The following is a 93,759-nucleotide window of genomic DNA, read 5'->3' as shown; positions in this document are numbered from 1 at the left end:
TCGTTCGCTGCTCGTTGGCAGCGCCGCCGTCGATGGCCGCTTTATAGGGCCACCCCCTCCAAACTGTCAACAGGTCCATTCGATTTTTTTCACGAAACCGTCGTCAATTTTATATCATATTGAAAAAGCGAAGCTATCTTTCGGCATCCCGATGACGAATTGAAGTTGCGGCGTTTGGGCGGGGCGGTTCGGTCACCACGGCCGCTTCGAAATCCTCATTTTGCGCGAATTTTGGACGCACGAAGAGGCTCGCGGAGCCTGTGGTCGCAAATTGCCGAGGGGGAGAGGCGATGGTGCTGCAAGAGAGGATTGAACTCTCGACCTCTCCCTTACCAAGGGAGTGCTCTACCACTGAGCTACTGCAGCGTTGGGCGGCCTTGTGCCACAGTGATCGCGCCGGCGCAAGACTTTCGCCATAGGCTCGAGCGCGGCATCGACGACGAATTTCAGCGAAACTGGGTGGAATGGTGGGCGGCACAGGGATTGAACCTGTGACCCCTCCCGTGTGAAGGGAGTGCTCTCCCGCTGAGCTAGCCGCCCGAAAGCCTTAGTGGCCGACTATGTCTCTAAGAGACGACGGCGCATTCCGTCAAGTGCAGGGCGAGGCTTCTGTGCACGTCGAGGCTTCTAGAGCCCGAAGCGAAGCCACGGCCTGCCATAATTGGTCGAAATGGGAGATCACCCGGTCCGGGCCGAAACTCGAAACCGCAATATCCGTATAGCCGAAATCCACGGCCACCACCGGCACGCCGGCGTTCTTGGCCGTCGCTATGTCGGTTTGCGAATCGCCGATCATCACCGCGCGATCGGCCCTTCCGCCGGCCTTGTCGATCGTCAGCGTCAGCGCGCGGGGGTCGGGCTTGTGCACTGGAAATGTGTCGCGGCCGCAGATCGCGGCGAATCGCTCGGCGACGCCGAGGCGCTCGAGCAGCAGAAAGGCGAGCTCCTCGGATTTGTTGGTGCAGACCGCCAGCGTGAAGCCGGCCTCGGCGAAACGCGCCAGCGCCGCCTCGGCCCCGGGGAAAAGCCGGGTCTCGACGGCGATTCGCTCGCGATAATGGTCGATGAAGACCGGAAACAGCTCCTCCACCCGCTCCGGCGCGAGCGGCGCCCCGGTGGCGGCGAAGCCGCGCTCGATCATCGCCCGCGCCCCCGCGCCGGCCAGCGCGCGCACGGCCGAGAGCGGCACGGGCGCGCGGCCGTCGCGCTCCAGCAGGACCCCCAATGTGGCGATGAGGTCGCCGGCCGTGTCGGCGAGCGTGCCGTCGAGATCGAAGACCAAAATCGGCGCGCCGACCATCCCCCTGCCCTTCTCCGCGAGGCCGCGCCGGACGCCGTCTCGCGATTGCCGCATCGGCGTGTAGACTGCGCCCGGTGATTCGTCGAAGGGAGTGTAACCTTGCGCGCAGCCATTCGTCTCCTCTCTCGCGGGGCCGCCCTGGCGGCGCCGATCTTCTTCACGTCGATCGGCGCGGCGCTCGCCGGCAATTACGAATTTCTCGCCGCCCCGCAGACAGATCTCAACCGGGTGTTTCGGCTCGACCGCGCCAGCGGCGAGGTCGGGGCCTGCCAATATGGGCTGAAGGAAGGCGCCGCCATCGGCGTCACGCTCTGCTATCCGCCGGGCGAGGGCGCCAAGGCCGGACAATTCAGCGAATACGCCCTCATAGCCTCGCGTCATACGGGTGAGGGCGGCGTGTTTCGCGTCGATCTGCGCTCTGGGCAGATGTCGATCTGCTTCGTGCTGAACGAGAGCTCGGTGGTCTGCACGCCGCCGGCGAAATAGCTCAGAGGCCGGAATCCGTCTCCGGCCAGAACAAAAGCTCGGCGGCTGCGATAAAGGCGACGAGCCCGCCCAGCGCGCCGAGAGCCACGGCGGCGGGGACATTGTGCTCGAAGCGCAGCAGCCATGGCGCGAAAGCCGTAAGCGCGCCGAGCACGACATTCACCTCGCGGAAGAGCCGCGTGTAGCTGGTGAGCGCGATCGCCGCCGCGACGACGATGAAGCTGCCGGCGATCCAGCTCGCCGCGGCCGCCGTGACGTCGTGATGATAGCCGAAAAGCCAAGGCGCGATGCAGACGATCCCGCCGAGGACCAGGCAGGCTATGTCATAAGGGCGGCCTCGAAATTGGCCTCGGCCGTTCCCCCTCTGCTCGATGACGCCGCGATCGCTCATGCGTCCCTCCCTTGCCGCGAACCTTGCGAATCGGGAGAGATAAGGCGGCGGCGGCGCATGGCCAGAGGCATGGCGGGTCAGAGCGTGCGATAGCGCCTGTGGCCCCGGCGCCTTTGCAAAAGTGTCGAGCAACAGTCGCCCTCGACAAGCGCATCAATAGCGCGGCCAGCGCCGCTCCCGCCTCAGGAGCGCCGCCCCCGCGTCAGGTATTGAATCGAAAATGCAGCACGTCGCCGTCGGCGACGACATAGTCCTTGCCCTCGAGCCGGAACTTGCCCGCCTCCCGCGCGCCCGCCTCGCCGCGCAGCGCGACATAATCCTCATAGGCGATCGTCTCGGCGCGAATAAAACCCTTCTCGAAATCCGTATGGATGACGGCCGCCGCCTGCGGCGCGCGCGTGCCCTGCTCGATCGTCCAGGCGCGCGCCTCCTTGGGTCCCACGGTGAAGTAGGTGACGAGGCGCAGCAGCGCATAGCCGGCGCGGATGACGCGGTTGAGGCCCGGCTCCTCGAGCCCCACCGCCTCGAGATAGTCCTTCTGCTCCTCGGCCGGCAGCACGGCGATCTCGCTCTCGATCTTGGCCGAGACGACGACGCTCGCCGCGCCCTCCTCGCGCGCCCGCGCGGCGACCTTCTGCGAGAAGGAATTGCCCTCCGCGGCGGCGCCTTCCTCGACATTGCAGACATAGAGGACGGGCTTGGACGACAGCAGGCCGAGACCGGCGAGCGCGCCGCGCTCCTCCGGCGCGATCGCGACGAGGCGGGCGGGGCGGCCGTCGCGCACCAGATCGAGGCAGCGGCGCATCAGATCGAGCAGCTCCTTGGCGTCCTTGTCGCCGCCCTTGGCCTTCTTCTCGAGCGGAACCACGCGCTTCTCCAGGCTCTCGAGATCGGCGAGCATCAGCTCGGTCTCGATCGTCTCAATGTCGCGGATCGGATCGACGTCGCCCTCGACATGGGTGATGTCGCCATCCTCGAAGCAGCGCACCACATGGGCGATAGCGTCGCATTCGCGGATATTGGCCAAGAACTGATTGCCGAGCCCCTCGCCCTTGGAGGCGCCGCGCACGAGGCCGGCGATGTCCACGAAGGTGAGGCGCGTCGGGATGATCTGCTTGGAGCCGGCGATCTCGCAGAGCTTGTCGAGGCGCGGATCGGGCACGGCGACGTCGCCGACATTGGGCTCGATCGTGCAGAAGGGGTAATTGGCCGCCTGCGCGGCCGCCGTCTGCGTCAGCGCGTTGAAGAGGGTCGACTTGCCGACATTCGGCAGGCCGACGATTCCACATTTGAAGCCCATGGCGTCCCGTTTCCTCGAGCGATCTCGCTGCGGCGCGGTATGGGCGGGACGGGGAGAAAAGGCAAGGGGCGGGCGAAGAGGGCGGGCGAAGAGGGGGCGCGCATCGGCGGGCGGCGCCGCAAATAGAACACAGCACGCGCTCATGTTCGCGCTCGGATTTATTCGAGCGCTTTTTTGAAAATGAGGGGGCTATGCAAACCCGTCGACAGATCATTCGCGGCGCCGGAACGCTGGCGGCGGCGTCGCTGAGCTCCGCTCTCGGGCGAGCGCAGCCTGCGGACGCGCCCGCGGCTGTCTGCGCGCGGGTCGTCGAGCTCGCTAGGGCGAATTTCATTTTTCCCGCGCGAGTCGAGGAGGCGCTGGCGACGCATAGGCACGCTCTCGAGGCGGCGGCGACGCCGGCCGAGGCGACGAGGGCCATCGACGATTTCCTCGCGGCACTCGGCCTCTCGCACACGGCGCGCTATGCGCCATCGAGCCTCGATTACTACGAAAATCTCGACATCTACCGTCCGCGAGGTCCGCGCACGCTCGCCGCGGCCTTTCCGCCGGACGGCGCGGTTGCTTATGCCGGCGTCGGCATCGCGACCGAGACTTTCGGCTCCGCGAGCTTCGTGACCGCCGTCTATGCCGACACGCCCGCCGAGGCGGCGGGTTTTCTCGCCGGCGACGAGATCGTCGGCCTCGACGGGAAGCCGTTTCGCCCGAACGACCCGATGAGCGGCCCGCTCGGAGCCGAGAGGATCGTCTCCGTCCGCAGGCGAAAGGATGCGCCGCTCGTCGAGATTTCCGTCAAGGTCGCGTCGCTGCGGCCGTCGGACGTTCTTCTCGCGAGCGTGCGCAAGAGCGCGCGAGTCGTCGAGAGTGAAGGCAGGCGCTTCGCCTATCTTCGCATGTGGGCCTATCATTCCGAGGCGATCCGAAATCAGGTGGACAGATCGCTCTCGCAAGAGCCTCTGGCCTCGGCCGACGGCCTCATCCTCGATCTGCGCTGCCGCTGGGGCGGCGCGCGCCCCGACGCCGTCAACACATTCCTCGGCAAGGCCCCCGAATTCGTCACCACCTCGCGCGACGGACGACGGCGGTCGAGCCGCTTGGGACGTTGTGGCAGGCCGATGGTCGCGATCGTGAACCATCGCACGCGCAGCGGAACCGAGGTCTTGGCTCACTCGCTGGCCGCCAACGGCGTGCCGCTCGTCGGAAGCCGCACCGCCGGCGCCGTGGCGGGTGGCCAAGCTTTTCTGCTCGACGACGACAGTCTGCTGCTGCTCGCAGTGCAGACAGTCGAGGTCGATGGCGCCACGCTGGAGGGAGTCGGCGTCGAGCCGACGCTGGCGTCTCCTTACGACCTCCCCTATTCGGCCGGAGCGGACCGTCAATTGGAGGCCGCCGCCGCTCTGCTCCGCCGCATGACGGGTCGAACCTCCGCTCAATAATTCAGCGTCGTTCCGGCAATGTGGAAGACGAGAAAGACATAGCCGATGACGAGCCCGCTCGCCGCCAGCGCGCTCTGATGGAGGCGCGTCCATCTCCCGCCGACGCGCCGGCGCCAGAAGTCGACGGCGACGAAGAGCGCGACCCCGCCCCCCGGCGCGCCGAGCCAGGCCAGCGCATAGATCGCGATCAGCGCCGGATCTAACGCATCGTTCAAGAGGCTGGCGTCGTTGCGCGCGGCGAGCGTCGCTAGGGCCGCGATCACGAGGAGATCGGCGAGAACCGCGAGCCTGACGATGACGAGCCATCGGCGATCCGCGGGCGGCAGGTCGGACGCTCGCTTGCGCCAGCGCCGCCAGAGCGCGGCGACGGGCCATGCGAGCAGCGAGAACAGCGCAAAGGCGACGCTGGCCGCGAAGGCGGGGACGAGCCAGCGGGCGTCGATCGCCCAGGGCGCGCGCATGAGCCGCTGCCCGCCGCCGTCGAGATAGGGCTCGGCGCCGAGAACGGCGGAAAAGCGCCAGCCGCCCGGCCCCTCATAGACATCGGCGCCGACAGGCTTCATCGCGCGACCGGCGCCGAAGGGCCAGAGAGCCGGCAGAAACCTCAGCCCGCCATCGGGCTCGACCCGAATGAGCTGCTGCGACGCCAAGGCCATGACGCTCATGAAATTGGTCTCCGCCCGCCGACTTCCCCGATAGACGCCCGCCAGCCGGGGATCAGCGGGCGCCGCGGCCGCGGGCGCCTCCTCCGGCGCGAGACGCTTCGCCAAGGCTTGCGCGACATCCGGCGGCGATTGCTGATCGCTGAAGCCGTCGCGCGAGACGAAGACGCCGACGCCGCTCTCGCGAAACAGCTCCAGATCGCTGAAGAATGCCTGCGTGCCGCCGCCATGGCCGACGGCTTCGGCTCCGCCGAGCCGGCGCATGATGAAGACGAGCCCGAGCTCGCCGCCCGGCGCATCCCGCGTCAGCATCTGCTCCAGCCGCGCGGAGGGGAGAATCCGCGCGCCGTCGAGCTCGCCGCCATTCAGAATCGCGCGCATGAAACGGCCCATATCCTCGCCCGTCGCGGCGAGGGCGCCGGCCGGGGCCGCGGCTATGGTCTCGAAATAATCGAGCGGCGGCCAGCCGAGGCCGCGATAGCCCTTCGCCATCAGCGGCGCGAGCGATTCTGGCAGAGGCTGACGGAAGGTGGCGCGCTCCATGCGCAGCGGCGTGAGAATGTGACGCTCGACATAAGTGGGAAAGCTCTCTCCGGAGACGCGCTCGACGACATAGCCGGCGAGCGCCATGCCGTAATTCGAATAGGCGGTCACATCGCCATTGGGGAAGATGCGCGGCGGAAGCGATTTCGCGACCCAGGCGGCGAGCGGCATGGGCTCGCTCGCGCGGGAGAAGAGATCCTTGAAATGTTCCTCGAAACCGGCGCGATGCGTCAGCAGAAGGCGCAAGGTCACGGGGTGGCCGCCGGGCGGCGTCGGGATCGCGAAGCCGACATAGTCGGAGACGTCGCGGTCGAGATCGAGCCTGCCTTCGTCGACGAGCTGCATCGCCGCAATTCCGGTGAAGAGCTTGGAGATCGACCCCGGTCGAACGAGCGTTCGACCGGCTGTGAAGGGACGGTTCGTGTCCTTGTCGGCGAGGCCATAGCCCTTGGCGAAGATCGTGCGGTCGCGATCGACCACCACGACCACGGCGCCGGCGCCGCCATGGTCGATCCATTCCGTCATGATCGGATCGACGAGCTCCGCGACATCGCTCGCTTCGAGGGCGGGCGCGGCGGAAGCGCCGCGGCAGACCGCGAGAACAATCCCGATGGCCGCGAGAAAAAGACGGAAAAAACGCCGCATCTTTCGAAAATCCTTTCGCGGAATATCGCCGCGGGGGCGCCCGGCGGGTTGACCGCGGGCCTCGCAAGGCGGAAAAGCTCCGATAAAGCAATGCATCGGCGACTTTCGGGCGCGATTCTGGCGCGGAACGACATGCGACACAAGTTACGGATTCGACAGCTTCGTCTCGCTTTCACGACTTTGGCGGCCGCCGCCTCGCTCGCCGCGCCTATCCTTCCCGCGCTGGCGCAGACGGCCGCGGAGCCGACCGCCGCCGCGGCGCCCGCCCCGGCGCCGGCCGCGACATCGCAACCCGCCGCGCCCGCGCCGGCTCCCGCTGCGGCCCCCGCCGAGCCCGGCGGCGCCGCGCCGACGACGGCGGCGCCGCGAACGGCGGCCGCCCCCAAGCCGAAACCAAAGCCCAAGCCCGCGCCGCCGCGCGAGATGGCGCTCTCCGACGATCCGACGCCGGCGCTGCAGCCCGAGACCTTTTTCGCCACCTCGCTCGCCTCCGAACGCTATGCGGCGATCGCCGACGCCGGCGGCTGGCCGAAGGTCGGAACGACGCTCCAGCCCGGCGCGCGCGGCAAGGCGGTGGCGGCGCTGCGCAAGCGTCTCGCCGCCGAGGGCGATCTGCCGGCCGAGGCCGCCGGCGGCGAGGCCTGGGACGCGGGCCTCACGCAAGCGGTGAAACATTTTCAATTCCGCATGGGGCTGAGGCAGACCGGCGTGGTCGCCGGCGCGACGCTGCGCGAGCTGGATATTCCGGCCTCGGTGCGCTTCCGCCAGCTCGCCTCCTCGGCGCAGCGGCTCGCCGGCAATGATTTCCCCTTCGGCCCGCGCTATATCGTCGTCAACATCCCCTCCGCCGCCGTCGACGCCGTGGAGAACGGCCATGTCGCGCGGCGCTATACGGCGATCGTCGGCGATGTCGAGCATCCTTCGCCCGAGGTCGAGGCGAAAATCGGCGCGGTCAATCTCAATCCCACATGGACGGTCCCGGTCTCGATCATCAAGAACGAGATCATGCCCAAGATGCAGAAGGACCCGTCCTATCTCGCCAAGGCGCGCATTCGCGTCTTCGACAATCGCGGGACCGAGGTGGAGCCGAAATCGATCAATTGGGCCAGCGAGCGCGCCGTCAATTACACGCTGCGCCAGGACAGCGGCGCGCAGAACTCGCTCGGCTCGATCCGCATCGCAATGCCCAATAAGCACGCCGTCTATATGCATGACACGCCGAGCAAGCGGCTCTTTGCGAGCGATTATCGCTTTCTCTCGCATGGCTGCGTGCGCGTCGAAGGCGTCTATGACCTCGCGGCCTGGCTGCTGGAGGGCGTCGGCGGCGCGCCGGGCGGACAATGGGACAAGGCCGCGATCATGGCCAAGATCGGCGGCGAGCGCCAGGACGTGAATCTGCCCAAGCCCGTGCCGGTGGTGTGGGTGTATATGACCGGATGGGCTTCTGCGAATGGCACAGTCCATTTCCGCAACGATATATATGGGGTCGACGCGGTGGGCGAAGCGCGCAGAGATCGCTGATTCGCTCCAGACTTCGGAGGAATCATAATGCGCGCTTCGATTGCTTTGGTCGCGGCTCTGTTCGGCGCCCTCGGCGCGGCGCAGGCCGCCGAGCGCCCTCCCCGCCAGCCGCAGCCGGCTCAGACCTACGTCGTCCCCGTGCAATTCTGCGAGAAAATGTGCCCGGAAGACTTCGCGCCCTGCGATCCGCCTTATTTCAAGACCGCCGATGCGCGCTGCGCCCAGGTGGGCGCCGGGCGATGAGGGTGCGCTAATCGTCCAATCCGCGCGCGCTCTCGTGCCAGCGTGAGAGGGCGAGGCGCGACAGCGCCGTCAGCCCCGCGTAAATGACGATTCCCGCCAGTGACACCAGCGCCAGCGCCGCGAACATGCGCGGAATGTCGAGCCGGTAGCCCGCCTCCGAAATGCGGAAGGCGAGGCCCGCCCCCTGCCCCGCGGCGCCGGCCGCGAGCTCCGCCGCTATGGCGCCGATGAGCGCGAGGCCGCCGCCGATGCGCAGCCCGGCGAAAAATTGCGGCAGCGCCGCCGGCGCGCGCAGAAGGACGAACTTTTGCCAGGGCGAGGCGCGATAGAGATCGAAAAGCTCGACCAATGAGCGATCGACCGAGGCGAGGCCGAGCGAGGTATTGGCGAGAATGGGGAAGAAGGCGACGAGAAAGGCGCAGACCAGCACCGCCTCGGCGGGGGCGAGATAGACCAACAGCAGCGGCGCTATGGCGATGATAGGCGTCACCTGCAGCACGATGGCGAAAGGCATGAGAGCGCGCTCCATCAAGCGCGAGCGCGAGATGAGCAGAGCCAGGGCGACGCCGCCGATCGTCGCCAGCGCCAGCGCCTCCAGCGCCGTCGTCAGCGTGACGATGAGCGAGGCGAAGAGAATCGCACGGTCCTTCACCAGCGTCGCTGCGATGAGGCTCGGCGCCGGCAGCACATAGGATGGAATATCCCAAAGATAGACCGCCGCTTCCCAGGCGGCGAGCGCGCAGGCCAGCACGACGAGCGGCAATATCGCATCGCGCAGCAAGGGCGTCTTTTTGGCGCGTGCGCCGCTCATCGCAATTCCTCCCCATAGGCGCAGCGGAGAGCGGCGGAGGCGCGCCGGCAATATTGCGCAAACTCGGAACTGGTGCGGAATTCTTCGTCGCGCGCGATCGCCGCATCTATGTCGATCGCATCGACGATCGCGCCACCGCGCGCGGAAAGCGCCAGTATGCGCGTCGAGAGATAGACGCTCTCGTAAATGGAATGGGTGACGAAGACGATCGTCGTATCGAGCCTTTGCTTCATCGCGAGAAGATCGTCGCCGAGGCGAAAGCGCGTTACCTCGTCGAGCGCGGCAAAGGGCTCGTCCATCAACAATAGTCTGGGCCGCGTGACCAGCGCGCGGGCGATGGCGACGCGCATCTTCATGCCGCCGGAGAGCTGGCGCGGCAGCGCCGTCTCGTAATCGGCGAGACCGACGAGCGCCAGCGTCTCGCGCACCAGCGGAGCCGCGGCCTCGCGCGTCTTGCCGGCGAGGCGCAGCGGCAGATAGACATTGGCGAAGACATCGGCCCAGGGCAGCAGCGTCGCCTCCTGAAACACGAAGCCGATGTTGTGCGCCGCGGCCGAGTCACGCCAATCGATGACGCCGGCGCTCGGCGTCGCGAGGCCGGCGATGAGCCGCAGCGCCGTGGATTTGCCGCAGCCCGACGGGCCGAGCAAGGTCAGAAACTCGCCGTCGCGAAGGTCGAGATGGAAATTCTCGAGCGCCGCGACGCCATTGGCGAAGCTTTTGCCGATCCCGCGCAGCGAGACCAGAGGCTCCGCGACGCCCACCGTCACTGCGCCCCCATAGCGTGCGAAGGTCGCAGCTCCAGCCCGACCTTCTTGTTCACGAAGCGCGTCGTATAGCCCTGGGCGATAGGAAGATCGGCGGGGAAGACGCCGGCCTTGGCCATTTTGTCGAAGAAGCTGCGCAGGCGCGCGTCGGTCATCGCGCCAATGCCGAGGCTGAGCGAATCGCCGGAGTCGACGATGCCACGCTCTTTCAGCTTCTCGACGGAATAAGCGAGCTGGCCCTCGGACATTTCGGGATTGTCCTTGCGGATGGCGGCGTTGGCGGCGCTATTGTCGCCGTAGATGTAATGATACCAGCCGATGATCGACGCGTCGACGAAGCGCTGCACGAGATCGGCCTTGGTCTCGATCGTCTCCTTGCGCGTCTCGATCGTCGTCGAATAGCTGTCATAGCCGTAATCGGCGAGCAGGAAGACATTGGGCGTGAAGCCGCCCTGTCGCGCGATCTCGAAAGGCTCCGAGGTCAGATAGCCCTGCTGAATCGATTTCTTGTCGGCGAGAAAGGGCGCCGAGTTGAAAGTGTAGGGCTTGATCTTCTCTTCCTTGAAGCCATAGGCCTGTTTCAGCCATTGATAGACCGAGACGAGATTGTCATTGCCGATGAAGGCCGTCGCCTTGGGCAGATCCTCGAAACGATCGAAACCCTCGCCCGGATGCGACATGAAGATGATCGGGTCCTTCTGGAACATGGAAGCGACGGCGACGATGGGCGCCTTCTGCTGCACGGCCGAGAAGGTCTGGTTGAGATTGGCGCCCATGCAGAAATCGACGCGGCCGGCGGCGAGCAGCAGCCGGGCGTTGGACTGCGGACCGCCCTGCAATATTGTGACGTCCAGGCCGTATTTGGCGTAAGTGCCATCGACGAGGGCTTGATAAAAGCCGCCATGCTCGGCCTGCGCCCGCCAATTGGTGGCGAAGGAGACCTTGTCCAGCGCGAAGGCCGGAAGGGCGCAGAGGAAGAAAGCCAAAGCCGCGATCTGTGCTGCGAAGCGTTTCGTCATCGATTGCCTCACCAGTTTTCTACAATCTACGGGTTCTCCCTTCTCCCACTCGTGGGAGAAGGTGGCCCTGCGAAGCAGGGTCGGATGAGGGCCGAACGGGCTCCAATCGACGATCCGAACCGCACGCCAACGCCGAGGGACCCTCATCCGACCCGACTTCGTCGGGCCACCTTCTCCCGTAAACGGGAGAAGGACGCGCCGAGCTATGGCGATCCCCGTCCGAAAGGTCTACCCTCTCCGCCATGCTCCCGTCCCGCTATTGGATCGACCTCGCCACCATCGACTATCGCGACCTCGAGATGGAGCGCGTCATTGCCGTGCTGCCCATCGCCGCCGTCGAGCAGCATGGGCCGCATCTGCCGGTCGGCGTCGATTCGCAGATCATGCGCGGCATGATCGAGCGTGTGGTCGACCGCCTGCCGGACGATCTCGACGCGCTGTTCCTGCCATTGCAGGCGATCGGCGTCTCCATCGAGCATGGCGATTTTCCCGGCACGCTCAGCCTCTCGCATGAAACGGCGCTGCGCCTTCTCTGCGAGATCGGCGAAGGCGTCGCCCGCGCCGGCTGCCGCAAGCTCGTACTCCTCAATTCGCATGGGGGCAACTCGGCGCTGATCTCCCAGGCGGCGCTGGAGCTGCGCATTCGCCACGAGCTGCTCGCCGTCGCCTGCTCCTGGCATCGCTTCGGCTATCCGGACGGCCTGTTCGGCGAGGAGGAGATCCGCCTCGGCATCCATGGCGGAGAGATCGAGACCTCGCTGATGCTCGCGCTCGCGCCGGATTTCGTCGATATGGCGCGGGCGCGGCATTTTCGCTCCGCCAGCGCCGATTTCGAGCGCGATTTCACCTGGTTGCGCGCCGATCGGCCGATCGGCTTCGGCTGGAAGACGCAGGACCTCTCCAAGGAAGGGGCGATCGGCGACGCCGCAGCGGCCAGCGCCGCCAAGGGCGAGGCCGCGGCCGATTATTGGGCGACCGCCTTCGTCGAGCTGCTGCGCGACGTCGAGGCCTTCGATCTCGAGCGTTTCGCCGGCGCGCCGCCGAAATAGCGCCGGAAACGCAACAGGGAACCGGCCTTTCGCCGGTTTTCGAGGCTTTCGTCCCGGCGCGGTTCGGTCTACAACGCGCGCAACCGCGCAGCCAGACGCTCCAAAGAGGCCCCGATATGACCGAAATCATCGATATTCACGCTCGCGAGATACTCGATTCGCGCGGCAATCCCACGGTCGAGGTCGAGGTCGTGCTGGAGGACGGCTCCTTCGGCCGCGCCGCCGTGCCGTCGGGCGCCTCCACCGGCGCCCATGAGGCGGTGGAGAAGCGCGACGGCGACAAGACCCGCTATCTCGGCAAGGGCGTGCTGGACGCCGTGCAGAGCGTCAATGAGGACATAGCAGGCGAGCTCGTCGGCTTCGAGGCCGAGGATCAGGTGGCGGTCGACGAGGCGCTGATCGAGCTCGACGACACGCCGAACAAGTCGCGCCTCGGCGCCAACGCCATTCTGGGCGTCTCGCTGGCCGTCGCCAAGGCCGCCGCCGACGCCTCCTCGCTGCCGCTCTACCGTTATATCGGCGGCGTGCAGGCGCGCGTGCTGCCGGTGCCAATGATGAACATCATCAATGGCGGCGCCCACGCCGACAATCCGATCGACTTTCAGGAATTCATGATCCTGCCGGTCGGCGCGCCCACCGTGCGCGAGGCGATCCGCTGGGGCGCGGAAGTGTTCCACACGCTGAAAGCCGCGCTGAAGAAGGCCGGCCTCTCCACCTCGGTGGGCGACGAAGGGGGCTTTGCCCCCAATCTCCCCTCCGCCGAGGCGGCGCTCGACATCATCGTCGAGGCGATCGTGACCGCCGGCTTCGTGCCGGGCGAGGACATCTATCTCGGCGCCGACGTCGCCTCGACCGAGTTCTTCAAGAACGGCAAATATGTCTATGAGGGCGAGAAGGTCACGCGCACCATAGAGGAGCAGGTCGCCTATCTCGCCAAGCTCGCCGAGGCCTATCCGATCGTCACGATCGAGGACGGCATGGCCGAGGACGATTGGGAAGGCTGGCGCCTCCTCACCGACACGCTCGGCGACAAGATCCAGCTCGTCGGCGACGATGTGTTCGTCACCAATGTCGAGCGCCTGGCGCGCGGCATCGACGAGGACGTCGCCAATTCGCTGCTGGTGAAGGTCAATCAGATCGGCACGCTGACCGAGACGCTCGCCGCCGTCGAGATGGCGCATCGCGCCGCCTATACGACGGTGATCTCGCATCGCTCCGGCGAGACGGAAGATTCGACCATCGCCGATATCGCCGTCGCCACCAATAGCGGGCAGATCAAGACCGGCTCGCTGGCGCGCTCGGACAGAGTCGCGAAGTATAATCAGCTCATCCGCATCGAGGAGGAGCTGGGACCGGCGGCCATCTACGCCGGCCGCAGCGCGCTGAAGGCGCTGGTCTGATCTCCCTCTCACCGCGCGCGGGGAGAGGGTCTGAGTGAGGGGCTCGGGGAATTGGAGCGGCAATGCCGCTCCCACTCCGAGCCCTCGCTCTTTCGACCAATCCGCCTCGCGCCCCGGCCCCTCACCCCAACCCTCTCCCCGTGAACGGGGAGAGGGAGTAGTTCCGAGCTTCCCCCATGCCCATGGAAAAGACCTTCGACCCCTCGACCATCGAAGCGCGGATGCGCGAGCTCTGGGAAGAGGCGGGCGCCTTTCGCGCCGGCCGGCCGGAGCGCGCCGGCGCGAAGCCTTTTTCCATCGTCATTCCGCCGCCGAACGTCACCGGTTCGCTGCATATGGGCCATGCGCTCAATAATACGCTGCAGGATATTCTCGCGCGCTATCATCGCATGCGCGGCGACGACGTTCTGTGGCAGCCGGGCACCGACCATGCAGGCATAGCGACGCAGATGGTGGTCGAGCGCCGGCTGATGGAGCGCCAGCAGCATCGCCGCGAATTGGGCCGCGCCAAATTTCTGGAAGAGGTATGGGCCTGGAAGGCGGAATCGGGCGGCGTCATTGTCGAGCAATTGAAGCGGCTCGGCGCCTCCTGCGATTGGTCGCGCGAGCGCTTCACCCTGGACGAGGGGCTTTCCCGCGCCGTGGTGAAGGTCTTCGTGCAGCTCTACCGCGATGGGCTCCTCTATAAGGATAAGCGCCTCGTCAATTGGGACCCGAAGCTGCTGACCGCCATCTCCGATCTCGAGGTGCAGCAGATCGAGGTGAAGGGCCATTTGTGGCACTTCAAATATCCGGTGGTCTATCACGACGGCCAGCCGACCGGCGAGTTCATCACCGTGGCGACGACGCGCCCCGAGACCATGCTCGGCGACACGGCCGTGGCCGTGCATCCCGAGGATGAGCGCTACACCAAGCTCGTCGGCAAGAATGTGCGCCTGCCTTTGGTCGGGCGCCTCATTCCCATCGTGGCCGATGAATATTCCGATCCCGAGAAGGGCACGGGCGCGGTGAAGATCACCCCCGCGCATGACTTCAACGATTTCGAGGTCGGCCGCCGGCACGGTCTGCGCCTCATCAATGTGCTCGACGCCGAAGGCGCCGTGACGCTGAAGGACAATGCGGATTTCTTCGAGCATGTCGCGCCCTCTCCCGAGCTCGACATGACAGTCGCCGCTCTGCACGGCCTCGATCGCAACGCCGCCCGCGCGCGCGTGGTGGCGATGATGGAGGAGCATGAGCTGCTCGCCGAAGTGTCGGACCATAAGCATATGGTGCCGCATGGCGATCGCTCCGGCGCCGTGCTGGAGCCGCGTCTCACCGACCAATGGTATGTCGACGCCAAGACTCTGGCGCAGCCGGCTCTCGCCGCGGTGCGCGAGGGCCGCACCAATTTCGTGCCGAAGAATTGGGAGAAGACCTATTTCGATTGGCTCGAGAACATCCAGCCCTGGTGCGTGTCGCGCCAGCTGTGGTGGGGCCATCGCATACCGGCCTGGTATGGACCCAGAAAAAACATAGACGGCACAATTGAGCCGCTGAATAATTTCGATTCCAACTCCATGACAACGGCGGAAAAACTCAAAACTTTCGTTGAAACATCCGAGATTGACGCTATCGCAGCGGCAACAGATTACTATGGTTGCGCCGTCAGAGTCGAAAGCAACTGGCTAGATGCGATGGCAGTTCAATTCGACAATAACATTGTGACAATCTGGCGCGACGAGGACGTGCTCGACACTTGGTTCTCTTCCGCGCTCTGGCCCTTCTCGACGCTCGGCTGGCCCGACGAGACGAAGGAGCTCGATCGCTATTATCCGACCGATGTTCTGGTGACGGGCTTCGACATCATCTTCTTCTGGGTCGCCCGCATGATGATGATGGGCCTCTATTTCAAAAAGGAGGTCCCCTTCCACGACGTCTACATTCACGCCCTCGTCCGTGACGAGAAGGGCGCGAAAATGTCGAAGTCGAAGGGCAATGTCATCGACCCGCTGCACCTCATCAATGAATATGGCGCCGATGCGCTGCGCTTCACCCTCGCGGCCATGGCGGCGCAAGGGCGCGACATAAAGCTCTCGACGCAGCGCGTCGAAGGCTACCGCAATTTCGCGACCAAGCTGTGGAACGCCTCGCGCTTCGCCGAGATCAACGGCTGCGCGCGCGTCGCTGGATTCGATCCGAAGAATAATCAGATCACGCTCAATCGCTGGATCGTCAGCGAGGCCGCGCGCGCTTTCGCCGATGTCGCCGGCGCGATCGAGGCCTATCGCTTCAACGATGCGGCGGGCGCGGCCTATCGCTTCGTCTGGAACGTGTTCTGCGATTGGTATCTGGAACTCGCCAAGCCCCTGCTGCAAGGCGAGGACGGCGCCGCCAAGGACGAGACGCGCGCCACCACGGCGTTCATTCTCGATCAGACTTACGCGCTGCTGCATCCCTTCATGCCCTTCATCACCGAGGAGCTGTGGGGCGTCAAAGGTTTCGAAGGCCCCGCGCGGGAAACGCCGCTGGCGCTGGCGCAATGGCCCGATCTTTCCGGCCTCGAGGACGCCGCCGCGGAGGCGGAAATCGGCTGGATCGTTGATCTCGTCTCCGAAGTGCGCTCCGTGCGCTCGGAGATGAATCTGCCCGCCGGCGCGGAAGTGCCGCTCACGCTCGTCGGCGCCGACGCCGAGAGCCGAGCCCGCGTGACGCGCTGGGACGAGACTTTGCGCAAGCTCGCGCGCCTGTCGCAGATCGGCTTTGCGGACGCTGCGCCCAAGAGCAGCGCGCAATTGATCGTGCGCGGCGTTCTCGGCGCCATACCGCTGGAAGGCGTCATCGATTTCGCGGCGGAGAAGGCGCGTCTCGCCAAGGAGACCGCCAAGCTCGAAGGCGAGGCGAAGAAGATCGAGGCCAAGCTCGGCAACGCCGATTTCATCGCCCGCGCGCCGGACGAGGTGGTGGAGGAAAACCGCGAGCGCCTCGAGGAGACGCGCGAGCGCATCGAGAAGCTGACGGCGGCGGCCAAACGCCTCGACTGAAAAGGTCGTCACTTCGGCCGGAAAAGCTCTCATGGTCTGCGTCAGATGAATTGACGTGTCTCGAGAAGCGAGCCTTTAGGCTCGCTCTTTTAAAATCTCTTCAGTTCCGAGGAGGCAGACCGCCGGAATCTTTCCGTGAAACACGGAAAGATTCCGGCCTCTTGTTGCGACGCGACTCCAACGCCGAGCCGGCGGCCACTTCGAACGGCGCCGCTCTAATCGGCGAAGTAAGGAGCACCGGTTCCGAGCGCGGCTTCGCGCACTATGTCGTCGACGGCGCGCCGCACAGTCTCGTCGATCATCGTCGGCCCATCCCGCCCTATTGCGTAGATGGCGTCGTCGACATTGCGCTCGACCACATGCGAGAAAAGCGCGTCCGGTCGCTCGCGTCCCAGTCGCGCGAGGGATAGGTCTCGCAAAGCGATAGCGAGCTGTGCGCGCGTCGCCGATAGCATTCTCGCCAGAGACAAAGCGAGCGCGAACTGCCGTTCGCCCGATATCCCCTCCGCTCCGCCGTAGCACGCGGCTCCCGACGTCTTCCTTGCCACATTGTCATTGCCGAAAGCGAAGCCTTTTCCGGCGGCGATGCGACGGTTCCAGCGTCCAGACAATTCCGCATCACATGCGGAGGCTGGGCGGATGAAGTCTCTCCAACTGCAAATCATGGGCGCAACAAGCCACGCGGTGACACGCCACATCCGGCGTGTTAACCGTAAACGGAAACGAACTCTGCGCCGAAAATCCCGCATCCGCGCGCCCCTGTCAAGCATATATGAGAGACTGTGTGCCGGAAACGAAGAAATATCCCGTATTCGATAGATCCGGCCTCGCGCATAGATTGGGGCAGGCCGTCGAGGTCGCGGGCGGCCCGGCGAAGATTTTGCGAGACGCGGGCGTCACTTCCTCCACTTACAGCCGCTATCTCAATGGGGAGACCGAAGCCTCGGCCGAGAAGCTCGGCCGCATCGCCGAGGTGACGGGGGTCTCGCTCGACTGGCTGGTGCTCGATCGCGGCGCTCCCATATTCGAGGCCGGCGCGCCGCCGGCGATTCCGCTCGGCCCGGATATGGCGCAAATCCCGCCGCTGCGAATCGGCGAGGAGCTAGAGGGCGAAATCGCCGGCGGCGAGCGGCTCGCCTTTCCGCGCGCTCTGCTGCGACGTCTCGGAACCGAGAGCGAGGCGCTCGAATTTTTGCGCGCGCGCGGCGATTCCATGCGCCCGACGATAGAGGATGGAGCGATCGTGCTGATCGACCGCTCGCAGCGCGACATTATCGGCGACGCCGTCTATCTCGTCTCGCTCGACGATGGCCCGCTGATCCGGCGCGTGCGCCGCAATGTCGACGGCGCGATCACGCTGATCTCCGACAATCGCGCCTGCTACGAGCCCGAGAGGCTGGAGCGCGCCGACGCCGAGCGTCTGCGCGTCCACGGCCGCGTTCGCTGGACCGAAACGCTGCTCTGACGCCGAGCGCGCGTTGGACCCGCGCCCTTCCGCAAATTGGCTGTTTCTCGGCCGCGGCGGCCTCGCCATCGTCAGCATGGCCGAGCCATCGGCCCTGAGAGAAACAAGCAAAAACCATCGGAGGGAACAATGGCGTTGAACGTTCATGGCGGGACCAATTACGGCAAGATCGTCATATGGGCGGTCGGCCTCGTCGCCTTCGTCGCCGTCGCGCTGACGAAGGTTCCAGAATGGATTTCCCCCAAGAGCGCGAGCGTGACCGGCGACACCGGCGCCACCACGCGCATGATCAATTGAGGAATGCGCGGCGAGCCGCAATTCATCTGAATTCGTCTCGTTTCGCTTCGCCCCGCGCGCCCGAGCGGGGCGATTTTTTTTGCGCGCGCGGCGCTGGACCCCTCGCCGCTCGCCGATTGGCGGTTCAATCGCGCCACGGAGACATTACCGTCGGCGCCGTAAGTGTGACGATCCCGACTGCCTCGCCGGCTTCGGCCGCGCGAGGCCCTTTTGCCTGCGCTCTGCCGAGCCGGGGGTATCCATGCCGAGGGATCGGGGCTATCTTGCGCGCGCCCTTTCCGCCCTCTCTATGAGGGCCTAGCGTTCATGCTCCTCGCGCGATGACTCTCACACATAAGCCCGTCGGTCCCGACAGCCGCGTCTTCCTCGTCGACGGCTCGTCCTTCGTCTTTCGCGCCTATTTCCAGTCGATACGGCAGGACGCGAAATATAATTATCGCACGGACCGCCTGCCGACCGGCGCGGTGCGGCTGTTCTGCGCCAAGCTGTTTCAGTTCATCCGCGAAGGCGCGGCCGATCTCACGCCGACGCATCTCGCCATCATCTTCGACAAATCGGAGAACTCCTTCCGCAAGGAGATCTACCCGGACTACAAGGCGCATCGTCAGGACCCGCCCGACGATCTCATTCCACAATTTCCGCTGATGCGCGCCGCCGTGCGCGCCTTCGGCCTGCTGCCGATCGAGCAGGACGTCTATGAGGCGGACGATCTCATCGCCACTTACGCCAAAGAGGCGCGGGCGCGCGGCGCCGATGTGCTGATCGTCTCCGCCGACAAGGATCTGATGCAGCTCATCGACGATAAAGTGTCGATGTATGATCCGGCTTCGGGCGCGCGCGAGGAGCGACGCATCGGCGTCGCCGAGGTGGTCGATTATTTCGGCGTGCCGCCTTCGAAGGTCGTCGATGTGCAGGCGCTGGCCGGCGATTCGACAGACAATGTGCCGGGCGCCAAGGGCATTGGCGTGAAAACCGCCGCGCAGCTCATCAATGAGTACGGCGATCTCGACACGCTGCTGGCGCGCGCCGGCGAGATCAAGCAGCCCAAGCGCCGCGAGACGCTGACCGATCCCGCGAGCGTCGCGCTGATCCGCACGTCGGAGAGACTGGTGAAGCTCGTCGACGACGCGCCGCTGGAGATTCCGCTCGACGATCTCGGCCTGCATCAGCCGGACGGCAAGACTTTGGTCGCCTTTCTGCAGGCGATGGAGTTCACGCAGCTCACGCGCCGCGCCGCGGAGACCTATGGCGTCGAGGCGAATGAGATCGAGCCGGACCCGGCCTTCGTCGGCCCGGCGGGATGGCGAGCGCGCAATGGCGAGGTCGCCGAGGCGCCCGCCCTCCCCGCTCCGGAGGCCGCAGCGCCGGGCGCGCCCGCAGCTCCCACGGGAGAGAAGGGCGCGCTCTCGCCGGCCGCGCTCGCCGAGGCGCGGCGCGAGCAAAGCGTCGCGACCAAGATCGATCGCTCGCTCTATGAGACGGTGACGACGCTCGAGCGGCTCGACGCCTGGATCGCGGAAGCCTTCGCCATCGGAATCGTCGCGATGGATACGGAGACGACCTCTCTCGATCCAATGTCCTGCGATCTCGTCGGCGTCTCGCTGGCGACGGCGCCCGGACGCGCCTGCTATATTCCGCTGCAGCATGTCGCGCCCACCGGCGCCGATCTGCTCGGCGGCGATCCGCCGCCCGCGCAAATTCCCTTTGCGGAAGCGCTCGCGCGCTTGAAGCCGCTATTGGAAGCGCGCGGCGTGCTGAAGATCGCGCATAATATGAAATATGATCTCCTCGTTCTGGCCTGCTGCGGCATCGATGTCGCGCCGATCGAGGACACGATGCTGATCTCTTATGTGCTCGACGCCGGCCGCAATAATCACGGCCTCGACGAGCTTTCGAAGAAGCATCTCGGTCACGAATGCATTCCGTTTTCGGCCGTCGCCGGCTCCGGCCGCGCATTCATCGGCTTCGCGCGCGTGCCGCTCGACAGAGCGACCGAATATGCGGCGGAAGATTCCGATGTCGCGCTGCGTCTGTGGCGCGCGCTGAGGCCGCGCCTTGCCGCCGAACATATGACCAGCGTCTATGAGACGCTGGAGCGCCCCATGGTGAGCGTGCTCGCCAAAATGGAGCGGCGCGGAATCGCGATCGATCGCAATATTCTCTCGCGCCTCTCCGGCGAATTCGCGCAGGATATGGCGCGGCTCGAGGCCGAGATCCACGAGCTCGCCGGCGAGAGCTTCAATCTCGGCTCGCCCAAGCAATTGGGCGATATTCTCTTCGGCAAGATGGGCCTGCCCGGCGCCAAGAAGACCGCGACCGGCGCCTGGTCCACCTCGGCCAGCGTGCTCGACGAATTGGCCGAGAGCGGCAACACATTCGCCGCGCGCATCTTGGATTGGCGGCAGCTCTCCAAGCTCAAATCCACTTACACGGATGCGCTGCCCACTTTCGTGAACAAGACGACGCATCGCGTCCACACATCTTACGCGCTCGCCGCGACGACGACGGGACGGCTCTCCTCGTCCGACCCCAATCTGCAGAACATCCCCGTGCGCAACGAGGCCGGGCGCAAGATTCGCACGGCCTTCGTCGCCGAGCCCGGCAATGTGCTCATCTCGGCGGATTATTCGCAGATCGAATTGCGCCTGCTCGCGCATATCGCCGATATTCCGCAATTGCGGCAGGCCTTCGCGGAGGGAATCGACATTCACGCGATGACGGCGAGCGAGATGTTCGGCGTGCCGGTGCAGGGAATGCCGTCAGAAGTGCGCCGCCGCGCCAAGGCGATCAATTTCGGCATCATCTATGGCATTTCCGCCTTCGGCCTCGCCAATCAGCTCTCCATTCCGCGCGAGGAGGCGGCCGCCTATATCAAGCGCTATTTCGAGCGCTTCCCCGGCATTCGCGCCTATATGGACAAGACCCGCAAAGCCGTGCGCGAGAATGGCCTCGTCACCACCATCTTCGGCCGCAAATGCCATTTCCCGCGCATCGGCTCCTCCAACGCCTCGGAGCGCGCTTTCTTCGAGCGCGCCGCGATCAATGCGCCGATCCAAGGCGCGGCCGCCGACATCATCCGCCGCGCCATGGCGCGCATGGACGAGGCGCTCGCGCATGAGAAGCTCAGCGCGCGCATGTTGCTGCAAGTGCATGACGAGCTGGTGTTCGAGGCGCCGAAGGAAGAGGCCGAGGCGACGATCCGCATCGTCAAGCGCGTGATGGAGGAGGCGCCGCATCCGGCGGTGGCGCTCTCCGTGCCGCTGGAAGTGGAAGCCCGCGCCGCGCAGAATTGGGACGAGGCGCATTGATTTGAGCGGCGCCGCGGTCGCGAGCGGGCTATCGAATGCGCGCATCCTCGTCGCCTCCCCGACGTCATGGCCGGGCTTGTCCCGGCCATCCACGCCAGGACGCCGAAGCGTCTTAAGACGTTTGGCGCGACGCCGAAGCTCCACCGACCGCGCCGTGGGGCGAATACGTCGATAGCGGGAGCTTTCCCTCGGTTTCTCGGCTGCACGGCGTGGATGGCCGGGACAAGCCCGGCCATGACGGCCGCAGAGTGAATTCAGGGCGCGCGAACGCGCCCCGCCGCGTCGCGCAGGTGATGCAAGGTCGTTCGGGACGCCGCGGCCGCCGTCGGCCAGGGCCTTTGTAGTCAAAGACGCATCGGAAGCTTTGGCGTCCCGAAACGCGGTTCTGCCCCTCCTCTGCTCCGCCTCCGGGCCCAGGGTTGTTTTCCCATTTCGGTAGTCTATCCCCGCGCGAACCTCGGATATTCGGCCGGCTTTTGCATTTGTTCCCAAATGCCTCCGCACGAAGGAGAAGCCGCGCCGGCGGAGTGGCGTCGAGCGCGTGAACGAGGGTAGCCGCCCCGCCTCTCTCGAAACCGCGCCCCCGCCGGCCCCGCCCCTACCCCAGGGCGAGGCCCTTGCCGTTCGGCGAGGGTGAGGGAGTATAGGAATATATTCTGGAGATTGTCAAGGTGGGGCGAGGCTGCGCGGCAGCGCTTGCGCCCCGTGATGCGTAGCATGGTTCCGTTATGGGCGGTTATGCGACTGGAGGAAGCTCATAATCAAGAACGGCAACAATCCTCTCATGCTCCGTGCATTTAGAACAGCGGTCGAAAATCACGGACTTTACCAGTGCTCTAAGCAGTTGGTGAGTGTCGGTTGACATGCTGACCTCGATCGGGCGGGAGCTTCCGCCGTGGAAATGGCCGTATGCAATATTGACGAACTTCTGAAGGTCTTGAAGAAATTGCATCTCTGCTCCCTTAGGGAATGCCCCTAGATTATCCCAACGTTCGACCTGCGCGGAAAGATCAACATGAGCGATCCGCTTGCTTCGAGCGGGTTCAATATGTTGACGGAATGCCATCAGACGCTCATTGACTTCTTTAAGGTTTTTAGCAACCTCAGCTGGCCACGGAATTTGTTCAATGATGTAATTTGTTGTCAGATTAGAATGTTTTCCGGTGTTTGCATTGTCCGTGATTTTGCAAAATTGCATATAACAATTCTCATGCATAATTCTATTTAAGCCTTCAAACAATAACGGCGATATTGATCTGTATAAGTCAAAAGCGCGTCTATCTTTTCCAAATACACTCTGAAAAAGATCGTAATCCGTCCATACCTGCTCGCAAATGATACAAAACTCTTCAATTATTGCCTTATGGCCTGACATCGTCTTTTTATTTCCCGCTTGTAAGGGCTGTGCAGGCTGCGCCGTGTCCGGCGCAGCCTGCACAAGCTCGTATTCGAATCGGAAAACATACGGCACTTTCGCGCGGGGAAACTCGACCTCCATCCGGTAGGTAGGCCCTGTTTGCAGCGGGTGCGGTTCTACCCCAACGACAGTCCCAATTTCGTCGGCTTCGATGTCGTAGCTGAAACGCACACGCGTTTGGGGTCGGAATCGAACGCGATCGCCGACCTGAAATCTTCTCAATCTAACGCCTGCGGCCTCGCCATTCTCTTTGATGAAGATCACGCCTGCGGATTCAAGGGCGCGTTTGACAGCGGCAAGCTTTTCGGGCTCGCCATCATACTTGCGCGTCTCAAAATTGGAGATGGTGTTTCTATGAACGCCGGACGCCTCTGCCAGGCGTTCAAGGGACCAGTTCAGAGCCGCGCGCGCAGCTCGCATTTGTTCGGGTTGCATGGCCACTCTCGTTGTGTGAAATTCACATGTGAAAATATCACAACTCGGGCTTTTGTCAACGGACGGGCTGACGTGATTCAACCCTTCATACGGGTGAGGCGTGGCACACGCACAAATCTCAAAACTCAAACATTATGCAACACGTACCGCGCCCTTGCTATTCAAGGGCTTCCGCCGCGCAAAAGATACACGCGAAAGTTCGCAGGATAACCGAGCGAACAAGACGCGCGCCGGAAGAGCCGCGTCTACCTCCCCCTCGAGGGGGGAGGTCGAGCGCCGAAGGCGCTCGGGAGGGGGTGAGCCCCCGAGTCTTTGCCGTTGAACCCCACCCCGGATGGCTTCGCCATCCGACCCTCCCCCTTAAGGGGAGGGTGGAAACACCCGTCTGACCAGGACCGAGCGCGCGTCGAGCGCCCTTACAATCCTGTATCGTCGTGCGGCGGCTCGCCCTTGGTGAGGCCGACGGCGAAGCGCGACCACAGACGCTCGTGCAGATAATAGAGCACGATTTTGGAGATGATCTCCGTGCCGGTGATCGCGGCCGATATGCCCGTGTCCTGCGTGAACAGGAAGGCCGCGCCGAAAGTGATGACGCTGCCGGGCACGCGCCAGGACAGCGACTTCACCAGGCTGCGCAAAGGCGTCGGATGCAGCAGATCGGGCGACGGCACGCCTTCCATGGAGGCGTAGCTCGCCTCCACGCCATTGCGCGCGCTGCGCTCGGTCCAGGCCGATTGCTTCACCATGCCGACGGCGACCGTCTCATTGGTCACGCGATCGATGAGGATGAAGCCGCCGGTCTCGCGATTGTCCTCATAGAGATCGCAGGCGATGGCGGTGTCGAGCCATAGCTCCGCCTCGCCGATCTCGTTGAAGGCGAGCGTCTGCGACGCATCGGCGAGCGGCTCGGCGAGGCCGGTCTCGATCTGTATGTGCGAGGCGACCTGCTTCACAAAGGCCGGCGTCATGCGCGCGCCGAGCTTTAAAAGATAGCTCTTGTCCAGCGTGAGCGGCTCGCGCACCAGCCATAGCAGCCGGGCCGACAGGCGATCGCCGATCTTGGCCGGCGACACCGGCGAGACGAGCATGTCGCCGCGGGAAATGTCGATCTCTTCGGTGAGGGTCAGCGTCACCGACTGGCCAGCCACCGCATGGGCGAGATCGCCGTCATAGGTGACGATGCGCGCGATCGTCGTGTCGCGGCCGGACGGCAAAATGCGAACGATGTCGCCCGGCTTTACGTTGCCGCCGGCGATGAAGCCGGAGAAGCCGCGGAAATCATGGGACGGCCGGTTCACCCATTGCACGGGGAAGCGGAAGGGCAGCACGCGGGCGTTGTCGTCCGAGGCGACGCTCTCGAGATAGGCGAGCAGCGGCGGACCGGAATACCAGTCCATTTTCTTGCTCGCATGAACGAGATTGTCGCCGTCCTTGGCGACCAGCGGAATCACCTGAATGGTGAGAAAGCGCAATTGCTCGGCGAAGGCGCGGAAGTCGCGCTCGATGTCGGCGAAAATCTCCTGCGAATAGGAGACGAGGTCCATCTTGTTGACGGCGACGACGACATGGCGCACGCCGAGCATGGAGACGATGACGCTGTGTCGGCGCGTCTGATCCAACAGGCCCTTGCGCGCATCGACGAGCAGAACGGCGAGCTCCGCCGTCGAGGCGCCGGTCGCCATATTGCGCGTGTATTGCACATGGCCGGGCGTGTCGGCGACGATGAACTTGCGCTTCTCCGTCGCGAAATAGCGATAGGCGACATCGATGGTGATGCCCTGCTCGCGCTCCGCCGCGAGGCCGTCGACGAGCAGCGCGAAATCGAGATCGTCGCCCTGCGTGCCGTGCTTCTTCGAATCCTTCTCGAGCGCGGCGATGAGATCGTCGGCCGCGAGATCGGCGTCATAGAGCAGACGGCCGATGAGCGTCGACTTGCCGTCGTCCACCGAGCCGCAGGTGATGAAGCGCAGCAAGGGCTTGTCGGCGGGCGCCGGCCCGACGGGGGCGCGCAGCGGCGCGGGCGTGGCGAGGCCGCCGTGCATCAAAAATAACCCTCCTGCTTCTTCTGCTCCATGGAGGAGGAGCCGTCGTGATCGATGAGGCGGCCCTGGCGCTCGGAGGAGCGGCTCGCGCGCATTTCGGCGATGATCTCCTCCAGCGTCGCCGCGGAGCTCTCGATCGCGCCGGTCAGCGGATAGCAGCCGAGCGTGCGGAAGCGCACCAGCCTCTGCTGCACGGTCTCGCCTTGCTGCAGCTTCAGGCGATCATCGTCGACCATGATGAGCATACCGCCGCGATCGATCACCGGCCGCTCCTTGGCGTAATAGAGCGGCACGACATCGATGCCCTCGCGCGCGATGTAGTCCCACACATCGGCCTCGGTCCAATTGGACAGAGGAAACACGCGCAGGCTCTCGCCCGGCCCCTTGCGGGCGTTGTAGAGGCGCCAGAACTCCGGCCGCTGCGCCTTCGGGTCCCAGCGATGCTGCGCGTTGCGGAAGGAGAGCACGCGCTCCTTGGCGCGGGATTTCTCCTCATCGCGCCGCGCGCCGCCGAAGGCCGCGTCGAATTTCCATTTGTCGAGCGCCTGCTTCAGCGCGTCGGTCTTCATGATCTGCGTATGCAGCTGCGACCCGTGCACGGTGGGATCGATATTCATCGCGACCCCTTCCGGATTGGTGTGGATGAGCAGCTCGAGGCCCGTCTCGGCCGCGCGGCGGTCGCGAAAGGCGATCATTTCCTTGAACTTCCATGTCGTATCGACATGCAGCAGCGGGAATGGCGGCTTCGACGGATAGAAGGCCTTCATGGCGAGGTGCAGCATCACTGCCGAATCCTTGCCAATGGAGTAGAGCATCACCGGCCGCTCGCATTCGGCGACGACCTCGCGCATGATGTGGATGCTCTCCGCCTCCAGCCGATCCAAATGGCCGAGGGGCTTTGCCGCCAGCGCGTTCATTGCGAGCTCTCCGGCGCCGCGCCGCGCGTCAGCCTTCCGTCCGGCCCGACATGCAGGCCGCATTCTTTCTTCTCGTCCTCTTCCCACCACCAGCGGCCGGCGCGCTCGCTCTCGCCGGGCTCGAGCGCGCGCGTGCAAGGCGCGCAGCCGATGGAGAGAAAGCCCTTCTCGTGCAGCTCGTTCACCGGCACGCTGAATTCCTCCGTCGCGGCGACGATGGCCTCGCGCGTGTAATCGGCGAGCGGATTGAGCTTGACCAGCCGACGCTCGGCGTCGCTCTCGATGAGATGCACGCCCTCGCGCGCCTGCGATTGATCGGCGCGCAGGCCCGTCACCCAGGCGGAGGCGCCGGCGAGCAGGCGCGACAGCGGCTCCACCTTGCGAATATGGCAGCAGCCCTTGCGATTCTCGACCGAGCGATAGAAGCCGTTGACGCCATGCTCGGCGACATAATCGGCGAGCGGCAGCGCCTGCGGATAGGCGGCGTGAATGCGCCGCGCATAGCGCGCCTCGGTCTTCTCCCAAAGGGCGATCGTCTCCTCGAAGAGACGGCCCGTGTCGATCGTCACCACATCGATCTCGAGGCCCTGGGTGAAGATGGAATGGGTGACGAGCTGATCCTCTATGCCGAAGCTCGTCGTGAAGACGATGCGGCCGGGAATGACCTCGCGCGTGAGCTTCAAGCGATGATCGAGATCGAGCGGCGCGAGGCGCGGCGCGAGCGTTTCGACGATCGACGTCTTCATGCCACGCCCTTTCGCCGGCGTTCGAGTATAGATGCGCCGCCCGGAACGCCGCGCTGATAGGAGAGGCTGCGCGCCTGACGCGCCTTGGCCCAATTGGCCTCGCCGTGATGCGCGGCGAGATCGTCGGGAATTTCGATCGTGTCGAAGCCGCCGCCGATCGCGTGCAAATATTGATCCGGCGTCAGCCGGCCGCTCGCCCGCAATTCGCCCGCGAAACCTTCGCGGCGCAGCAGCCGCGCGAGCGAGAAGCCGCGCCCGTCGGTGAAGGCCGGAAAGGCGATTTCGATGAGCGCGAGACGCGAGAAATGAGGCGCCAGCGCCTTGGGATCCGTCGTATTGGCGACATAGACGCCGAGCGCCGTCAGCCGCGCATCTTCCAGCGCGGCGGGCAGTCGCCCGAGCGAGACGATCACCTTGCCGGCGCCGGGCAGGGATTCCTCATCGGCGAGACGGCGCCACTCGTCCGCGATGAAAGCGCCGTCAGATACCAGAGCCATCCTCGCCCTCCCGGCGCGCAGATTCCTTGAAACGCTTATGGCCCAAGCGCCGCCATGTGTCGATGAAAGCCTCGCCGTCGCGCCGCTCGGCGAGATAGAATTGCACCAGGCTCTCGATCACGTCGGGAACCTCTTCCGCCGAGACGCCGGGACCGAGCAATTCGCCGATCGAGGCCGAGAGCGTCGGATCGCCGCCGAGCGTGATCTGATAGGACTCGACGCCCTTCTTCTCGAGGCCGAGAATGCCGATCGCGCCGACATGATGATGGCCGCAGGCGTTGATGCAGCCGGAAATCTTGATCCCCAGCTTGCCGATGAGACGCTGGCGCTCGAGATCGGCGAAACGCTCCGAGATCGCCTGAGCGATCGGAATGGAGCGCGCCGTCGCCAGCGCGCAATAGTCGAGCCCCGGGCAGGAGATGATGTCGCTGATGAGCCCGGCGTTGGCGGTGGAAAGTCCCGCCGCCGAAAGATCGCGCCACAGTGCGAAAAGATCATCCCGCTTCACATGCGGAAGAATGATGTTCTGCTCATGGCTGACGCGCAATTCGCCGAAACCATATGTGTCGGCGGCGTCGGCCAGCGCGCGCATCTGCGCGGAAGTGGCGTCGCCCGGAATGCCGCCGATCGGCTTCAACGAGACAGTGACGATGGCGTAGCCGGGAACCTTATGCGGCGCGACATTCACCGCGGCGAAGGCGGCGAATTCGGCGTTCTCCGCCTTGGCCTTTTCGAAGCCGTCCGAATGCGCGGGCAAAGCCTCGTAAGCCGGCGGCGCGAAGGCTGCGACGACGCGCTCCAGCTCCTGCGCGTCATAGGCGAAAGGCGCGCGGTCCATGGCGGAATATTCCGCCTCCACCTGAGCGCGGATCTCGTCGAGCCCGGTCTCGTGCACCAATATTTTGATGCGCGCCTTATATTTGTTGTCGCGGCGGCCGAAGCGATTATAGACGTGCAGGATCGCCTCGAGATAGGCGAGCAATTGCGCGCGCGGTAGAAACTCGCGCAGCAGCTTGCCGACGAAAGGCGTGCGGCCGAGACCGCCGCCGACGATCACCTCATAGCCGATCGCGCCTTCCGCATTCTTCACGATGCGCAGGCCGATGTCGTGAATCTTGATCGCCGCGCGGTCATGCTCGGCGCCGCTCACCGCGATCTTGAACTTGCGCGGCAGGAAGCTGAATTCGGCATGGGCGCTCGACCATTGGCGCAGAAACTCCGCCGTCGGCCGCGGGTCCTCCAGCTCATCGGCGGCGACGCCGGCGAAATGATCGGCGGTGACGTTGCGGATGCAATTGCCCGACGTCTGGATCGCATGCATGTCGACGTCGGCGAGCGCCTCGAGAATATCCGGCACATCGACGAGCTTGGGCCAATTATATTGCAGGTTCTGCCGCGTGGTGAAATGGCCGTAGCCCTTGTCCCATTTGTCGGCGATATAGGCGAGCTGGCGCATTTGCCGCGAGGTGAGCGAGCCATAGGGAATGGCGACGCGCAGCATATAGGCGTGCAGCTGCAGATAGAGCCCGTTCATCAGGCGGAACGGGCGGAACTCCTCCTCCGTCAGCGCGCCGGCGAGGCGACGCTCCACCTGCCCGCGGAACTCCGCCACGCGCTCGCGCACGAAGGCGCGGTCATATTCGTCATAGGCGTAGATCGTCGGCGCGGCATTGGGGCGCGGCGGCAGGGCCGGATCATGCGCAGTCATCGATTCCCCGCTCCTTGCAGCCATGCCTGCTTGCCGAGATCGCGCCGCACGCTCGGGCCGGCGGCGCGGAACTTCTCGCGAAAATGCAGCGGCGTCGGCGCGCCGGCCGCATCCACGAAGACATCGACCAGATAAGCGTCGACGACGCGGTTCGAGGCGACGGCGGCCTTGCCCGCGGCGTCGAGCGCCGCCGCCTCTGCGGCGTCATAAGCAATTTTCGCGCGAGACAAGCCACGCTCCCAGCCCTCGGCGCCGAGAAAGACGACGTCGCCCTCGGCGAGATCGGAGGCGAGCAGCACTTTGGGCGAGAATTTCGGATCGACGGCCCGCGTCATGTCGGCTCCTTGACCAGAGTGATCTTCAGCCCGTCGAGTTCGTCCGACCAGATGATCTGGCAGGAGAGCCGCGAGGTCTCGTGCAGGAAGGGCAGCTCGTCGAGCTTATCGATCTCGTCCTCGCGCGGCGGCGCGACCTTGTCGACCCATTCGGGATCGAGCACGATATGGCAGGAGGCGCAGGCGACCGCGCCGCCGCATGTGCCCTCCATACCCATCCCGTAATCCCGCAAAATCTCCATCAATCGCCAGCCTTCCACAGGCTCCAGCTCGTGGGTGACGCCGTCTGCGTCCTCGACACGGATCACGCTCATCCTTTTCTCCGAATAGGCCCCTTCGCCGCAGAGGCGCCCTTCCTTCGGCTTTCGGTCCGGCGCGAGCGTCTCGCGTCGGACGATGCGGCCACGCCGATCGCCGTATCATCCGGCGACAGCGTGAAAAACCGCAAATCTTCGAAAATGTGCGGCCTAATTATTCGACGTCGCGAGAATGTCAATTCACTATAATAGGCGGCGCCTTCCGGATAAACTACAAACACGTTTCGTGGTATCAGCCGGAAAGGTTTCGATCGCGCCCGCCGCGGCGAGAAAATTCTCGGCGTGCGCAATGCATAAATGGTAAGGGATTTAGGTTCCTGCCGCCCGAACGCGGGCGCGAGCGATATAGGTGCTAGGCCATGGCTCAAAGACCGACCAAAGAAACCAAGCAGAGTTCGGCTCGCGAGGAGCGGCCGCCGGTCGTGCGGGAGAAAGCTCCTGCGCTCGCCCCTCAGAGAGGTCGGCCGACGCTCATTCTGGTCGGCGCCGACAAGGGCGGCGTGGGCAAGACGACGATCGCCCGCGTGCTGCTCGACTATCTCGCCGCCAATAATGTCTTGACCCGGGCCTTCGATACGGAGACTCCGCGCGGCACGCTCTATCGCTTTCATCCCGATCAGACCAGCGTCGTCGATTTGACCTCGACTTCGGATCAAATGAAGATCATCGACACTCTGGCCACGGCTCAGGTGAGGGTCAGCGTCGTCGACGTCCGCGCCGGCGGGCTGGAGCCGGCCCTGCAGGCGCTGCAGGACACCGGCTTTCTCGACGCCGTGGCGGAAGGGGAAGTCGGCTTCATCCTGTTCCATGTGCTCGGCTCGTCCATCGCCTCGCTGGACGAGATCGCCGAAGTCGCCCCTTATGTCGATGACGCCGATTATTTCCTCGTCAAGAACCATGTCAACGACACCACATTTTTCGAGTGGGACCCTGTGACGAACCGCAAATATTTCGAGAAGGTGGAGACGGCGGGCGAGATCACCATCCCCAAGCTCAACGAATTGTCCTATGAACAGGTAGAGATCGCCGGCGCGCCTTTTTCCACCTTCGTCGCCAATCGGACGGCGGAAGGGGAGCCGGCGGACCATTCCTTCGTCCTTCGCGGCTATGTCCGCACCTGGCAGAACAGGATCGCCGACGAATTCGATCGCATCCGTCTGCTGGATCGCATCGCCGGCAGGGAGGGCGCATAGCGCCAAGCTCGTGTGGTTGGTGGCAGAGCGAGCCTCGGGCGGCGCCGAGAGAGTGAAAAATGAGTCGACGCACTTTGGTGTTCGTCGCCTGTTCCCCGCATCCGCGATCGGGCGTTTCGACGACCGCGCGGCTGCTGACGGACTTCTATCTCTCGCGCCTCGCCGACGTCGAAGGCTTCGACACCGATCCTCACGCGCCGCGCTATCACGAATTGTTTCCCGATCGCACGCAGGTCATCGACATCGCCGCCATACGCGGCCAGATTTCCTTGTTCGACAGGCTGCTGGTCGACGACGGCGTTCCCAAGATCGTCGATGTCTGGCAGCGCAGCTACGACCGCTTCTTCAAGACGGTGAAAGAAATCGGCTTTGTTGAGGAAGCGCATTTGCGTGGCGTCGAGCCGATCGTCCTCTTCCATGCGGACTCGTCGGAATCGGCGCTGGCCAGCGCGCAATCGCTCTCTGCGTCATGGCGCGATCTTCCCATGGTGGTGGTGCAGAACGAAGGCGCCGCGCCGCTCGGGGCCTATGCGCATGAGACGCTCGGCCATTATCCATCGACGCGCCGATTTGTCATCGGCCCGCTGGACGGCGCCGTCGCGAAAACGCTGGAACAGCCGGATGTTTCGCTGAGCCGGCTGCTGGCGGCGCCGCCGCCGGAAATGTCGATCGTCATTCGAGCGGCGCTGAAAGCGTGGATTGCGCCCATCTTCACGCAATTCCACAGTTTCGAGCTGCGGCGCCGGCTCGAAGGCGCGCAATTCCTGAAATGAGCCGCGACTCGGGCGCTCGCGCAGCCACGACGTCGCCGGAGTGCGGCGCCGGGCCGCGCCCCTGTTCGGAACTTTTCTCAGCGGGGCGGATTAGCGCTGTGCCGAGTCCCACACAGGAGACTGCTATGCACTGCGGAGATTGCCGTTTTTGGCACCAACCGGCCGCTCAATGCCGGCGCAACGCCCCGCTGCCGATGCGCGGCGCGGGTCAGCATGGAAACACAGACACTGCATGGCCGGCCGTCGCCGCCGATGAATGGTGCGGCGAATATCAGCCGGGCTATATCGACCGCACCAGCCTGCCGGCGGGAGCTCAGTCGCACGCCCGCAGTCGGGCCGGCCGTCAGGAATCCGCCCAGCATTGAACGCGCTTCCAGGGGCGCGCGCCGGTCCGAGCGCGCCCAGAAACCGATCGAGCGCTCCCCGATCCAATCGGGATCGGAGAGCGCTCGGCCGAAAGACTCTAGAACCGCGAGACGACGCGCCTCTTACAGAGCGAGCGCCGTCTTCAGCTCCTGCAGCTGAGCGAGCTTTTCGGCGGCGACGCGGCGCGCCTCGTCGCCCTTGGCGTCGGCGACATCCTCGCTCGCATTTTTGATGTCCGCGTCGAGCTTGGCGGCGTCGAGCTCGGCGACCGGAATGGCGTATTCGGCCAGAATCGTGAAGCCGCCGAGGCCGACATCGGCGAAGCCGCCGCGCACGAACAGCTTTTCTTTCTTGCCGCCCTCGTCGATCTCGACGACGCCCGGCTTCAGCACCGTCATCACCGGCGCATGGTCTTTGAGAACGGTGAACACGCCCTCGGCGCCGGGAGCGACGACGGCGTCCACTTCTCCCGAGAACAGAAGCTTCTCGGGAGAGACGAGTTCGAAGTGGAAAGCGGTCATTTTCGTCTACCTCTAAAAGCTCGGTTCAGCATTTGCGCGATCTGGCCGCCCGCCACGCACAGCATGACTCCGGCCATCATTCCGACGACCGCCCCGACCCGCTGCTCGCCATCGCAACGAAGCTCCGGACGGGCCTTGGGACCATAGGGAAGCGTGTAAAAGCAGTCGAAAGCGCAACGCGCTCCGCCCACCGCCACGCCCAGATAGACGCAAAGCGAGACGATCGCGCCCCAGGCCACATAAATGGCGAGGCGCGACATGTGTCGTTACGCCGCTTCCTTGGCGAGCTTGGCGGCCTTCTCGACCGCTTCCTCGATCGTGCCGACCATGTAGAAGGCGGCCTCGGGGAGGTGGTCGTATTGGCCTTCGACGAGGCCCTTGAAGCCCTTGATCGTGTCGGCGAGCGCGACGAGCTTGCCCGGCGCGCCGGTGAACACTTCGGCGACGTGGAAAGGCTGCGACAGGAAGCGCTCGATCTTGCGGGCGCGCGCCACGGTCAGCTTGTCCTCTTCCGAGAGCTCGTCCATGCCCAGGATCGCGATGATGTCCTGCAGCGACTTATAGCGCTGCAGCGTCGACTGCACCTTGCGGGCGACCTCGTAATGCTCTTCGCCGACGATCGCCGGGGACAGCATACGTGAGGTCGAGTCGAGCGGATCGACGGCCGGATAGATGCCCTTTTCCGCGATCGAGCGGTTGAGCACGGTCGTCGCGTCGAGATGGGCGAAGGAGGCGGCCGGAGCCGGGTCGGTCAGATCGTCGGCCGGCACGTAAATGGCCTGCACCGAGGTGATCGAGCCCTTGGTCGTCGTGGTGATGCGCTCCTGCAGCGCGCCCATGTCGGTGGCGAGCGTCGGCTGATAGCCCACCGCCGAAGGAATGCGGCCGAGCAGGGCCGACACTTCCGAGCCCGCCTGGGTGAAGCGGAAGATGTTGTCGACGAAGAAGAGCACGTCCTGGCCCTTGTCGCGGAAGTCCTCGGCGACGGTGAGGCCGGTCAGCGCGACGCGGGCGCGGGCTCCCGGGGGCTCGTTCATCTGGCCATAGACCAGCGCGGCCTTGGAGCCGGCGGCGGAGCCGTTCTCGGGCTTCTTGTTGACGCCGCCCTCGATCATCTCGTGATAGAGGTCGTTGCCCTCACGGGTGCGCTCGCCGACGCCGGCGAAGACCGAATAGCCGCCGTGCGCCTTGGCGATATTGTTGATGAGCTCCATGATGATGACGGTCTTGCCGACGCCCGCGCCGCCGAACAGTCCGACCTTGCCGCCCTTGGCGTAGGGCGCGAGCAGGTCGACGACCTTGATGCCCGTCTCGAGGATCTGCGCCTCGGTCGCCTGCTCGGCGTAGGAGGGAGCCGGCTGGTGAATGGCGCGCTTGGTCGCCGTCACGATGGGGCCGGCCTCGTCGACCGGCTCGCCGATGACATTGATGATGCGGCCGAGCATCTCGTCGCCGACCGGCACCGAGATGGGGGCGCCCGTGTCGGTCACGGGCGTGCCGCGCACGAGGCCTTCCGTCGAGTCCATGGCGATGGTGCGCACGGAATTCTCGCCGAGATGCTGCGCAACTTCGAGGACGAGGCGCGCGCCCTGATTGCTGGTCTCCAGCGCGTTCAGGATTTCCGGCAAATGATCGTCGAACTTCACGTCGACGACAGCGCCGATCACCTGCGTGATGTGACCCGTGGTCGTGGGGGTAGCCATTGTCTCGTCCTCTCGGCTGTTGTTCTGGTCAGAGCGCCTCGGCGCCCGAGATGATTTCGATGAGTTCCTTGGTGATGATCGCCTGACGTGACCGATTGTAGAGCGTCGTCTGCTTCTTGATCATGTCGCCGGCGTTGCGCGTGGCGTTGTCCATCGCGCTCATGCGCGCGCCCTGCTCGGAAGCGGCGTTCTCGAGCAATGCGCGGAAAATCTGCACCGATATGTTGCGGGGCAGCAGCGTGGCCAGAATCTCGTCCTGGCCGGGCTCATATTCATAGATCGCCAGGGCGCCGCCCGCGGCCGCCTCGTTCTCATTGGCGGAAATCTGCGCCGGAATGAGCTGCAGCGCCGTCGGAAACTGCTGAATCACAGATTTGAAGCGCGAGAAGAACAGCGTCGCCACATCGAACTCGCCACGCTCGAACAGATCGATGACCTTGCGGCCGATCGCGTCGCCCTGATCGAAGCCGATCTGGCGAACGCCGCGAAGCTCGACGAGCTCGATGATGTTCTTCTCGTAATTGCGGCGGAGCTGGTCGTAGCCCTTCTTGCCGACGCAGAGAATCTTGACCGTCTTGCCCTGGCCCTGCAGGCGCTGGATGTGCTCGCGGGCTAGGCGGACGATCGAAGAATTGAAGGCGCCGCAGAGGCCGCGCTCGGCGGTCGCCACGACGAGTAGATGCGTCTCGTCCCGGCCATTGCCGGAGAGCAGCACGGGCGCGCCGGTGGAGACGCCCCCGGCGAGATTGGCGAGCACTTTCTCGATGCGCTCGGCATAGGGGCGCGCCGCCTCGGCCGCCGCCTGGGCGCGGCGCAGCTTGGCCGCCGCGACCATCTGCATGGCCTTGGTGATCTTCTGCGTCGCCTTGACGGAAGATATGCGGTTTCGAAGATCCTTCAACGAGGGCATGAGAGAACCCGTCTCATTGCGACCGGAGCCGGCCTGTCGTCATTGCGAGAAGCGAAGCCGCGATGCGATCGCAGAGCCGCCGAGCGGCTCTGGATCGTTTCGCTGCGCTCGCAATGACGGGCCATTGCTTCCGATCCTTGGTTGCGCGCGTCAGGCGAAGGATTTCGTGAAGGCGTCGAGGACGCCCTTCAGCTCGGCGGCCGTCGCATCCGGCAGATCCTTGGTCGTGCGGATCGTCTCGAGGATGTTCGGATGCTGGGTGCGCAGCAGCGCCAGCAGACCGTCTTCGAAAGCGCGCACACGGTTCACCGGCAGCGGATCGAGATAGCCGTTGACGCCGGCGTAGATCACCACCGTCTGCTCTTCCATCTTCAGCGGCGAGAATTGCGGCTGCTTCAACAGCTCGGTCAGGCGCGCGCCGCGATTGAGGAGGCGCTGCGTCACCGCGTCGAGATCGGAGCCGAACTGAGCGAAGGCGGCCATCTCGCGATATTGAGCGAGCTCGCCCTTGATCTTGCCGGCGACCTTCTTCGTCGCCTTGGTCTGGGCGGCGGAGCCGACGCGCGACACGGAGAGGCCGACGTTCACCGCCGGGCGGACGCCCTGGTAGAAGAGGTCCGTCTCCAGGAAGATCTGACCGTCGGTGATCGAGATGACATTCGTCGGAATATAGGCCGACACGTCGTTGGCCTGCGTCTCGATGACCGGCAGAGCGGTGAGCGAGCCGGCGCCGCGCTCGTCATTGAGCTTGGCGGCGCGCTCGAGCAGGCGGGAGTGCAGATAGAACACGTCGCCCGGATAGGCCTCGCGTCCCGGAGGACGGCGCAGCAGCAGCGACATCTGGCGATAGGCGACGGCCTGCTTCGAAAGATCGTCATAGACGATCACGGCGTGCAGGCCATTGTCGCGGAAATACTCGCCCATGGCGCAGCCGGCGAAGGGCGCCAGGAACTGCATCGGCGCCGGATCGGAGGCGGTGGCCGCCACGACGATCGAATAGTCGAGCGCGCCGCGCTCCTCCAGCACCTTCACGAATTGCGCGACGGTGGAGCGCTTCTGGCCCACGGCGACATAGACGCAGTAGAGCTTGGCCTTCTCGTCGGTTCCGTCGTTCAGCGACTTCTGGTTCAGGATGGTGTCGAGCGCCACGGCGGTCTTGCCGGTCTGGCGGTCGCCGATGATGAGCTCGCGCTGGCCGCGGCCGATCGGGATCAGCGCGTCGATGGCCTTGAGGCCGGTCGCCATCGGCTCATGCACCGATTTGCGCGGAATGATGCCGGGCGCCTTCACGTCGACGCGGGCGCGGCTCTCGTAGAAGATCGGGCCTTTGCCGTCGATCGGATTGCCGAGCGCGTCGACGACGCGGCCGAGCAGGCCCTTGCCGACGGGAACGTCGACGATGGCGCCGGTGCGCTTGACGGTCTGGCCTTCCTTGATGTCGCGGTCGGAGCCGAAGATCACGACGCCGACATTGTCGCTCTCGAGATTGAGCGCCATGCCGGTGATGCCGTTCTCGAACAGCACCGTCTCGCCGGCCTGGACATTGTCCAGACCATAGACGCGGGCGATGCCGTCGCCGACGGACAGAACCTGACCGACCTCTGCGACTTCGGCCTCATTGCCGAAATTAGCGATCTCATTCTTGAGGATCGCGGAAATCTCTGCGGCGCGGATAGCCATCAGCCGACCTCTTTCATGCGTGTTCGAATGGAATTGAGCTTGGTCTTCAGCGACGCGTCGAGCATACGCGAGCCGATTTTGACGACGAGACCCCCGATGATCGCCGGATCGACCTTCACCTCGAGGTCGATCGTCTTGCCGCTGGCGACGCCGGCGAGCGCATCGCGCAGCGCGCTCTCGTGATGAGAGGCGAGCGGCGCGGCCACCGTGACGTCGGCGCGCACGACGCCCTTGGCGGCGTCATGCAGCTTGCCATAGGCCTCGATGATGGCGGGGAGAGCGAAGAGGCGACGTTTTGTCGCGACGAGCTTCACGAAATTGGCCGCGACGCCCGTGACGCCAGCGGCGTCGAGAATGGGAGAGAGAGCCTTGATCTGCGTTTCGGCAGAATAGACCGGGCTCTTGATCAGGCGCTCGAGATCCGCGCTCTCTTGGATCAGCGCAGCAAAGCCGCGCAGCGCCGTCGCGATCTCGTCCGTGGAGCCTTTCTCCACCGCGAGATCATAAAGGGCCGAGGCGTATCGCCCCGCTACTCCGGATAGATCGTCTCCGCCTGAAGCCACTTGCGTATCGCTCTCGGATCGCCGTCACTCGAGGCGCCTCGCGCGCAACGCAGGTCTGCGTGCGACGAAATCCGCAATGGCCTCGAACAACGTATTGTCGGGGGAAGGAGCCAAGGGCGACGCCCCAGCTCCAAGGCGATCGTCCCCTAACACAGCATATTTTGCGGCGCAACCCTGCGAAGGCTGCGAAGAGGGCAGTTTCGACGATCGCCCAAAAAAGCGCCATTCCCATTTCGTCGCGCGCAGAGCCTCGGCTTGGCCTTTGACTACGTTGAATTTTTAGGCGCTTCGCAATTTTTCGGGACAGGCCGGCGGCGTGTCGCCGCTTGCGCCGGTCGCGCGAGCGTGGCACTGCGAAATCCTATCCACAGTCGGAGACGAAAGATGACGCGAGCGGTTGTCGGCATCATCGGAGGATCGGGCGTCTATCACCTGCCCGGCTTGCAGGATTTGCGCGAGGAGCGCGTCACGACGCCCTGGGGCGATCCGTCGGACGCGCTGCATTTCGGCCGCATCGGCGAGACGCAGGTCGTGTTTCTGCCGCGGCATGGGCGCGGTCATGTGTTCTCGCCCTCGGGCATAAATTATCGCGCCAATATTTTCGCGCTGAAGCAGGCAGGCGTCACCGATCTCGTGTCCGTCTCCGCCTGCGGCTCGTTCAAATCGGAGCTCTATCCGGGACTCTTCGTGCTGCCGGATCAATTCGTCGATCGCACCTTCGGCCGGCAATCCTCCTTTTTCGGCAATGGCTGCGTCGCGCATGTGTCCATGGCGCATCCGGTGGCGCCGCTGCTGGCCAAGCGCATCGCCGCCGCGGCGAAGATTGAAGGCATGGAGCATTCCGTCGGCGGAACCTATGTGTGCATGGAAGGTCCACAATTTTCGTCTTACGCGGAATCGCTGACCTACAAGGCCGCGGGCTATGACGTCATCGGCATGACCGCCATGCCGGAGGCGAAGCTCGCGCGCGAGGCGGAACTCTCTTACGCGACCATCGCAATGGTCACGGATTTCGACTGCTGGCATCCAGAGCACGACAATGTCGATGTCGCCTCGGTCATCGCCGTCGTGCGCGACAACGCCGACAAGGCGAGCCGTCTGCTCGCGCGCCTGCTCGCCGATTTTCCACGTGAGCACGAGCCCTGCCCGATCGGCTCCGATCGCGCGCTCGACACCGCCATTCTGACGGCGCCAGAGGCGCGCGATCCGGCGCTGATGGAGAAGCTCGGCGTCATTGTCGCGCGGGCGAGCGGCGCGGCGGGATGAGGACGACGTTCAGCCGCCGTTAATGGCGAAGCAGCGAGCATGGGGCTCGATGAAAGGATTTTTCATGCGGATTTTTTCTCTCTTCGCCTTTTTGCTCATCGCCTCCTTCGCACACGCGGAGGAGCGCGCGCATCGGGACTTTCCCGTCGCCGAGGTTCACGGAACGGCGGCGGAAGAGGTCAAGCCCGACCGCGCCGACATTCAGCTCGGCGTATTCGCGGAAAAGCCGACCGCCTCGGAAGCGACCACGGAGCTCGCCCGCTTATCGTCGGCGCTGATGCAGGACATAGAAGCGGCCAGCGTCGCGCGCAAAAACATCCGGTCGAAGAGCGTACAAGTGGCGCCTGTCTATTCCGAGGAGCGCGATCCGTCGAATCGGCAGATCGCCAAGCGAAGCTTGACCGGATTTCGCGCCTCGACGGACGTCGTCGTGTCGACGCCGGACGTCGATCGCGTCGGCGACATCATCGGCCGTCTTCTCACGACCCACGCCAATCGACTCGATGGCGTTTGGTTCCGCGTGACGGACAAAGCGGAGCGCGAGGAGATATTGCTCGGCAAGGCGGTCGCCAATGCGCGGCGTCGCGCCGAGCTGCTCGCCGAAGGCGCGTCGATGAAGCTCGGCGAGCTGGTGGCGTTGGAGTTCAATCCCGAATTCGCGGCCGGCGAGGCCGACATGCCTGCCGCGCGTTCCGAGACCGGACCACGCGCCATCGCTATTCCGGTTCGGCCGGGCGAAGAGCGCATCGAGGCGCGCGTGAAAGGCGTCTGGCGGCTCCTGCCGAAATAAAGCGAGAGCGCCTCAATCCCTGCAATCGTCCAGCCAGACGTCGGAAGAGCCGCGCCGCTCGCAGAGCCCGGCGAGATGTTTCTCGACGCGGCGCACGCGCTCGGCGTTGGCTTGCGTGCCCGGCGCGAAATCTTTGGGATCATCGACGGCGACGACGAGCGCGAGAAACTCGCCGTCGTCCAATTCCGCCAGCGGCTTGCCGAACCATTTGCGCGCCGCCGGATCGAAGCCGTTCACATCGATGAAGGCGGCGATCTGCGCGCTCTTCGAAGTCAGCGCGCCGACGGCGAATTGCGCGATCAGCGTCTGGCGAATCCTGCCGAAGCCCGGCTTGAAATCGGCGAAATAGAGCTTTTTCGTCACCGATTGCGCGAGCGTGCCGCCGAGCGGCGCGCTCCAATCGACGCCGCCATGCGTCCAGAAGCGTGGGTCTCGCACGCGCAGCAGCGTCTCGATGCGCTCGCGCGAGAAGCCGGGCGGCAGTTTGGCGCCGTGATCGGTTTCCGCCTCATAACGCGCGAACAGCGCCGGCGTGGCGAAGCGGGCGAGCGCGACCGAGACGGCCTCATAACCGACGAGCGCCGCGAAAGCCGCGCCGGCGAAGGCGGCCAGCGCCGAGCCCGCTGTCGCCGCTGCGAATGAGCGCGCCCGTCTTTTCGCATCTCGCATAGAACACACTCCCGCCGACGCTCGCCTCGCATTTTCGGTCGGGAGATTTACGAGCAAAATGGGCGGCGGCGCGACCGGCGCATGACCATCTCGCGGAGCGATTGCGGCGAGACGCGACTAATCAGCGCAATTCTCCAGCCACACATCGGAAAAGCCGCGCCGCTCACAGAGGCCGGCGAGGTATTTCTCGATGCGCCGCACGCGCTCGGCGTTGGCTCGCGTTCCCGGCGCATGGTCCTTCGGGCTGTTGTTGGTGGCGACGAGCGCGAGAAATTCATCGTCGTTCAACGCCGCCAGTCTCTTGCCGAACCATTTTTGCGCGGCGGGCTCCCATCCGTTCACATCGATGAAGGCGGCGAGCTGGGCGTTCTTGGAGGTCAGCGGCCCGACGGCGAATTGCGCGATCAGCGTCTGGCGGATCTTCGCGAAGCCCTTTTGGAAATTCTCGAAATAGAGCCGCTTGACCACGGATTGCGTGACGGTAGTGGTGGTGAGCGGCGCGCTCCAATCGACGCCGCCATGCGTCCAGAAGCTCGGGTCCTGCACTTTGATCAGCGTCTCGATTCGCTCGCTGGACAGGCCGGCAGGCGGTTTCGCGCCATTGTCGGTCGCCGCCTCGTAGCGCGCGAAAATCTCCGGCGTCTCGGAACGGGCGAGCGCGACCGAGACCGCCTCATAGCCGACGAGGCCGAGACTCGCCGCGGCCGCCGCAATCAGGATGGCAGGAATGATACGTCGTTTGAAATCAGCCATATGAATTTCTCCTCGCAGGGAAATCGGGTGAACGAGAAATGGCGCCTGAAGCAGCGTTTCTACCTCCCCCTTCGCGGGGGAGGTAGAGCGCCGAAGGCGATCGGGAGGGGGTGACGCCCCGAGTCTTTGCAGTAGAACCCCACCCCGGACCGCGTAATACTGCTTCACCCGATATACTGATCTTTGCGGTGAAAATCGGTCGTCTGTCGGCGCTCCTGCGGCAGGAGTGCGGCGGTCGCGTGAGATGCCTTTCGGCCGAGAATGCGCTATGAACCGACGAGCCGAACAAATCCGACGAGATTTCGCAACATGACCCTCGCTTCCACAATCCGCACGATTCCCGACTATCCCAAGCCCGGCATCATGTTCCGCGACATCACGACGCTGCTCGGCGACGCCAGGGCGTTTCGCCGCGCGGTGGACGAATTGGTGCAGCCCTGGGCCGGCACGAAGATCGACAAGGTGGCGGGCATGGAGGCGCGCGGCTTCATTCTGGGCGGCGCGGTGGCGCATCAATTGTCGGCCGGCTTCGTGCCTGTGCGCAAGAAGGGCAAGCTGCCGCATACGACCGTCTCCATCGCCTATTCGCTGGAATATGGCGTGGACGAGATGGAGGTTCACGAGGATGCGGTGGTGAAGGGCGAGCGCGTCATTCTCGTCGACGATCTCATCGCCACCGGCGGCACGGCGGAAGGCGCCGTCAAGCTGCTGCAGAAGATCGGCGCCGAGGTCATCGCCGCCTGCTTCGTCATCGATCTGCCGGAGCTCGGCGGCGCGCAGAAGATCGAATCGCTCGGCGTGCCGGTGCGCCGGCTCGTCACCTTCGAGGGGCATTGACGCCTCGGCGGGCCGCGCTTTTGGCCGCGCCCGCCGTCTCTTCGCCAATATCGTGTTTCGTAATGCATTTTTGCTGATTCCCTGACGATCGCCATGCCGTCGAAACCGTCGCGCCCTCTTCTGCTCGCCATGGCGCTCGCGCTCAGCGCCGTCGAGATCGGCGTTTTTGCGACCTTCGCCTGGCGCGGTCCCGCGCTGCGGGCGGAGGCGCCGCGTCGATCCGACGTCGATTCGCGCGCAAATCCCTTCGGCCCCATGCTGCAAAACCTGCGCGGCGCGATCGTCGAGACCGCTCGGCTCGCCGAGCCGGCCGCGCCGGCCGAGATCGAGGAGCCGCCGACCTCCGCGCCGCGCGCGCGGCCGCCCTCCTTCCTCGCGGCGCTGCCGCCGCTGGCGCCGCTGGAGCCGACGCTCGACATTCCCGTCGCGCCCGGCGAGGCGCCGCTGCCGCCGGCGCGGCCGCGCAATCTCCCCGCCGAGCCCTCGGCGGCGACCGCGCTCCCGCCCGTCGCCGTCTCGCCGCCCGCCGCCACGCAGGCGCTCGCTCTGGCCGAGACCCCGCCGGCCCACGACCAAGCGGCGCCGCGCCGCGACGACGGCAATTTCCGCCTGGGCGCGGCGGTCTATGTCCGCATCTTCAAGAAGGAGGGCGAGCTCGAGCTGTGGCGCAAGCAGGGCGAGCGTTACGCGCTCTACCGGACCTATCCGATCTGCAAATGGTCCGGTCGTCTCGGGCCCAAGCTGAAATCCGGGGATTATCAATCGCCCGAGGGCTTCTACAGCGTCTCGGCGCGCCAGCTCAATCCGAACTCGCATTATCACCGCGCCTTCGACATCGGCTTTCCCAACGCCTTCGACAAGCAGAACGGCCGCACCGGCGCCGCGCTGATGGTCCATGGCGCCTGCAAATCGGTCGGCTGTTTCGCCATGACTGACAGAGTCATCGACGAAATCTACGGAGCAGTCGAAGCGGCGCTGCGCGGCGGCCAGCACGAGGTGCCGGTCCATATTTTCCCCTTCCGCATGACCGACATCGCCTTCGCGAAAGAGACGCAAGGGGATTGGAGCAATCTCTGGTCGGCGCCGCCCGAGCATCAGCAATGGAGCGGCTTCTGGCGCAATTTGAAGGAGGGCTACGACCTTTTCGAACAGACCGGCGAGCCGCCGACCGCCTATGCCTGCGGATCGCGCTACGCCTTCGGTCCCGCCGACGGTTCCTGCCGTCGCATCGCCGGCTGGTGATCGATCCCTCGAGCCACGCGCCGACGCGCAGAATAGGCCGTCTCTCGCCGTCTCGGCGAGCCGTCCTGCACATCGGCGCGCTACCGCTCGGACTCTTCCCGGCGTCCGGCGGTCAACGGAACAATTGCGACAATTGGTGCATCACAATGAGGAAGAAGGCGAGCACCCCGCCAATTCCCATCAAAGCTTTCACGACGCCCGCGCTGCTCGTCTGCATGGCTCCCGCTCCTTGTTCGGTTGCGACAAAAGCGAGGCTAGCGGAGCGAAAACGGCGTTAAACCGCCAAGATTCGCACGCCGACGGGTCCAAAGATGCAAGGCGGCCCCGTGACTTGACAGAGCCGGCGCGCCCGGAGGAAGCTGCCCGCGGCCCTGAGAAAAGAGCAATAATGCCGAGTGGAGGGGTCCAATGTCGCGACCCTTCGCCTATAGCCTGTCGCGCGAGATCGATCCGCGCCGCGGCGCGCCCCTCTATCTGCAGATCGTCCATGCGCTCATTCACGATGTGCGGAGCGGGCGGCTCACGCCGGGGGCGGCGCTGCCCAGCAGCCGCGAGCTCGCAGAATCGCTCGGCGTCAATCGCAAGACCATCGTGCTCGCCTATGACGAGCTGGTCGCCCAGGGCTGGTTCGCCACCCATGGCACGCGCGGCACTTTCGTCTCCGCCGAGCTGCCCGAGACGCTTCCGGCGCCGCGCAAAGCCTCCGCCGATCCGCGCACGCCCGGCTTTCCCTTCCGCGCGACGCCCGACCCCGCCTTTGTGCCGGCCGGCGAGGGACTGGCCATAGACGACGGGCTTCCCGATGCGCGGCTCTTCTCGATCGACACTCTGCTCGGCGCCTATCGCGACGCCGGACGGCGCGCGGCGCGCTGCGGCGGGCTCGGCTACGGCGATCCGCGCGGAACCGGCGAGCTGCGCCGCGCCATAGCGGCGATGCTGGCCTCGCATCGCGGGCTCATCGTGGACGCGGAGGATGTCTGCATCACGCGCGGTAGCCAGATGGGCATATTCCTCGCCGCGCGCATTCTCGTCGCGCCGGGCGACGTCGTGCTGGTGGAAGGCCTCGGCTATTCGGCGGCGCGCGCGGCCTTCGCCGGCGCCGGCGCCGAGGTGATCGGCGTCCGCCTGGACGAGGACGGCGTCGATGTGGAGGATGTCGAGCGTCTGTGCCGCGGGCGGCCCGTGCGCGCGATCTATGTGACGCCGCACCATCAGTTTCCGACCACTGTTCCGCTGACCCCGGAACGGCGGCTGCGCCTCTTGGACCTTTCCGCCAAATATGAGTTCGCGATCATCGAGGATGATTACGATCACGAATATCATTTCGAGCGGCAGCCGCTGCTGCCCATGGCGAGCTATGCGCCCGGACGGGTGATCTATGTCGGCTCCATGTCCAAGCTGCTGCTGCCGGGATTGCGCATCGGCTATGTCGTCGCGCCGCCGCCGGTGGTGAAATCCATGGCCAACGCCGCCGCGGGCGTCGATCGTCAAGGCAATGCGCTGACCGAGCTCGCCGTGGCCGCTCTCGTCGATTCCGGCGAGCTGCGCCGCCATGTGCGCAAGGCGCGCCAAATCTATGCGCAGAGGCGCGACGCTTTCGGCGCATCCCTCGCCCGCGCCTTCGGCGACGCGATCCGCTTCCGCATCCCGGCGGGCGGCCTCGCCTTCTGGACGACCTTCCGCGACGAGGCGACGCTCGACGTGCTGGAGCGCGACGCGGCCGCCAATGGCCTGCGCTTCCTGCCCTCCAGCTGCTTCGCGGCGCCGCCGCAGCGCGGGCGCGGGCTGCGGCTCGGCTTCGGCAGCCTCGACGCCGGCGAGGCGGAGCGCGTCATCGGGCGCCTGCGCCGCGCGGCCGGCGCCGGCATCGCCGAAACCGCGCTACCCTGCTGATCGTTCGGCCGATCTGGACGAAGCCGGCCGCTCGAGCCACATTGAGGATCTTCGAATGAGGAGACGCCCGATGGGAGCGACGCAGGAAAATAGCCGCGCGATCGTCGCCGACGCCACGGGTCGCGACGCGCTCTGGGAGCATATCCTCCGCGAGGCCGAGGACATTCTGGCGCGCGAGCCGGCGATGGCGAGCCTGGCGCTGACCTTCGTCCTCAATCGCCGCTCCTTCGAGGATGCGGTGGCGCGGCGCTGCGCGGCGCGTCTCGGCGGCGCGGTGACGGAAGATCTGCTCTTCGACGCCTTCGCCCGCGCGCTGGACGCCGATCCTGCGATCGGCGACGCTTTTCGCGCCGACATAAAGGCCGTCGTCGAGCGCGACGCCGCCTGCGGAAGGCTGATCGAGCCACTGCTCTTCTTCAAAGGCTTTCACGCGATCGAGACGCATCGGCTGGCGCATTGGCTGTGGACCAATGGCCAGACCGATCTCGCGCTCTATCTGCAGAGCCGGTCGTCGGACGCGTTTCAGACCGACATTCATCCGGCGGCGCGCTTCGGCCGCGGCATATTCCTCGATCACGCGACGGGACTCGTCGTCGGCGCGACGGCGGTGGTGGAGGACGATGTCTCCATTCTGCAGAGCGTGACGCTGGGCGGCACCGGCAAGGAGAGCGGCGACCGCCATCCCAAGGTGCGGCGCGGCGTGATGATCGCCGCCGGCGCGAAGATTCTCGGCAATATAGAAATCGGCGCCTGCTCGCGCGTCGCGGCCGGCTCTGTCGTTCTGCATCCCGTGCCGCGCAACGCCACTGTGGCCGGCGTTCCGGCCAAAGTGGTGGGAACCGCCGGCTGCGCCGAGCCGGCGCGCGACATGGATCAGTTTCTGAACGGCCTGTCGTACGATTCGTTCAGCTATTCCATTTGACCGGCGCGCATTCACCCTCCCCTGTAGGGGGAGGGTCGGCCGGCGATAGCCGGACGGGGTGGGGTTCGCCGGCGAAGACTCGGGGTTTCACCCCCTCCCGAGCGCATTCGCGCTCGACCTCCCCCCTCGAGGGGGAGGTAGAAACGCCTCACTGCGGCGGCGTCTCTCCTCACGACGTCTCCTGGCCGACGCGCCCGGCGAGCTGCGCGAAGGAGAAGCTTTCTCCAGCCGCCGATTCTCGCAGAGCGAGACGCAGCAGCCGCGCGGGAAAGCAGATGGCTTCGACATTGGAGTCGCGCATGTCGCGCGGCCGCAGCGGATCATTGGCGAGCGAGAGCTCGACATCGACGAGCAGCGCGTCGATCTCCTCCTGTCCTAGCGCGCCCTTGTCGCGCAATGCGCCGAACAGCGCCGCGAGTATGGCGTAGACGCCTTCGAGCTGAAGATTGGCCGTGTTCATTCATCGCCTCCGCGCAAAGCCCCTCGAGCGGAACCGATGGCGCGGAGATTCGATCCATCGGCGCTTTAAAATTATTCCCGCCGGATCACGAAGCCGTCGCCATGGCTTTGCGCCGCTTCACTTCCGCGCGCATCAGATCGAGGCATTCCTTAGTCGAGGCCATGTCCAGCGCTGTGAGGCCGAGATCGGTCTCGAATGAGGGATCGGCGCCCGCGGCCATCAATTGCGCCACGGCGCGGGCGCGGCCGGAGGAGGCGGCGAACATCAGCGGCGTCGCGGCGTTCACATTTATGTGCTGAATGTCGATTCCGGCGCGGATCAGCAACGCGATATTCTCCTCTCTCTCGCCGACGCAAGCGAGCCACAGCGCCTGATTGCCGTCCACATTGGTCGCGTGAATATCCGCGCCCGCCTGCAGCAGCTCGGCGACGACGGCCGGCGGGGCGAGGCGCGCGGCGACCATCAGCGGCGTCACATTGTCCTTGTTGCGGCCATTGGCGTCGCCGGGCGCAAAGCCGTGCTCGGCGAGAAAAGCCTCGAGCTCCGGGCCGAGCGCCACAGAAGCCGGCGCGGAGCGCTCGGCGATCGCCCAGGCCTCATAGCCGCCGTCGAGGCTGTAGACGTCCGAAAACCCCTGCTCGGCGAAATATTTGGCGTAGGCTTGGCTGGAATTGCCGTGATAGCAGCAAAAGACCACGGCTCGATCCTTCGGCGTCAGCGTGACGAAGGAAGAGATATTCTCCCGCGTCGCCAGCTCCGCGCCGTCTATATGGCCGCGCGCGAAAGACTCCGGATCGCGAACATCGATGACGAGCGCGCGCCCGCGCCCGATGATGTTGCGCGCCGCCGTGACGTCGATCCTGCGAAAGCTCGCTTGCATTGCCGCATCTCTCCCCTTCGATCGCCACGCGACATGCGAAGACGGGGCCAACAGCTCGCGCCACGGCTCAGGGACCGCGCGCGCTGGTTTTCGGCGTTCTCGTCGGCTAGGCTCGCCGAAGGAGGGCCGATATGCGGGATGTGGCGGAGACTTTCGAGGACAGGGCGCGGCTCGACGGCCGCATCGCGCTGGCGATCGTCACTTTCGCCACGGCCTATGGACTCGTCGCTCTGCTCGATCGCGTCGGCGCGCCGGAGCGGCTGGTGGCGCTGGTCTCGCCCTATTTCACCGTGGTCGCTCTCGCCGCGCTCGGCTTTCTGCTGCATTCCATGAGCGTCTCCTTCTATTACGCGGCGGGGCGGGCGGCGCCTGCCGCCTATGCCGGCTTTGCGCAGGCGGCCCTCGTCACCGGCCTCGCGGCGCCTTTCGCGGCGCGGCTCACCGGGGCCGGCTCGCCGCTCGGCGTGACGCTCGGCCTGCTGCTGGGGGTCGCGCTCATCGGCGCGGCGACCGGCCCGGTGCTGCGCAAGACCGGGGCCTTTTCGCTGTCCGATCTGCTGGCGGCGCGCTTTTCCCGCATGGAGCCGCGGCTCGGCATGATCGTCGTCGCCGCGCTCACCTCGGGGATCGTCGCTCTGGCCGGCTATCAGACGGCGGTGGACGCTCTCGTCGGCTTCACCGGCGCGGGCCGTCCTTTCGCGGCTTTCTTCATCGGCGCGGCAATATTGCTGATCGCCGGGCCGGGCGGCGTCGGCGGCGTGCTGTGGAGCGCCTGCGCGGCGGCCGGCGTGCTGATCGCCGGCTTCGCCCTGCCGCAGATCGCGCTGTCGCTCCAAGGCTATCCGACGCCTCTGCCGCTCATCGGCGATCAGACCGCCTGGAGCGACGCCGTACGCGTCATCGAGAATTGGCGGCTCGCGCGGCCGGCGCCGGCGGCGCTCGAGATCACGACCATGCTCGGCCTCGCCCTCGGGCTGGCGACGCTCGCGCCGGCGCTGGAGCCCGCCGTGACGACGAAAGACGCGGCGGCGGCGCGCCGGGCCGGCGTCGCGGCCCTGTTCTGGACCCTGGCGGCGGCGGCGCTGATCACGGCGACGGTCGCCTCTTCCGCGCTGATCGTCTCCAATGTCGCCGTCGGCCAGACGCCCGAGCGGCTGCCGGAATCGATCTATTCGGCGAGCGCGCGCGGCCTGGTGCAGATTTGCGGCGCGCGGGTCGACGGGCCGGCGCAGGCGCGCGCGGCCTGCCTCGCCCGCAAGCTGCCGCCGGCCGCGCCCTTGCGGGCCGAGGATATTTCCGTGCGCGCGGAATATCTCATCGGCGGCCTGCCGCAATTGGCCAAGCTCGGCGCGGCGCTCACCGGCCTTCTCGCCTCCGGGATCATCGCCGCCGGCCTCGCTCTGGCGGCGGCCAGCCTGCACGCCTGCGCCGCCGCCGTCGGCCATGACGCGCTCTATCGGCTGCGCGCCGAATCCGCGCTGACGAGCCGGCGCCTCGCCATCACGCGGCTGGCGCTGGTGGGCGTCACCGCGCTCGGCTCGGCGACCAGCGCCGCCAATGCGATCGACGCGCGCACGCTGGTCGGCATGGCGCTCGCGCTGTCGGCGGCGGTCTTCGTCCCGCTCGTCGGCCTCGCGCTCTTCGCGCGCGCTCAGGACCGGGACGCGATGATCGGCCAAATTGGCGGCCTCGCGACAATGGCGGCGACGCTCGTGCTCGACAGCGCGCCGCCGGACATAGAACAGCTCGCCTGGGCGGGACTCTGCGGCGCGGTCGCGGGCCTGCTCGCCGGCGGCTTTTCCGCGCAGGCTTTTTCGCAGGCGACGCCGGAGTCGCGCGGTTTCGTCGAGGAGATTTGGCGGGGCGACGGAAATGCGCTGCGTGAGGACAAGGGCGTGTGAGGCGCCCGGCCGATATCGGAGCGCCCTATCCTTCCCGGCCTTTTCTGCTATAAGCCCCTCGCGCGCTCGGGTTGACCCGGGCGGCTCCGCTCGCGGCGACCCTCGCTGGACGACATCCCGGCCCCGGCCGCGGCTTGCGGATCCACACCAGAAAAGAAAAGGACCGACCGATGTCGATCACCGCCGAGCGCAAGCAGTCGCTCATCAAAGAATATGCGATCAAGCCGGACGACACCGGCTCGCCCGAGGTTCAGGTTGCGATCCTCACCGAGCGCATCACCAATCTGACCGAGCACTTCAAGACCCATGTGAAGGACAATCATTCGCGTCGCGGTCTCTTGAAGCTCGTGTCGCAGCGTCGCCAGCTGCTCGACTATGTGAAGTCGAGAGACGAGCCGCGCTATCGCTCCATCATCGAGCGTCTCGGCATCCGTCGCTGAGCCTGGGTCGCTGCGCTTTCGCACGGCCGCTGGACGGCCCTCGAAAGCGCATTAGAGAATGCGAGATCGCGGTCCGCCGCGATTTCGCGTATGAGAAGAGAGTTCGGCCGAACGATTCGGCCTTAATTGCCGGAAGGGATGCGCGAAAGGGCGGCCCTTCCCTCCTTCGGCGGGCGGCATGGGTCGCGCCGCCACCCTCGGCAGGATCGTCATGGCAGGATCGCCGGACGCTGCGGCGAGGACTTTCGAAGCGTTCGCGGCTTCGCGTCTTTGAAAATCCCCGCCCCGCAGCCTCTCGCCGTCTTGCCCATGACGCCTCGCCAGCAGCCGACGCGCAATGGGGCGCGTCATGAGAGGAAGACGAAAGACATGTTCCAAATCCATCGCGAAGAACTCGACTGGGCGGGCCGCACGCTGGTGCTCGAGACCGGCAAGATCGCCCGCCAGGCGGACGGCGCCGTTTTCGCCAGCTGGGGCGAGACCACTGTGCTCGCGACCGTCGTCTCGGCCAAGGCGCCCAAGCCCGGCCAGGACTTCTTCCCGCTGACCGTCAATTACCAGGAGAAAGCCTTCGCCGCCGGCCGCATTCCGGGCGGCTATTTCAAGCGCGAAGGCCGCCCCAGCGAGCGCGAGACGCTGGTTTCCCGCCTCATCGACCGGCCGATCCGCCCCTTGTTCCCGGACGGCTATCGCAATGACACGCAGGTCATCGTGACCGTGCTGAGCCATGATCTCGAGAACGACCCGGATATTCTCGCCATGGTCGCGGCTTCGGCGGCGCTGACGCTCTCCGGCATTCCCTTCATGGGGCCGATCGGCGGCGCCCGCGTCGGCTATATCAACGGCCAGCTCAAGCTCAATCCGACCATCGAGGAGATGAAGCTCTCGGCGCTCGACCTCGTCGTCGCCGGCACGTCGGACGCCGTGCTGATGGTGGAATCGGAGGCGCAGGAGCTCTCCGAGGATCTGATGCTCGAGGCGGTGATGACCGGCCATCGCGGCTTCCAGCCGGTGATCGACGCCATCATCCGTCTCGCCGAGCGCGCCGCCAAGGATCCGCGCGATCTCGACGTCGCCGACAAGACCGAGGTCAACGCCGCCGTCGCCGCCATCGCCGAGACCGAGCTGCGCGCCGCCTATAAGATCACGGTGAAGCAGGACCGCTACGCCGCCGTCGACGCGGTGAAGGCCAAGGTCTACGCCGGCCTGCTGCCGGAAGGCGGCGAGGCGAAATTCTCCAAGGAGCATGTCGCCGAGGCCTTCCACGATCTGCAGGCCAAGGTCGTGCGCTGGAACATTCTCGACGACGGCATTCGCATCGACGGCCGCGACGTCAAGACCGTGCGCCCGATCGTCGCCGAAGTGGGCGTGCTGCCGCGCACCCATGGCTCTGCCCTGTTCACCCGCGGCGAGACGCAGGCGCTGGTCGTCGCGACGCTGGGCACGGGCGAGGACGAGCAATTCGTCGACTCGCTCGAGGGAACCTATAAGGAGCGCTTCCTGCTCCACTACAACTTCCCTCCCTACTCCGTCGGCGAGACGGGCCGCATGGGCTCGCCCGGCCGCCGCGAGATCGGCCATGGCAAGCTCGCCTGGCGCGCCATTCGCCCGATGCTGCCGGCCGCCGCCGAATTCCCCTATACGCTGCGCGTCGTCTCGGAGATCACCGAGTCCAACGGCTCCTCGTCCATGGCCACCGTCTGCGGCTCGTCGCTGGCGCTGATGGATGCGGGCGTGCCGCTAAAGAAGCCGACGGCGGGCATCGCCATGGGCCTCATCCTCGAAGGTGAGCGCTTCGCGGTTCTGTCCGACATTCTCGGCGACGAGGATCATCTCGGCGACATGGACTTCAAAGTGGCGGGCACGTCGGACGGCGTGACCTCGCTGCAGATGGACATCAAGATCGCCGGCATCACGGAAGAGATCATGCGCGTGGCGCTGGGCCAGGCGCGTGAGGGCCGTCTGCATATTCTCGGCGAGATGGCCAAGGCGCTCACCACCTCGCGCGCCGAGCTCGGCGAGTTCGCCCCGCGCATCGAGACGCTGAAGATCGCCACCGACAAGATCCGCGAGGTGATCGGCACCGGCGGCAAGGTCATTCGCGAGATCGTCGAGAAGACCGGCGCCAAGATCAACATCGAGGACGACGGCACGGTGAAGGTCGCCTCCTCCGACGGCAACTCCATCAAGGCGGCGATCAATTGGATCAAGTCCATCGCCTCGGACCCCGAGGTCGGCCAGATCTATGAGGGAACCGTGGTGAAGACCGCCGACTTCGGCGCCTTCGTCAATTTCTTCGGCGCCAAGGACGGCCTCGTTCACATCTCGCAGCTCTCCAAGCAGCGCGTGAACAAGACCACCGACGTCGTCAAGGAAGGCGACAAGGTGAAGGTGAAGCTGCTCGGCTTCGACGATCGCGGCAAGGTGCGCCTCTCGATGCGCGTCGTCGATCAGCAGACCGGCGAGGACCTCGAGGCCAAGGAAAAGGCCGAAGCCGCCAACGCCGGCGAGTGACACGACAGATGGGGCTCGCCCGGCGCGGGCCCTCATCCGACCCGGCTGCGCCGGGCCACCTTCTCCCGCCAGCGGGAGAAGGACGCGCCTTTTTCTTCGAATAGGCGCAATATCGAAAAAAGCGGGCGCCGCGTTCGACGCCGCATCCATTCTCCCGCTCGCGGGAGAATGGAGCCCGGCAAAGCCGGGTCGGATGAGCGCCTCGCGATCCGTTTCGCAGGAGCTTTTTCCAATGCGATTGCATCTCGCATTTCTCGCCGCCCTTCTCTCCTCCGCCTCCCCCGTCGTCGCCGAAACCGCGCCGCTCGAGCGCATACTCTCCGCGACTCCGATTTATTTCTCCGATGGCGGCGGCCGTGATCTCGCCGTGCTCGTCGACAATCTCGACGATGGCGCCGATCTCTATGTCTATCTCGGGCTCGATCAGGACGCTCTGCGCGCCGGCGCCAAGCCCGCCTTGGTCAAGAAGAACGCCGCCTGGAATGGCGGCATGGCCGGCCAGCGGCCTTCCTTGGCGGTGAGCGACAAGGGCTCGCTGCTCGTCAAATCCGAGAATGACTCGGTCGGCCGCGACCGCTGGAGCGAGACTTTGACGGTGATCCGCCGCAATGGCGCGCTCATCGTCGCCGGCTTCACCTATGCGGCGCGCGACACGCTCGACCCCAACGCCGGCAAGAGCTGCGACCTCAATTTCCTGGCCGGCAAGGGAACGCGCAACGGCAAAAAAGTGGAAATAAAGGCGCAGACCATTTCCCTCGCCGATTGGTCGGAGGACAAGCTTCCGAAAGAGTGCAAATTCTAGAGCCGACCCCTATCGCCTCGCGCCATCTGCGAAGGCCGAGCGTGAAGGCCAAACATGCTCGTCGACGAGAAATACTTTGCTCCGAAAACGCCGGCCTCAGTCATCGCCGTGGGCGATGCTTTCGAAGCGCTGCTGATTCGGTCGATGCTCGAAAGCCTCGGCGCGGCTGTGCTCTTGCACCTCGTCGGGACGCCGGAAGATTTCCTGCTCACGCTCGAGCGGAAAGAACATGATCCGAAACTCGTCGTCATCTGCGGACACGGCGACGAAAACGGTTTGGTGTTCGGCGATTATGGCGATGGCGTAGACGTCGGCGCGCTCGTCGACGGCTCGCTGCCGGCGGCCGCCATCGCAAAGCGCGCCCGAATGCCGGGAGCGATCGTCGTCAGCACGGCCTGCCTGACCGGCGATACGGCTTTTGCGAAGGCCTTCCTCGAAGCGGGCGCCGCCGCCTATATCGCGCCATCGGACTGTCCCGACGCCTCGGACGCCGCGCTCTTCGCTCACTATTTGTTTCATTCTCTGCTGAGGCGAGGCCTGTCCCCCGAACGGGCCTTCGACCGAGCGCGCCACGCCGATCCGGCCTTAGACATGTTCCGGCTGCACAAGCCCTGATCCGAGGCGGCTGAACCGCCGCCCGCTTCATTCACCCTCCCTCCGGAAAGCGGATGCGAATGTCATCCGCCCTTGCTAAGGAAGGGCCGCAAAAGAGGGACTAAAGGCGTGAACGAGGCGGCGAAAACCGATTTTTCGAGCGGCGACGCTCTCGGCGTGATATTGGCGTCGTTTCAGCGCGCGGGCTTTACCCGCTGCGAGCCGAAGATATTGCAGCCGGCCGGCGTCTTCCTCGACCGCTCCGGCGAGGATTTCCGCGGCCGCCTCTATCTGACCAGCGACGCCGCCGGCGACGACGTCTGCCTGCGGCCGGAATATACGATCCCCGTCTGCCTCGCCTATCTCGCTTCATCCACGGCGGGCGCGCCGGCCTCCTTCGCCTATGGCGGCGCTGTGTTCCGCTTCCCCGCCGAGGGCGAGGCGGGCGACGGCGAGCTGTTGCAGGCCGGGCTCGAGAGCTTCGGCCGCGACGATCGCGAGGCCGCCGACGCCGAGATTCTCGCCGCCGCCCTCGAGGCCGCCTCCGCGGCCGATGGCGGCGCGCTGCATGTGGAGACCGGCGACGCCGGCCTCGTCTCCACCTTTCTGGATCGGCTCGATCTGCCGCCCGCCTGGCGCCGGCGCCTCGAGACGGGACACGCCCGCGGCGAGTCGCTCACCGAGATTTTCGCCCCGCCCGCCAATGGCAAGGAGCACGCCGGCGTGCTCGCCGCGCTGGAGAAGGTGGACGCCAAGGAGGCGCGCGCGCTCGTCGAGGATCTTCTGTCCATCGCCGGCATTTCGCCGGTCGGCGGCCGCAGCGCCGGGGAAATCGCCGAGCGCTTTCTGGATCAGGCCGCCCTCGCCGGCGGCGCCGGCGTGAGCGCCGAGACGCACGCGCTGGTCGACGCCTTTTTTTCCGTGCAGGGGCAGATCGACGAGGCCTCCGCCGCGCTGCGCAAGCTCGCGCAGGACGCCTCGCTCGATCTCTCAGCAGCGCTCGATTCGCTCGAAACGCGCGCGGGCTTTCTCGCCGCGCGCGGGGTCGATCTCGATCGCGTGCGCTTCTCGGCGAGCTTCGCCCGCAGGCTCGACTATTACTCGGGCTTCGTCTTCGAGGCGCGGCGCGAGCCCGCCGGCCCGGCGCTCATCGGCGGCGGGCGCTATGATCGGCTGCTGAAGACGCTGGGCGCGAAACAGGACATCCCCGCTGTCGGCGCGGCCATATGGGTCGATCGGCTGACGGCGCGCAAAGGAAGCGCGGCATGACCGCAACGACGACCGACAAACTCATCGTCGCCGTTCCCTCCAAGGGCCGGCTGCAGGAGAACGCCAACGCCTTTTTCGCCCGCGCGGGCATAGAGGTGACGCAGGGGCGCGGGGCGCGCGACTATCGCGGCCAGTTGGCCGGAGTGGAGGACGCCGAGGCGGCCTTTCTCTCCGCCTCCGAGATCACCGCGCGGCTCGCCAGCGGCGACGTCCATCTCGGCGTGACCGGGGAGGACCTCGTGCGCGAGACGATTCCCGACGCGGCGAGCAAGGTGGAGATTCTGGCGCCGCTCGGCTTCGGCAAGGCCAATGTGGTGGTCGCCGTTCCGCAGGCCTGGATCGACGTGCGAACCATGGCCGATCTCGCCGATGTCTCGGCCGGCTTTCGCGCGCGCCATGGCCGCGGCCTGCGCGTCGCCACCAAATATATTCACACGACGCGGCGTTTCTTCGCCAAGCACGCCATCGGCGATTATCGCATCGTCGAGAGCTCCGGCGCCACGGAAGGCGCGCCGGCGGCGGGCTCGGCCGATCTCATCGTGGACATCACCACCACCGGCGCGACGCTCGTCGCCAATGCGCTGAAGACTTTGGACGATGGCGTGATCCTGCGCTCGCAGGCCAATCTCGTCGCCTCGCTTTTCGCGCCCTGGACGCCGCGAGCGCGGGAGGCGGCGCGCATCATCCTCTCGCGCATAGCGGCCGAGGAGCAAGCGCGCACGACGCGCGAGATTCGCACGCGTCTGACGCTGGACGACGCCCTGCTCGCCGAAGCTGCGGAGAAATTTTCTGTGGAGCTGCGCGAGCGCGGCGACGGCGGCTTCGTCACCTTTTCCGCCCCGGCGGATGGCGCGCCGCAATTCGCCGATTGGCTGATCGCCAAAGGCGCGCGCACGGTGACGAGCGCCAAGCTGGATTATGTGTTCAGCGCGGAGAATGCGCTGTGGAGCCGGCTGCAAGCGCGGATTTGATCGGGTTGCGGCGCGATCCGGCCCAATTCCAAAACCCCTCACCCTAGAGCCGGCGTCTCGAAGAGTCGTCGAAGCGCCGCCCGCTGGAGCATCCTTCGAGGCTTTTTGCGTTCCGCAAAAAGCGCCTCAGGATGAGGGGACTGAATTTGCGTGCTTTTCCCATTATGAGAATTCGCCGTTCGATCGGCGTCGTCCCCGGCGCTGGCGGAGTGGCGCGACGCGCCGGGGACCCGAAGCCGAACTCGTTACACTGCGGCTTCGGACGCCCACCGGCCTTCGACGCGCCGGCGGAGGTGCGAGAACGGTCAATGCGTTTGACGCAATAGCAGCAGCAACGCGATCGGATTGGTCGTCACATAGCGCAAGAACAGCCGGCGCGGCTCCAGCCGAAGACGGAACGCCCATTCGAGGCCCGCCTTCTGCATCCACATAGGGGCGCGCTTCTTGGCGCCGGCCAGAAAATCGAACAGACCGCCAGATGTCTTGATCACTTTGACGTTTCGAAGGCGATCACTCCATTTTCGTACGAATTCCTGCTCGCGCGGCACGCCGAGCGCGAGCCAGACGATATCGGGCGCGAGGTCGTTTATTTCGTCGATTTTGCGCTCGAGCTCCTCGCCGGTGAGATAGCCGTGCGAGCGGCCGACGATGCGCAGGCCCGGAAAACGGCGCCTCGTGACCTCATAAGTCTCGCGATTGATCTCCTCCGTCGCGCCATAGAGGTAGAAGGTGACGCCCTCGCGCTCGGCCATTTCGGCGACCAGCGGATAGAGATCGGTGGTGGCGACGCGCTCCGGCAGCGCGCGCGCGCCGAGCAGGCGCGAGGCGAAGACGAGCGGCTGGCCGTCGGCGCTGACGAGATCGGCCGCGTCGACGAGCTCGGCGAATTCGCGGCTGGCGCGGCGCCGCGCCAGCACCTCGCCATTGACTGAGGTGAGATAGAGAGGCCCGTTCTCCCGCGCTGGGCGGAGAGCCGCCTCGATCATCAGCCGCGCGGTGCCGGCGAGATCGAGACGGGCGACCTGCGCGCCGCCGACTGTGACCTCTTCGATGTTCCGAAACGCCCGTGTACGCTCGAACGCCATGAATACTCTACCCTTTTTACGCCTGCCGTCCCGATTCGGAACGTGGACGGCAATGTCGATGGGTAGGCTGAGAGATGCGTGCCAGAAAGAATCGCGGCTGTTCTGTGCGGATTCGAAACGCGGGGCGGCCGGAGGCCCTCCGCTCAGAGCGACCGGCGCGTCGGCGACGGGTCGCTGTCCAGCCGCGCGAAGAGCAGATGGTCGCGCCATTGGCCGTTGATGTTGAGATAGGCCCGCGCGAAGCCCTCCTGATGGAAGCCGTTGCGCTCCAGCAGCCGGATGGAGGCGGCGTTGGACGGCAGGCAGGCGGCCTCGACGCGATGCAGGCGCTGGCGGCTGAAGGCGTAATCGAGCGCCGCCCGCACGGCGCGGGACATATAGCCCTTGCCGGCATAGGGCTCGCCCATCCAATAGCCGAGCGTCGCCGCCTGCGACACGCCGCGCCGCACATGGCCGAGCGTCAAGCCGCCGACGAGAACGTCGTCCGCCTCGCGGAAGACGAAGAAGGAATAGGCCTCGTCGCGCGCTATTTCCTCGGCGTGGCGGCGCACGCGATAGCGAAAGCTGGCGCGGGTGAGATCATCCGAGGGCCAGGTCGGCTCCCAGGGCGTCAGAAAGGCGCGGCTGCGCTCCCTGAGCGAGGCCCAGGCGACGAAATCCCGCATCTCCGAGCTGCGCAGATAGACGCCGTCGCCGCGCAGCGGCAGATCGCGATAGGCGGGAACGAGGCCGAAGAGCGCCATGACAGCCCTCTCAGACCGTGGCGCGCGCTGCGCGGGCGCGCTCGGAAATAAAGGCCGCGACCTTGCCCGAATCATTGTCGAGCACGGTGAAACGCTCGCGCGCGTCCAGAATATGCGCGAGATGCTCGGGCAGCGGCGGGCGCTTGCCGATAGCGCGCTCCACAGCGTCCGGGAATTTCGCCGGATGGGCGGTGGCGAGCGAGACGATCGGCGTCGCAGGATCGACCGCGAGGCGCTTTCTCGCCGCATGAACGCCGGTGGCGGCGTGCGGATCGAGAATATAGCCAGTCTCGCGATAGGTGCGGGCGATCTCTTCCGTGGTGTCCGCCTCATAGGCTGCGCTCGCCTCGAATTCCGCGCGGATCGCTTCGAGCGGCGCGGGGGCGACGGTAAAGCCCTTGGACTGATCCAGCGCGCCCATCAGCCCGCGAATCTGCGCGGCGTCACGGCCATAAACGTCGAACAGCAGACGCTCGAAATTGGACGAGATCTGAATATCCATCGACGGCGATTGCGTCGGCGTAACCCCGCGCAACTCGTAGCGCCCGCTCGCCAGCGTGCGCGCGAGAATATCGTTGGAATTCGTGCCGATGACGAGCTTGCCGACCGGCAGGCCCATGCGCTCGGCCACATAGCCCGCCAGCACATCGCCGAAATTGCCAGTGGGAACCGCGAAGCTCACCTCGCGGTGCGGCGCGCCGAGCGCGACGGCGCTCGTGAAATAATAGGCCGTCTGCGCGACGACGCGCGCCCAATTGATGGAATTGACGCCGGCAAGGCCGACGCTCTCGCGAAAGCGCGCGTCGCGGAACAGCGATTTCAGAATCGATTGCGCATCGTCGAAGGAGCCGCGCAGCGCAATGGTGTGGATGTTGGCGGCCTCGACTGTCGTCATCTGCCGGCGCTGCACGTCCGAGACGCGCTCGTGCGGATAGAGGATGAAGACATCGACGCGATCGAGCCCGGCGAAGGCCTCGATCGCGGCCGCGCCCGTGTCGCCCGAGGTGGCGCCGACGATGGTCGCGCGCAAATCGCGGCGGGCGAGGACGGCGTCCATCATGCGCCCGAGCAATTGCATGGCGACGTCCTTGAACGCCAGCGTCGGGCCATGGAACAGCTCGAGGACGAAGAGATTATCGGCGATCTGCGTCAGCGGCGCGATGGCGCTGTGACGGAAGCTCGAATAGGCGCTCTGCGTCAGCGCGCGCAGCTCGGCGCCGTCGAACGCCTCGCCGAGGAAAGGCGCGATGATGCGCGCGCTGGCCTCGGCATAGGGGAGGCCGGCGAGAGAAGCGATATCGCCGCGCGCTAGTCCCGGATAGGCGACGGGCGCATAGAGCCCGCCGTCGGAGGCGAGGCCGGCGAGAAGGACGTCTTCGAAGGCGAGCTCTGGAGCTTCGCCGCGTGTGGAAATGTAGCGCACGGCGTCTCTTCTAACCCGCGGAGCCGGCGTCGGCAAAGTCCGAAGACGCCGAAATCGTCGTGAGATTCGGCGCCGCTCGAGAATCAGCGGCCGCGTCAGCGCTGCTTCAGCCGGCCGAATGCGTAGAAGGCGAAGCCTCCGGCGACCGCCGCCGACAGCGCGAACCAGGTGATGGCGTAGGAGAGATGATTATTGGAAAGCTCGATATTGTGATCATAGACGCGCGGCAGGCCGGGCGCCGGCGCTGCGGGATCGAGCTCGAGCAGAAAAGGCGCGGCGTCGGCGATTTTCAAATGCGCGGCAAGCGCCCGCGCGTCGCTCGTATAGAACAGCCCGTCCTGCGGCGAATCGGCGGGCGTGAAGAGATTGCGCGCCTGCGGGCCGCGCAGCAGGCCGGTGAGCATGACAGCACCCGAGGGCGTGCGCTTGCGCGTCTCGTCGGCGCGCTGCGAGAGCGGCAGAAAGCCGCGATCGACGAGAATGGCGCCGCCGTCGTCGAGCAGCAGAGGCGCGATGACGCGGAAACCCGGCTCCACCCCCGCTCCCGACGGCGGCGGCGAGAAGATCAGCGCCTCGCGCGAAAGATCGAAATGGCCGAAGACGCGGACATGGGTGAAATCATAATCCTGCGGCGCGAGCGCGTCCCATTGCGCGCGGGGCGGCGGCGCGACCGGAGCGGCGGTCGCGCGCGTCTCCACGCGCTCGATCAGCGCCTCCTTCCAGGCGAGGCGGCGGAGCTGCCAGACGCCGAGCCCGGCGAGCAGCGCCACCATGAAGAACGAAAAGATCGCCGGCCCGATGAGGGCGCGCGCTTCAGCCCTCATCGGCGCGCTGCCCCTCCTCCGCCTTGTTGAAATATTGCAGGGCGATCAAGAGGCTCTTGGCCGGCCGCAGCAGGCCGGCGCAGACGATGACGGTGAGTGGGAGGAAGATGAGCCCATGCACCCAATAGGGCGGCGCATAGGCGACCTCGACATAGAGCGCCGCGCCGACGACGATGAAGCCGGCGATGGTCATCACGAAAACGGCCGGCCCGTCGCCCGAATCGGCGAAGGCGAGATCGAGCCCGCAGACCTCACAGCTCGGCGCGAGCGCGAGGAAGCCGCGGAACAAATGTCCTTTGCCGCAACGCGGGCAGCGGCCGAGCAGGCCGGCGACATAAGGATTGACGGTGGAGCGTTCGTCCGCGGCCATAGTGTTCCTATCCCTTTGCGAGGGCGAGAGATCGACGAAACGAAAGAAGCGCCGACGAGACCCCGCCGGCGCTTCTCTCAAAAGAAGCCGAAATGGGCTCGTCCCGTCACTCCATATGGCCGCCCCAGTTGCCCCACACATAGATGGAGGCGAACAGGAACAGCCAGACGACGTCGACGAAATGCCAATACCACGCGGCGAACTCGAAGCCGAGATGCTGCTCCGGCTTGAACTGGCCGGCATAGGCGCGCGCGAGGCAGACGATCAGGAAGATGGAGCCGACGATCACATGGAAGCCGTGAAAGCCGGTCGCCATGAAGAAGCTCGCGCCATAGATGGAGCCTTTGAAGGCGAAAGGCGCATGGGCGTATTCATAGGCCTGGACGCAGGTGAAGATCAGGCCGAGCGCGATGGTGGCGATGAGGCCCTTTTTCAGCTTGTCGCGATCATTGTGCAGCAGGCCGTGATGCGCATAGGTGAGCGTCGCGCCCGAAGTGAGCAGGATCACCGTGTTGAGCAGCGGCAGATGCCAGGGATTGAGCACTTCGATCCCATGCGGCGGCCACACGCCCTGAAACAGCTCGGTGCGGGCGAATTGCTGCGGATCGGCCGGAAAGATCGCCGAATTGAAGAAGGCCCAGAACCAGGCGACGAAGAACATCACCTCGGAGAGGATGAAGAGAATGACGCCATAGCGATGATGCAGCTGCACGACCGCCGTGTGGTGGCCCTCGTGCTCCGCCTCGCGGATGATGTCGCTCCACCAGGACCACATTGTGAAGAGAATGGCGGCGAAGCCCGCGCTGAACAGAACCGGGCCGCCGATCTTGACGCCCAGCAGCGGCAGGCCCTTCATCCAATAAATGGCGCCGATCGCGGTGAACAATGCGGCGAGCGAGCCGACGAGCGGCCACGGGCTCGGATCGACGAGATGGTAATCGTGATTTGGTTTCGCGTGTCCGTCCGACATTTCATTTTCCTCGAGATTTCGCCGGCCGGGCCGGTCTCGTTCACTAAGGCTCCATTCGCTCGGGATGGTTCGCCCCGCCGCGGACGCCCCCCGTCGCATTCTTTTTCCATCACGTCTTCGGCTTCGCCCCCTCTCCGCTCGCCGCCTCCTTGGGCTTCGCTTCCTTTGCCTTTTTGGAGGAGAAGAAGGAATAGGACAGGGTGATCTCCTCGACGCGGCTCATCGTCTCGTCGGATTCGAGCGCCGGATCGAGGAAGAAGACCACCGGCCATTCGGCGCTCTCATGCGGCGCGAGCTTCTGCTCCGAGAAGCAGAAGCAGGCGAGCTTGTCGAAATAGGCGCCGGCCTGGTCCGGACTGACATTGTAGGCGGCGACGCCGCTCGTCTCCTGATCGGAGAGATTGACGACCTTGTAATAGATCGTCGCGGTCTCGCCGGTGCGCACCACGATGCGGGGCGTCTCCGGCTCGAAGCGCCAGGGCAGATCGCGCGCGACATTGGCGTCGAAGCGCACGCCGATGCTGCGCTCGCCGGGCTTGGCCGGCGCGACCTTGGCGACCTGCGTCGTGCCGCCGAAGCCGGTCGCCGAGCAGAAGGCGCGATAGAGCGGAACCGAGGCGAAGGACAGGATCAGCATGGCCACGGAGCCGCCGATCAGCAGCCAGGCGCCCCTGCCGGCGTGGCTTTTCTCTTTGCGATCCGCGCCCATCACGACCTCACTCGGCCCGTGGCACGACGTTGCCGCCGAGCTTCACTATGGTGACGAAATAGAAGAGCGCCACGAACAGCGCGACGGCGACGCCGATCGCAATGTTGCGGGCGCGGCGGCTCTTCGCCTGCTCCGGCGTGAGGACAACGCCCTCTCGCCGCTCGGTGTCCTCATGTCGGCCGATCGTCATGCGCTCCTCCGCTCAAGCGAGCCAGGACGAGAGGGCGAGAAGCCTCTCGATCACCAGAACCATGAACAACAGCGTCAAATAGACGATGGAGAAGAAGAAGAGGCGCATCGCCGCGCGGCGCGCCTTGTCGCCCTCGCGGCGCAGATAGACCTCCACCGCGCAGGCGACCAGCGCCGCGCCCAGCAGCAGCGCGACGGCGCCATAGACCGGCGAGGCGAAGCCGAGCAGATAGGGCGCGACGCCGATGGGCGCGAGAAGGATGGAATAGACGAGGATCTCGAGGCGGGTGCGCGTCTCGCCATGCACGTTGGGAAGCATGGGGATGCCGGCGGCGCCATATTCCGCGCGCTTGACCAGCGCCAGCGCCCAGAAATGCGGCGGCGTCCACATGAAGATGACGCCGAAGAGAATGACGCTGGAGAGATCGACGGCGCCGGTCGCCGCGGCGAAGCCGACGACGGGCGGCAGCGCGCCGGCCGCGCCGCCGATGACGATATTCATCGGCGTCGAGCGCTTCAGCCACATCGTATAGACGACGACATAGAAGAAGATGGTGAAGGCGAGCAGACCGGCGGCCAGCCAATTGGCGACCAGGCCGAGCGTGAACACCGCCATTATGGAGAGGAAGAGGCCGAAGGCGAGCGCCTCCTCGCGGCCGAGCCGGCCGGCGGGAATGGGACGGCCGCGCGTGCGCGTCATCAGCCGGTCGATATCGGCGTCATACCACATGTTGAGCGCGCCCGACGCGCCCGCGCCGACGGCTATGGCCAGCAGCGAGGCGAAGGCGATGAAAGGATGCGGCGCGACAGGAGCCAGCAGAATGCCGGCGAGCGCCGTGAACACGACGAGCGACATCACGCGCGGCTTCAGCAGGGCGAAATAATCGCCAGGGGCGGCGACAGGCGCGCGCGGGGCCGAAGCTTCGTCGATGATGAAGGAGGCGTCGCTCATGCTCTCACTCTTTTTATCGGCGATCGTTCTCGTTCTCGATCTTTCGACGATCGTCGCCGCTCGTCCGAGGGTCTCGCGGGGCGTCCGTCCCGGGAGAAGAGCCGGATCGCTCCGGCCGCGACAGCTCGGCGCCGCGGCCGGAGGAATTGCCTCAGTGGTGGCCCGAGCCGGTGATGCGCGGCAGGGTCTCGAACTGATGGAAGGGCGGCGGCGAGGGCAGCGTCCACTCGAGCGTGGTCGCGCCGACGCCCCAGGGATTGGCGCCCGCCTCACGCTTGCGCAGGAAGGCCTCGGCCACAGTGTAGAAGAACAGCAGGACGCTGACCGCGGCGATGGCGGCGCCGACCGACGACCAATAGTTCCACAGCGCGAAAGCGTCCGGATAGTCGATATAGCGGCGCGGCATTCCGGCGAGGCCGAGGAAGTGCTGCGGGAAGAAGACGAGATTGATGCCGGCGAAGAGCAGCAGGAAATGCGCCTTCGACAGAGTCTCGTTGTACATGTAGCCCGTCATCTTCGGGAACCAGTAGTAGAAGCCCGCGAAGACTCCGAACACCGCGCCGAGCGACATCGTGTAGTGGAAATGCGCGACGACGTAATAGGTCTCGTGCAGCTGACGGTCGGCGGAAGCGTTGGCCAGCACGACGCCGGTGACGCCGCCGAGGGTGAACACGAAGATGAAGCCGATCGCCCACCACATCGGCGCGCGGAAGGAAATCGAGCCGCCCCACATCGTCGCGATCCAGGAGAAGATCTTGATGCCGGTCGGCACCGCGATGACCATGGTCGCGAAGACGAAATAGCGCTGCGCGTTGAGCGACAGGCCGACCGTATACATGTGGTGCGCCCACACGATGCAGCCGAGGAAGCCGATCGACACCATGGCGTAGGCCATGCCGAGATAGCCGAACACGGGCTTGCGCGAGAAGGTGGAGACGATGTGGCTGATGATGCCGAAAGCCGGCAGGATCAGAACATAGACTTCCGGATGGCCGAAGAACCAGAACAGATGCTGGAACAGGATCGGATCGCCGCCGCCGGCCGGATCATAGAAGGTGGTGCCGAAATTGCGGTCCGTCAGCAGCATGGTGATGGCGCCGGCGAGCACCGGCAAGGTCAGCACCAGCAGGAAGGCCGTCACCAACATGCCCCAGGCGAACAGCGGCATCTTGTGCAGCGTCATGCCCGGCGCGCGCATGTTGAAGATGGTGGTGATGAAGTTGATCGAGCCGAGGATCGACGAGGCGCCGGCCAGATGCAGCGACAGGATCACATAATCCATCGCCGGCCCGGGATGGCCCGTGTTGGACGACAAAGGCGGATAGAACACCCAGCCGCCGCCGAATCCGAGCGAGCCCGGCGCGCCCTCCGCGAAGGTCGACAGCACCACCAGCACCAGCGCCACGGCGAGCAGCCAGAAGGAGATGTTGTTGAGGCGCGGGAAGGCCATGTCCGGCGCGCCGATCATGATCGGCACGAACCAATTGGCGAAGCCGCCCATCAGCGCCGGCATGACGAAGAAGAAGATCATCAGCACGCCATGGGCGGTGATGAACACATTGTAGAGATTCTTGGCCGCGTCGATATTGGTCGGATCGGTGCCATGAAGCAGCGCGGAAATGCCCGGGAACACCGAAATGCCCGGATGCGCGAGCTCGGCGCGAATCGCCATCGACATCAGAAAGCCGATGAGGCCGCCGACGACGGCGAGAATCAAATAGAGCGTGCCGATGTCTTTATGGTTGGTCGAGAAGAGATAGCGGCGCAGGCCGGTGGGATGGTCGTGGTGGGCCCCCGCCTCGGTCGAGATGGCGTCCATGGTCGTGATCCTCGAAGAATGCTCGGTTTGTTCGGTTCGACTTTGCGAAAAGATGTCGCGCGGCGACGAAGCGTCAGCGCACGTCGGCCTCGGCGGCCACGCGCACGCGGCCGTCGTCGACCTTGGCGAACTTCTTCTTCGCCTCGACCAGCCATTCGGCGTATTTCTCCTTGGAGACGACGCGGATGGCGGCCGGCATGAACGCATGATCCTTGCCGCAGATCTTCGAGCATTGGCCGTAGAAAATGCCTTCCTTCTCGGCCTTGAACCAGGTCTCGTTGAGGCGGCCGGGCACCGCGTCGATGCGGACGGTGAAGGCCGGAATCGTGTAGGAGTGGATCACGTCGGAGGCGACCACCTGGAGCTTGATGACCTCGCCGACCGGCACCACCGCCTCATTGTCCACCGAGAGCAGGCGCACGTCGCCATTCTCCGGCTTCAGATCGGCGTCGGTCTTCATGAACTGGTCGAAGGAGAAGCCGCCGCCCTGATCCTCGGGATAGGCGTAGGACCAGTACCACTGATTGCCGGTGACCTTGATCGTCACCTTCGGCTCGGGGATTTCCACCTGATGCGCCAGCAGGCGGAAGGAGGGAATGGCGATGAACACCAGGATCAGCACCGGAACCAGCGTCCAGACGACCTCGAGGCCGGTGTGATGGGTGAGCTTGGAGGGAACGGGATTGGCGTGCTCGTTGAACCGCCAGCAGACATAAATCAGAAGACCGAGAACGAAGAGACCGATGAAGCTGATGATGGGAAGCAGAATGACATTGTAGAAAAATTGCGTCTCGGCGCCGACTTCCGTCACGGTCGCCGGGAGACCGAGACCTCCCGGAGTGGGCTGGCCCAACACCTCCGCGGACGCCACGCCCGCGAGCAGGAGGAGGGAAAAAACGGCGCCGGCCGTCAAAGCCGCGCGGCGGAGTGTGGGTCGTCTGCCGATGAGCATGAAGATCGCCTCTCGGACCTCAGGAACAAGGTCGTTATGATTTTGTTATCCGGTTGTTTTGATCGAGCCGAACCCGCCACAAATCCAGCCCGTCAGGTATTCCCACGCGGGTTCAACCACAAACGGCTGCGCCGCGCAATCGCTGCGGCGCCACACTGTGCCTGACAAAAAGTCGCGCCATCGCGCCCTGCGCAAAAATGCGGCGTCGGCGCCCTTCCGCTTGACAGCGGGCGGCCATTTGCTACGCAGAGCTTCACCCTCGTAACTTTTTCGTAACGCCCCGTTTCGGCCCGCTTTTGATCCTAAGGGCCATTGGAATCCGCAGCGAAAGAAACATGGAGCGAAAATGAGGCCGCACGCCGCCGTTCTCCGGCTCGCGAGGTTGCGACATGTGGTCGCGGGGCTGTTTTTCGCAATCGCAGCATGGGGGGCCGCGTCGCCCGCCGCCGCGCAAGGCGCGGTGAAGTCCAAATATGGCGATTGGGAGATTCGCTGCGAGACGCCGGCCGGCGCCGCCGCTGAGCAATGCGCTTTGATTCAGAGCGTGGCGGCGGAGGACAAGGCCAATGTCAATCTCGTCGTCGTCGTGCTGAAGACCAGCGACGGCAAGAGCCGGCTGCTGCGCGTCATCGCGCCGCTGAATGTCTTGCTGATCAAAGGCCTCGGCCTCACCATCGACAAGACGCGCATCGGCGACACCGGCTTCGTGCGCTGCCTGCCCTCCGGCTGCGTCGCCGATGTGGTGATGGACGATGCGCTCGTCGATCAGCTCAAGAACGGAAAAACGGCGACTTTCGTCATTTATCTCACGCCCGACGAGGGCGTCGGCCTGCCGCTGTCGCTGGCCGGCTTCAAGGAGGGATTCGCCAAACTGCCGTGATGGCGGTAAGGCGTGCGCCTCGGATGACGCACCGAATCCGCTCCCTCTCCCGCGCAGCGAGGGAGGGTTGGGGAGGGGCGGCGGAGCAAAGGGTGAAAGGCCGATGGACACGGGACGGATGATGCGGCGCTATTTCGCGATTCTCTCGATTTCCGCGCTGATGGCGAGCGGGGCCCGCGCTTTCGACTTCCCCAACCCCCTCTCCGTCTTCGGCGGCGGCGAGAAGGAGCCGCAAAAATCCGACCGGCCCGCGCAGGCCGCGCCGGGCGCGGCGGTCGACTGCCCCGAGATTCTCGTCGACACCGGCGCCGCCACGCTGCGCGTTCCGCCGGGGGCGGATAATTCCTCGGTGCGCTATCAGCTCTCGCTGTCGCATCTCGCGCGCGAATGCTCGGTTTCCGGCGATCAGATTCTGATCAAGGTCGGCGCCGAGGGCGCGGCCGTGCTCGGCCCCGCCGGCCAGCCTGGGTCTTTCTCGGGCACGCTGAAAATCGCCGCGCGGCGGCAGAAGGACGAATCGATCCTCGCCTCCAAGAGCTATCACGTCACCGCGAGCGTGCCCGCGGGCGCCGCGCGCGGCGAGTTCCGCGTGATCTCGGAGCCTTTGTCGGTGCCCTATCTCGGCGCCCAGGCGGCCGATGATTACGAGATTCTCGTGGGCTTCGAAGGCGGCGCCGCCGACCGCGCCGCGCCCGCGCAAAAGCGCCGCAAGCGCCAAGCTCGCACGCCTACAGAAGCTTCCCCGGATTGAGGACGCCCTTCGGGTCGAGCGCGGATTTGATCGCGCGCATCAGCTCGAGCGCCACAGGGTCCTTCACTTTTCGCAAAAGATCGCGCTTGAGCGCGCCGATTCCATGCTCGGCGGAGACCGAGCCCGCATATTTCGTCACCAGCCCATGGACGAGCGCGTTGATCTCCTCGCGGCGGGCGAGAAAGGCGACGCGATCAGCGCCTTCGGGCTGCGAGATGTTGTAGTGAATATTACCGTCGCCCATATGGCCGAAGGGCGTCGGCCGCGCGCCCGGCGCATGGACGGCGACGAGGGCGCTCGCCTCCGCGAGAAAATCGGGAATCGACTCGAGCGGCACGGAGACGTCATGCTTGATCGAGGCGCCCTCGGGCTTTTGCGCCTCCGGCATCGTCTCGCGCAGCTTCCATAGGCCGGCGCGCTGCTCCAGCGTCGCGGCGAGGGCGGCGTCCTCGGCTATGCCCTGCTCCATCGCCTCGCCGAGCAATTCGGTCAGCTGATCCTCGACGCCGCTCTCGGCGGGCGAGGCCAACTCCATCAGCACATACCAGCCATGCGCGCCGGCGAGCGGATCACGAACCCCGGCGATATGGCGCGTCGTGAATTCGACGCCGATGCGCGGAATCAGCTCGAAGGCGACCAGCGCCGAGCCGGCGCGCGCCTTGGCGAGCGTCAGCAGCTTCAAAGCCGCGCGCGGATCGGCAAGGCCGACGAAAGCGGTGGCGCGTGACCTTGGCAAGGGGAAGAGCTTCAGCGTCGCGGCGGTGATGATTCCGAGCGTTCCCTCCGAGCCGATGAACAAATGGGCGAGGTCATAGCCCGTATTGTCCTTGCGCAGCTTGGAGAGGCCGGACAGCAGCCGCCCGTCGGCGAGCGCCACCTCGAGCCCGAGCGCGAGATCGCGCGTCGCGCCATAGGCGATCACATGCACGCCGCCGGCATTGGTGGCGAGATTGCCGCCTATGGTGCAGCTGCCTTCGGCGGCGAGCGAAAGAGGAAAGTAGCGGCCGACGGCTTCCGCGGCGGCCTGGACATTGGCGAGAATGGCGCCGGCCTCGACCGTCATCGTGTCGGAAGCAAGATCGATCTCGCGAATCTTGTCGAGCTTTTGCAGCGACAGCACGATCTGCGCGCCGCTTTCGTCGGGCGTCTGGCCGCCGACGAGGCCTGTATTGCCGCCCTGCGGAACGACGCCGACGCCGGCCTCATTGCAGAGGGCGAGAACGGAAGCGACCTCGCGGGCGCTTCGCGGCTTGACGACGCAAGGAGCGCGTCCGAAGAACGCCTCGCGCGGCTCGCGGAGATAGGCCGCCATATCGCCGGGGTCGACGATGACGCCGGCGGTTCCCACGATCGCGCTCAGGCGATCGAGCAGCCCCGTGTCATCGCGTCCTTTTTCGACGGCGGTCAGCGAAGATCACCTCGATTACCAATGGCGGCGACGATGCGCTTCATCGTTGCGACGGACCCGCACGTAAGCGGCGGCGGCGACAGGAAGTCCGCCGAGGATGATACTGCACAATGTTGCGGCGAGAAGCGCATTCATGTGACCATCTCCTTCCAGATTCGAGCCGGCCCCTAGGGGGGAGCCGGCGCCCACGCTGGACATGGACGCAAATCCTATGCCCAACTCGGCGGGGCTGGCAAGACAATTCCCCGCTGCGCCGCGAAAGGCTTATTTGAAAATTCGCCTTTGTCACATGAAACGCATCGAGAGAATGTAAGATTTGCGCGACGTTTCGCCATAAGTAGACCTACGTAGCGGATCGCTCCCCGCCCGCCGCGTCAGCGCGACAGCAGCCGCCGGCGTGGCGCTGCTTCCGCCGCGCGCTCGAAGAGAGCGACCAGCTCGAGATGCGGCGAATGCCGAAATTGATCGATCGGCGTGATGAATTTCGCGGCATAGCCGCCTTTGCTCAGAATTGCGGCGTCGCGGGCGAAGCTCTGCGGATCGCAGGAGACGGCGACGATGCGGCGCACGGTCGACGCCGCCAGCGCCTGCGCCTGCGCCATAGAGCCGGCGCGGGGCGGATCGAAGACGACGGCGTCGAAAGCGTTCAGTTCTTGAACATCGAGCGGACGGCGGAAGAGATCGCGCGCCTGCGCCGATATCGGCCGCAGCCCTCGCGCCGTGCGGGCGGCGCGGTCCAGCGCCTCCACCGCGGCCACATCCGAATCGATCGCCGTCACGCGCGCCTGCGCGGCGAGCCGCAGCGCGAAGGCGCCGACGCCGCAGAAGAGATCGGCCACATTCTTGGCCTTGTCGCCTACGCCCTTCGCGACGAGGCGGGCGATAGCGGCCTCGCCCTCCGCGGTCGCCTGGAGAAAGGCGCCCGGCGGCGGAAAGACCTGGATATTGCCGATCATCACGCCGGGCGGCAGGCGCAGCGTCACCAGCCGCCCATGATTGGCGAGACGGGCGAGATCGAGGCTTTCGGCGAGCTCCAGCAGCGCCAGAGTCTCGCGCTCCTCGAGCGCGCCGGCGCCGCGAATGTCGATATCGAGCCCGCCCGTCGCCGCCGTCGCCGCTATGTCGAGCGGCTTGCCGCGCAAGGCGAGCGCCTGCGCCAGAGCGCGCGCCGCCGCCGGCGCGCCGGCGAGGCGCGGCTCGAGCAAGGGGCAGACGTCGATTTCGACGAGATCATGCGAGCGCGCGCGCATGAAGCCGACATGCGCAACGCCCCTCTCATAACGAGCATGGAAGGTCACGCGCCGACGCCCGGCGCCATGGGCGTCGATCAGCGGTTCGACCGGCCAATCGAGCCCGGCGTTGCGCAGCGCCGTCTCGGCGAGGCCGCGCTTCCATTGCGCATAGGCGGGCGCGGCAAATGTCTGCACGGCGCAGCCGCCGCAAACGCCGTAATGCGGGCAGAAAGGCTCGATGCGATCCGGCGAGGGCTCGAGAATATCGACGACACGGGCGCGCTCGCCCTCCACCTCGGCGAGGACGGTCTCGCCGGGCAAAGCGAAAGCGGCGAAGACGAGCCCGTCCTCCGTGCGGGCGACTCCCTCGCCCTTATGGCCGAGACGTTCGATGGTAAGTCTTTGCAACATCAGTCCCGCCGCGCATGGAGGAGAAATTCGCGATTGCCGTCGCCGCCCTCGATCGGCGAGGCGATGACGCCGAGCACACGCCAGGCCAATGTCTCGACCTCCGCGGAAATGCGCGCGCAGACTTGCGCATGAATGGCCTCGTCGCGCACGACGCCCTTCTTGCCCGCCTTGCGGCCGGCCTCGAATTGCGGCTTGACCAAAGCGAGCAGCTCCGCGCCGCCGGCCGCGAGCGGCAGCACCGGAGGCAGCACCAGCGCCAGCGAGATGAAGCTGGCGTCGATCACGATCAGCGACGGCGCCTCGGCCAGATGCTCCCGCGTCAGAGCGCGCGCATCCTGTCCCTCCAGCGAGGTGACGCGCGCATCGGCGCGCAATCTCTCGTGCAATTGATCATGGCCGACGTCCACCGCGACGACATGGCGCGCGCCGGCGCGCAGCAGCGCGTCGGTGAAGCCGCCGGTCGAAGCGCCGACATCGAGGCAATAGCGATCCTGCGCATCGACGCCGAAAGCCGCGAGCGCATGGGCGAGCTTGACGCCGCCACGGGAGACGTAAGGGTGCGGCGCCCGCGCCACGATCTCGGCGTCCGGCGGAACGAGCTGCGACGGCTTGGCGATTTTGCGGCCGCCCACCTCGACGAGGCCCGCGAGGATCGCCTCCTGCGCCTTGGCGCGGCTCTCGAAAAAGCCGCGCTCGCACAGCGCCACATCGGCGCGAAGCGGCTCGCTCGCGCTCACCATCGCAACAATCGCGCGCCGAGCGCCGAGCCGGCGAGCGCGACGAAGCCGATCGCCAGCGAATACCACACGGCGACGAAGAGCGGGCTGTCATCCGTGCAATGGGCCGCATAGAAGCTCGCCGCCAGCGCGCCGGCGACGAGGCCGGCCACCGCGCCGGCCAGCGCCGGCCGGCCGGGCGCGCCGCGCCGCAAGGCGAAGAGGAGAATGGCGAGCGGGCCCGCCGCGATGAGCGGGATCGCCATCAGGCAGATGGCCGCGTTTTGTCCGACGAGCCGCGCGTCCCAGCTCTCCGCCGGCGCGGCGACGAGCTCGAGCGCCACGGCGACGCCGAGAGCGGCGAGCGCGAGCAGAGGCGCGAAGCGCCACGCGCCGGCCTCGACGCCCGGCGCCGCGAGCCGCCGCAACAGGCCGCCGCCGGTCGCCAGCAAAGTGAGCGTCACCGCGAATTTCGCCAAAAAGCGCGGCTCGTGGACGGCGGCGCCGATGTCCGGCCGGACGCCGATGAAAGCGACGAACAGCAGCGCCGCGACGAGCCCCGCCGCCGCGAGCGACGACGCGAAAATCTGCGCGAAGCGAAAACGCGACGGCGCATGGTCCGCGACCAGAGCGCCGATCAGCTCTTGCGTCTTCATCTCTCGCCTCTCCGATAGAGCGCCGCCAGGCTCTTGATCGCCCGATGCAGCGCCACGCGCACCGCGCCCTCGCTCATGCGATAGCGCTCGGCCGCCTCCTTCACCGAATGTCCCTCGATCGACAGAAACCGCACCAGCTCGCGCGGGCGTTCGCCGAGCTCGCCGAGCATACGGTCGATATCCTGCCGGTCGATCCCATCGTCCGCCGCCTCGGGCGCCGCGAGATCGAAGGCGTCGTCGATCGGCAGCGCCGTTTTGGCGCCGCGCCGGCGGCGCGCGTCGACGAGCTTGTTGCGCGCTATGGTCATGATCCAGGGGCCGATCGGCCGCGCCATATCCCAAGTGTCGCGCTTCAAATGAATGGCGAGCAGGGTCTCCTGCACCACATCCTCCGCCTCGCCGACATCGAGGCCGAGGCGCGCGCAATTGCGACGCGCGATCCCGCGCAGCGCCGGCGTCAGCGAGAGGAGCAGCCTCTCATAGGCGCCCGCATCGCCCGCTATGGCGGCGCGCATCAGCACGGCCCATTCCTCCTCGGGGTTTGGCGCTCCCAAACGTCCACCCTGTCATACGTGAAAAATCGCCCTCTCGTTACGTCATGCGCGGGGGACGTGTCGAGCATTCGTCGATTTTCGCGGCGCGTCACAAAAGCGCCGGACTATTCGCGCCTTTTTAACGAAAGAATCGCAAATCTATCGACGCCGCGCGACCGCGGCTCGCCCCTCGTGAGGGCGCAGTCGGATTGGAGCTTCCCCTTGCGTAAGTTTTCGAAGTCCGTCTTTTCGTTGAGCATGATCGCGCTCGCCGGAGCCGCGGCCCCCGCGGCCATCGCCGCGGGCGACGCCTATGACGGCCAGGCCGAATGGGCGCAGCGCTATGACGCCGATCCCCGGCTCACCGTCTCGCGCTCGACGACCCCCATCCTCTCGACGCAGACGGTCGCCGCGACAGAGGCGGCCATCGCGCAGCTTCAGGAGATCGCCGCGCGCGGCGGCTGGCCCCTGGTGCCGGCCGGCCAGCAGCTGCGGCTCGGCTCCAACAGCCCGGCCGTCTCGGCGCTGCGCCGGCGCCTCATCGTCTCCGGCGACATCGGCGCCGAGGCCGGCGTGAGCCCGGTCTTCGACTCTTACGTCGAAGCCGCGGTGCGCCGCTTCCAGGCGCGCCACGGCGTCAACGCCACCGGCGTCGTCTCGACGCAGACCTTCGCCGCGCTCAACGTCTCCGCCGAGTTGCGCCTGCGCCAGCTCGAGACCAATCTGGTGCGGCTGCGCAGCTTCTCGCGCGATCTCGGCAATCGCTATGTCACGGCCAACATCCCCGCCGCCACTGTGGAGACGGTGGAGAACGGCGCCGTCGTCACCCATCACACCGCCGGCGTCGGCAAGATCGACCGCCAGTCCCCGGTGATGCAGACCAAGGCGATCCAGGTCAATTTCAACCCGTTCTGGACCGTGCCCGCCTCAGTCATCCGCAAGGATCTGATCCCCAAGATGCAGGCGGACTCCAACTATCTCTCGGACAATCACATCCGCGTCTACAATAAGGACGGCGTCGAGCTCTCCCCGCAGCAGATCAATTGGAACTCGCTCGAGGCGCTGAACTACAAATTCCGCCAGGACACGGGCGGCGATTTCAATTCGCTCGGCGTGGTGCGCATCGACATCGCCAATCCTTACGGCGTCTATATGCACGACACGCCGGCCAAAGGCATTTTCGGCGACGACTTCCGCTTCGTCTCCTCCGGCTGCATCCGCCTGCAGAATGTGCGCGACTATGTCGCTTGGCTGCTGAAGGAGACGCCCGGCTGGGATCGCGACCATATCGACGAGGCGATCCGCTCCGGCGAGCGCATAGACGTGAAAATATCCCCCGCCGTGCCGGTCTATTGGGTCTATGTCACCGCCTGGGCGACGCCCGACGGGGTGATGCAGTTCCGCGAGGATATTTATCAGCGCGACGGCCTCGGCCTCACCGCCTCCATCCCGCAGCAATCCGCCCCTGGGCCGACGCCGGTCGCCTCGCGTCAGGCCGCGCGCGGATCGCAGCTGCCGCCGGTGTTCGGCGCGGACGAGTATTGAGCGGATGCGCTCGGAGCAGGCGCTCATGATCCTGCTCCCGATCGCATTCTATCTCATTCCATTCGCCTCGACGCTCGCGACGCGCGGATGGCGGTCGCTCGCCGCCGTATCGATCCTCTGGCTCGCCGTCACCGCATTTTTGGGGCGGCCGATCTTCGACCACCCGAGCGGACCACGCTGCGGGCTCGTCGAGATGATCTCATTGATTTTCACGACCCTGGTCGCCGCAGGCTTTGCGACGAGCTTCGTCGGCCGCGTCCTGCTTTTGCGCGATCCGACGATGACGCGCGCGCGAGCGGCGACGATCGTCGTCGCGCTCGGCCTCGCAGGTTTCGCCGGCGTCGCTTGGTTGAACCGAGCCTTTTTCTTCCGCTGAAGGAGCGCGACCCTGTCGCCGAAGAGGCCGCCGGCGTTCGGCGAGGACCGGAACCGAGGCGTGCGGAGCCGGAACGTTTCAGCGTCCCGGCCCTCGTCGATTCGACTTTACAGCGCCGTTCGCCGCGCGCTCGCTACGCCGCCCGAATCCTCACAATTTGCCGACCATCTTGCGAATCCGGCACTTGCCATCGAAATTTTCGATGCGGTCGGTTCCGAAAAATTCGTGGAACGCCATGGCCACCTCGGGCCAAACCTGCATATTCGGATCGTAGTCGTCCCCGATGATATATCCGCCCGGAGCCAGCAGCTTCCACCATAATTCGAGATCAGAGAGGACGGCTTTTCGGTCGTGCCCCGCGTCGATATGGACGATGTCCGGGGAGAAGCCGTAATGTCTCATGATTTCGGCGGCGTTATTGGAATCGATAGGAAGGGGGACGACGTAATCAGCGACGCCACGGGCGATCACATTCGCAGCAAAGGTATAGTATAAAGACGGATATCCATATTTCTGCTTCAGACTGTCGCGCCATTCCTCGATTATCCAATGCTCCCACGCCCCGAGAAAGGTGTCGACGGATACGATAGCGCAATCCAGGCCTAGAGATTTTGCTTTATCGGCCATGTAAATGGTCGAGCCGCCTTTCCACACGCCGACCTCCACGATCAGCGAAGGACGCGCCATCTCGATCGTTTCGCTCAGATACGGATGCTCCGAACGCCAGCCCTGGGGGTCCGTCTCATAAGCTCCTTCCGGGAAGCCGGCGAATGGATCCGCGCCATAGTGAAGAGCGCCGACAAGTCTATCTCGCATCGCAGTCATAAATTCGTCCTTTTGGATATCGAATCACGTTCGCAGTCGGCGCATCGACGCTACGGGCTCGGCGCCCGGCCCTTCGGCAAGCACAAAATATCCGAAATCCGGTGGTCCAGCCGCGCCGGCGCCAAAGTCGTCGGATCATAGGCGACATAGCCGATCTCATCGACGGCCTGGAACAAATCCGCATCGTCCTCGGGAGAGAACCAAGCGAACCATTCGACGAACAGATTCGGTTGGTAGGCGCGAATGAATTCGGCGCTGCCGCGAAGGATGTCCTTATCGTAGCCTTCGCAATCGGTCTTGATGAAGGAAACCGTCGAGAAATCCTCGACGCCGCATTCCCTCAGAAGAGTCGGCAGCGTCACGCCGCGCGCCTTATAGCGGTTGACGGAGGCGGCTGCGATCTTGCCCGTGCATTCGTCCGAATAATGCGTATTCTCGATGACCCCGCCGTTGCAATGCGCATTGCCGTGATCGGAGAGCTCGATCTCGTCGACATCGCGCTCGGTGATCGCGCAGGGCATGATCTTGAAATCGGCGATGTGCGGGTTCATCGCGAGATTGATGGTCATCACTTTCAGAACTTCGGGATTGGGCTCGACGACGATGACCTTGCCCCGCCGATCGCCCTCCCGATCATAAGCGAAAAGCCCCATCGGCACGGCGGTGTCGCCGGAATGGCCGCCGACGTCGACGACCGTGCTGCCCGGCGCGATGAAACGCCGCCAGTTTTGTCGCTCCAGGTCTTCGACGATCCAGGCGAAGCTCCTCGGCGTTTCGCCCTGGTGATCCCATTCGCACCAGAATGCGCAGCCCGGACGACCGAGCCAGCGATCCGCCTCCAGCGTGTGAAGCGTCCGCACGGGCTTCAAGTCATAAGTGTTTTCGTTCATCTTTCGGTCGCCTGTCTCTCGCGTGACGGGTAGCGTCGCGATAGCTTCGCTGGCGCGGGCGGCGTCGATCGACGTCCCGGACGCCGCAGCGTCGGTTCTCCCCATGCTTTCGCCCGTCTTGTCGACAGCAAAGAGCCAAGCGCCTCCATCTAATTCGAATCGATCGTATTGCGGCCATCGCGCACGCAGATGTCGAAGAATATCCGGCCGCACCGGCGACACATAATTCTCTGTCACGATCGGCCGCAAATCGCGCACGGCGTCGAAATAGGCCGATGCCGGCGCGCGATTGATGTTATCGGAGTCGAGGATGAACTCTACCGCCCGGCCGGCATGATCGCTGTGTATGCCGCGATGATCGGAGAGATAGCGCGCGATCGTCTCGCGATCGTAGAGCAGATGCATGTGGCTCGGGAGCTGCCGCAGCGTGAAATCCAGAGCGGGATTGCCGCCGTCGAGGTAGAGGTGATGCCCAGTCGCGCCTGTCCAGAGAGGTCCGAACTCGGAGAAGACGAGGCCGCCATTCTTCGTGATGCGCGCGGATTCTCGACATGCGCTCTCGATGTCGTACAGGTGCTCCCATACGGACATGAAAATAACCGCATCGAATGTGTCGTCGTCGAATGACGTCTTGCCGCATATGTCGCCGATGATCACGGGGAACCCCGATCCATAGGCGTCGATATGGTCCTCCCACAAGGCCAAGCGCTTCGCCGAGCCGATGCCTTCCTGCGCCATCAAAGACTGCGCCTGCGCCTCCGAATAGCCGACCAGCAGCACATTCTTGCCGGCGAGGTTCATATGCGACCGAAGCCGCTCGACCGCGTTCGGCGCATAATTCCGCAACGATCCTGGAAACGGCAGCTGCTCGATCGGCGGCAATTCGTCGACAGCGCTGGTCGCGTCGTCGATGGCGTCGGCGAAATAGAACAGAAAGTCGAATTGGCGCGGCGATTTTTTCAGCGCGTCGGGAATGTCGAGCTCGGCGACATCCTTCAATGTCGGCGCGCGCACATGGGTCAGCTCGGGCGTATGCTCGACCAGGAAATTGGAGACGGCGTCTGCGTTGGCGTCGCGGAAGCTGCTTTGATTGTGCTTTCCGAATCGCGTCGGCTTCGCGACGGCCTCGGTGTTGGCGCGCGTGCGCTCGACGATCGACTGCATTTTCAGCGCGAGCGCCTCCATGCCGCCCATGCTGGAAAAATGCCAGCCGCCGTTCGGCACGCGCCGCTCGTAGGAATAGAGTTCCCGATCGTAGCCGAGATTGATGCAAGCGCCGCGCGGGCTGATCGGATCTCCCATCCGCGCGCCTTGCGGCATGATGAATTTCAGCAAGCCGTAGCGGCAAGCGACAGACCCGAGCCAAGGCGTGTTGTTGTAATGACAATTGGAATTGTTGTTCACGAAATATTTTTTCATCGCCATTTCGAAAATGGCGATGTTGCGAGGATTGTCGAGCAGCGCCGGCAGCTCCGCGACGCATTCGGGACGGGGTATCTCGTCGATGTCCGACACGATGATGATGGCGTCGTCGCCGAGTCCCATCGTGGAAAGCGGGCGCAGAATGCAATTGCGCTGCAAATTCTCGACGATCCATCCGAGCTCCGGCGCATTGCCGAAGGCGCCGGGCATGTCGTCGATGACGTAATGCACGATGTCGTAGCCGGCGCCTCGAAGCTCGGAGACCGCATCGGCGAGCAATATCGGCTTGTCCGCGCCGGTGTGCGTCTTGCAAGATTCGACGACGACGAATGAATCGACGACATTGGTCAGTTCGGCGACCCGCAGCATGAGCATGTCGATTTCATTGAACCCGATGACGCAGTCGACAATCTTGGGCATAGGCCACCATTGCTCCGAAGCTGAAGGCCGGCGTTTATCTCACGCCCACATGGGCGCTGTCCAGCAGAGCGCGTCGCCTCGACACGATGCCGCGCGCCTAGAAAAACATGGCGTCGCCGCGACAGCGGCGGTCGAGATCATCCTTCGGTCGAGATCGAAAGAAAGCTTTCGAAACGATGCGCGCGACGCGATCGAAGGTCTCGCGAGGCGTTTGCCGCGCGCTGGTCCGCGATGCGATTTTCGGAAAGCGCGTCGCCGGACATTTCCGGCTGCGCGGCGCGAGACGACGGATTGCGCCGAAAGATCATTTCCCCGCGCGTTGCGCTCCGCCGCGATGGGCGCGCCAGGCGCCGCCGCATTTGTCGGTGGAGGAGGACCACGCCCCCTGCCCGACGTTGCCGCGCAAATGGCCATGGGCGCGCGCCACGCGGCCGCCCTGCGTGGTGAAGCGCGTCATGATCGCGCCGTCGCCCTCCACATAGCCCCAATGCGCCATGCGGCCGGCGGCCAGCGCCGCGGCGCCGGCCTGCGTGCCGACCAAGAGGTCGCCGTGAATCTCGATTTGATCGGGCAGCAGCCCCGGGCAGGAGCCGACCGTCGTGCGCGCCTCGAACGTCCAGGCGCCGTCATAGCGGCCGGCCTCCGGCGCGGCGCTCGCCGATTCGCGCGGAGCCGCCTGCGCGGCGCCGATCGCCATCATCGCGCCCAATACGAAAATCCCCTGCCGACGCATCACCCCGCCTCCGCCAACGCACGCTGCAATGTGTCGAACATATCGCCGCCAGCGTAAATAAATTCTGCAACGCCGGCCGCGCGCAGCGCCGTCTCGAGCTCTCCCGGCCGGCCGGCGAGATAGACCCGCGCGCCGGCGGCGGCGAGATCGCGCGCCGCCTGCTCGGCTTTTTCCGCATAGATCGCGTCGGAGGAACAGACGCAGGCGAGCGTCGCGCCGCTCGCGCGCAAGGCCGCCGCGACATCTGCGCCCTCTTCGCCGAAGACGGCCTCTATGCCGCCCGCCTCGAAGAAATTCTTGGCGAAATTGGCGCGCGCCGTGAACGCCGCCACGGCGCCGAGATTGGCGAGGAAAATCCGCGGCCGCGCGCCCTTCTCGGCGAGCGCGGCGTCGGAACGGTCGCGCAGCGCCTCGAAAGGCTCGGCGAGACGGCGCGGACGCAGCGGCGGCGATCGCAGCGCGCCGGCGGGTGCGGGCGCCTCGGCGAGCGAGGCGTCGAAGGGCGCGAGCGCAGCGACCGGCGCCTCGCCGATATCGGGAAACGCATTGCAGCCGGTGATCTTGTCGCGCGAGCGCGCGACATTCTGCGCGCGCTTGCCGGCGGTCTCGGCGACGCGGCCCTGGAAGGAGCCCTTGTCGAGCGCCGCGGCGAGGCCGCCCTCGGCCTCGAGGCTCTGGAACTCGGCCCAGCCGCGCTCGCAGAGCGCCTCGGTCAGCGCCTCCATGCCGCCGGAGCCGCTCGCCGGATCGTCGACCGCATCGATGTGGGACTCGTCCTGCAGCACCAGCTGCGTGTCGCGGGCGAGGCGGCGGGCGAAATCATCCGGCGCGCCGAGCGCCTGGGTGAAGGGCAGGACGGTGACGGCGTCGGCGCCGCCGATCGCCGCGCCGAAAGAGGCGAGCGTGGCGCGCAGAAGATTGGTCCAGGGATCGCGCCGCGTCATCATGCGCCAGGCCGTCTCGGCATGGACGAAGATCGGGGCCGGCGCGAGGCCGCAAGCCTCCTCCACACGGGCGAACAGCCGCCGCAGCGCGCGGAATTTGGCGATGGTGACGAATTCATCGGCGTCCGCCGCGAGGCGGAAGGCGATGAGCGCGCGCGCCTCCTCGAGCGGCAGGCCGCCCTCCTCGAGCGCGCGCAGATAGGCGAGCGCGGCGGCGAGCGCGAAGCCGAGCTCCTGCGCCTCGGTTCCGCCGGCGGCGTGGATCACGCGGGCGTCGGCGGCGACGGTCCCGAAACGATAGCCGGCGGCGGCGAGGCTCCTTACGCGCGCCGCGAAGGATTTGCTCTCCTCGCCCCAAGGCGCGGGGGAAAAGCCGTGCAGCGCCTTCGCGCCGAGCGGATCGAGCCCGAAGGAGAGGCGCGTGATGCTCGGCTCTATATGGGCGCGGTCGAGCAGGCGCAGCAGCGTATCCACCGCTTTCGGCGCGCGCGGGGAAAATTCCACAAGCGCGGGAATTCCGTAGTCGAAGCGGATTTTGTCGAAGACATGGGCGAGCGCCTCCTCGCCATCGTCGCAAAGGCCCGTCCCATAGGCGCCCTGGGCGCCGGCGAAGACGATGTGCAAGCCGTCGGCGCCGCCCTCGAGATCGCCGAGCGCCGAGGCGTTGGCCGTGTCGAGGTCGGCAAGATCGACCCGCGCCAGAATGGACCAGCGGCCGGCCGCGGCGCGCAGCGCGCGCGGGCCCGGCGCGGTCGCGCGCTGGTAGAGCGGGGATATCTCGACCCCGTCGTAGGTCTTGGACAGCAGCCGGTCGAAGGACCCGCCCTTCAGCGCCCGATCGACGATTTTACGCCAGCCCTCCTCGGTTCCCGGTGGAAAAACGCCAGCCAGCGGCGCATCTTGCAAACTCATGAGCGAGCCTCGAACAATGACGGGGTTGCGGGCGTCTTCTTGCATGAAGCGCCGCGCGCCGCCACCCATATCCGCAGCCTTCGCCCGCGCCGGGCTTTATTTTCGCTTCCGGGCGCCTTAACGAGAACCGGAGCGCCGCCCGCCCCCGGGGGGCGGCCCGACTGGCTGATTGGACCCTGAACGGAGGTGGACGTGGCTGAAGATCCGCAGGATAAGGCCAAGCTCGTCGAAGAGATCGTCGAGGTCATCGCCAAGGAAGGCATGATCGACCGGACCAAGGTCACGCCCGATGCGACGATCGAGAGCCTCGGCCTCAAATCCGTCGATATCGTCATGATCCTCACCGCCCTCGAGGAAAAATTCAACGTCTATATCCCGATGGACGGCGCATTGCAGGACGCCAAGAATGTCGAGGGCCTCATCGACGCCATCGCGGAATATGTGCTGAAAGAGCGAGAGAACCAATAATATGGCCGCTTCGTCCGCAGGCGTCGGCGAGCGTCGGGTCGTTATTTCGGGAATGGGGACGGTCTCGGCGGCCGGCGTCGGAACCGCGGCGCTGTGGACGGCGGCCAGAGACGGAGTGTCGCAAGTCCGTCCCCTGGTGACCGAATATCCTTATGACGGCCGCATAAAAATCGCCGCGCAGGTTCCGGATTTCGACCCGTCGAAATATCTCGAGAAGGCGCTTCTGACCTTCTGCGATCCGTTCACGCAATTCACGCTGGTCGCCTCCGACGAAGCCGTCGCCCAGGCCGGCTTCGCGCGCGAGGAGCTCTCCGGCCCGCGCGTCGGCGTCATCATCGGCTCCGGCATCGGCGGGATGACGACGATCGACCATGGCTTGCGCCATTACTATCAGGAGCGCATCCGCCCCGATCCGTTCAGCGTGCCGCGCCTCATTCCGAGCGCCGCGCCGACGACGCTCGGAATGCGCTATTCGGCCCATGGCCCCACATTCGCGCTCGGCAGCGCCTGCTCCTCGGCGAGCCAGGCGGTGGGGCTCGCCGCGCAGATGATCCGCTTCGGCCTCATGGACCGCGCCATCGTCGGCGGGGCCGAGGCCTGCGTCATCAACGGCACCATTCGCGCCTGGGAAGGGCTGCGCGTGATGACGCCGGATTTCTGCCGTCCCTTCTCCACCGGCCGCAACGGCATGACGCTCGGCGAAGGCGCCGCGGTCTTCGTGCTGGAGACGCTGGAATCGGCGCAAAAGCGCGGCCATGCGCCGCTCTGCGAGCTCGCCGGCTATGGCACGACGAGCGACGCCAAGGATTTCGTGCGCCCCGACATTGAGGGAATGACCGGCGCGATGGAGGCCGCCCTCGCCGACGCCGGCCTCGGCCCGGAGGCGATCGACTATCTCAACGCCCATGGCACAGCGACCCATGCGAACGACATCACCGAGGCGGCCGCCATCGGCCGCGTGTTCGGCGAGCGCGCGGGACGTCTGCCGGTCTCCTCGACCAAGCCGATCCACGGCCATGCGCTGGGCGCCAGTGCGGGCCTCGAGCTCGCCCTGACGATCCGCGCTCTGCAGGAGCAGATCGCGCCGCCGACGATCAATTTCCTCGATTTCGATCCGCGCTGCCCGATCGACGCCGTGCCCAATGAGGCGCGCCGCGTCGAGATTCGCACAGCCATGTCAAATTCCTTCGCCTTCGGCGGGATCAACGCCGTGCTGATCGTGCGCGCGCTCGCGGGGGAGGCCTAGATGGCCGGCGCGCCCGAGAGCGGCGAGACGCGGATCGGCCCGCTGCCCGTCTGCGCGGATGAAGAGCGCGTGACACGCTATCGCCGCGAGATCGGATTCCCCGATACGCTGGAGAAGATCGTGCCCGTCGCTTTTCCGGCGGTGTGGATGGCGGCGCCCGAGATCGACTCGGCGATCCGCGCGCGTCTCGGCGACGCCGATGTCGTTCCCGTGCACGAGTCGCAGAGCTTCCATTATTTCGCGCCGCTGCGCGTCGACGAGAGCTATGCCTTGACCGTCTCCGTCCGCCAGGAGGCGGAGCCGCCGCGTCTTTCCGTCAACGCCAGCGTCACGACGATCGGCGGCGAGCCGCGCCTGCACGCCGAGACGCTTTTGCGCATCGTGCCGCGCCCCGCGTGCCTCGCGTGAGCGGCGCGCGCCTGCCCGCGATCGGCGAACGAACGCCCGACTGGCGGATCGGCCCCTTCGACGCCGCCGCGCTCCAAGCCTATGCGGCGGCCTCCGGCGACGCCAATCCGCTGCATCTCGACGATGATCTCGCCCACGCCATCGGCTTCCCCGCGCCGCCCGTCCATGGCATGAAGCTTCTCGCGGCCTTCGAGCCGCTGCTCTGCGCCTGGCGGCGCGATTTGTTTCTGGCGCGGCTCTCCGCCAAATTCGTGCAGCCGGTGCTGCGCGGCGAAGAGGTCACATTGTCGGGCCGCGTGCTGCGATCATCCCCCGAGGAGGGCGTTTTCTTGCGACTTCTGGCCTATGGCGCGACACGCGCGCCGGCGCTCGTCGGCGAGGCGCTGATGACGGCGCCGCGAAAGTTCCGCCCGTGAAGCGCGGGGCGAGACGCATTCTCGTCACCGGCGCGTCGAGCGGCATCGGCCGCGCGCTGGCGCTGCGCTATGCGCAGGAGGGGCGCAACCTCGCCCTCTTCGGCCGCGACGCCGCGCGGCTGGAGGCGGTCGCGGCCGACTGCCGCGCCAAGGGCGCCGAGGCGGAGGTCACGATCGCTGATGTGCGCGATCGGCCCGGCATGGCGGCGCGCATCGCCGAGGCGGACGCGCGCGACCCGCTCGATCTCGTCATCGCCAACGCCGGAATCTCCACCGGCCTTTCGCCGGGCCAGATCGCCGAGGACCCGGAGGCCGTGCGCGGCACGCTGTCCATCAATGTGCTCGGCGTGTTCAACACGGTGGAGCCGGCCATAGAGGCGATGACGGCGCGCAAACGCGGGCAGATCGCCGTCGTCGGCTCCATGGCGGGGCTGCGCGGCCTGCCCTATTCGCCGGCCTATTGCGCCAGCAAGGCGGCGGTTCATCTCTATGCCGATTCGCTGCGCGGCGCCCTCGCCCCGCATGGCGTGCATGTGAGCCTGATCGTCCCCGGCTTCGTGGCGACGCCGATGACCGACAAGCTGCGCGCGTGGCAGGCCGGAAAGGTGAGCGACGAGAAGGCGGCAGAGATCATCATGCGCGGCCTCGACAAGCGCGCCGCGGTGATCGCCTTTCCGCTCTTCGTCTATTATGCGATGAAGCTGTTTGCGATGCTGCCGCCCCGCGCCGTCGATTCGGCCATGCGGCTCTTCGAAGTGGCTGTGCCTCAGACCCACGAACGGGAGACGCCGTGATCGACAGCATCCTGTATTCGCTCGTCGTTCTGTCGGCTGTATTCTGGGCCTGCTCCGCCTTGCTGCTGCTCCTCTCGGTGACGGCGGCGCTCATTCATCCCTGGCTCGTCGCCATGCGCGGGAGCAGCCGGGAGCAGCCGCCCGTCTCCCTGGTCCTGCCGGTGAAAATGCTGGACCAGGGCTTCGAGCGCGCTCAAGAATCCGCTCTCGCGCAGACTTATCCACAATTGGAGGCGCTGGCCTCGGCGACGGAGACGGAGTCGCCCGCCATTGCGGCGATGCGCGACATTTTCGCGCGCCATCCACAGATCGAGTCGCGCATTCTCCACTCCACGGCGCGTTTCGCCGCGAGTCCCAAGGTCGACAATCTCTTCGCGCCCTTCAACGCGGCGCGCAACGATGTGATCTTCATGAAGGACTCCAACATCGTGCTGGAGCCGGACGACCTTTCCGAGACGATGCGCCATTTGAAGCCCGGCGTCGGCATGGTCTGCGCGATCCCCTATGCCGCGCGGCCGGAGAATTTCGGCGCCCTCGTCGAGGCGGCGATCATGAACGGGCCGCATCAGCGCATGTTGTTCGCCGCCTCCGCGCTCGGCGGCGGCTTCGGCGTCGGCAAGATCATGCTGTTTCGCCGCAGCGACTTTTTGCGCGCCGGCGGCTTCGCCGCGATCGCCCATACGGTCGGTGAGGACAACGCCACCGCCAAGGCGCTCGGCCGCATCAGGCTCCGCACCGTCTTCTCGCATCGGCTGGTGCGCCAGGAATTGGGCGAGCGCGATCTCCGCGACGTCTACAATCGGCAATTGCGCTGGAGCGTGGTGCGCCGCGACGACGAGATTCTCTCCTTCCTGGCGGAGCCCTTCTGCCAGGCGCTGCCCGCCTTCGCGGCGGCGGCGATCGGCTCCCCGCTCGTCGGCGTCGCCCCCACGACGGCCTTGACCGTCACTTTTTGTTTGTGGCTAAGCTCGGAGACGCTGCTTTCCTTCGCCAAGGGATGGAAAGTAACCTGGGCGGCGCCGGCGATTTTCCTGGCGCGCGAGGCGTTGATGTTCGCCGTGTGGCTGCACGCCTGGACGGCCACCAAGGTCGTCTGGGCCAAGACGACGATCGACACGCGCTCCTGCGGCGAGACGGCCGCCGAAATGGAGCCGCAGGTCGCGAAGGAAGAAGGATAAAACCGCTTGATCCTCGCTCTTCTGCAATTTCTCGTCGATAGCGTCTGGCTCGCCGCGGCGCTGATCATGATTTCGATCGGCGCGGGCTTCGTCGCCATCATCGCCCGCTTCCTCTTCGATCAATTGCGCGGCGCACGCGATCCCGAGGCCGTCGCTTTGCCCGAGGATGAGCTGCCGCATGTGCTGCTGCAAATCCCCGTCTTCAACGAAGCCGAGGTGACGGAGCAGGCGCTGCGCTGCGTCGCCGAGCTCGATTGGCCCAGGGACCGGCTGCATATTCAGCTGCTCGACGATTCGACCGACGAGACGCCGCAGCGCGCCGAGGCCGTGGCGATCGAATTGCGCGCCAAGGGCGTCGACATTCATCATGTGCGCCGCGCCGATCGCTCCGGCTTCAAGGCCGGCGCCTGCGCCGAGGGGCTGAAGCTCTTCGACGCGCCCTATATCGCCATGCTGGACGCCGATTTCCGCCCGCCGGCCGATTGGCTGCGCCGCACCGTGCCGCTGCTGGTGAAGGACGATCGCGCCGGCTTCGTGCAATCGCGCTGCGAATTCTCCAATTATCGCAAGAATTGGCTGACGCGGGCGCAAGGTCTCGTGCAGGACGGCCATTTCCTCGTCGAGCAGCGCACGCGCGCCCTCGCCGGCTGGCTGTTCCAATTCAACGGAACCGGCGGCATCTGGCGCCGCCAGACGATCGAGGCGGTCGGCGGCTGGTCCGATTACTCGCTGTGCGAGGATTTGGACCTCACCGTGCGCGCGGCGCTCGGCGGATGGCACGGCATCTTCGTCTCCGAGCCGCCCATTCCCGGCCAGGTGCCGGAGGGGCTGCGCGACTATCGCCGCCAGCAGCGCCGCTGGTCCAACGGCTTCGTGCAAGTGGCGCAGAAGACCGTTCTGCCGCTGTGGAACGCGCCCTGGTCATTGACCCGCCGCGTCGCCGCCATCGTGCTGATCGTGCATCAGATATTCTTCCCGACGGCGGCGATCGGCCTCATCTGCCTGCTGCTCGGCGTGATCCTGCGCGGCTCTCTGGCGCCCTATCTGCCGGTGCTGGAGTTCATCTTCCTCGAGACGCTGGTCGTCGTGCTCGGCTTCACGCTTCTGCCTTATCTGGCGCTGAAGCGCGGCTCGCTGAACGATTATGTGAAGACGATGGTCTCGGTGCCGCCGCTGATGATCTATCTCGCCTTCTCCAATGGCGCAAAGATTTTACAGACGATGCGCGGCCGCAAATCCACATTCAAGCGCACGCCGAAGACGGAAGTGGGCGCGGCGACGATTCAAGAGGCGGAGTGAGATGGAGCGAGTAGCGCGAGTAGCGAGTAGCGAGTAGAATATCTTACTATTCGCTATTCGCTATTCGCTATTCACTATTCGCTATTCGCTATTCACTATTCGCTATTCACTATTCGCTAAATTTCACGCATGTCCCGCGGCGGACGACAGCCGCGCCAGATCGATGCCGATGAGGCGCAGGGCGCGCGCGTATTTCGACTCGAGATCGGTGTCGAACAAGATGGACGGATCGGCCGGGCAGTTGAGCCAGCCATTGTGCTGAATCTCGTTCTCGAGCTGGCCGGGGTCCCAGCCGGCGTAGCCCAACGCCAGCAGCGCTCGATCGGGCCCCTCGCCGGCGGCGATGGCGCGCAGAATGTCGATGGTGGCGGTCAAGGACACGCCGTCGTCGATCGGCAGCGTCGAATTGTCGATGAAGAAATCCGAGGAATGCAGCACGAAGCCGCGGTCGGTCTGCACCGGCCCGCCTTGCAGCACTTGAATGGTCTCGGTCTCCTTGGGCAGGCTGATGCGCTCCTGCGGCGCGATGATCTGCAACTGCACCAGAAGATCGGGGAAATTGCGGACCTGCGAGGGCTGGTTGACGACAATGCCCATGGCGCCGTCTTCCGAATGGGCGCAGAGATAGACGACCGAGCGGGCGAAGCGCTGATCGACCATGCCGGGCATCGCCACCAGCATCTGCCCGTCGAGATAGCGCCTGCCGGAGGATTTGGAGCCCGCGCCCATCTCGGGGCCCGCCTCGGGGCGGATGATCGGGGCGGAAGAGCCGGCGACGCGCGACCCCGCCGACCGCCGGGCTGCGCGGACGGCCGCTCTCTCGAGGCCTTGTTTCTTGCCGACCGGGCTCATAGGGTCATACTACGCGCGGCGCCGACGCATAACAAGCGCCGTTCTACGTAGCGAAAACCGGCGCGGGGCGCGCCCCGAGGACTCCTGATGCCCATTCGAAATTCCACAGCGGCGGCGCTCGCCCTCGCTCTTCTCGCCGCGCCCGCGGCCGCGCAGGACCAGGACTTCGCATCGCCCGTCGCCCGCGGCGCCCATTCGGGCGCGCGCCTCCTCTCGGCCGGCGCGCCCGATGGCGGCGTCTATCGCCTCGGCCTCGAGATCACGCTCGATCCGGGGACCGTCACCTATTGGCGCAGTCCCGGCGACGCCGGCGCGCCGCCCGTTCTCGATTTCTCGGGGTCGGAGAATGTCGCCGCCGTGGAGACGCTCTATCCCGCGCCCAAACATATCGCCGAGGCCGGCATGACGGTCGCCGGCTATGACGAGAGCCTGATCTTCCCATTGCGGGTGACGCCCGGGAAGGCGGGCGAGCGCGTGGTGGTGAAGCTCGCGCTGGATTACGCCGCCTGCGCGCAAATCTGCCTGCCGGTCAAAGCGAAGCTCTCCCTCGCTCCGCCGACAACGGGCTCCTCCCCCTTCACGGAGACATTGGCGGCGGCCGATAATTTGGTTCCGCGCCGGATCGCCGCGAGCGAGGCCGGGAAATTCGTCGCGGTCGCGCGCGCCGGCGCCGGCGCCGGCGCATGGACGCTGCGCTATCTCGGGCCGGGGAAAGCGGCGGATGTCTTCATCGAGGCGCCGGAGCCCTTCATCATCGACAGCGTCGCCGATGGAGAGGGCGGCTTCGCGCTGAAGCTCGGCGAAGGAAAGCTGGAGGGCGCCATCGCCGCCCGCGCGACGGTCCGAACGGAAAAAGGCGGAGTGGAGCTGCCGCTGACGCTGGACTGAGCCTCGCGCAAAAAATTAGGGGCGCAGCCTCTGCTGCGCCCCTGAGTAGAAGAAGAGCTCTGCCCGAATTGATTTGGTATTTAGAGTCTCATTCGGCAAGGGGCGCCGGCCGCATTCAGCGCGCTTTCGACTGAAAGGGCGCCATGCCTTTGCGGGCGAGCGCGTCGGCGCGCTCGTTCATCTCGTCGCCGGCATGGCCGCGCACCCAATGCCAGGCGACAGCGTGACGCTCGGCGGCGGCGTCGAGCCGCGTCCAGAGGTCCATGTTTTTCACTGGCTTGCGGTCCGCCGTCTTCCAGCCGCGCGCCTTCCAGCCCTTCAGCCAGGAGGTGATGCCGTCGCGCACATATTGGGAATCGGTGTGGAGATCGACATGGCAGGGCCGCGTCAGCGCCTCCAGCGCCTCGATCGCGGCGGTGAGCTCCATGCGATTATTGGTGGTCCCCGTCTCGCCGCCGCAAATCTCCTTCTCGCGCTCGCCGAAGCGCAATATGGCCCCCCAGCCGCCCGGGCCGGGATTGCCGGAGCAGGCTCCATCCGTCCAAATGGCGACGCGTCCGCTCATGCGCGCAGACCATAGTCGCGCGCGGAGCGTATGGTCCTGTGGAAACGCAGGCGCGCGAGATATTCGCGCGGGTCCTTGGGCCGCACCAGCGCGCCTCGAGGCACATTCAGCCAATCGACGAAGCGCGTCAGCAGAAAGCGCAGCGCCGCGCCGCGCGCGAGCAGCGGAAAGGCGTCCGCCTCCGCCGCCGTCAGCGGCCGCGCGCGCGCGTAAGACTCCAGCAGCGCGGCGCCCTTTTCGGCGTCATAGCTTCCGGCGGCGTCGAAGCACCAGGCGTTGAGGCAGATGGCGAGATCATAGGCCAGCGAATCGACGCAGGCGAAATAGAAATCGATGAGGCCGGAGACGCGATCGCCGAGGAAGAACACATTGTCCGGGAAGAGATCGGCGTGGATGACGCCCTCCGGCAGGCCGCTGGGCCAATCGCGCTCGAGCGTCTCCAGCTCCGCGGCGACGATCGCGCCCAAATCCTCCGCCACCTCGCCCGCCCTCGCGGCGAAAGGCGCATAGAGCGGCCGCCAGCCGCCGACCGACAAAGCGTTGGCGCGGCGCAGCGGGAAATCGGCGCCGGCGAGATGCAATTGCGCCAGCGCCTCGCCGAGCCGCGCGCAATGGGCGGGCTCTGGATGATGGACGGAATAGCCGTCGAGAAAGGTGACGATCGCCGCCGGCCGCCCGGCGAGCCGCCCGAGCGCCGCGCCAGCGCGGTCGCGCACCGGCTGCGGGCAGCCGAGGCCTTTGGCGGAGAGATGCTCCATCAGCCCCAGGAAAAAGGGCAGATCGGCCTCGGCGACGCGCTTCTCATAGAGGGTGAGGATGAAGCTGCCGGCGCTCGTATGCAGATAATAATTGGAGTTCTCGACCCCTTCGGCGATGCCCTTGCAGGACAAGAGCGCGCCGAGGTCATAGCCTGCGAGAAAGGCGATCAGCTCCTCGTCGTCGACATCTGTGTAGACGGCCATGAGTTCCGCGCGGTTGGAGAAAAGCGAGGCGCGTCAGGCGAGCGCGCGCAGCTCCTTGGGGAGCGGGAAGGCGACGTCTTCCAGCGCGGCGGACACGGTCTCGACGGAAATCTCATAGCGCTCGGCGAAAGCCTCCATGATCTCCTCGACCAGCACCTCCGGCGCCGAGGCCCCGGCGCTGATGCCGAGCGAAGCAATGCCGGCGAACATGCTCCAATCGATCTCGCTGCGGCCCTGGACCAGCTGCGCCGGCGCGCCGGACCGCTCCGCCACCTCGCGCAGGCGCTGCGAATTGGAGGAATTGGGCGAGCCGACGACGAGCACCGCATCGACCTGCGGGGCCACTTGCTTCACCGCCGCCTGGCGATTGGTGGTCGCATAGCAGATGTCCTCCTTATGGGGACCGACGATCTGCGGGAAGCGCCGCGTCAGCGCGCTGACGATCTCCTGCGAATCGTCGAGCGACAGAGTGGTCTGCGTCACATAGGCGAGATCGGCCACATCCTCGAGCCGCAGCTCTTCGACCGCCTGGACCGATTCGACCAGCACCACCGCGCCCGGCGGCAGCTGGCCCATGGTGCCGACCACTTCCGGGTGGCCGGAATGGCCGACGAGCAGCACTTTGCGTCCGCGCTTGTGATGAATCTCCGCCTCGCGATGCACCTTCGTCACCAGCGGGCAGGTGGCGTCGATCGCCAGAAGATAGCGCGCGGCGGCCTCGGCGGAAACAGATTTGGCGACGCCATGGGCGGAGAAAATCACCGGCGCCGTCGTGTCCGGCACCTCCTCCAGCTCCTCGACGAAGATCGCGCCTTTTGCCTTCAGCGCCTCGACCACATAGCGATTATGGACGATCTCGTGCCGCACATAGACGGGCGGGCCGAATTTGGCGAGCGCCCGCTCCACCGCGTCGATCGCCCGCACGACGCCGGCGCAAAACCCCCGCGGCGAGCACAGAAGAATCTTCAACGGCGGCTTCGGCGACGGGCGGTGCTGAATATTCATCCTCTAGCGCCTCTTGATCGAAAGGGGGCGGCCGAAGCGCGCCGCGCTGTGATGTCCCGCATGGGGATAGCTGTCAAGCCGAGCGCCCGCTCCCTCGCCGCCTGCCCGAAAATCTGCTACACAGCCATCGACGAAGACTGGCCCGCGCCGATGCCGGAGTGTCTCGCGGCCCATCTCGCGGTCTATGAGGGGACGGGGGCGAATATGTCGAATATCGTCGATATAATACAGTCCGCTCAAGGCGGCCAGATCATCGAAAATCTCTCGGACCGCTTCGGTCTCGCGTCCTGGCAGACGCGCGCCGCCGTCGATTCGCTGCTGCCGGCGCTGGTCGCGGCGCTGAGCAAGGCCGCCGAGCAGCCCGATTCGCTGCGCCCCCTCCTCGACGCCGCCAATGACGCCGCCCATCGCGCCGCTTTCGAGAATGCCGAGGAGGCCCATTCGCAGGCCAGCCTCGACGGCGGCGACGCCATTGTCGCGCATCTCTTCGGCTCGGCCGCAGCCGCCGGCGAGGTCTCGCAATTGGCGGCCCGCGAGAGCGGCCTGCGCGCCGACGTGCTGCAACGCCTGCTGCCGGTTCTCGTCTCGATCGCCGCCGGCGGGCTCGGCTCGACGCTGGAGCGCCAAGGCGTCGCCGCCGTCTTGGATCAGCCGACGGAGCCGCCGGCGCCGGCGCCGAAGGGCGGCTGGCTGGCCGGGCTATTTGCGAGCTTGTTCGGGACCAAGCCGGCGCCGCAGCCGCGGACGGCCCCGCCGGCCGATGCGCTCCAAGAGGCGCTGGATCATATCCGCAAGACGCTCACGGCCCCGGCCGACGCCGAGCGGCGGCCCGATCTCGACGAATTGCTGGGACGAATTTTCACCTCGGCGAGAGGCTGACCTCAGGTCAGATTATTGGCGACGGGGAGATAATAGGCGGCCGAGAGCTTGGTGCCGATGATGCGCGTCGCCGCCAGGATCACGATCGAGAGGAAGAAGCCGATCATCGCATATTCGAGGGTCGTCGCTCCGCTCTCGTCCGCCAGAAATCGGCGCAGGCAATTCGGCATGGATCAAATTCCTCGAGCGGTCTGGCCGAGTGGCGGGCGTCGCGCCTCATAGGACGAAAACGCGGCCTTCTCGGTAACAGAAACATAAGCTTAATTCGTCTCGAAAGCGTTAAGCCAGCCGCCGCCCCGGCGCCGCGCGCGGCGGGGCGGTCTTGCGCGCCGGCGGCTTTTCCGCCAATGCAGCAGCCGGAACGCATATTGCTTCGGCGCCGAGCCGGAAGCGCTGTCGTTCGCGCCCGCCCTTTCGCGCTCGCCGGAAGGGAAGTCGACCTATATGGACCGCTGCGCCGGTCCTCACTGAAAGTTGCTGATGGCTCGCGACGTAAACGATACGACGCCGATCACGTCGCGCAATGCGCTCGTGGAATGGTTCGAGGCCGGAATCAAGACGCCCGACGATCTCAATGTCGGGACGGAACATGAGAAAATCCCGTTTTTCGGCGAGAGCCGCGCGCCTGTGCCCTATACGTCGCCGGCCGGCGGCATAAAGGATTTGCTCGAAGGATTGGGCGCGGCGCTCGGCTGGGAGCCGATCACCGATCGCGAGGCGATCATCGGCCTCTACGACCCGCATGGCCTAGGGGCCGTTTCGCTGGAGCCGGGCGGCCAATTCGAGCTCTCCGGCGCGCCTTTGCCCACGGTCCATGGCGTGAAGGACGAGCTCGACGCTCATTTCGCGGCGCTGGAGCCGGTGGCGCGCCGTTTCGGAATCTCCTTTCTCGATCTCGGCGCGAGCCCCAAATGGCGGCGCGCCGAGACGCCCGCAATGCCCAAGCAGCGCTACGGGATCATGGCCGCCTATATGCCGAAGGTCGGCGCGCTCGGCCTCGACATGATGTTCCGCACAGCGACCATCCAGGTCAATCTCGACTACACCTCCGAGAAGGACATGGTCGACAAGCTGCGCGTCGGCCTGGCGCTGCAGCCGATCGTCACCGCGCTCTTCGCCAATTCGCCCTTCATCGACGGCGAGCCGACCGGCTTTTTGTCGCAGCGCTCGCAGATCTGGCGCGACACCGACGCCGACCGCACCGGAATGCTGCCCTTCGCCTTCGAGCCCGGCATGGGCTTCGAGCGCTATGTGGATTATGCGCTCGACGTGCCGCTCTATTTCGTCAAGCGCGGCGAGGTCTATCACAATGTCGCCGGCGCGAGCTTCCGCGATCTATTGGACGGCAAGCTCGCCGCTCTGCCGGGCGAGCGCGCGACAATGTCGGACTGGGCCAATCATTTGGGCGCCATTTTCCCGGAGGCGCGGCTCAAGCGCTATCTCGAAATGCGCGGCGCCGACGGCGGGCCGCGCTCGCATATGACGGCTCTGCCGGCGCTCTTCGTCGGGCTCTTCTATGATCGCGCGGCGCTGGACGGGGCGCTGGCGCTGATCGAGGGCTGGAGCGCCGAGGAGCGGGAGACGCTGCGCGCCGATGTTCCGCGCCTCGCGCTGGCGGCGCGCATCAAAGGCCGCAGCGCGCTCGAGATCGCCCGCGACATGTTGGCGCTGGCGCGCGCCGGTCTCGCCCGTCGGGGAAAACGGGATGCGCAGGGGCGCGACGAGACGATCTATCTCGCCCCGCTAGAGGAGATCGCCGAGAGCGGCCGCACGCTCGCAGAGCGCCGGCTCGAGGCCTATCACGGAAAATGGGGCCGTTCGGTCGAGCCGGCCTTCATGGATTGCCTGCTGTAACAGGAGCGACGCCCCACGCCTCTATGCGCGCGGGCGCTCAGCGCGCGTAGAGGCCCGCGGCTCCCGGCGCGCGCACATAGGAATGGCCGATCGGCCGCATTCCATCCTGCGACCCGACCGGGCCGCCGAGCCCCCCGGCGCGCACATGGCCGCCGAGACGCACGCAATTGTCGGAGCCGGCGACCGGGACGAACCCCTCGCCGAAACGGGCGCAGTGTCCGTTGGGGGGAATTGCGCCGGTCGTCTGCGCCTGCGTCGCCGGC

91 protein-coding genes, 2 tRNA genes and 1 pseudogene (1 of these 94 cut by a window edge) are annotated in these 93,759 nt (G+C 65.8%); 40 read left to right on the top strand and 54 right to left on the bottom strand.

Annotation, left to right across the window (positions count from 1 at the left end; all coding sequences use genetic code 11):
* Positions 1-291: 291 nt before the first annotated feature.
* From KP010_RS10135 to KP010_RS10125, 3 genes are all read right to left on the bottom strand, one after another.
* A tRNA-Thr gene (locus tag KP010_RS10135) sits at positions 292-366 on the bottom strand.
* A gap of 99 nt (positions 367-465) precedes the next feature.
* A tRNA-Val gene (locus KP010_RS10130) sits at positions 466-540 on the bottom strand.
* Between the two features lie 49 nt (positions 541-589).
* Positions 590-1,300 (bottom strand): HAD-IA family hydrolase, encoded by a 711-nt coding sequence (locus KP010_RS10125; RefSeq protein ID WP_142864269.1) that lies wholly within the window; start codon positions 1,298-1,300, stop codon positions 590-592.
* A gap of 138 nt (positions 1,301-1,438) precedes the next feature.
* Here KP010_RS10125 and KP010_RS10120 point away from each other — a divergent pair, with 138 nt between their 5' ends.
* Positions 1,439-1,786 carry a hypothetical protein gene (locus KP010_RS10120; protein ID WP_244594786.1) on the top strand — a complete coding sequence of 116 codons (348 nt, stop codon included), beginning with the start codon at positions 1,439-1,441 and terminating at the stop codon, positions 1,784-1,786.
* 1 nt (position 1,787) lies between these two features.
* Here KP010_RS10120 and KP010_RS10115 read toward each other — a convergent pair whose 3' ends face one another.
* Both KP010_RS10115 and ychF read right to left on the bottom strand, forming a co-directional pair.
* Entirely contained in the window at positions 1,788-2,177 is a 390-nt protein-coding gene (locus KP010_RS10115; protein WP_108918630.1) for a hypothetical protein, read from the bottom strand.
* A gap of 202 nt (positions 2,178-2,379) precedes the next feature.
* Complete coding sequence (gene ychF, locus KP010_RS10110) at positions 2,380-3,477, bottom strand: redox-regulated ATPase YchF (protein ID WP_142864270.1); 1,098 nt, start codon at positions 3,475-3,477, stop codon at positions 2,380-2,382.
* Positions 3,478-3,668: 191 nt separating this feature from the next.
* Here ychF and KP010_RS10105 point away from each other — a divergent pair, with 191 nt between their 5' ends.
* Positions 3,669-4,913 carry a S41 family peptidase gene (locus KP010_RS10105; protein ID WP_166145992.1) on the top strand — a complete coding sequence of 415 codons (1,245 nt, stop codon included), beginning with the start codon at positions 3,669-3,671 and terminating at the stop codon, positions 4,911-4,913.
* On the opposite strand, the gene KP010_RS10100 is transcribed toward KP010_RS10105, so the two are convergent.
* The gene (locus KP010_RS10100) at positions 4,907-6,763 is read right to left on the bottom strand and encodes a serine hydrolase domain-containing protein (protein ID WP_185966593.1); all 1,857 of its coding nucleotides are present in this window, start codon (positions 6,761-6,763) and stop codon (positions 4,907-4,909) included. The genes KP010_RS10105 and KP010_RS10100 overlap by 7 nt on opposite strands.
* A 132-nt stretch (positions 6,764-6,895) precedes the next feature.
* Here KP010_RS10100 and KP010_RS10095 point away from each other — a divergent pair, with 132 nt between their 5' ends.
* Positions 6,896-8,284: a murein L,D-transpeptidase gene (locus KP010_RS10095; protein ID WP_246659980.1), complete on the top strand. Its 1,389-nt coding sequence runs from the start codon at positions 6,896-6,898 to the stop codon at positions 8,282-8,284.
* A gap of 27 nt (positions 8,285-8,311) precedes the next feature.
* Positions 8,312-8,527 carry a hypothetical protein gene (locus tag KP010_RS10090; protein ID WP_142864274.1) on the top strand — a complete coding sequence of 72 codons (216 nt, stop codon included), beginning with the start codon at positions 8,312-8,314 and terminating at the stop codon, positions 8,525-8,527.
* A 7-nt stretch (positions 8,528-8,534) separates the two neighbouring features.
* Here KP010_RS10090 and KP010_RS10085 read toward each other — a convergent pair whose 3' ends face one another.
* Genes KP010_RS10085 through KP010_RS10075 form a run of 3 tightly spaced genes read right to left on the bottom strand, consistent with a single transcriptional unit; the run spans position 8,535 to position 11,124 of the window.
* Positions 8,535-9,338, bottom strand: a complete 804-nt coding sequence (locus KP010_RS10085; protein WP_142864275.1) for an ABC transporter permease — start codon at positions 9,336-9,338, stop codon at positions 8,535-8,537.
* Entirely contained in the window at positions 9,335-10,102 is a 768-nt protein-coding gene (locus tag KP010_RS10080) for an ABC transporter ATP-binding protein (RefSeq protein WP_142864280.1), read from the bottom strand. The genes KP010_RS10085 and KP010_RS10080 overlap by 4 nt, the downstream gene beginning before the upstream one ends.
* A 2-nt stretch (positions 10,103-10,104) precedes the next feature.
* Complete coding sequence (locus KP010_RS10075; protein WP_142864276.1) at positions 10,105-11,124, bottom strand: ABC transporter substrate-binding protein; 1,020 nt, start codon at positions 11,122-11,124, stop codon at positions 10,105-10,107.
* 242 nt (positions 11,125-11,366) lie between these two features.
* On the opposite strand from KP010_RS10075, the gene KP010_RS10070 reads away from it, so the two are divergent.
* From KP010_RS10070 to KP010_RS10060, 3 genes are all read left to right on the top strand, one after another.
* On the top strand, positions 11,367-12,173 hold the full coding sequence (locus KP010_RS10070) for a creatininase family protein (RefSeq protein WP_142864277.1): 807 nt from the start codon (positions 11,367-11,369) through the stop codon (positions 12,171-12,173).
* Between the two features lie 116 nt (positions 12,174-12,289).
* Positions 12,290-13,573: a phosphopyruvate hydratase gene (gene eno, locus KP010_RS10065; protein ID WP_108918571.1), complete on the top strand. Its 1,284-nt coding sequence runs from the start codon at positions 12,290-12,292 to the stop codon at positions 13,571-13,573.
* A gap of 182 nt (positions 13,574-13,755) precedes the next feature.
* The gene (locus tag KP010_RS10060; RefSeq protein WP_142864281.1) at positions 13,756-16,596 is read left to right on the top strand and encodes a valine--tRNA ligase; all 2,841 of its coding nucleotides are present in this window, start codon (positions 13,756-13,758) and stop codon (positions 16,594-16,596) included.
* 215 nt (positions 16,597-16,811) lie between these two features.
* Here KP010_RS10060 and KP010_RS10055 read toward each other — a convergent pair whose 3' ends face one another.
* Positions 16,812-17,261 (bottom strand): hypothetical protein, encoded by a 450-nt coding sequence (locus KP010_RS10055; RefSeq protein WP_185966594.1) that lies wholly within the window; start codon positions 17,259-17,261, stop codon positions 16,812-16,814.
* 119 nt (positions 17,262-17,380) lie between these two features.
* Here KP010_RS10055 and KP010_RS10050 point away from each other — a divergent pair, with 119 nt between their 5' ends.
* The 3 genes from KP010_RS10050 (at position 17,381) to polA (ending at position 21,666) form a co-directional block, all read left to right on the top strand.
* Positions 17,381-18,061 carry a LexA family transcriptional regulator gene (locus KP010_RS10050; protein WP_246659981.1) on the top strand — a complete coding sequence of 227 codons (681 nt, stop codon included), beginning with the start codon at positions 17,381-17,383 and terminating at the stop codon, positions 18,059-18,061.
* Positions 18,062-18,190: 129 nt separating this feature from the next.
* Entirely contained in the window at positions 18,191-18,358 is a 168-nt protein-coding gene (locus KP010_RS10045) for a hypothetical protein (protein ID WP_018267973.1), read from the top strand.
* 320 nt (positions 18,359-18,678) lie between these two features.
* The gene (gene polA, locus KP010_RS10040) at positions 18,679-21,666 is read left to right on the top strand and encodes a DNA polymerase I (protein ID WP_216280826.1); all 2,988 of its coding nucleotides are present in this window, start codon (positions 18,679-18,681) and stop codon (positions 21,664-21,666) included.
* A gap of 736 nt (positions 21,667-22,402) precedes the next feature.
* On the opposite strand, the gene KP010_RS10035 is transcribed toward polA, so the two are convergent.
* The 8 genes from KP010_RS10035 to KP010_RS10000 all read right to left on the bottom strand — a co-directional run bounded on the left by KP010_RS10035 (position 22,403) and on the right by KP010_RS10000 (position 30,077).
* A complete protein-coding gene (locus KP010_RS10035) occupies positions 22,403-23,518 on the bottom strand; it encodes a helix-turn-helix domain-containing protein (RefSeq protein WP_253203601.1) in 1,116 nt (371 codons plus the stop codon).
* 416 nt (positions 23,519-23,934) lie between these two features.
* Positions 23,935-25,560 (bottom strand): sulfate adenylyltransferase subunit CysN, encoded by a 1,626-nt coding sequence (gene cysN / locus KP010_RS10030; protein ID WP_216281501.1) that lies wholly within the window; start codon positions 25,558-25,560, stop codon positions 23,935-23,937.
* Entirely contained in the window at positions 25,560-26,477 is a 918-nt protein-coding gene (cysD, locus tag KP010_RS10025) for a sulfate adenylyltransferase subunit CysD (protein ID WP_142863191.1), read from the bottom strand. Before cysD ends, cysN begins: the two co-directional genes overlap by 1 nt.
* Positions 26,474-27,223, bottom strand: a complete 750-nt coding sequence (locus KP010_RS10020) for a phosphoadenylyl-sulfate reductase (protein ID WP_142863192.1) — start codon at positions 27,221-27,223, stop codon at positions 26,474-26,476. The genes cysD and KP010_RS10020 overlap by 4 nt, the downstream gene beginning before the upstream one ends.
* Entirely contained in the window at positions 27,220-27,720 is a 501-nt protein-coding gene (locus KP010_RS10015; RefSeq protein WP_216280824.1) for a DUF934 domain-containing protein, read from the bottom strand. The genes KP010_RS10020 and KP010_RS10015 overlap by 4 nt, the downstream gene beginning before the upstream one ends.
* On the bottom strand, positions 27,704-29,428 hold the full coding sequence (locus tag KP010_RS10010) for a nitrite/sulfite reductase (RefSeq protein WP_216280823.1): 1,725 nt from the start codon (positions 29,426-29,428) through the stop codon (positions 27,704-27,706). Before KP010_RS10010 ends, KP010_RS10015 begins: the two co-directional genes overlap by 17 nt.
* Positions 29,425-29,763: a DUF2849 domain-containing protein gene (locus tag KP010_RS10005; protein ID WP_142863195.1), complete on the bottom strand. Its 339-nt coding sequence runs from the start codon at positions 29,761-29,763 to the stop codon at positions 29,425-29,427. The genes KP010_RS10010 and KP010_RS10005 overlap by 4 nt, the downstream gene beginning before the upstream one ends.
* On the bottom strand, positions 29,760-30,077 hold the full coding sequence (locus tag KP010_RS10000) for a 2Fe-2S iron-sulfur cluster-binding protein (protein ID WP_216280822.1): 318 nt from the start codon (positions 30,075-30,077) through the stop codon (positions 29,760-29,762). Before KP010_RS10000 ends, KP010_RS10005 begins: the two co-directional genes overlap by 4 nt.
* A 362-nt stretch (positions 30,078-30,439) precedes the next feature.
* On the opposite strand from KP010_RS10000, the gene KP010_RS09995 reads away from it, so the two are divergent.
* From KP010_RS09995 to KP010_RS09985, 3 genes are all read left to right on the top strand, one after another.
* Positions 30,440-31,273: a hypothetical protein gene (locus KP010_RS09995; RefSeq protein WP_207783229.1), complete on the top strand. Its 834-nt coding sequence runs from the start codon at positions 30,440-30,442 to the stop codon at positions 31,271-31,273.
* 59 nt (positions 31,274-31,332) lie between these two features.
* Positions 31,333-32,046 carry a hypothetical protein gene (locus KP010_RS09990; RefSeq protein WP_216280821.1) on the top strand — a complete coding sequence of 238 codons (714 nt, stop codon included), beginning with the start codon at positions 31,333-31,335 and terminating at the stop codon, positions 32,044-32,046.
* Positions 32,047-32,171: 125 nt separating this feature from the next.
* The gene (locus KP010_RS09985) at positions 32,172-32,411 is read left to right on the top strand and encodes a hypothetical protein (RefSeq protein WP_216280820.1); all 240 of its coding nucleotides are present in this window, start codon (positions 32,172-32,174) and stop codon (positions 32,409-32,411) included.
* 123 nt (positions 32,412-32,534) lie between these two features.
* On the opposite strand, the gene KP010_RS09980 is transcribed toward KP010_RS09985, so the two are convergent.
* The 6 genes and pseudogenes from KP010_RS09980 to KP010_RS09955 form a co-directional block, all read right to left on the bottom strand.
* Positions 32,535-32,933: a F0F1 ATP synthase subunit epsilon gene (locus KP010_RS09980; protein ID WP_216280819.1), complete on the bottom strand. Its 399-nt coding sequence runs from the start codon at positions 32,931-32,933 to the stop codon at positions 32,535-32,537.
* Positions 32,930-33,193 carry a hypothetical protein gene (locus tag KP010_RS09975; RefSeq protein ID WP_216280818.1) on the bottom strand — a complete coding sequence of 88 codons (264 nt, stop codon included), beginning with the start codon at positions 33,191-33,193 and terminating at the stop codon, positions 32,930-32,932. The genes KP010_RS09980 and KP010_RS09975 overlap by 4 nt, the downstream gene beginning before the upstream one ends.
* Before the next feature lie 6 nt (positions 33,194-33,199).
* Positions 33,200-34,615: pseudogene (atpD, locus tag KP010_RS09970) on the bottom strand (F0F1 ATP synthase subunit beta); the annotation flags it as partial.
* A gap of 49 nt (positions 34,616-34,664) precedes the next feature.
* Positions 34,665-35,546, bottom strand: a complete 882-nt coding sequence (locus tag KP010_RS09965; protein ID WP_166141002.1) for a F0F1 ATP synthase subunit gamma — start codon at positions 35,544-35,546, stop codon at positions 34,665-34,667.
* Positions 35,547-35,696: 150 nt separating this feature from the next.
* On the bottom strand, positions 35,697-37,226 hold the full coding sequence (atpA, locus tag KP010_RS09960) for a F0F1 ATP synthase subunit alpha (RefSeq protein WP_142863197.1): 1,530 nt from the start codon (positions 37,224-37,226) through the stop codon (positions 35,697-35,699).
* The gene (locus KP010_RS09955; protein ID WP_142863198.1) at positions 37,226-37,789 is read right to left on the bottom strand and encodes a F0F1 ATP synthase subunit delta; all 564 of its coding nucleotides are present in this window, start codon (positions 37,787-37,789) and stop codon (positions 37,226-37,228) included. Before KP010_RS09955 ends, atpA begins: the two co-directional genes overlap by 1 nt.
* A gap of 384 nt (positions 37,790-38,173) precedes the next feature.
* Here KP010_RS09955 and KP010_RS09950 point away from each other — a divergent pair, with 384 nt between their 5' ends.
* Complete coding sequence (locus KP010_RS09950; RefSeq protein ID WP_142863199.1) at positions 38,174-39,055, top strand: S-methyl-5'-thioadenosine phosphorylase; 882 nt, start codon at positions 38,174-38,176, stop codon at positions 39,053-39,055.
* Between the two features lie 64 nt (positions 39,056-39,119).
* Positions 39,120-39,845, top strand: a complete 726-nt coding sequence (locus tag KP010_RS09945; protein WP_142863200.1) for an SIMPL domain-containing protein — start codon at positions 39,120-39,122, stop codon at positions 39,843-39,845.
* 12 nt (positions 39,846-39,857) lie between these two features.
* On the opposite strand, the gene KP010_RS09940 is transcribed toward KP010_RS09945, so the two are convergent.
* Positions 39,858-40,514, bottom strand: a complete 657-nt coding sequence (locus KP010_RS09940) for a transglycosylase domain-containing protein (protein WP_142863201.1) — start codon at positions 40,512-40,514, stop codon at positions 39,858-39,860.
* A 117-nt stretch (positions 40,515-40,631) separates the two neighbouring features.
* Positions 40,632-41,267, bottom strand: a complete 636-nt coding sequence (locus tag KP010_RS09935; protein ID WP_142863202.1) for a transglycosylase domain-containing protein — start codon at positions 41,265-41,267, stop codon at positions 40,632-40,634.
* Between the two features lie 309 nt (positions 41,268-41,576).
* On the opposite strand from KP010_RS09935, the gene KP010_RS09930 reads away from it, so the two are divergent.
* The 4 genes from KP010_RS09930 to cysE all read left to right on the top strand — a co-directional run bounded on the left by KP010_RS09930 (position 41,577) and on the right by cysE (position 46,161).
* A complete protein-coding gene (locus KP010_RS09930) occupies positions 41,577-42,104 on the top strand; it encodes an adenine phosphoribosyltransferase (protein WP_142863203.1) in 528 nt (175 codons plus the stop codon).
* 93 nt (positions 42,105-42,197) lie between these two features.
* A complete protein-coding gene (locus tag KP010_RS09925) occupies positions 42,198-43,346 on the top strand; it encodes a murein L,D-transpeptidase family protein (protein ID WP_142863204.1) in 1,149 nt (382 codons plus the stop codon).
* A 408-nt stretch (positions 43,347-43,754) separates the two neighbouring features.
* On the top strand, positions 43,755-45,239 hold the full coding sequence (locus KP010_RS09920) for a PLP-dependent aminotransferase family protein (RefSeq protein WP_142863205.1): 1,485 nt from the start codon (positions 43,755-43,757) through the stop codon (positions 45,237-45,239).
* Between the two features lie 70 nt (positions 45,240-45,309).
* On the top strand, positions 45,310-46,161 hold the full coding sequence (gene cysE, locus KP010_RS09915; RefSeq protein ID WP_142863206.1) for a serine O-acetyltransferase: 852 nt from the start codon (positions 45,310-45,312) through the stop codon (positions 46,159-46,161).
* A 169-nt stretch (positions 46,162-46,330) separates the two neighbouring features.
* Here cysE and KP010_RS09910 read toward each other — a convergent pair whose 3' ends face one another.
* Together KP010_RS09910 and glpE are read right to left on the bottom strand one after the other, a co-directional pair.
* The gene (locus KP010_RS09910; protein ID WP_142863207.1) at positions 46,331-46,621 is read right to left on the bottom strand and encodes a hypothetical protein; all 291 of its coding nucleotides are present in this window, start codon (positions 46,619-46,621) and stop codon (positions 46,331-46,333) included.
* An 85-nt stretch (positions 46,622-46,706) separates the two neighbouring features.
* Positions 46,707-47,501: a thiosulfate sulfurtransferase GlpE gene (gene glpE, locus KP010_RS09905; protein ID WP_142863208.1), complete on the bottom strand. Its 795-nt coding sequence runs from the start codon at positions 47,499-47,501 to the stop codon at positions 46,707-46,709.
* Between the two features lie 131 nt (positions 47,502-47,632).
* Here glpE and KP010_RS09900 point away from each other — a divergent pair, with 131 nt between their 5' ends.
* From KP010_RS09900 to hisG, 7 genes are all read left to right on the top strand, one after another.
* Complete coding sequence (locus tag KP010_RS09900; RefSeq protein WP_216280817.1) at positions 47,633-49,402, top strand: symporter-like protein; 1,770 nt, start codon at positions 47,633-47,635, stop codon at positions 49,400-49,402.
* 170 nt (positions 49,403-49,572) lie between these two features.
* A complete protein-coding gene (rpsO, locus tag KP010_RS09895) occupies positions 49,573-49,842 on the top strand; it encodes a 30S ribosomal protein S15 (protein ID WP_108917093.1) in 270 nt (89 codons plus the stop codon).
* A 369-nt stretch (positions 49,843-50,211) separates the two neighbouring features.
* The gene (pnp, locus tag KP010_RS09890) at positions 50,212-52,356 is read left to right on the top strand and encodes a polyribonucleotide nucleotidyltransferase (RefSeq protein WP_216280816.1); all 2,145 of its coding nucleotides are present in this window, start codon (positions 50,212-50,214) and stop codon (positions 52,354-52,356) included.
* 232 nt (positions 52,357-52,588) lie between these two features.
* Entirely contained in the window at positions 52,589-53,158 is a 570-nt protein-coding gene (locus KP010_RS09885; protein WP_216280815.1) for a hypothetical protein, read from the top strand.
* A 54-nt stretch (positions 53,159-53,212) separates the two neighbouring features.
* A complete protein-coding gene (locus tag KP010_RS09880; protein WP_216280814.1) occupies positions 53,213-53,773 on the top strand; it encodes a CHAT domain-containing protein in 561 nt (186 codons plus the stop codon).
* Positions 53,774-53,881: 108 nt separating this feature from the next.
* Positions 53,882-55,021, top strand: a complete 1,140-nt coding sequence (locus KP010_RS09875) for an ATP phosphoribosyltransferase regulatory subunit (RefSeq protein ID WP_216280813.1) — start codon at positions 53,882-53,884, stop codon at positions 55,019-55,021.
* Positions 55,018-55,992 (top strand): ATP phosphoribosyltransferase, encoded by a 975-nt coding sequence (gene hisG / locus KP010_RS09870; RefSeq protein WP_142863214.1) that lies wholly within the window; start codon positions 55,018-55,020, stop codon positions 55,990-55,992. The genes KP010_RS09875 and hisG overlap by 4 nt, the downstream gene beginning before the upstream one ends.
* Positions 55,993-56,297: 305 nt before the next feature.
* Here the strand turns inward: hisG and KP010_RS09865 are convergent, their stop codons facing one another.
* The 11 genes from KP010_RS09865 to coxB form a co-directional block, all read right to left on the bottom strand.
* On the bottom strand, positions 56,298-57,077 hold the full coding sequence (locus KP010_RS09865; RefSeq protein ID WP_142863215.1) for a WecB/TagA/CpsF family glycosyltransferase: 780 nt from the start codon (positions 57,075-57,077) through the stop codon (positions 56,298-56,300).
* Between the two features lie 143 nt (positions 57,078-57,220).
* Entirely contained in the window at positions 57,221-57,820 is a 600-nt protein-coding gene (locus tag KP010_RS09860; protein ID WP_108917097.1) for a GNAT family N-acetyltransferase, read from the bottom strand.
* Between the two features lie 10 nt (positions 57,821-57,830).
* A complete protein-coding gene (thrC, locus tag KP010_RS09855; RefSeq protein ID WP_142863216.1) occupies positions 57,831-59,243 on the bottom strand; it encodes a threonine synthase in 1,413 nt (470 codons plus the stop codon).
* 95 nt (positions 59,244-59,338) lie between these two features.
* A complete protein-coding gene (locus KP010_RS09850; RefSeq protein WP_142863217.1) occupies positions 59,339-60,067 on the bottom strand; it encodes an SURF1 family protein in 729 nt (242 codons plus the stop codon).
* The gene (locus tag KP010_RS09845) at positions 60,057-60,437 is read right to left on the bottom strand and encodes a DUF983 domain-containing protein (RefSeq protein WP_108917100.1); all 381 of its coding nucleotides are present in this window, start codon (positions 60,435-60,437) and stop codon (positions 60,057-60,059) included. The genes KP010_RS09850 and KP010_RS09845 overlap by 11 nt, the downstream gene beginning before the upstream one ends.
* 106 nt (positions 60,438-60,543) lie before the next feature.
* Positions 60,544-61,407: a cytochrome c oxidase subunit 3 gene (locus tag KP010_RS09840; RefSeq protein WP_108917101.1), complete on the bottom strand. Its 864-nt coding sequence runs from the start codon at positions 61,405-61,407 to the stop codon at positions 60,544-60,546.
* A 109-nt stretch (positions 61,408-61,516) separates the two neighbouring features.
* Positions 61,517-62,116, bottom strand: a complete 600-nt coding sequence (locus KP010_RS09835) for a cytochrome c oxidase assembly protein (protein WP_142863273.1) — start codon at positions 62,114-62,116, stop codon at positions 61,517-61,519.
* A 7-nt stretch (positions 62,117-62,123) separates the two neighbouring features.
* Positions 62,124-62,306 carry a hypothetical protein gene (locus KP010_RS09830; RefSeq protein WP_108917103.1) on the bottom strand — a complete coding sequence of 61 codons (183 nt, stop codon included), beginning with the start codon at positions 62,304-62,306 and terminating at the stop codon, positions 62,124-62,126.
* Positions 62,307-62,318: 12 nt separating this feature from the next.
* Entirely contained in the window at positions 62,319-63,257 is a 939-nt protein-coding gene (locus tag KP010_RS09825; protein ID WP_142863218.1) for a heme o synthase, read from the bottom strand.
* A 151-nt stretch (positions 63,258-63,408) separates the two neighbouring features.
* Positions 63,409-65,076, bottom strand: a complete 1,668-nt coding sequence (gene ctaD / locus KP010_RS09820; RefSeq protein ID WP_142863219.1) for a cytochrome c oxidase subunit I — start codon at positions 65,074-65,076, stop codon at positions 63,409-63,411.
* A gap of 73 nt (positions 65,077-65,149) precedes the next feature.
* Positions 65,150-66,028 carry a cytochrome c oxidase subunit II gene (coxB, locus tag KP010_RS09815; RefSeq protein WP_142863220.1) on the bottom strand — a complete coding sequence of 293 codons (879 nt, stop codon included), beginning with the start codon at positions 66,026-66,028 and terminating at the stop codon, positions 65,150-65,152.
* A gap of 346 nt (positions 66,029-66,374) precedes the next feature.
* On the opposite strand from coxB, the gene KP010_RS09810 reads away from it, so the two are divergent.
* Positions 66,375-66,908 (top strand): invasion associated locus B family protein, encoded by a 534-nt coding sequence (locus KP010_RS09810; RefSeq protein ID WP_108917107.1) that lies wholly within the window; start codon positions 66,375-66,377, stop codon positions 66,906-66,908.
* A gap of 118 nt (positions 66,909-67,026) precedes the next feature.
* Positions 67,027-67,659 carry a hypothetical protein gene (locus KP010_RS09805; protein WP_246659873.1) on the top strand — a complete coding sequence of 211 codons (633 nt, stop codon included), beginning with the start codon at positions 67,027-67,029 and terminating at the stop codon, positions 67,657-67,659.
* On the opposite strand, the gene KP010_RS09800 is transcribed toward KP010_RS09805, so the two are convergent.
* From KP010_RS09800 to KP010_RS09780, 5 genes are all read right to left on the bottom strand, one after another.
* Entirely contained in the window at positions 67,637-69,007 is a 1,371-nt protein-coding gene (locus KP010_RS09800; RefSeq protein WP_142863222.1) for an FAD-binding oxidoreductase, read from the bottom strand. The genes KP010_RS09805 and KP010_RS09800 overlap by 23 nt on opposite strands.
* A 434-nt stretch (positions 69,008-69,441) precedes the next feature.
* Positions 69,442-70,710: a class I SAM-dependent RNA methyltransferase gene (locus tag KP010_RS09795; protein ID WP_185966508.1), complete on the bottom strand. Its 1,269-nt coding sequence runs from the start codon at positions 70,708-70,710 to the stop codon at positions 69,442-69,444.
* A complete protein-coding gene (locus tag KP010_RS09790) occupies positions 70,710-71,450 on the bottom strand; it encodes a TlyA family RNA methyltransferase (RefSeq protein WP_142863224.1) in 741 nt (246 codons plus the stop codon). The genes KP010_RS09795 and KP010_RS09790 overlap by 1 nt, the downstream gene beginning before the upstream one ends.
* A complete protein-coding gene (locus KP010_RS09785; RefSeq protein ID WP_216280812.1) occupies positions 71,444-72,082 on the bottom strand; it encodes an NrsF family protein in 639 nt (212 codons plus the stop codon). Before KP010_RS09785 ends, KP010_RS09790 begins: the two co-directional genes overlap by 7 nt.
* Positions 72,079-72,597 (bottom strand): sigma-70 family RNA polymerase sigma factor, encoded by a 519-nt coding sequence (locus KP010_RS09780; protein WP_246728713.1) that lies wholly within the window; start codon positions 72,595-72,597, stop codon positions 72,079-72,081. Before KP010_RS09780 ends, KP010_RS09785 begins: the two co-directional genes overlap by 4 nt.
* 276 nt (positions 72,598-72,873) lie before the next feature.
* On the opposite strand from KP010_RS09780, the gene KP010_RS09775 reads away from it, so the two are divergent.
* Together KP010_RS09775 and KP010_RS09770 are read left to right on the top strand one after the other, a co-directional pair.
* On the top strand, positions 72,874-74,160 hold the full coding sequence (locus KP010_RS09775) for a murein L,D-transpeptidase (protein ID WP_166141026.1): 1,287 nt from the start codon (positions 72,874-72,876) through the stop codon (positions 74,158-74,160).
* 25 nt (positions 74,161-74,185) lie between these two features.
* On the top strand, positions 74,186-74,536 hold the full coding sequence (locus tag KP010_RS09770; RefSeq protein WP_166140978.1) for a hypothetical protein: 351 nt from the start codon (positions 74,186-74,188) through the stop codon (positions 74,534-74,536).
* A gap of 150 nt (positions 74,537-74,686) precedes the next feature.
* On the opposite strand, the gene KP010_RS09765 is transcribed toward KP010_RS09770, so the two are convergent.
* From KP010_RS09765 to KP010_RS09750, 4 genes are all read right to left on the bottom strand, one after another.
* Positions 74,687-75,361, bottom strand: a complete 675-nt coding sequence (locus KP010_RS09765) for a class I SAM-dependent methyltransferase (RefSeq protein ID WP_166140977.1) — start codon at positions 75,359-75,361, stop codon at positions 74,687-74,689.
* Positions 75,362-75,411: 50 nt separating this feature from the next.
* Entirely contained in the window at positions 75,412-78,093 is a 2,682-nt protein-coding gene (locus tag KP010_RS09760) for an FkbM family methyltransferase (RefSeq protein WP_166140976.1), read from the bottom strand.
* A 304-nt stretch (positions 78,094-78,397) separates the two neighbouring features.
* Positions 78,398-78,826, bottom strand: a complete 429-nt coding sequence (locus KP010_RS09755) for a hypothetical protein (RefSeq protein ID WP_216280811.1) — start codon at positions 78,824-78,826, stop codon at positions 78,398-78,400.
* Positions 78,826-80,682: a methylmalonyl-CoA mutase family protein gene (locus KP010_RS09750; RefSeq protein WP_185966509.1), complete on the bottom strand. Its 1,857-nt coding sequence runs from the start codon at positions 80,680-80,682 to the stop codon at positions 78,826-78,828. Before KP010_RS09750 ends, KP010_RS09755 begins: the two co-directional genes overlap by 1 nt.
* 192 nt (positions 80,683-80,874) lie before the next feature.
* Here KP010_RS09750 and KP010_RS09745 point away from each other — a divergent pair, with 192 nt between their 5' ends.
* From KP010_RS09745 to KP010_RS09715, 7 genes are read left to right on the top strand one after another with little or no spacing between them, the layout of a single operon-like run.
* Positions 80,875-81,150 carry an acyl carrier protein gene (locus KP010_RS09745; RefSeq protein WP_108917152.1) on the top strand — a complete coding sequence of 92 codons (276 nt, stop codon included), beginning with the start codon at positions 80,875-80,877 and terminating at the stop codon, positions 81,148-81,150.
* A 1-nt stretch (position 81,151) separates the two neighbouring features.
* The gene (locus KP010_RS09740; RefSeq protein ID WP_108917120.1) at positions 81,152-82,396 is read left to right on the top strand and encodes a beta-ketoacyl synthase; all 1,245 of its coding nucleotides are present in this window, start codon (positions 81,152-81,154) and stop codon (positions 82,394-82,396) included.
* Positions 82,397-82,804: a hypothetical protein gene (locus tag KP010_RS09735; protein ID WP_142863232.1), complete on the top strand. Its 408-nt coding sequence runs from the start codon at positions 82,397-82,399 to the stop codon at positions 82,802-82,804.
* A complete protein-coding gene (locus KP010_RS09730) occupies positions 82,801-83,220 on the top strand; it encodes a MaoC family dehydratase (RefSeq protein ID WP_108917122.1) in 420 nt (139 codons plus the stop codon). The genes KP010_RS09735 and KP010_RS09730 overlap by 4 nt, the downstream gene beginning before the upstream one ends.
* Positions 83,217-84,014: an SDR family oxidoreductase gene (locus KP010_RS09725; protein WP_142863233.1), complete on the top strand. Its 798-nt coding sequence runs from the start codon at positions 83,217-83,219 to the stop codon at positions 84,012-84,014. The genes KP010_RS09730 and KP010_RS09725 overlap by 4 nt, the downstream gene beginning before the upstream one ends.
* Positions 84,011-85,192 (top strand): glycosyltransferase, encoded by a 1,182-nt coding sequence (locus KP010_RS09720; protein ID WP_142863234.1) that lies wholly within the window; start codon positions 84,011-84,013, stop codon positions 85,190-85,192. The genes KP010_RS09725 and KP010_RS09720 overlap by 4 nt, the downstream gene beginning before the upstream one ends.
* Positions 85,193-85,198: 6 nt before the next feature.
* Positions 85,199-86,491, top strand: coding sequence for a glycosyltransferase family 2 protein (locus tag KP010_RS09715; protein WP_174800234.1), 1,293 nt, complete (start codon positions 85,199-85,201; stop codon positions 86,489-86,491).
* A gap of 123 nt (positions 86,492-86,614) precedes the next feature.
* On the opposite strand, the gene KP010_RS09710 is transcribed toward KP010_RS09715, so the two are convergent.
* Positions 86,615-87,220 carry a YqgE/AlgH family protein gene (locus tag KP010_RS09710; RefSeq protein WP_108917154.1) on the bottom strand — a complete coding sequence of 202 codons (606 nt, stop codon included), beginning with the start codon at positions 87,218-87,220 and terminating at the stop codon, positions 86,615-86,617.
* A 210-nt stretch (positions 87,221-87,430) separates the two neighbouring features.
* Here KP010_RS09710 and KP010_RS09705 point away from each other — a divergent pair, with 210 nt between their 5' ends.
* A complete protein-coding gene (locus KP010_RS09705) occupies positions 87,431-88,231 on the top strand; it encodes a protein-disulfide reductase DsbD domain-containing protein (RefSeq protein WP_142863235.1) in 801 nt (266 codons plus the stop codon).
* Between the two features lie 115 nt (positions 88,232-88,346).
* On the opposite strand, the gene rnhA is transcribed toward KP010_RS09705, so the two are convergent.
* Genes rnhA through ispH form a run of 3 tightly spaced genes read right to left on the bottom strand, consistent with a single transcriptional unit; the run spans position 88,347 to position 90,763 of the window.
* Complete coding sequence (gene rnhA / locus KP010_RS09700; RefSeq protein ID WP_108917126.1) at positions 88,347-88,796, bottom strand: ribonuclease HI; 450 nt, start codon at positions 88,794-88,796, stop codon at positions 88,347-88,349.
* A complete protein-coding gene (gene thrB / locus KP010_RS09695) occupies positions 88,793-89,758 on the bottom strand; it encodes a homoserine kinase (RefSeq protein WP_142863236.1) in 966 nt (321 codons plus the stop codon). The genes rnhA and thrB overlap by 4 nt, the downstream gene beginning before the upstream one ends.
* 33 nt (positions 89,759-89,791) lie before the next feature.
* Entirely contained in the window at positions 89,792-90,763 is a 972-nt protein-coding gene (ispH, locus tag KP010_RS09690; protein WP_142863237.1) for a 4-hydroxy-3-methylbut-2-enyl diphosphate reductase, read from the bottom strand.
* 60 nt (positions 90,764-90,823) lie between these two features.
* Here ispH and KP010_RS09685 point away from each other — a divergent pair, with 60 nt between their 5' ends.
* The gene (locus KP010_RS09685; RefSeq protein WP_185966510.1) at positions 90,824-91,642 is read left to right on the top strand and encodes a DUF937 domain-containing protein; all 819 of its coding nucleotides are present in this window, start codon (positions 90,824-90,826) and stop codon (positions 91,640-91,642) included.
* A 2-nt stretch (positions 91,643-91,644) separates the two neighbouring features.
* On the opposite strand, the gene KP010_RS09680 is transcribed toward KP010_RS09685, so the two are convergent.
* Positions 91,645-91,812 carry a Flp family type IVb pilin gene (locus KP010_RS09680; RefSeq protein WP_018266747.1) on the bottom strand — a complete coding sequence of 56 codons (168 nt, stop codon included), beginning with the start codon at positions 91,810-91,812 and terminating at the stop codon, positions 91,645-91,647.
* Positions 91,813-92,122: 310 nt separating this feature from the next.
* On the opposite strand from KP010_RS09680, the gene KP010_RS09675 reads away from it, so the two are divergent.
* Positions 92,123-93,496: a glutamate--cysteine ligase gene (locus tag KP010_RS09675; RefSeq protein WP_142863239.1), complete on the top strand. Its 1,374-nt coding sequence runs from the start codon at positions 92,123-92,125 to the stop codon at positions 93,494-93,496.
* A 37-nt stretch (positions 93,497-93,533) separates the two neighbouring features.
* Here the strand turns inward: KP010_RS09675 and KP010_RS09670 are convergent, their stop codons facing one another.
* On the bottom strand, positions 93,534-93,759 hold the 3' portion of the coding sequence (locus KP010_RS09670; protein WP_142863240.1) for a hypothetical protein. The gene runs 83 nt beyond the window's last position; only the last 226 of its 309 coding nucleotides appear in the window; its start codon lies beyond the right edge, outside the window; its stop codon occupies positions 93,534-93,536.

This window comes from Methylosinus sp. KRF6 (assembly GCF_018887255.1).
Classification (GTDB): Bacteria; Pseudomonadota; Alphaproteobacteria; order Rhizobiales; family Beijerinckiaceae; genus Methylosinus; species Methylosinus sporium.
Note: the sequence above shows the minus strand (reverse complement) of the source record. Positions and strands in the feature narration are given on the sequence as shown.

What these genes read in the sequence shown, in the direction of transcription:
- KP010_RS10125 (WP_142864269.1), bottom strand. Translation starts at nt 1,300, where the DNA reads ATGGTCGGCGCGCCGATTTTGGTCTTCGATCTCGACGGCACGCTCGCC.
- KP010_RS10115 (WP_108918630.1), bottom strand. Translation starts at nt 2,177, where the DNA reads ATGAGCGATCGCGGCGTCATCGAGCAGAGGGGGAACGGCCGAGGCCAA.
- ychF (WP_142864270.1), bottom strand. Translation starts at nt 3,477, where the DNA reads ATGGGCTTCAAATGTGGAATCGTCGGCCTGCCGAATGTCGGCAAGTCG.
- KP010_RS10105 (WP_166145992.1), top strand. Translation starts at nt 3,669, where the DNA reads ATGCAAACCCGTCGACAGATCATTCGCGGCGCCGGAACGCTGGCGGCG.
- KP010_RS10100 (WP_185966593.1), bottom strand. Translation starts at nt 6,763, where the DNA reads ATGCGGCGTTTTTTCCGTCTTTTTCTCGCGGCCATCGGGATTGTTCTC.
- KP010_RS10095 (WP_246659980.1), top strand. Translation starts at nt 6,896, where the DNA reads ATGCGACACAAGTTACGGATTCGACAGCTTCGTCTCGCTTTCACGACT.
- KP010_RS10090 (WP_142864274.1), top strand. Translation starts at nt 8,312, where the DNA reads ATGCGCGCTTCGATTGCTTTGGTCGCGGCTCTGTTCGGCGCCCTCGGC.
- KP010_RS10085 (WP_142864275.1), bottom strand. Translation starts at nt 9,338, where the DNA reads ATGAGCGGCGCACGCGCCAAAAAGACGCCCTTGCTGCGCGATGCGATA.
- KP010_RS10075 (WP_142864276.1), bottom strand. Translation starts at nt 11,124, where the DNA reads ATGACGAAACGCTTCGCAGCACAGATCGCGGCTTTGGCTTTCTTCCTC.
- KP010_RS10070 (WP_142864277.1), top strand. Translation starts at nt 11,367, where the DNA reads ATGCTCCCGTCCCGCTATTGGATCGACCTCGCCACCATCGACTATCGC.
- eno (WP_108918571.1), top strand. Translation starts at nt 12,290, where the DNA reads ATGACCGAAATCATCGATATTCACGCTCGCGAGATACTCGATTCGCGC.
- KP010_RS10060 (WP_142864281.1), top strand. Translation starts at nt 13,756, where the DNA reads ATGGAAAAGACCTTCGACCCCTCGACCATCGAAGCGCGGATGCGCGAG.
- KP010_RS10055 (WP_185966594.1), bottom strand. Translation starts at nt 17,261, where the DNA reads ATGATTTGCAGTTGGAGAGACTTCATCCGCCCAGCCTCCGCATGTGAT.
- KP010_RS10045 (WP_018267973.1), top strand. Translation starts at nt 18,191, where the DNA reads ATGGCGTTGAACGTTCATGGCGGGACCAATTACGGCAAGATCGTCATA.
- polA (WP_216280826.1), top strand. Translation starts at nt 18,679, where the DNA reads ATGACTCTCACACATAAGCCCGTCGGTCCCGACAGCCGCGTCTTCCTC.
- KP010_RS10035 (WP_253203601.1), bottom strand. Translation starts at nt 23,518, where the DNA reads ATGCAACCCGAACAAATGCGAGCTGCGCGCGCGGCTCTGAACTGGTCC.
- cysN (WP_216281501.1), bottom strand. Translation starts at nt 25,560, where the DNA reads ATGCACGGCGGCCTCGCCACGCCCGCGCCGCTGCGCGCCCCCGTCGGG.
- cysD (WP_142863191.1), bottom strand. Translation starts at nt 26,477, where the DNA reads ATGAACGCGCTGGCGGCAAAGCCCCTCGGCCATTTGGATCGGCTGGAG.
- KP010_RS10020 (WP_142863192.1), bottom strand. Translation starts at nt 27,223, where the DNA reads ATGAAGACGTCGATCGTCGAAACGCTCGCGCCGCGCCTCGCGCCGCTC.
- KP010_RS10015 (WP_216280824.1), bottom strand. Translation starts at nt 27,720, where the DNA reads ATGGCTCTGGTATCTGACGGCGCTTTCATCGCGGACGAGTGGCGCCGT.
- KP010_RS10010 (WP_216280823.1), bottom strand. Translation starts at nt 29,428, where the DNA reads ATGACTGCGCATGATCCGGCCCTGCCGCCGCGCCCCAATGCCGCGCCG.
- KP010_RS10005 (WP_142863195.1), bottom strand. Translation starts at nt 29,763, where the DNA reads ATGACGCGGGCCGTCGATCCGAAATTCTCGCCCAAAGTGCTGCTCGCC.
- KP010_RS10000 (WP_216280822.1), bottom strand. Translation starts at nt 30,077, where the DNA reads ATGAGCGTGATCCGTGTCGAGGACGCAGACGGCGTCACCCACGAGCTG.
- KP010_RS09995 (WP_207783229.1), top strand. Translation starts at nt 30,440, where the DNA reads ATGGCTCAAAGACCGACCAAAGAAACCAAGCAGAGTTCGGCTCGCGAG.
- KP010_RS09990 (WP_216280821.1), top strand. Translation starts at nt 31,333, where the DNA reads ATGAGTCGACGCACTTTGGTGTTCGTCGCCTGTTCCCCGCATCCGCGA.
- KP010_RS09985 (WP_216280820.1), top strand. Translation starts at nt 32,172, where the DNA reads ATGCACTGCGGAGATTGCCGTTTTTGGCACCAACCGGCCGCTCAATGC.
- KP010_RS09980 (WP_216280819.1), bottom strand. Translation starts at nt 32,933, where the DNA reads ATGACCGCTTTCCACTTCGAACTCGTCTCTCCCGAGAAGCTTCTGTTC.
- KP010_RS09975 (WP_216280818.1), bottom strand. Translation starts at nt 33,193, where the DNA reads ATGTCGCGCCTCGCCATTTATGTGGCCTGGGGCGCGATCGTCTCGCTT.
- KP010_RS09965 (WP_166141002.1), bottom strand. Translation starts at nt 35,546, where the DNA reads ATGCCCTCGTTGAAGGATCTTCGAAACCGCATATCTTCCGTCAAGGCG.
- atpA (WP_142863197.1), bottom strand. Translation starts at nt 37,226, where the DNA reads ATGGCTATCCGCGCCGCAGAGATTTCCGCGATCCTCAAGAATGAGATC.
- KP010_RS09950 (WP_142863199.1), top strand. Translation starts at nt 38,174, where the DNA reads ATGACGCGAGCGGTTGTCGGCATCATCGGAGGATCGGGCGTCTATCAC.
- KP010_RS09945 (WP_142863200.1), top strand. Translation starts at nt 39,120, where the DNA reads ATGCGGATTTTTTCTCTCTTCGCCTTTTTGCTCATCGCCTCCTTCGCA.
- KP010_RS09940 (WP_142863201.1), bottom strand. Translation starts at nt 40,514, where the DNA reads ATGCGAGATGCGAAAAGACGGGCGCGCTCATTCGCAGCGGCGACAGCG.
- KP010_RS09935 (WP_142863202.1), bottom strand. Translation starts at nt 41,267, where the DNA reads ATGGCTGATTTCAAACGACGTATCATTCCTGCCATCCTGATTGCGGCG.
- KP010_RS09930 (WP_142863203.1), top strand. Translation starts at nt 41,577, where the DNA reads ATGACCCTCGCTTCCACAATCCGCACGATTCCCGACTATCCCAAGCCC.
- KP010_RS09925 (WP_142863204.1), top strand. Translation starts at nt 42,198, where the DNA reads ATGCCGTCGAAACCGTCGCGCCCTCTTCTGCTCGCCATGGCGCTCGCG.
- KP010_RS09920 (WP_142863205.1), top strand. Translation starts at nt 43,755, where the DNA reads ATGTCGCGACCCTTCGCCTATAGCCTGTCGCGCGAGATCGATCCGCGC.
- cysE (WP_142863206.1), top strand. Translation starts at nt 45,310, where the DNA reads ATGGGAGCGACGCAGGAAAATAGCCGCGCGATCGTCGCCGACGCCACG.
- KP010_RS09910 (WP_142863207.1), bottom strand. Translation starts at nt 46,621, where the DNA reads ATGAACACGGCCAATCTTCAGCTCGAAGGCGTCTACGCCATACTCGCG.
- glpE (WP_142863208.1), bottom strand. Translation starts at nt 47,501, where the DNA reads ATGCAAGCGAGCTTTCGCAGGATCGACGTCACGGCGGCGCGCAACATC.
- KP010_RS09900 (WP_216280817.1), top strand. Translation starts at nt 47,633, where the DNA reads ATGCGGGATGTGGCGGAGACTTTCGAGGACAGGGCGCGGCTCGACGGC.
- rpsO (WP_108917093.1), top strand. Translation starts at nt 49,573, where the DNA reads ATGTCGATCACCGCCGAGCGCAAGCAGTCGCTCATCAAAGAATATGCG.
- pnp (WP_216280816.1), top strand. Translation starts at nt 50,212, where the DNA reads ATGTTCCAAATCCATCGCGAAGAACTCGACTGGGCGGGCCGCACGCTG.
- KP010_RS09885 (WP_216280815.1), top strand. Translation starts at nt 52,589, where the DNA reads ATGCGATTGCATCTCGCATTTCTCGCCGCCCTTCTCTCCTCCGCCTCC.
- KP010_RS09880 (WP_216280814.1), top strand. Translation starts at nt 53,213, where the DNA reads ATGCTCGTCGACGAGAAATACTTTGCTCCGAAAACGCCGGCCTCAGTC.
- hisG (WP_142863214.1), top strand. Translation starts at nt 55,018, where the DNA reads ATGACCGCAACGACGACCGACAAACTCATCGTCGCCGTTCCCTCCAAG.
- KP010_RS09865 (WP_142863215.1), bottom strand. Translation starts at nt 57,077, where the DNA reads ATGGCGTTCGAGCGTACACGGGCGTTTCGGAACATCGAAGAGGTCACA.
- KP010_RS09860 (WP_108917097.1), bottom strand. Translation starts at nt 57,820, where the DNA reads ATGGCGCTCTTCGGCCTCGTTCCCGCCTATCGCGATCTGCCGCTGCGC.
- KP010_RS09850 (WP_142863217.1), bottom strand. Translation starts at nt 60,067, where the DNA reads ATGAGGGCTGAAGCGCGCGCCCTCATCGGGCCGGCGATCTTTTCGTTC.
- KP010_RS09845 (WP_108917100.1), bottom strand. Translation starts at nt 60,437, where the DNA reads ATGGCCGCGGACGAACGCTCCACCGTCAATCCTTATGTCGCCGGCCTG.
- KP010_RS09840 (WP_108917101.1), bottom strand. Translation starts at nt 61,407, where the DNA reads ATGTCGGACGGACACGCGAAACCAAATCACGATTACCATCTCGTCGAT.
- KP010_RS09835 (WP_142863273.1), bottom strand. Translation starts at nt 62,116, where the DNA reads ATGGGCGCGGATCGCAAAGAGAAAAGCCACGCCGGCAGGGGCGCCTGG.
- KP010_RS09830 (WP_108917103.1), bottom strand. Translation starts at nt 62,306, where the DNA reads ATGACGATCGGCCGACATGAGGACACCGAGCGGCGAGAGGGCGTTGTC.
- KP010_RS09825 (WP_142863218.1), bottom strand. Translation starts at nt 63,257, where the DNA reads ATGAGCGACGCCTCCTTCATCATCGACGAAGCTTCGGCCCCGCGCGCG.
- ctaD (WP_142863219.1), bottom strand. Translation starts at nt 65,076, where the DNA reads ATGGACGCCATCTCGACCGAGGCGGGGGCCCACCACGACCATCCCACC.
- coxB (WP_142863220.1), bottom strand. Translation starts at nt 66,028, where the DNA reads ATGCTCATCGGCAGACGACCCACACTCCGCCGCGCGGCTTTGACGGCC.
- KP010_RS09810 (WP_108917107.1), top strand. Translation starts at nt 66,375, where the DNA reads ATGAGGCCGCACGCCGCCGTTCTCCGGCTCGCGAGGTTGCGACATGTG.
- KP010_RS09805 (WP_246659873.1), top strand. Translation starts at nt 67,027, where the DNA reads ATGATGCGGCGCTATTTCGCGATTCTCTCGATTTCCGCGCTGATGGCG.
- KP010_RS09795 (WP_185966508.1), bottom strand. Translation starts at nt 70,710, where the DNA reads ATGTTGCAAAGACTTACCATCGAACGTCTCGGCCATAAGGGCGAGGGA.
- KP010_RS09790 (WP_142863224.1), bottom strand. Translation starts at nt 71,450, where the DNA reads ATGGTGAGCGCGAGCGAGCCGCTTCGCGCCGATGTGGCGCTGTGCGAG.
- KP010_RS09785 (WP_216280812.1), bottom strand. Translation starts at nt 72,082, where the DNA reads ATGAAGACGCAAGAGCTGATCGGCGCTCTGGTCGCGGACCATGCGCCG.
- KP010_RS09780 (WP_246728713.1), bottom strand. Translation starts at nt 72,597, where the DNA reads ATGCGCGCCGCCATAGCGGGCGATGCGGGCGCCTATGAGAGGCTGCTC.
- KP010_RS09775 (WP_166141026.1), top strand. Translation starts at nt 72,874, where the DNA reads ATGATCGCGCTCGCCGGAGCCGCGGCCCCCGCGGCCATCGCCGCGGGC.
- KP010_RS09770 (WP_166140978.1), top strand. Translation starts at nt 74,186, where the DNA reads ATGATCCTGCTCCCGATCGCATTCTATCTCATTCCATTCGCCTCGACG.
- KP010_RS09765 (WP_166140977.1), bottom strand. Translation starts at nt 75,361, where the DNA reads ATGACTGCGATGCGAGATAGACTTGTCGGCGCTCTTCACTATGGCGCG.
- KP010_RS09760 (WP_166140976.1), bottom strand. Translation starts at nt 78,093, where the DNA reads ATGCCCAAGATTGTCGACTGCGTCATCGGGTTCAATGAAATCGACATG.
- KP010_RS09755 (WP_216280811.1), bottom strand. Translation starts at nt 78,826, where the DNA reads ATGCGTCGGCAGGGGATTTTCGTATTGGGCGCGATGATGGCGATCGGC.
- KP010_RS09750 (WP_185966509.1), bottom strand. Translation starts at nt 80,682, where the DNA reads ATGAGTTTGCAAGATGCGCCGCTGGCTGGCGTTTTTCCACCGGGAACC.
- KP010_RS09740 (WP_108917120.1), top strand. Translation starts at nt 81,152, where the DNA reads ATGGCCGCTTCGTCCGCAGGCGTCGGCGAGCGTCGGGTCGTTATTTCG.
- KP010_RS09735 (WP_142863232.1), top strand. Translation starts at nt 82,397, where the DNA reads ATGGCCGGCGCGCCCGAGAGCGGCGAGACGCGGATCGGCCCGCTGCCC.
- KP010_RS09710 (WP_108917154.1), bottom strand. Translation starts at nt 87,220, where the DNA reads ATGGGCGCGGGCTCCAAATCCTCCGGCAGGCGCTATCTCGACGGGCAG.
- KP010_RS09705 (WP_142863235.1), top strand. Translation starts at nt 87,431, where the DNA reads ATGCCCATTCGAAATTCCACAGCGGCGGCGCTCGCCCTCGCTCTTCTC.
- rnhA (WP_108917126.1), bottom strand. Translation starts at nt 88,796, where the DNA reads ATGAGCGGACGCGTCGCCATTTGGACGGATGGAGCCTGCTCCGGCAAT.
- thrB (WP_142863236.1), bottom strand. Translation starts at nt 89,758, where the DNA reads ATGGCCGTCTACACAGATGTCGACGACGAGGAGCTGATCGCCTTTCTC.
- ispH (WP_142863237.1), bottom strand. Translation starts at nt 90,763, where the DNA reads ATGAATATTCAGCACCGCCCGTCGCCGAAGCCGCCGTTGAAGATTCTT.
- KP010_RS09685 (WP_185966510.1), top strand. Translation starts at nt 90,824, where the DNA reads ATGGGGATAGCTGTCAAGCCGAGCGCCCGCTCCCTCGCCGCCTGCCCG.
- KP010_RS09680 (WP_018266747.1), bottom strand. Translation starts at nt 91,812, where the DNA reads ATGCCGAATTGCCTGCGCCGATTTCTGGCGGACGAGAGCGGAGCGACG.
- KP010_RS09675 (WP_142863239.1), top strand. Translation starts at nt 92,123, where the DNA reads ATGGCTCGCGACGTAAACGATACGACGCCGATCACGTCGCGCAATGCG.